We start from the raw sequence: 115,343 nt of genomic DNA on the forward strand, positions 1-115,343 counted from the left end.
GCCGGAGGCATCTTTTTCACCAACGACATACTAAAAATCAAACAAAAATCACGAACTTAACCCAGCAAAACCCTCTCTAAGAACTAGTCCACTTTCTTTTGACGACATACAGCATTATCATTTACAAGCTATTATCACTCTTGCTGGATATTATTCACAATTATTGACAAATATAACTTCAAGCTAAAAAGCTCTTTCTTAGACTCTGCTATTCAATAGCTACATTACTATACGCAAGCTCAGATCCAATACCATGATACTCCTTCAATCTACTAAGCTTTGATTTTACTCTCTATTAAGAATTAACAATTAAGTTGGTTCGGCGAGGGTGTGATGTTGCAAACGTTAAGAGCAGAAAGTTAGAACCTATGATAAGAAACAAAAAAGGCTGCCCGAAGGTAGCCTTAGAGAATTGGAGAGCTAATTGACCTTGAAATAGTAATCTCCGCCTACTAAGTTTCCACCCTGGTAAGTTGGGCTAAGGTGATAGTGCTGATTTATATTCCTAAAGTTTAATACAAAATTGGATTTGGAGCATTGGTCACCATTCCTATAAACATTGGCAGCATTACTAAATGCAATACGAAAAGTACCCTTTTCTTTGGGTACAATGCCAATTAACAACTTATAGCGGCCATCAACTTCATCAAACTTTATTTCTCTGGCATCGCTTGAGTTCATGTATGCCACCACAGTTCCCTTTTTAGGAAGTAAATCGAATTTCACTGCTGCATCAATTGAAAATTCATTCGCGTTTGATAGCTTATGAAAATACATAAGGGATGTTAGATTCGATGCGTTTGACCAGTCAACAATTCTACCCGTAGAAATATCCACCAGAGTTGATGATGCACTTATATCAAACCACAACGTATCCCCTGTAGAGAGAGTTTCTTCTTTAGGAGCAACATTGATAGGCAATTCAAAGTTGTGAAGTGTTTCGCTACATCCCAAGCTCTTATTACATTGAAATCCATAGCTTGCAAAACAAGCTATGGAGAGCAAGCACATTAAAAATAATTTGTTATCGTACATAAAAGTCAAATATTAAATTTACACCAGGACCTTGATTGTTATTGCTTTCTGCCAATAGTCTGGCCTGATACACTCTTAAAGATCTGACGTCGTTGTCAAGTGCGTTGAAAAACTGTGCGTTGGTATAATTAGTAACTTGATCGTCAATGTTTACTCTAAAAGGAGTTTGGAAGCGATCATTCCGGTTATCAAGTAAATCATAGTATAAGCCTTGTGGTATCCATCTGTCAGGATCAAATGTGCGGTCAGTATTAAAATCTTCCAGCAGATTAATATGTGCATTCAATCCGGTATTGGCCACAGTCCAGCCACCTTGAAGTATCGGCCCGTCTTGGTACTCAAAACCCTGCCCCAAGACAGGTGAGCTCCTGTTAGTATATTTAAGATCACTCATGAAATGACCCATATGGTATGCCCAGCTTTCACCTAAAGCAATAATCTCCGATGTTGCACCAGCGTTACCATTACCATAAGGAGGGTTATTGCTTAATGCCATCTGATTCAATTCGGCATTTACAAAATCATTCCACCAACTATTTCCAACCTTATTGTAATGAGCAGCATGTGTTAATTCATGGAACATCACTTCGCCTACTTCGTCGGAAGTTGCAGTTTGGTCTGCATTGAAACGCCTAAACATATTATACCCCAAAGTTATATCTATTTCCTTTTTAAGGATGTTGATATAATGCCCCAATCCTCCCGGTACAGCATAAATAAGATACTGGGTTAAGAATGACTCAGGTAAATTATCAACAAACCGCTTTGCAAACATTGGTGCTGCACCACGTGGCCCCTGCACACGCCAGTTGGTAATCAAGACTTTGATTTTACCAGGCGGGGTACCAATTCCCTGCTGGGCAGCAAATTCGTAATATTCCTGTACGTTATTGTGCGCCGAAGCAGCAGCCCAATTTCGAGCGCCCTCACTTAGTGCATCTTGATTAAATAAAATAACATGATTAAGGTTGTTCAGGCTGCCCTTAAACTTGCCAAAGTGAACTTCTGCCGGAAACAACATTTGCCATAATCTTGCCCGACGCAGGGAACGAATAGAAGCCTGGTCGTTTTTTGTGCGGATATAAATGTTTGCCTTGTTAAATTCCTTTGTAATAAAATACTGTCCTTGCGCATTAGTATAAGTGCGCTCAATCTTTAAAAAACGCTTTGCTATCACCCGCACATTACGGACAGGCACACTAATGTTGAGGTTATTGTCAAATACCCGAACCGTTCCAGATGGCTGCCGAGCAGGTGCTGGCTGGGGTGGCGCTGGCTCATCGGGTATACAGCGGTCCAAAGCAAAATCCCAGTGGTATCCGTCCGGGCACAATTGCGGGTTCATCGGCGTTACTTCGTCCCCTGGCACTGCTTCAACTGAAATCCCTCCGCAGGTAGTATCTTCAACCAGATTGGAGGTAATTCTTAGGGCTTCCCTTTCCAGCGCAGCCAATGCGGGTACATGCAACCGCTGCAATAACTCATATGTAATACCTGCAGGTGGCGTAAAGCCCACATCCACTACTGTGTACAGCCACGGAATTGTTTCTGCGGGGACGCTTCCATTATCATAGTAGTCGCCCTCCTGGATTATTTCATAATCTAATGGATAATCAAACAAATCAAGATCCATGTCATTTAAGGTTGAAAGCTGCCCTTCATCAGCGGGTTTGAACCGTACGTACCACTTGTTTTCGGTAATGCCGGAGGTAGTTCCATACAGATTGCGGGACGCCTGTTGCATTACCGAAACTGAGAACGGGCTACCTTTCAGTTTTTGTCCTAATCTGGTAGGCTGAGGGATGCTGTCGTAGTTGAGGCCAGGGTCTGTATCTTCCACACAGCCGTTACTGTAGCTGGTTGCTGAAAGGGTTGCTTCCATTCGGGTGTTTAAAGTTGTTGGGTTTCTTATTTGTTCCAGATCCCGTTTACAGGAGAAAAGGAAAAGCAGCAGCAATGCCAAACAAAGCCTAAGGGAGGGAATCAGTTTCATAAACAGTTGTTTGGTTTAAAGATGTGTATTAGGCAGAGCTAATCTAAACAGATGAGCTAAAGATTCCAAATTTCATTTATATAACTTTACTCATTTGCATGGCACTTGCAGGAAACAGCTAGAGGGCTGCACCATAACTTTTTCAAAAACATAGCAGCTGCCTACTAAATATTACAAACAATAACTAGCTGTTTGTTCTATATGGACAACTAGATATTCAATATACGGGTACCTGCCTAATGCTTAAGCTTTCCCTTGTTGCAGTAAGATGTAGAATGTACACATTCATATAAAAAACGAATATGCACAGTAGCAATGAAGCAAAAAAGTTTATTTAAACGTAAGGACTTCCACTAAATCTTTCACCAAAAAGTTCGAACTGCGGTTAGTCCTGGGCACAATACAATGCCGGAGTAATATTACTCCGGCATTTTTGTTTCAAAGCCTTTATCATTTCATGATAATATTATCCCGACCTGTTATTCACACATTCCATAATAGGATCTAACCAACTCTGAATCAGGCACTCAGCAAATTTTCGACTATTCTGCTTAAAATTGAACTGGGTCAGATATTCGGACGTAAAAGAGGGCCCACCTTTCAAAAGAACTCTGATCTATGCATAATCAAGGCTCATAATTTCTTATGCATTGCGAAACCGGCCGATCAATTCTTTTAGTCGGTCAATAAGGTTGGCGAATGAGAGACTTTCACCATAAATCATTACCTCCTGCATTGCCCTATAATCATTTTCCCAATGCCTAATGCCTGCTTCCCCTGGAACAAAGTCAACTGTGGAAGGTTGATGTAGCTCGTAATCAATTCCTGTTACCTTATTAAATTGCTGGCGGTGTATAACAATTGACTGATACAAATCCTTGTCCGCAAATGCTTTTGCCGCATGATACGTATCCATTAAGCGCTCTACATCATACAAATGCCTTGACATGCGGTCATGGGCCCCGTCCCCCTCTCCTTTTTGAAACAATTCATTTAAGAGAAAGGCCTTTTCCAAAAAAGTGCGCTACGGTTCCACGCTTTGTACAAAAGAGGGTGTTGCAAAAGACGTTCTTGAGAAGGCATCACTGATAATGGAGTTAACTCTGCGTGGACTTGATGGCTCCCGTAGTGAGCGAGCACCTACTTCTATTAGCACCTGCTCTTTTAGGTAAGGTGGAAAATCCGCTTAAACTGACCATTTGATGTCGTTGTCCCAAACATTTTGTTTGTTCACCCATGTTCCGGTGAGCAGGCTATTGTACCCTACTGCCGATATGGTTGGCGTTTGTGAATAGGCATTTTTTCTCCGCCCACATGGGCACGCAGGTAAGTTCCTTGCCGGGAAATTTCATCTATGAAAGGTGTATTCACTTGTTCTAAAACATCTGCAGGAATTCCGTCCACGATGATAAAAACAGCTTTACGGCTTCCTTTTTGCGACCATGCACTCGCAGCGCAACAAAAACACAGGAAAAGTGTAATAGCAAAATGCTTCTTTGTTTTCATCATTACCTTAAACCTATACAATTTGTGTGATGGTAAAAAAAGCACTAGGTGTTGCACAAATCTCTCGATAATAACTCTACTGCTTGAAGTGCCTCCGCCTCACCTTTACCACTGGATTTTACGACAAAACGGTGCCCTTTGACCGGGTAGTAGAACAACAAGTAATTGATTAACGAGTAAATGCTATAAAACTAAAGCCTCCCAAATAATTCGCAAAGAAAACCCCTGTAGAAACAGAGGTACATATGAGATGAAACTGATTGCCATACAATTGCACAAACTTACCAGAGCCGTTTTACCAAACCGTTACGCCGATGTTTCCTTTTCATTAATGAAAGCCCCATTTTAATTAAGAAGCAAGATGCCTCCAAAGGGATAGTAGTCATAGCCTGTTGATCAGGAAAATGAGAAATGCTACTACGAGTAACGCTAAGATGAGCGCCCCGTAAAAGACCCACCTGCTTTCCTTTGACTTGCGACGCTTTGGCGTTTTCATATTTGCAGCAAAATTGCCGTGTGTACATTACCAGCGTGTTACTGGGCCACCAAGTTTTAGTTAAGTTGGTTCGGCAATATTTTCTTAAAAGCCATGTCCATTTTTGGGCGATAATAATTTGTTATTGCGTATGTAGCGATTTAGTAACATGGCCGGCTTAATTATGCAAAAAGAAATGTATGGACTTGAAGATGGAATGGCCGGATGAGTGTTATTTAGATGAATACGCTGCTGATAATAGAAGCGGGCAACCAGCAAGCTGGAAGGAGCGCTTGTATGATGATGACTTGTACTTTGATGAGGAACTGTCAGCCTTGCTTCAGTTGCAGGAAATAAGCTCGGCTGGGGAAAATTACTATTGATGCGATGTAACTACTGCCGGCACTGCAGCAACGAAAGGGAATACTGCAAAACAGATCAGCCGCTTTACAACCATACCTTTGCAGACGATAGTTATGAAAGTTGGTTTTCTGCGGCGCCCCATCATTGAACTTCATCGCTCCATAAAAGGAATTTCCGCTACCATCCACGATGGCACCTTCAGCCATGTTTGCTGCCGCAGCGGGATTCACCACCACGCCGCAATCAACTGCTGCAATTATTTTATCCACAAAAGGCTTGTTGTCCACTAAGGTCAGGTCGAGTACTTCGGCCACCTAAAGGTTGTGACAAAAGTATGCTGCTACGCCCCGGCGCACGCTATAGGCAGCACTATACCGTTTAGCCTTATGTCGTACAAGTTTCAATAAACCAGCGTAACCTTCCGCATCGTAATCGTTGTTTTTGCCAACAGGATTGTTCTTGGAACGCTCAAAAAGTTCTAAACGAATTTCAGTTGGACACCCACAGCATGGGCGTATCAGGATCAACGTCCACAAGCTGCTTTTTTACTTTTATATAAAGATTAAAGTGTGCCACGGTGTTTAGTTGAAAGTGAACATCTAATTTTTGAACGTCGGCTATGGCGACACCAATTGACGCACGCTGCATTTTACTAGGGTCAAAAAATTATAAATCGTGGTAAACCAACTTATTGTTAGTGATCAGCATACTTGTCTTGCTTTTTGTAGCTCTTATATTCTGAATCTGTTACTTTCTGCAGCCAAACAGCACCACCTTTGTCTGTATTTGGTCCAATGGCGATATGTGAAACTTGGGAATCCGGTGAAGCTCCATGCCAGTGCTCTGTTCCTGGTAAGCATTTCATCACGTCTCCTTTTTGCATTATTCGTATTGGTTGCCCCTTTTCCTGATAGTATCCTACTCCTTCCGTAACAAGCAAAATCTGCCCACCGGGGTGGCGATGCCAAGCCGTTCTTGCCCCTGGTTCAAATGTTACTGTTCCAATGGAACAATTCAGGCCGTCCTGCGCCTGCACAACCATGTTTACCCAAGCCGTACCAGTGAAATTGTTGGCAGGGGCTTGTACCCCTTTTGCAAAAAGGCCATCATTACCGCTTGTTACGCGACTCCCAGGTTGCACGGCAGTACTTTTGACAGTGGATAAAACCCGGCGCCCTGCATCTGCTGCTGCTTTCCCCAGTTTTGCTTCCAGCAAGGAAAGCATTTGCTGTAGTTCGGCTTCGGTGACACCAAGGTGCATAACAATATTCATGTGTCCACGCATCATCGGTTCTACCCCGCCCAGCGTAATAAGTGCAGAAAGAGTAGCAAACTCCCGTTCCGTATAAGTTAATACATCGCGGCCAAAAATGTCGGCAAATAAATGTTCCTTCAAAAATGTATCGATCACCGGAGCAAATGCAGCGTAACCTGTTTTCGGCTCCCGTTCAGCCTGTCCTGTGAGTGTTTCCAACACCCTTTTTCCCTGCTCATACTTACCCGTTGTGTTTTTTACAGGCGTGGCTTCTCTGCCTAATTTATCCTTGATACCTTTTGCTTTTCTCTCTTCCAAAACTGCGATGAAGGTATTGAGGCCTTGCAGGCTCCGTGGAAATCCATTATATGCTGTCAAATGCACCATCACTTCCTTGATCTCATTGATGGTTAAGCCTGAATCGAGGCCCGTGTTCAATTCTCTTTGAAGTTGTGGTAAATCTCCTTTGGTAGTCAATGCAGCAATAGCAATAATGCTTTGCTGTTTCGCATGCATAGTCTGTACTTTATTTATTACTTGCTGGGCATTTAGATCACAACTTAAACAGCATGATAAAAGTCCTATTAAAGTGAAAATCTTCATTGGTTTCATACGAATGGCTTTAGGTTTATATCTGTGACTCAATCCAACTTTTTACTTTTTAACCACTGTGATAAGTGATCTGCCACCGCCACGTTGTTTAAATCGGACATGGGAAAATGGGTATTCCCTTTTAGGCCAACTTCAGGCAGGCGAATAAGGGTCACATCTCCACCGTGCTTATTTACAACATCTCGCCAGAGCCTTGCCATTGCCACAGCAGCACGCCATTGCTCCTGCCCCGGATTTTGCACCGGGCTGTCAGGAATATAGTCGCCGTAATAAATGACAATCGGGATTTTGGTTAGCTGCATAAAATCAGCCATTGGAACGCCTGTAGCTCTTAATACCCCGCCAACGTAAGGTATAGAGTCGGGTACCTCGCCTTGCGGAAACACAAAGCCACTACCGGGTTCATAAGAAACGATGCCTTTGATGTTTCTGTTTTTAATGGCGGTAGTCCAACCTTGCCCACCACTGTGCGAATGGGTAACTAAAATGCCTGGGCCAATTTTATTGAAAAGTGCAGACACCGCGTTGGTAGACACTTCCAAATCAAAGGGACCGGTATTGGGCACCATTTGGCGATAGAACTGGTTCAGGGCTTCGGGATCTTTTGGAAACTGAACTCCCGGATAAAACTCGGTACCCACACCCATGCGAAATATTCCAAACCAAAGCTGATCATCCGGAGCGGCGGTGATAGAAATAGGCTGTGTGCTACGAGCTGCCCTGCCGCGCCTTGGCTGGTCAATCAGGTAAACTGGAAAGCGTCGGCGCAGAAAAATGTTTTGAAATCCTTCTCTGCCATCCGGCGTTGTTTCCCATGTTTTGGCCGACTGCCCAAAGCCATGCCACATCACCAGCGGCAGTTTTCGTGCATTTGCCGGAACCTGGTAAAAAACATATGCATGATCCCCGTGCAGTGTTTGCCCCTCTGATGGTTGATTGGCTGGGTTGAAAGCGCCATGTTTTATTGGGTCAAATTTGCCAGGAGCAGTTATCACGGTGCCGCCCGCCGCAAAGCTGCCCTGATCCTGAAGGACCAAATGGTTGTTGCCTCCACTGCCTTTTATTGAGGCACATCCTGTGCTCATTACAGCAACAGTAATGGCCAATAAAGCAATTCCTACCTTTCTATTCATTTTTATTACAATTTGTTTATTTAATCAACCTTTTTAATTCATTAATGCTACGCAACCACTCTTTCACTTTCCCTTCTGCTTCCCTCTTCTTTTCATCTTTGATAGCAAGCAATACTCCATCTCTTTCGGACCCTCCCCTCATTGTGAAGCCTTCCAAAACATTGCTGTTTGTACATAGCTCTTTTACAGTCTGAAAACTGCTTCCGATTCCATAACCACCATTTGTGTTAAACGGAATAACGATTTTACCGCTTAGGTCATATTGTTTTAAAAAGCTTTTCATTGGGGGTGGCAACTGCATGCCCCAGGTAGGAAAGCCAACAAATACGACATCATAATTTTGGATGCTGTCAATCCTTGTTTTTAATGGTGGGAGATAGCCAGACCCATTCTCTTCAGCAACCTGCCGTACTGTAGCTTGGTAGTTTTCGGGATAGGGCTTTTGCAGTTCCAATGCTACTAAGGTTCCTCCCACATTGCTTTGAATGATTTCCGCAATTGTCTTTGTATTGTTTGTTCGAGACAGGTATACAATTAATATTTTATTGGAGCTTGAAATCACTTCCGGTTCTGGCCGCATCTCGTTTGTTTGGGAAGAAGAGCAAGATGTAAGGGACAGAAATAATATCAATAGCCATTGTATCATCACCATTTATTTTGCTTTAGATCTCAGTATTTCGTCCGCTCGCACATTTATTTCTTTACTGGCGCTTCAACACCCGAAAAATCCAGTACCATCTTAGGTAGGCGATCTCCTTTAATTTCAATCTTTGATAGCTCCTCATTGAAGGTTTTCAGTTCGCCATTAGTGAATTTTACACTTGCAGCTTAACTGTTTTCAATCATATGGGCCATTTGAGTAGTACCGGGAATAGGCACAATCCATTGCTTCTGTGCAAGGAGCCATGCCAATGATATTTGAGCAGGAGTAGCGTTTTTCTGTATGGCCCACTTTGTTATCAAAGCCAACAGTGCCAAGTTGCTCGGAAGATTATCCGGTGAGAACCTTGTTTCCACTCCGCGAATATCACCTGGAGCAAATCGGGTGTTTGCGTCGATTGCCCCCGTCAGAAAACCTACACCAAGCGGACTCCAGGTTACGAAGCCGATGCCAAGTTCTTGACAAAGTGGGATTATTACCTCCTCAGGACCACGCCAAAGGAGTGAATATTCATTTTGGATAGCAGTAACAGGATGAATTGCATGTGCTCGCCTAATGGTTTGCACACCTGGTTCAGAAAGTCCGTAATGTAAAACCTTGCCTTCCTTTATTAGATCTTTGATCAATCCAACAACGTCTTCAATGGGAACTGCGGGATCGACACGATGTTGATATAACAGATCAATGCGATCGGTGCGGAGCCGTTTAAGCATTCCTTCTACGACTTTTCTGACATGCTCTGGACGGCTGTTTAAGCCAGGACGCCGCGCTCCTGTTTCCTGATCTATGTTCCAGCCGAACTTTGAGCAAATCACTACTTTGTTTCTAAATGGCGCAACTCCTTCACCCAGAATCCGTTCCACCTCATGTGGACCATAAGCCTCGGCTGCATCATAGAAGGTGACACCCCGGTCGAATGCCGCCCGGATGATGTTGTGCATTTCGGGCCGGGAAGGAATTTCTGTTGTGTACTTACGACTCATGTTTTGAACGCCAAGCCCAATACTGGAAACTTCCAGTTGACCAAGTTTACGCCTTCCCCGAGTGGTATCTGCCAAAGTATTTTGCTCCAAGGTTTCGCTTAATGCAGTGTTGGCACTTGCATTTGAAGCCAATAAGGAGCCTCCTGCTAAGGCAAAGCCAGTTTTTAAAAGGTTACGTCGATTCATAAATCCAATATTGACCTATTGTGATTGTGACTGATTGTTACTGCCGTTGTTCATTTTGACAGGCCTCATCAATCTTGAGAAAGTAAGCGAGCCCATTTTCCATTTGCCGCCCTCTTTTATATACACTTCAGTTACCATAAAAGGGTTGGTAACTTCGTTTCCACCTACAACTGCAAGCAAATCGATGTCATTTAATAGGATGGCTGTATTACCAATTATATTTACTGATGATGAATAGACCTCAGCTTTCTTATACCATATTCCGCCACTTCTGATAACGTCAACCTCCCGTTGCTTGCCCCAGCTTCCGCCCATGTGAACAAAGACAGATTTATCATGAAAGAGGCTTGCCAGCGTGTCAGCCTTTTTATCGGCCATCCATTGCCATTTGTCTCTGGACAGGTTGATGATCTCCTGTTGTTCAGGCGTATTGGCCGTGGCCGATACATTTGTGTTGCTTTGTGCATAGGACGAATGCACACTCAATACGGCTAAAAACAGTCCAAGAGTTATAGCTTTCATTTTGAATTTTTTTGAAGGTTTCGCAATCAATCGTGAAGCTTGATATATTAATTAAGCAAACTCTATTTTATGGCTTTGTATTCTTCATCGGTTACCCGCTTCAACCAAATTGTTTTTCCCTTTGAAACAGGAGTAACACCAACGTAAGTGAAACTACTGTTAGGTGCGGCTCCATGCCAGTGCTCTACACCGGGAAGACATTTGACGATGTCGCCTTTACGTACAATTTGTCCCGCTTTGCCCCGCTCCTGGTAATAGCCCATTCCGTCCGTGATTAGCAGGTATTGTCCTCCTGGATGAATATGCCAATCCAGCTTTGCACCTGGTGCAAATGCCGCTTGTGCCATACTAAACGTAAAGTTGCTATCTGGATGGTTTAATTCACTAAGCCATATAGTTCCTGTATAATTATTCGTATTCGCACCTATTGTCCCTTTTGGGAAAAGAGTTGAGTCCTGTGCCGCTGCTCGATTGCAAAAGAACGCTGTCACAAAGAGCATTACATAAATTGCCTTTTTCATACTGGTAAGTTTTTGATTTTACAATTAGAAAATTCTCTATCGGTTGATCATTTTTTGTGCCTGTTCACTGTACCTTTTGCCCTGGACTTCAATGGCTGAAAGAGCTTCATTTATTGCTTCAATATCCTTAGCATCCAGTATCACATTTGCAGAGCCGATGTTTTCTTTCAAACGATGCAACTTGGTTGTACCGGGTATCGGAACAATCCACGGCTTTTGGGCCAATAACCAAGCAAGGGCAATTTGAGCAGGAGTAACATCAATAACATTCGCCAATCTTTCCAGCAAGTCCACTAAAGCTTGATTGGCTTTTCGGTTTTCTTCCGAAAAGCGGGGTACAGTGTTTCGAAAGTCCGTCTTATCAAAGGTTGTACGATCATCTATCTTTCCCGTGAGAAAACCTTTGCCTAAAGGGCTGAATGGCACAAAGCCAATCCCCAGTTCCTCCAATGTTGGTAGTATTTCCTGCTCGGGTTCCCTCCACCAAAGAGAGTATTCGCTTTGCAGTGCCGTTACTGGTTGTACTGCATGTGCACTGCGAATAGTTTGGATGCCGGCTTCTGATAGGCCAAAGTGCTTTACCTTGCCTTCAGCAATAAGATCTTTTACTGTTCCTGCCACGTCCTCGATAGGTACGTTTGGATCAACTCGATGCTGATAAAACAGGTCGATCACATCGGTACGCAAGCGCTTTAGCGACGCTTCTGCCACTGCCCTGATGGTTGCCGGGCGGCTATCCAATCCCAACGAAGTCTTCCCTTCTTTAAAGCCAAATTTGGTGGCAATTATTACTTGCTGTCGATAAGGTTGCAGCGCTTCTCCCAAAAGCTCCTCATTTGTAAACGGTCCATACACTTCAGCAGTGTCAAAAAAAGTGACGCCCATATTGTATGCCGAACGGATAAGGTTGATAGCATCCGCCTTTCCCATTGCATTGCCGTATCCAAAACTTATTCCCATGCAACCCAAACCAATTGCTGATACCTCGAGTTCGCTTCTACCCAATGTTCGTTTCTGCATCGTGAAATTTTATTTTAATCAAATGAATGGAGCAGCTCCTGTTGCATCTATTCCTTCTTTATAATTTGCTTTACAGAAGATTTTTGCCATAAAAGTCTGTCAGCTTATTTACTGCCTGTGTCACATATTCGGGCTTCCAATAGGTTTGAATATGGGTGGCACCATCAATCAGAAATAGTTCCTTGCTTTTTGCATGCGTAGCTTTGCTGAATGCATCATCAGTCATATACTTTGTATCGGCTTTGCTTCCTGCTATCATCAATAGTGGTTGATTAATCAAATCGATATTAGTGGTAGCATCCCAAGTCATCAGGTCGAGCAGGCTGCTCTTAGTGTACAAAAAAGTTGAAGCTGGATGTTTATGGGTCCGATAATAGTACTCATATCCCTCGCGATATAGATCGGTTGGTGTTTTCGCGATTTCTTCATCTGTGACACTCGCCACACCTGCATAAATGATCTCACCGCCAGCAGCTTCTTGTGCCCGGGCTTCTGCAGCCTGTTTTAAACGCTCATGTATGGTAGCTACCTGTGTATTCTGGAAGCCATTACGCCGCACCTCACCTGAGTTAAACATACTGAGGGTGGCAACAGCTTTGAAGCGTTTGTCTGACTGAGCTGCCTTTAATGTATAGCCTCCACCACCACAAAGACCCAAAACAGCCAATCGGTTGGCATCCACACCTGCATACTGGGTGATATAGTCAGCCATACCATGAATATCTTCCACGCGATTGGCAGGCTTATCGGTATGACGGGGTACTCCTCCGCTTGCTCCCTGGTAGGCTGCATCTGCCGCAATGGTTATATAACCAGCTTCTGCCAACCGCTGCGCATAAAGTCCAGCCGTCTGCTCTTTGATACCTCCATTGGGATGTGCTACCACTACTGCCGGATGTTTCTTTGCTGCATCGTAATTGGCTGGTGTATAAACATTCGCTGCGATGTCAATTCCGTTCAGTTTGTATTTCACTGGGTGGATGGCAACCTTTCCCTTTTCATTCTTTGTGATGGCGCCTTCATATACCAAAGTCCAGGGATTCTGTTGAAATTTCTGTTGGGCGCCAGCTTCATTTGAAGTGTTTACTTGCTGAAAGTTTGTCCGATTTGTTGTTACTTGGTGATGCACGGTTTGTGCATCTAAAAGATTGATACTACTTACTGACAGCATTGTTGATACTATTAAAAATGTTATTTTCTTCATCTCCGTTTGCTTTGAAATATTCAAGCCCTTGGTTGGTAAATTTTAGGGGTTGAGTTGAATAGCCTGTTTTTTGCCTCATCACTTTTTGAAATTGAGTTAAGCACCCACTTTCATTTCTCCAAGCCATTTTACCATAGCAGGGTCACGATGATCAAAAAACTGGCTTGCCTTTGTATCCAGTGCTTTGATGGCTTCCATATCTTCAGCACTCAGGCTAAAATCGAATATGTTGAAGTTCTCTGCCATCCGTTCCTTCTTTACCGATTTCGGGATAGCGACTACACCCCGCTGCGTAAGCCAGCGAAGAATCACCTGTGCAACAGTCTTGTTGTATTTATTGCCAATCGAAAGGAGGAGGTCATTCTGGAAGATGCCGTTCTTTCCTTCCGCGAATGGACCCCAGGATTGAATTTGTACGCCGTTCTCTTGCAAGAATTGCTGTGTTTCTATCTTCTGGTGGAAGGGGTGGGTTTCTATTTGGTTGACTGCAGGAACAATTTCATTGTGAACAATCAAGTCAATCAATCGGTCGGGGTGAAAATTGCTGACACCGATGGCTTTGACTCTCCCTTCTTTATACAGGTCCTGCATGGCTCGCCAGGTACCATATACATCGCCATAAGGCTGATGCATTAAGTACAAGTCCAGATACTCTAATTGTAGTTTTGAAAGCGAATCCTCAAAGGCGCTTATTGTACCATCATAGCCGTTTGTTTGTATCCAAACTTTGGTAGTAATAAAAAGGTCTTCCCGTGGCACGCCACTACTTTTAATAGCACGTCCAACAGCTTCCTCATTAAAGTAGGAAGCAGCGGTATCAATCAGGCGATATCCCGTGTTGATAGCATCCAACACACTTCGCTCACACTCTGCCAAATCTGTCACCTGAAATACACCAAAACCAAGGATGGGCATCTCTATACCGTTATTCAATGTCACTTTTTGCATAGCCAAGTTTTTAACTACACAAAGGTCCCAACCTGGTGGCACTAAGGTCGTATACAGATTACGGTTTTATCTACCAATATTACTGGTCAACTCATGTGTTGAAGTGGTAAGGTTAATAGATCGTTAAGGCAGTTGCGCAATGCCTTCTCAATTAACAACGGATTAAACCCCATAATGTGGCTATTTCCCTTTTGGTGCAAAGGCTCCATTTTCTATCCATGTGATCCATGCTTTTTTAAACTCCGCATGACTTATAGGTGGCGGTGTACGGCCTTCGCCCATGTTCCATCCAACCTTTACCAAACCATCATCAGCATGCTCGATCAATTGCTGCAGCGACTTGTTGCCATTTGTTTTGGGATTCACCAATTGTCTGGCAAGTTGCTCCGGGGTCTTTCCCTGAAATACCATTTTAGCACTGGCCGGCGGCAGGTGCCAGTCCGGATGCCCAGGAGGTTTATTTGGTCCTTCCAGATTCTCCTTTTGATGGCAGTTGGAACATTTCATGGCATACACGCCTTTACCCTCCTTGCCCCTCTGCGGCAACATGGAGTGAATATGGCTATCGTCGCCCTGAAGGGGCACATCACCAGCCGGGTGACAATTCATACAACGGGGGCTCATCAGCACCTTGTAGACATCCATAAATGCGGCAACCGATGCAGCACTGTCTTTTTCCATGCCCTGCCTGGTATGCCTGTCGGCAATTATTTCTTCTTTAAAACCAAAGCTCATGATAACGGCGACTGTAACCATGCCGCACAAAACGGCAATGGTTTTTACAGGCAAAATGCTTCCTTGCGTATGCTGTTCCATACATATAGGTAAAGGGTGTAAAAATTGAGGACCGGTTAGTGCCTATGCCTTCTTGCGCTGCAACTCCGCTGCTGCGTGAATGGCGCTGCGAACCCTTAGGTAAGTTCCGCAGCGGCATATATTGCCCGACATGGCCGCATCAATGTCGGCGTCTGTTGGTGCTTTATTTTCCCGAAGCAGCACTGCTACCGACATAATCTGTCCCGACTGGCAATAACCACACTGCGCCACATCATGTTCGAGCCATGCCTTCTGCACCGGGTGCTCTCCCTTTTCGGAAAGACCTTCAATGGTCGTTACTTTCTTACTGCCCACTGCAGAAACAGGCATGACGCAGGATCTTACCGCGTTGCCATCGAGGTGAATGGTACAGGCACCACATTGGGCAATGCCGCAACCGTATTTTGTTCCAACCAAACCCAGCGTGTCCCTAAGTACCCATAGCAAAGGCGTATTTGGATCTACGTCTACGTTGTAGGTTTTCTTATTGATATTCAGTGTGATCATAGTAATAATGTTATTGATGATGGTTTGGTTGATTAAAATGCCCGTGGCGTATTGAGTTGCGAATTATAGGGCTGCTGGTATACCCGCTTGCCGGCAGCTTTATACAACGCATTGGCCACTGCACCAAATACTGGCGGGAACGGCGGCTCGCCAAGGCCCGTAGGGTCAATATCGTTTTCCACAAAATGCACTTCGATCTTTTTCGGCGCTTCATTCATGCGGATGATGCGGTAGCTATGGAAATTATTTTGTTCTACAGCACCATCCTTATGGGTCAATCCTCCATAAAAAGCATTGCCAATGCCATCCACCACTGCTCCCTGCACCATGTTGGTGGCCGCATCGGGGTTAACAACAATGCCGCAATCCACTGCGCTGAAGACCCGCTCCACATAAGGCTGCCCTTCCTTCATGACTATATCTACCACATGGGCCGCATAGGAGGCATGGCAGAAATAAGCGGCAACACCGCGGCTGTATTTTTTATTTTCTTCCTTGCCCCATCCCGATTTTTCTTTCACCAGTTTCAGCACGGAAGCATAGCGGTCCACATCGTATTCGTTGTTTTTGCCTACCGGCGATTCTTTGGCCCGCTGCAGTAGTTCCAGCCTAAAATCAATGGGATCTTTGCCCATGGCTTCAGCCAGTTCATCTAAAAAGGATTGTTCCGCTGCTGCATTGAAGTTGGATCGCGGTGCCCGAAATGCGCCAATGGTAATATTGGACGGAATCTGCCATCCTTCCGCAAGATAATTGTCCACGGCGCCGGCCGGAAACCTGTTGGCGTGAATGGCATGCTCGGGAATGCCACCGCCTTTTACATGAAAGGCGATTAAATTTTTATTGGCATCCAAAGCTGCCCGGTAAGTTGCGGTGTACATGGGACGGTAAATGCCATAGGTCATATCATCCTCGCGGCTGTACACCAGCTTAACCGGCGATTTTAATTTCTTGGATATAAGGGCTGCCTCGTAGAGGTATTGTCCATAAGCCCTGCGGCCAAAGCCACCGCCCATACGCGTCATCTGGATCTCAATCTTGTCGGCAGGAAGTCCTAATAGTTTGGCAAGTGTAGGTTCCGACCAACCCGGTGCCTGTAGCGGTCCGGCTACCAATGCTTTTTCATCAGTTACATGGGCAAAGAAATTCATTGGTTCCATGCAGTTGTGCGCCAGGAAAGGTGCATTATAGGTGCGTTCAATGATTTGCGCCGCATTCTTAAATGCTGTTTCCGGGTCCCCGTCCTTGCGTAGTTGTTGCGCTGGCTTGGTAGCATACTCCTGCATTTTTTTCAACTGCACGTCGGTACTTTCCAATTCGCCTGGAACAACCACCTCTCTTTTTGAGCCCCTGCCTCCCATTGTATCTTTGGTTTCTCCTGCAGGCTCCCACTCCAGTTTCAATTTTTTGCGGGCCTGCATTACTTGCCAGGTTGTTTTGCCCACCACCACCAGTAATTCATTGAATGAGCGGGTATCAAAACCGCCCTGTTCAAAACCATCTTCGTATAATTTTTGCTGGAACACATTGGTAATGCCTGGCATTTTCAAAGCTTCCGAGGCATCAAAGGATTTAAGCTTCATTCCGAAAGCCGGCGGATGTTCGATCATGGCAATCAACATCCCGTCCACACGATAATCCAATCCAAACAACGGCTTGCCCGTTACAATCTTTTGCCCCTCCACATTCTTCATGGAGTTGCGGACAATATTAAAAGTTTTTACGTCTTTTAGCTTTACATCTTTGGGAATGGGAATGCTGGCTGCCTTTGTTGCAAATTCTCCGTACTTACCTGACTTCATAGATTTGGGATGAACAATTACCCCGGCCTTGGCGGTCAATTCTTCCACGGGTACTTTCCAGGTGTCTGCCGCAGCTTGCAACAGCATAGAGCGTGCAGCCGCCCCGGCCTGGCGGAGTGGCCTCCAATACATGCGCACCGAATTGCTGCCGCCGGTAAACTGCGGCCCCAGTTTCACATTATCATGCGGCCCCATTTCCACTACTACTTTTGTCCAGTCTGCATCCAGTTCCTCCGCTACAATCATCGGCAGCGAGGTCATTACATTCTGGCCAAATTCCGGGTTTGGGTTCAATATCTTAACGATGCCCTCCGGAGTAATTTTTATATAGCTGCTTAACTCCGCCCACTGTTCGGGCAAATCGGCAGGTATTCCTTTATCGGCAGGCTTAAATGCAGACAACCAGGAAAAACTGATCATCAAACCGCCTCCGGCAAGTGTTGAAGATTTCAGGAACGCCCTCCTGTTGATGGAAGATTTTTGCTGCGTCATTATCGGGGTTTTATAATTTTAAAAGACTGTCGATTTGGTTATGGTCAAACTGAATTTACAACTTATTAAAGTGTTCCTTAAATTCCAAAACCCCTAGCCGATTTTTCACAAGCTGCACTTGTGCTAAATGCGCCTAGTGTTTGATTTGATGAGTATCCCGCACACTGCTAAACGTTAGTGCTAACAACTTCCAATCCTTTCCTTGTTTTTTATAGGCTTCCGTAACTGTAAACTGCGTCACTGCGTCATTGCCCCGAACTTCGGCGGTTAGTGTAATGCGGCTCCAAACGACGGCAACATCACCAACAATTTCTACCACCACATCGTGAACATCTGCCTTCTTGTACCAGATACTTCCAGTTTTAATAATCTCCAGTTCCTCAGCCTTTTTCCAGGTTCCACTCATGTGTACAAACTTTGACTTGTCGTGGAAGAGGGTAGCCAGCTTATCTACATTCTTGTCTGCCATCCACTGCCATTTCTCCTTCGATAGATTAATTAGTTCTTGCTCGGCCTTTGTGTAAGTTCTCTTTGTAGTACTATCTGATTTTGATTGTGCAAATGAATACTGCACACTCAAAATGATTAATAGTAACGCGATAATTAGTCTATTCATTTTTATAATTATTATGCCTCAAACTGTTGACGTGGGGCTATTTAACGGTTACAAATGTGCGGATCATGCCGTCACCTTTGGTAAGCACGTATAGTTCTCCGTCGCTATCCTCGGCCAGCCTCAGGTCTATACGACCAGCACCCGCGACCGCTGACCTACCTGGCAGGTTTGGTTGTTTGCCACCGCGTTTCTTATAAGTCTCTTCCGACATCTCGCGAAGCCGTGTGCGTAGTTCATAGATCGGTGCCACGGTGAGCGGGTTGCCGTCATCGGCGGCCAGCACGTCCTCTATCCGGCTATACCAGATGCGACCGGTAGTGATGTCACCGAACACCAAGGTGCCGCGCAATGCCGGAATGCGTTTCCCCCGATAAACAAAGCCATTGGCAATCGCATCGCCACCGTTGGGTGCATGGGGATATTGAACAACAGCATATGCGGGCTTCACAGTTCCACGCGTCACGGAGTCTGATACAAGCACAGGAATTGTGTCCGGAGCGGGCAGCGGTCCCATCCCGTTGGTTGATGACATACTCTGGTTGCCCTCTCGAAGCGGATAGCCGTAATTCGCACCTTTCTTGATAATCAGTACGGTCTCCCAACTAACCAAACCGATGTTAAACGCAAGCAATATGGGCTCACGAGGCCGCGCCGGGTCAATATACCAATTCAGACGGTGGGGATTGCGAATGCCATAGGCCCAGATTTCCTTACGTGCGCCTTCTACCGAAACGAACGGGTTGTCATTCGGAATCCGGTAGCTACCACTCTCACTGACAGTACTCGTGGATACATGCTCGCTTAGCATTGGGATGATGCGAAGGATCTTGCCTTGGTATGTATCAAGCCTTTGTGCATGCATACGCATGGGGCCTGGCCGCTCACCCGTACCAGCGTCACCAATGCCTAGGTACATAACTCGCCAGTCCGGGTCCCCCGGGCGGGCCGCCGGATTAAACGTGATTTCGTTAAGAGGGTGAAAGAGCCCCGGTACCCACAACCGGAATACTTCACGTACAGTCCCCTCAAACGTCGTGTTTCCGATCTGACTGTCCGTCCATTCCACGATAACCAACTCGCGTGCGAATCGTGAATTGGGAGCAGCATTCTGCTTCGCAAGTGCCGGTGTAGTCTTATAGCCTGCCAGGTTCAGTCCGGGTACCGCACCAGTCTTCGGCAATGCGCTATCTCCCGTGGTGGGATGCTCCATGTGGAGGGTATAGAAGACGCCGTTCCTTGTGTACTCTGGATCGAATACGAAATTCATAAGACCGGCCGCATAGCCCATCGCAGCCGTGAACTTTGGAAACACCCCGGGGCGATCGGCTGACCCATCGAAGTTTAGATATGTCGTAAGTTGTTTTGTTTTCTTGTCAAGTATGTAAAGCGGACCGGTCAGGTCGTTAATGAAGGTTCGACGACCCCCAGGTTCGTCTAGCATGATGCTGCCGCGCGCCAGCACTCCGGAAACGCGATCAGCTGACATGTCACCAGTGATCGGCATCTCCAGGTAATCAGCTAACTCGAGCGTTCGTTCTGTATTCTTTGAGACAGGTGACGTCGTCTTCGAGACAGGTAACGTCGTCTTCCCGGCTGGCACTGTAGTCGCTCGTTTAGTCGACGTGAGGGAACGGACATACGCAATCACATTTCGGATTTCGGCGTCCGAGAGGCGCCCCTCGTAGGGCGGCATCATAGCTGCGGGAATACCTTTCTTAATCACGGTGAAAATCTGGGCGTCGGTCGAACCGTGATCCCAGACCCGATCAGTTAGGTCGGACGGCTGCTTGCCGCCCCGCTCTGTGATGATGGAAATCTCGAAGCCCGCCTTAACTGCTCCCTGAGCGCGGGCGCCGTGGCAATTTGCGCAATTCAGGTCGTACAGTTGCTTGCCGGCAGCCAGCCTTGCCTTCGGAGACGGTGTCTGCGAGTGAACTGGTGTTGAGACCGTGGCAGCAAGCATCGTTGTTGCGTACAAAATCGATTTAAGATATTTACTCATAATATTGCTACTTTTCAGGTTTATCTTTCCATTATCTATTATTTCTTCAGTGGTGCTTCAACACCCGAGAAGGCTAAAGTTGCTTCAGGCAAACGCAGACCTTTAATTTCAATCGCCCTTACGGCTGCATTCAGCTCAGCGATTTCAGAAGATGTGAATTGCACCTTGTGAGAGCTACTATTTTGCTGCATATGATCCATACTTGTTGTTCCGGGTATGGGTACAATCCAGGGCTTCTGCGCCATCAACCATGCAATCGCAATCTGTGCAGGAGCGGCTTCCTTTCGTACCGCCCAAGTCTTTATCAAGTCGACCAGCTTCAAGTTGTGAGGAATGTTTTCAGGAGAGTATCGAGACGCTCCTGCACGGATGTCTCCGGGAGCAAATCGCGTATTTGCATCGATCCATCCGGTTAGCAATTGGCAGCCAAGTGGCCACCAAGGAACAAATCCAATTCCTAACTCCTCACAGAGCGGAATCACATCCTTCTCGGGACCTCGCCAAACCATCGAGTATTCGTTTTGAATTGCAGTCAACGGCAGTGTGGCATGAGCTCGCCGTATCGTTTGAAGCCCTGGTTCGGAAAGTCCCCAATGCAGAACCTTGCCCTGATCCATTAGATTCTTAATCGCACCTGCGACATCCTCGATTGGCACTTCCGGGTCAACCCGGTGCTGGTAAAGCAAATCAATACGGTCAGTGCGAAGCCGCTTCAACATCCCCTCGACCGCCAGTTTAATATGATCGGGTTTACTATTGAGCCCAGGAAGGCGTCTACCAGTATCAAGGTCAATGTTCCATCCAAACTTGGAGGTGATTACTACCTTGTCCCTAAATGACTGGATCGCTTCACCGAGGATTCGCTCGTTTTCGTGTGGACCGTAAGCCTCAGCACAATCAAAAAACGTTATGCCGCGGTTGTATGCCGCACGTAGGATTTCAATCATTTCTGGACGGTAAGGCACGATAGTATTGTGTTTCCGATGCATATTCTGTACACCCATACCAATACTGGAAACCTTTAGTTTGCCTAAATTACGGGTGGGTAATGTGGAAGTTGCCGAGTTTGTATTAGCACCTGCAGTCACTTTACATGCACTTGGTAACAAGGCCGCACCTGCAAACACTAACCCTGTTTTAAATATGTCACGGCGGTTAAAACCTGGAGTTGTTTTTTCTTTAGAATTATCCATTTTACGTATGGTTATTTGTAATGATTTTTGAATCCTGAATTAGTCACGCATTAATTATTTTCTTTGTTCAAAGTAATAGGCACCTTGCACTTCAATTTCAGACAAAGCCCCAAATATTTCTTCCAACAGGATCAGGGTTCTCTCCCTTGTTACTGTTGAATCCACTTTTTGAACAGAGGATACAAAATCAAGTATATTATACAAGTATATTATAACGGTAAGGACTAATTGGAATTTAAGATTCATGAGATCATTCTTAAGTTTTTGAAATTGTCGAAATGCTTTTTAACCTTTTATAATATTTCTATATTAATCACAAAGGATCACAGATAGAGGATCATAGGCAACATTTTACTGTTTTAAAACCGCCTTCTCAATCACATCTATTTTGAGCCATACTCTTTGTCTGTAACGGCATGTAACCAAACTGTTGATCCTTTGTGAGCTGGCGTGGTTGCTATATAAGTAACGCCACTTTGAGGCGTCGCTCCGTGCCAGTGCTCAACTCCTGGTTGACATTTTATTATATCACCTTTGCGAACCGTTTGTTTTGGTTTTCCTTTTTCCTGGTAATAGCCTGTGCCATTCGTGATAAGAAGAATTTGACCAGCAGGGTGGCGGTGCCAGTTTAACCGAGCACCTGGCTCGTAGGCTACCTCTGAAATACCAAAACTGAACACGCTGTCACTCGGAATCAATTGGCTTCTCCACACAACTCCAACATGATTAACGTTAGGCGCCTTTTCTCCCTTTGGGAAAATTGTAACATCTTGTGCTATTATGTCAGTACAAGCTGCGAATAATACAAATCCTACATAAAAAAGCCGTTTCATAGTTCTTTGTTTTTTTAATTGTTTGACCATAACCTCTTATCTTTTATCCTGTACTTTAGTCGGGGATCTATCAACTTTAGCTGTTAAATCCCACCTCTTAATTGCAGACGCTCCCGTTTCTTAAAAGCCTTTTCAATTACATTAAATCTTGCTTTCCGAGGGTCGGGTTTTACGACTGCTTTTCCATCCAATTCAATATCGAGGATCTCTTCTTTTTGATTATCATAAAGAGTCCAAACAGGCAATCCCTTGCCATTGGGATTACCTGTTTTGGCAAAATTTGCCCAATAGGTATTCATGATCTTTGCTAATTCCTTTTCTTCAGGTGTTGCCTCTGCGGAGGCACCCCACCGGGCATTGAGTGTGTTGAATACAAAAGATACTTCAGATCCATGTCCGGCACCATACGGTGACCGCTGTCTGTTGGCAGCAGGAACGTAGCCGAATTGAAACATGTATGTTGGAGCACGTTTAGCAACAAATGCCCTTGCGGTCATCCTTGCTGGCTCACCCCATACCCAGTCGGTATTAAACTTTGTGAGTACCTCTGCGAATGCTTTATCGCCCTCAGGATCGAAAGCAGCTTTTGCCTCGGCTTCCAAATCGCCAAAATTTGCAAATAATGCTTCTTTTGTACTGGCATTACTTACAAAGGCTCCACCAATTTCTGCGCTTGAATTTCCTATGATAAGTGGAACATTTGCTTGCCTGCCTGCTTTATATGCGCTTTCTGCTGTTTCTATTACTAATTTGCCATCGAGGATTGGACCTGAGTAGATGCGCTGTCCAGCGCTATCGGCCTCCTGGCCACCATCCACAATTTGTTCTACATTCAGCGAACGCAGCTTTGCCAAAGCGGCTGCATTTGTGCCTTCAATCTTATGTTTGCGGGCAAAAGCTATCCCGATGGTTTCTGCTGAAACGGGGTATAAGGGATCAGCGTTTTCTTTACTTATCGGCCTGCCGGTTAGAACGCCATCCCGGCCGCCACCAGACTCACTGATCGCCTTATGAAAAAGACCTTTGGCGGCAGGTATGGTTAAAAGAGAATGAACGGATACTCCTCCTGCAGAAAAACCAAAAATCGTTACGTTAGCCGGATCGCCTCCAAAAGCAGCAATATTTTCTTTGATCCACCTAAGCGCAGCAATCTGGTCCATATAGGCATAGCTGCCTTTCGGTTCTTCCGGATGTTCTGTACTCAATGCTGGGTGTGCAAAATGACCCAGCCGGCCCAGTCTGTAATTAATCGTGGTCAGGATGACGCCCTGTTTCGCAAATGCATCTCCTGCAGAGCCAGGGCCGGAGCCGCTACCACCTGTGAAACCACCACCATGGATCCAAACCATTACCGGCAATTTTGAGCCGGTTGTAGCATTAGCCGGTGCCCACACATTTAGGAAAAGGCAATCTTCGGATTGGGTTGTTGTTGACCCAGGCCAAGCTCGCTGAGGACAATCAGCACAATCTTTATTTGCATCACGCACACCCTGCCAGGCTTTTGCAGGTTGGGGCGGCCGCCAGCGATATTCACCAACCGGTGCTGCTGCGTATGGGATACCTTTAAAGCTGGATACACCTCCATTTGTTACACCGCGAACAATTCCAGAGGCGGTGCGAACTTCAGGTGCTGCAGAAGAGATTTGATTTTGCGCCTGCAATAAGCAGCTGAAAAGCAGCAAAGCCCCAATCATTAATTTTTTCATTCTTAAATTATTTACCGGACAACCGTTATGGTTACAAGCATGGATTACATGCTTAGTTATTAAAGGTCATCCTATTTGACTTGGTGTGTTGTATACAGATTACGGTTTTTCCTACCATTATTACTGATTTGAAAGGCCTCACTACTCATTGCTAACCCGAATCCAATAATTTTAATAATACAAAGCCTGTGAGTTATGGATACCATCCGCCGATTTGAAACCATAAATGATTACAATGTTTTCAATAACAACGAAACCCTGCACCCCTTGGTGAGTGTGGTTGACCTTTCGAAAGCAGCCCCAAGGCAAGGCTCCCGCATGTATTTTGGCTTTTATACGGTTTTTTTAAAAGATGTCAAATGCGGCGATTTGGTGTACGGCCGCCATACTTATGATTACCAGGAAGGCACGCTGGTTTTTCTTGCACCGGGACAAGTGGCAGGGATGAACAGCAATGGGGAAATCTATCAGCCGAAGGGGTATGCATTGGTCTTTCATCCTGACTTAATACATGGCACTTCTCTTGGCCGTCATATTCAAGATTATACCTTTTTTGGCTACCAATCCTTTGAAGCGCTACACCTGTCAAAACGGGAACGAGAAATCATATTGGACTGCTTTTCCAAAATTGAGTATGAATTGGAACACGCCATAGACCAGCACAGCAAAAGGCTGATTGTTTCCAACATTGAATTGTTCTTGAATTATTGCGTCCGGTTTTATGATCGGCAGTTCATTACCCGGGATTATGTGCATAAAGGCCTGCTGGAAAAATTCGAGCATTTACTGAACGAGTATTTCGAGTCGGAGAAACCGCAAACAGTTGGGCTCCCTTCTGTAGCATATTGCGCCAGTGAGTTGAACCTATCACCCAATTACTTTGGTGACCTTGTAAAGAAAGAATCCGGCCGGGCTGCGCAGGATTATATTCAATCAAAAGTGATTGAGGTAGCAAAAGAAAGAATTTTGGATCACAGTAAGTCCGTGGGCCAGGTGGCATACGAACTGGGTTTTAAATATTCCCAACACTTCACACGCTTGTTTAAACAACGTGTTGGGCAATCGCCAAATGAATACCGCAGTTCAATGAATTGATAACAAGTGTAAACCTTCAGCAAAAAGTGGACTAAAGAATTAGGAAATTAAGAGGATGTCTTCGTTCCCTGCCCTTGAAATCAATGAAAAGAATAGTAATACACCCTTGTTAATACCCCAGCAATTTATAGGCCTAAACTTTCGACAAATCGACCCCGTTTAAGCTTAGGAATATACTATGCAAAGTGGACTTTAAAAATATTGTAAACCTGACTTAATATAACATGGAGACTAATAGTAACCACTCATTAAAACCCAACTACTTCCACTAAATCCCGCACCAAGAAGTTCGAACTGCAGCTAGTCCTGGGCACGATATAATGCCGGAGTAATATTACTCCGGCATTATTGTTTCAAAGCCTTTATCATTTCATGATAATATTATCCTGAACTGCTATTTACACACTCCATAGCAGTATCTAAACTCCCTCCGAATCCGGCTTTCAGCAACTTTTTGCTTATTCTGCTTCAAACTGAACTGGGACAGGTATTCGAAAGTAAAAGTGGGGCGACCTTTTAATAGAACTCTGATCTATGCATAACCAAGTCTCTTAATTTCTTATGCATTGCGAAACCGGCCGATCAATTCTTTTAGTCGGTCAATAAGGTGGGCGAATGAGAGACTTTCGCCATAAATCATTACCTCCTGCATTGCCCTATAATCATTTTCCCAATGCCTCATGCTTGCTTCCCCTGGAACAAAGTCAATTGTGGAATGTTGATGCAACTCGTAATTGATTCCTGTTACCTTATTAAATTGCTGTCGGTGTATAATAATGGACTGATACAGATCCTTGTCTGCAAGTGCTTTTGCCGCATGATCCGTATCCATTAACCGCTCTAAATCATACATGTGCCTTGACATGCGGTCATGAGTCCCTTCCCCCTCTGCTCTTTGAAACAATTCATGTAAGAGAAAGGCCTTTTCCAAAAAAGTGCGCTGCGGTTCCACACTTTGCACATCAAAAGAGGTAGTTGCGAAGGATGCTCCAGGGAATGCATCACTGATAATGGAGTTAACGCTGCGTGGACTTGATGGTTCCCGTAGTGAGCGAGCACCTACTTCTATTAGCACCTGCTCTTTTAAGTAAGGATTAGGATCGGGTTCCAACACGGAATCATATTGGAGCTCCAGCACCTGTGGATCACGAATAGAATCTTCAGCATATTTGGCCAGTACCTTAAACTGATCTTCTTTCAACCCTAAGGCAAGTAAGCTTTGTATCAGTCCTTCCTTGAATTCAGAACTGATAAAGTAGCTGGCACTTCGGCGCAGACGTTCGATTTTAGATTTATTGGGTGCTCCCTCAAAACCTAAAAACTCCTTATCCACAGCCAGATCAATGTCTTCCGAAAAGCGTTCAATCAATCCCCAGGATTTACTTAAGGAAGTACCACCCTTAAATACAAGATGCGGAGCCCACTCGGTATCAAACACCGCCTTCAAGGTCAAGGTCACCCACCAATCTTTTTCAAGGGCATGTGGGCGGATGCCGGTCCTGGCTGCCGCTTGGGTAAGGATTTGGATACGTCGTTCTGTTTTCAGATTCAGCCACTGTATCATGGTTTCTTCTTTGCATCAATTGAAGACAATAAAATCTTGGCAATCCAAGCAGGGGCTAGTTGCGCATCAGAGCGAATTACTTCCGGATCTTCCCCACTCAATACCTCCTGCAAGCGCCTTAACACCTGTGAAGTAACTTTTTCTTTTTTAAGTTCTTGGAGTGCCTGAATAACCAGCCCACTTAGCTTTCCTTTAGCGGAAAGCTTCTTGGGAACTGCCGGTTTAAAAACAATTCTGAATTTACCCACTTTCAGGTTTTTAGCCTCCCCATCGGTCAGATAAACAATTCGGGTTGGCACCTGAGTGGTAAGCCCCAGTCGGTGAAGTGCATATGCTCCAGCCGGCATAATTCGCACCCGCTCCCTTTTTGCAACGGCTTGAGCGATTTCTTCTGCAGAGGGATAAAGAATTCCAAGTTCCCGATCTACTTTCGGATAGAGGTAAATGCCATGCGCCAACCGTATCAACACCCCTTCTTGTGCAAGCCGGGAAAGTGTTTTTCGAATAGCAGTTTCGCTACCTGCAGATTGGAAATCACCTGGAAAAACTAATTTACCTCGCCTGGATCCTTTTATTTCTGCAACAATTTGGTTATGAGTTGATTCCAACAAGTATAAGAATAATTAATTGTCACAAATATCAGCGAAAAATGTGACAAAATAATTTACTTAAACCTGCTCCAATAACCTCAGAAAATGGGGCTTGTTTTTATGTCAGAAAAAAACTGTAACTTGGGCGGCACCATCGGGTATACCCGATGGTGCCGCCCAATAGGATGCGAAAATCTCCACTCACTGCTACACTCCCACATTACCTTGCCTCCCTCTCACCTAAAGTGTACACATGCCCAGAACTTTGCTCAATTATCAGGGATTTTGCTAAAGCTATTAACAACCCTCTAGATGCTGAACCTGACGACTATCTTCAACACTACGTAAAACTGAGAAAAATTAATAGCATTGAACTTTCTGGTGCTAAAGGAGCAATACAGCGCTATGCGCTGCATAACCCCTCCCCTCTTGAAGTGGGGCAACAGCTTAAAAAAGGCGGCTATTTCTCCCATCAAACAGCAGCATACATCCATGGACTGGTAGATGAGGAAACAATAACTTACTATGTCTCTACAGAGGCGTCATCCAACATCTCAAACGGATATGAACTAAACCAGCAAGCAATTGATACAGCATTTGGAAAGGAACAACGAAAATCGGGAGCGGCATACCAATGGGAGAACTACCAGTTTATCCTCCTCACAAGTTTGGATCGGGGCAAAATGGGAGTTGAAAAGAAAGGTCCTTACGCAGTAACAGGCCTAGAGAGGACCTTACTGGACATAACCGTTCGACCGGCCTACTGTGGAGGTGCAAAAAAGATTCTTCAAGCTTATAACAAGGTTTTACCCTACATATGTGTAAGAACTCTAGTGAAAATGTTAGATAAAATGGACTTTACATACCCTTATCATCAATCGCTAGGCTTTTACCTTTCAAGGGCAGGATATACGGGTCAGGAGCTTAAGAAACTTTCCCGTAGGCGCCGCCCCTTCACATTCTATATAGACTACGCGATAAAAGATCCAGTATACTCGGGAGATTGGAACCTATTTTATCCAAATGCACTAGATAATTTGGTGTAAATTTTCAACGAAAAGTGGACTGAAAGAGTAGTAAAATAACAGAGGGTTTCCATTCGCCCAACTCAAAAGCAACGGTCAAAGAAGTAAAACACCCCAGTTTACACTTCAACACTACTAGCACCCAATACTTAAAACTCAAGCGACTGCGCCCTTGCTCAGGAATATTCTAAGCAAAATGGATTTCCAAACAGGCATTATACTTTAACTCAATACAACCCATATACTAATAGCAACCCTTTACTGAAACCTAATTGTTTCCGCTAAATCGGTCACTAAAAAGTTCGAACTGGTGCTAGTCCTGGGCACAGAATCGGATAACAGGTGATCTTCTTCAAGATCACCTGTTTCTTTTTGTCCTAAAGTCTGTTTCCCGCCAGCGATTGTGCCAAATGGTTGGTTGACTTCTTGGATTCGAACTCGATCATTTCCCTGCTATACTTTACCCCTTCAGAAAACACCGAATATGTAGTTTCCGTATTTTATTCTAATTGCAGGATTCAACATTTTATTGATGTATCCCACAATACGAAGATTCTTTTCTAAAGCTGCTTTCAGGCTCGAAACATGAAAAGCATTTTTAAGGCTCCCTTTCAATTTGTGCCACCTCCTCCATATTATTACTTGCATAGCTCTCATACTTCGCCTTCATAATGCCGCGAAGCACAAACTGTTCTTCTACCTTTTCCTCGATCAACACTTCAAGTCAGTCCCTGTTTTCATTGTGGTAAACAAGGTTTTTGCACAAAGCTGCGAACTGCTCATTCATCTGCGATGCCTGCACATTCCCATCCCAACAGCACCTACAAAAACGCTTCAGTGAAATGAATGAATGGAAAACATTCAGGCACGTGGGTGTCATATACTTCATGCTTGCTCCAAACCCATGCTGGATGTGGCTGAATTTCCTGTCCTGAAGCAATTAGCTTTTGAAACCGACCTACAAAAATCCGCCAGGTATCACCTTCCTTCGGCGGCAGCGAACGACCGCTTGCCAGCCAGTGCAAACTCCGCCACGGAATGGCGATTTCTACTTCCCAACCTTCATCGACAATCGAGTCGTCATTAATTTTGCCTTTGGCTCTTACCGCAGTCTTCAAACCGGGCATGTCCCAATTTAAAAACGCCCAACGGAGCCCCCTCGGGTGACGGCCTTTCCAAAAAGAAGGACCGGTACGGTCATAGTCGCCACCAAACGTAAGCGCCTGGTCATCGTATACATCAAATTCCGAAACATCGAATTTGCTGCCCCTCTGATAGGCATCACGCCAGATGAAGAACACCTCGTAAATAGTGTTGAGGACATTTATTTCAAGTTCGTAGTAGCAATCGCCTCCGTCAATAAAAACCTCCACGTCGTTGTCAAGAAAAACAATCGAATCCCGCTCAGTTTGCGTTGCACACAAAAAAGGTTCTTCCACCCACACACCGATATACAAATGCTCCTGGTCCCAAAGTATCGACGCTTGGGTATTGTAAAAACCTGGCGCACCAGTAACCATATCAACGAAGCGCGGCGACCGTTCGGCTCGTTGCCAAACGGACTTTGCCAGGTTGCCATCAACACTCAGTGGTTCAGCAATTTGATGTGCTGTATAATGGGCAATCCCGCTTTGCTGACAACCATATTGTATTTTACTCATAAATAAAAACGGATTTGACTTTAGAACAAATTGATGCAGGCAAAAACATTGCAGGCAAAACACGAAAACAAACTTTCAACACTAATAACCACTTTATCATTACAGATGAACCGAAACGATTTTATAAAACAGCTTTTATAAAGACTAATTTGGTGTTGTTTCGATAAACCTGCATCCACTACTTTCAAAGAAATAACACATGGAACAACGGCCAATTACATTCACTGCGGGTTCCTTGGCTCAGACTAATTCTTTAAAACCTGCCTCGTTTGTGTATACAGCAAGAAAAAGAACTCAAGCAAAACCAAGGAAATCACACATCCAATCATTACCAAATAGGGCGCCTAACCGAACTAATAAGCTCGATTGACTATATTGAAAAGGTCTATCTAGTCTACATCCAGCTCTTGGACAGATACTAAGATTTTGAACCAGTATAAGCTGCTTCATTGATTTCAAATTAAGTGTTTGTCTCTATTGAAGCGAACATTTATATTATTCTATACTGCAATGTTTACCTTAGCAAGAGTGCTAATGGCTAACATTTCCTAAGCTATCCCAGAAAAACCACATGTTGAAAACGATCAAATTCATTACCGCAATACTTTTGGTATGCAATTGCTGTTTTGCCGCACCACCTCAAAGCAGTCCACACATCAAAATAGACCAGTTTGGCTATTTTCCAAATGCCAGAAAAGTTGCTGTTATTGTTGACCCACAAGCAGGCTACAACGCTAATGAATCTTTTACCCCAGGAACCGGCCAAAATCAATACCAGGTTCGAAGATGGAGCGACGACGTTGTTGTATATGCAGGCACACTGCAAAGTTGGAATGGCGGCGCCACACATGTTCAGTCGGGTGACCGCGGTTGGTGGTTCGATTTTTCAGCGCTCACCACACCTGGCTCCTACTATATTTTCGACCTAGCGAACAGTGTAGCTTCATTTCAGTTTGAAATAGGCGAAAACGTTTACGAAGAGGCGCTACGCCAGGCCATGCGCACATTTTTTTATCAAAGAATCAATTTCGCAAAACAGCAGCCTTATACCGATGCGAAATGGGCTGATGCGGCCTGTTATGACGGCCCCGGCCAAGACCGATATGCTACCAGCCGCTTTGCAAAAGGCGACTTAACTACAGTTCGGGATTTACATGGTGGTTGGATGGATGCAGGCGACTTCAACAAATACACAACTTTTGCCAGCAATGCGGTGATTCAGCTAATGGAAGCCTACCGCATGAACCCCAGTGCATTCAAAGACAACTATAATATTCCTGAATCAGGTAACGGAATACCAGACATATTGGACGAAGTAAAGTGGGAGCTGGATTTTTTAAAACGGATGCAGGATGCTACCGGAACTAATGGATTCATGCTTAAAGTTGGCGTAGATAATTTTAACGAAGTAACGCCGCCCAGCACCGATAAAAGACCTCGTTACTACCTTCCGGAATGTACGTCAGCTACGCTTTGCGGCGCCTCTATGTTCTCAGTGGCTGGCATGGCAATGCAAACCGAACAGGCACTCGCAGCCTACAGTCAAGATTTAATCCGCCGTGCCGAACTAGCCTGGGCCCGTGCAAAAGTTACTACCCAAAACTTTACCACCTGGCAAACGGCTTGTGATGACGGCGACATCAAAAGTGGCGACGCAGATATAGGTACCGACAAACAACTGGACCATGCCTTTATTGCCGCTGTATACCTGTATGAAGCAACAGGAAAAGCAGAGTATAAACTGTTTGCGGAAAGCCAATATTTTAATGTAACGCCATACCGGCAAAATTGGTGGGGTCCGTACACCATACCACAACAACTTGCGCTACTGCGTTTTACGACCCTGCCGAACATTTCTACTGTGGTGGCTAGCAGCATCCGCAGCCGCAAACAGAACATGGAATATCTCTATTCTATTCGTACTTACACCAGCAGCACCGACTTGTACCGGGCGCACATGAACGATGAAACCTATCATTGGGGGCACAACGAGGCACGAACAAATGCCGGCTCGATGAACCTCGATTATATTACGTTCAACCTGAATGAGACGAAACACCCACAATACCAGGAGGTGGCGGAGCAATACCTGCATTGGATGCACGGCGTGAACCCAATGGGCATGGTGATGCTGACAAACATGTACCAGTATGGTGCAGAGAAATGTGCCAACGAAATTTTTCACAGTTGGTATAAAAATGGATCAAGTTGGGACAATGCGCTTTACTCGACCAACGGTCCTGCACCGGGCTATGTGCCCGGAGGTCCCAATAAACAATACTCGGGCAGTGCTGCTGAAATCTCTAACCAACCGCATCAAAAAGCATATAAGGATTGGAACTCCGGCGGAACGGACAAATCGTGGGAAGTGACAGAGCCCGCAATTTATTACCAGGCTTCCTACGTAATGCTGCTTTCAAGGCTGATGCCCGCAGTTGCAACCACGAAAGATAGTGTAAGTCCAACAGCGCCAGGAGCAGTAGCCGCGATAAATGTTACAGCCAATAATTTGACCCTAAAATGGCTGCCTGCCACAGATGATGTGCAAGTGACCGGCTACGACGTGTACCGAAATGACAGTCTTTTGCAGGCCGGCGTTACAGACACTTCGCTGTTTGTAAAAGGACTTGTGTGCGGCACTGACTATGATTTTTGGGTAGTGGCAAAAGATGCTTCGGGAAACCGTTCGCCCAGCAGTGATTCGGCTACAGCACATACATCGGACTGCCCGACTATTGTTACCAGCTTTATTTACCAAGATATACTCGATGCCGACTGGATGGATGTTTCTACTGCTTCGGTCCGCAACTATGCCAACACGACCTTTTTCACAGAAGGAGCCAAATCAATCAGGGTTGATTTTTCTGGCAACGGCACGCTTGCATTTGAGCACGATAGCGCCGTAACAACAACTGCCGCCACCCAATTAAAATTTTGGGTATACAACAACAGCAAAAACACGTTTCTCGTCAACACGCAATCGTTTAATGGCACCCAAAGCACCGCTGTAAGCTTAAAACCTGCCAGCAGTAAATGGACACCGGTATCCGTTAGTATGGCACAGCTGGGCAATCCAAGTAGTATTAAAAAGATTGTTATTAAAAACAACAGTGCCAAGCAGGCCACCATGTATTTCGATAACATCCAAATTTCCAATGTTACCGAACCACAAATGGTACCGATGCAAATGGCAGCTTCGCGGCTGAATATGGCCCAAACCATTTCGGCTACCCACAGTCCTGGCCTGCAGGTTTACCCCAACCCGGTAAGAGAACATCTAAATTTTGTACTGCAATCGGATATTGCAACAGGCGCCACCATACAATTAATAAACTTAGACGGAAAAGTGGTTTTGCAACAATTTAATTTTATCAGCAAAGGCAACCATCACCAAAAACTGCCGGTAGGCAAGCTGGTCAAAGGAGTATACCTTTTAAAGATTACAACAGCAGGGCAAACCTGGGTACGAAAAATTATCAAACGGTAACGCTTCATTCAAACAAAAAAGGCTGCACCCATTGGTGCGGCCTTTTTTGCGTAAACAGAATTATTTTACAATTTTATCTGTGCCAAAGCATTCCGTGCCAAGTCCAGGTCCGCTTTTGTTTGATTCAACTCGATGGTTACTTTGCGCAAAGACAAATGCGCCTGAACTAGTTTTGCCAAAGCTTTTAGCGCCGCAACTTTTTCCTCGGGCAAAACCCTCGGCCGGTGATCCAAAACGCAAATAGTGCCGAGTGCAAACCCCTCCGTATCTACGACTGGCACACCCGCATAGAAAATTACATTGGATGGTCCAGTTACAAACGGATGGTCGCTGAAACGTTCGTCATAACGCAGGTCTTCAACAATAAATGGTGTTTCCGGATGGGCAATTGCATGGGCGCAAAATGATAAATCCCGTTCAAATTCATTCACCTCAACCCCCTGCTTGGATTTTGCCCAATGCCGGTCTGCGTCGATCAACGACAGCATTGCCATAGGTGTACCGCACATCTCCGAGGCTATTTTAGTGATATCATCGTATACCTCTTCAGGAAGCGTGTCGATTAGTTGGTAGGAAGCAAGGGCTGCGAGCCGCTCTGATTCGTTCGGTGGTATGGGTGCTGATTGCATATTTGATGATTTAGCCCGAAACGAGGCGTAGGAATTGTATAAACTGCCAACGCATTTGGTAGTACTTTTATGGCAGATCGGCGGATTGTTGCAAGGCCTGCAACTGGGCTACCTGTTCGGGCCGCGGATTGTTATTCAACAAATCATTGGTAATTTCTTTCACCTGTTTTAAAGCAGTTTGCGCACTGCCCAATTTTGCTTTTGATTGGTCCAACTCAGCGGTTAACCGCCTGAGTTCCAAATGTGTTTGTACCAACTTAGCCAAAGCTTTCAGTGCCTCCAATTTTTGATCCGATAATTCTCTTGGCCTGCTGTCCAATACACAAAGCGAACCCAAAGCATTGCCTTGAGGATCGACAATCGGGATGCCAGCGTAGAAAACGATATGCGGATCCTGGGTTGTAAACGGATTATCGTGAAAGCGCTCATCATAACGAGCATCTTCCACCACCATTGGTTCATTTGGGTTGATAATGACGTGTGCACAAAAGGAAATATTCCTTGGCGATTCAACTAAATCAATGCCCGACTTTGCCTTAACCCATTGCCGGTCGCTATCGATCAGTGAAAACATCGCCATCGGTGTGCCACAAATTTCGGAAGCAAGGCGGGCAATATCATTGTATACCTGCTCAGGCAAACTATCGAGCAAATTGTATTTTTTCAGCGCAGCTAATCGTTCTTGTTCGTTGTGGGGTTTCGGGGCAGATTGCATAATTTGTTTTACTTATTCCGCTTAGTTAATAAGCGTTTTCTTCACCTTTAAATACATTATAAACAGTCAAAAAGATAATGCGAACATCAAGCCAAAGGCTCCAGTGCTCCAAATACCAAAGGTCATATTCCACTCTTTTTTTAATATGCACCAGTTCTCTGATCTCTCCGCGATAGCCATTGATTTGTGCCCAACCGGTGATGCCCGGTTTTAAAAACTGGCGAACCATATAGTCGTCGGCCAGGCTTGCAAAATCTTTTGTATGCTTCAGCATGTGCGGCCGTGGCCCAACAATACTCATTTCGCCCTTTAGCACATTGAGGAATTGTGGAAACTCATCCAGGCTTGTTTTCCGGATAATTTTCCCGATTCGGGTCACCCGCACATCATTCTTTTTTGCCTGAACAGAAGGATCGTTGTTGGCACCCATGCTCCTGAATTTATAACACCGGAACGGGCGGTTATTTTTACCGCTGCGCAATTGCACAAAAAAGATTGGTCCTTTCGACTCTAATTTGATCAGCAGGCCCAACAATGGCACCAGCCAGGATAAAATAAAAATCGTCACCAGTCCACTTACCACGACATCAAATGCTCTTTTCTTGAAGCGGTTGACAACTTCTTCCAATGGCTCACGCCGGATGGACAGCAACGGAATGTCCTGCAAAAAATCGACATGCACCGGCCGGTCAATAAAGCTGGCAAAGTCCGCAACCAGCCTAAACCTGATCAACTCTTTGTCGGCCTGTTGCATGATGTTGTATACATGGTGGTTATTTTCGGGCATGATAGCCGAGTACACTTCAGTAACACGTAGTTGTTTGGCGACTTTCAGGGTTTCTGACAGCCCTGCCAACACGGGGTATTTGAGGTTACTATTGACATTGGGTTTGTCATCGATAAAACCCAGAATCTGCACGCCCAACCCTTCTTTTTCCAAATGCGAAATAAAACGCATCGAGGTGTTGTTGTAGCCAATAACGAGGATCTTCCTACGCAAGTGCGCCATCCGGTCGATCCAGCTGCGCACAACCATATAAACAATGCGGTTAATGATCAGGCCTACCAGAAAAAGACCGATTGTGGTAAGCCCCATCCCGGCGGACAACTGAATTAACCGTGGAAGAAACAGGTATACAATTGTAAGTGCAGCCCACACAACAAATATTCGGAAAGATGCCCGCAGAAACTTTTCAAAATAGGAAATATTTTTAGTGGCATACACTTCTCCCATAAATGCCAACAAAAGCCAAAACCCATTGATGAGAATCCAAAACTGTATATAACGCATGTACACTGCCGACTGCGGATCTTCCTGGAAGAGATATTGCGCCAACAGATAACCTGCATTTAGGAGGAGCACATCGAGCAAAAGAAACAATAGCTGTAAAAATCGCTTAGAAGCAAAGGTCATGATGTTGCTTTAAAGTCATATACATTACAAGACAAACAAACTGCTGGCAACTTGTGGCAGTGTTCCGACAAGAAATTAAAACGCATTTTTTTTCTTACCAAATTTGGAATACGGAAATTTGTGCAAAGTATCGAGCCAGTTTCGATGGGCAACTGCTTCGGTTTCATGAAATTATTTTTTGACATGCAGTCATGAAACAAGGCATTTTTACAAATGTGTTTTTTGCTTGTACTGTTTATAAATAATGGGCACAAACCTAGCACTGTCAATAAAATATCTTCGAAATAATCGTTTAGGCTCGTGAGAAAATCGCCAGAACCATTCCATTCCTACTTTTCTCATAAAAGACGGTGCTCTTTTTATCGTTCCTGCCACAAAATCGAATGATGCACCGATGCCTAATGCCACATTGATGTTCAATTGACTTAAATTTCGAAACATCCATTTTTCCTGTTTCGGCGCCCCCACTCCCACAAACAAAATATGTGGTTGAACGGCATTAATCATGGCAATGATTTTCTCGTTTTCCACCGGATTTTTATCAAATCCGAAGGGTGGGCTATAAGTGCCCACAATCTGAATACGCGGATATTGTTGCTGCAACACGGCTGCAGCTTTGGCTGCCACCCCTTCCAATCCACCTAGAAAGAACAGTCGATAGCCGCGGTCCACAGAATGGGCACATAAAACGGGAAATAAGTCTGAACCAGCTACCAGTGCCTTTAGGGGTGTGCCCAAAAGCTTGGAGGCCCAAATCAAAGGGTTGCCATCGGGCAGCACCAAACCTGCATCATTATATACTCGTTCAAACTCTGGGTCCTCTTCCAGTTTTACAATATGATCCAGGTTTGGGGTTACTACATAGGTTCGTTCGTTGTGGGCAATGATGCGATCGATCTCGGATATGGCCTCTTGCTGGTCGACGTTGCTGACCATTGCCCTACCAATTTTTACCTTTTCCACAGCTAATAGGTTTTCGATGATGAACAGAAGGCAACACAGGAACCCTTATTTACGAGTCATTCGTTGATAAGTTTCCAGTATCTGCAGGTTGATTTTGTTTAGGTCGTAATGTTCCCGGATACGATCAATGTTTTTTGCGGATATCACTCTCATCCGTTCCTTTTGCTCATGCACATTCCTGATGGCTTTTGCTAAAGCATTAACGTCTCCAGGCTGAATCAGGAATCCGTGTTCGCCATTGATAATCAGGTCAGGTATACCACCCACAAATGTGCTGATGATTACTTTGCCACATGCCATGGCCTCCAATATGGACATGGGCAGCCCTTCGTCGTAAGAAGGCAGCAGCATCGTGTCGGCTTGTTTCAGGTATTGCAATTTTTGCTGCCCATCGATCCAACCTACCACTGTGACAAAAGCACCAAGGTTTCGCCGCCGAACTTCCTCTATTACCGCGTTAATCTCGCCGTCGCCGGCCAGCCAAAAATGCATCGGGGATGTGGGCATGGCCGCCACGATCATTTCTATGGCCTGAAGCAGGTCGTACACACCTTTTCGCTTACCAAGTCGACCCAGGAAGAGAAAATTATTATAATCCGGCACCGCCGAAATGCAGGTAGAAAAAGCTGCCACATCAACGCCGTTGTGTACAATTTGAACATTGCCCTTAGTAATATGTTGCTGAAAAAAGTTTCGCCAAAAAACCGACAAAACAAACACTTGTGCAGCCACCCTAAATGTGTGCCTGATATACCTGCGCAGCATGGATGCAGCCGCAAAATAAAACGAATCGAAGTCAGCTCCATGCACGTGTAGAACCACGGGCTTGCCCAGCAACCTGCACAGGTGAACAAACAGACTTTTGCGGTAAAAGCTGCCTTTTGAAGCCACATGAATGTGCGCCAAATCAAACTTGTTGCGGTGCCGCAATGTGTACCACAAACTTTTTGCAGTAACCATTATCCGCTCCGCCACACTGCCTTCCACATGCGAAACCAAATGGGTCAGTTCCACTTCCGGGCGTTGCTGATTCAGAGCAAGTGCATCCCTGATGACTGTTGCCATGCCACCCTTTGTTCGTTCGATGCTGGGGCCAATTACAAGTATTCGTATCACCGGCACTAATTAATTTTTGCTAGGGTAAAAAATTACAACGTATAGGCCTGCAACAACGCTTCCTTATTCGCTGTTGCCCATGAAATATTTTCCTGTGTTTGTAAAAGATAGCGTTCCATTTCTTTGTAAAAGTCGCCGTCTAAAGCTTGAAGCATGGCCTCGGCCAATTTAGTAGCGTCCCCCACCGGAACAAGTATTCCAGAGCGATTGTTGACAATCGTTTCGGGGAAAGCACCAACATCGGTGGCAATAACAGGGGTTTGCAAAGCATAAGCAGTCATCAGCACACCACTTTGTGTGGCATCTTTATAAGGACAGACAACAAACTTTGCCTGGCTGATGAGCAACACCAGTTCTTCGTTCGAAATATACCGGTTCAATACCCGAATGTTGTTGGGGTATTTGCTTACCACTTCCGGATCAGGCACATATCCCTCAAAACTTTTACCGGCAATTACCAACTCCTCTTCGGGAAGCTGCCTGAACACCTGGGGTATCGCTTCCAGCAAAACGTCGATCCCTTTGTATGGCGACAACCGGCCAAAAAACAAGATGTGCTTCCGCTCCTGCCTTCCTGGCGGCAGGTAATTTCGATAATAGGTGTAGGGCTGCAACTGCAGCAAATACCGTGGACTTGTTAATTGCGGATGATGCAGGTCAAATTGCTTTTTTGCAAAAGCTGAATAAAGAAGATAACCTTTTGCTTTGGGAAAGCGATGAAAAGAGGAACGGGTCAGATTGATTTTCCAGCCAGTTTCACCAGTGTGCGGTACCGGATCGTGGACGGCTATGAGCAGTTTCTTGACCAACAAAATCGAAGGCAATAACCCAACAGACCTGATTTGGAGGGCTTCAAGATGAAAAATGTCAGGACTAATTTTACGGATATACTGGAAAGCCTTAATCGATGTGGCCAAAGAAGTAACAGCACTTTTTTTGCCATGAACTATAAAACTGATACTGGCGACACCATCAAAGTATGGTTGCATCATTGCATAGTCCTGCGGCTTCAATAACTGTTGTACCGGAACAAACACCTGATCCTCTGGCAGCGTTTCAATATTAATGATGTTTTCTTTCTTAGAGCCCGGAGTAAGTTCAATGAGCACATGCAGCTCCGCAATGGTCTTTACTACCTTGATGATTTCTAACGAAACATCCATGAAAGCAGTAGATGTATAATACAACACCTTCATATATTATGTAGGTTGTTTTTTATAAATAAGATTGAACTGCGTAACTAGCTTAGAGAAGTCATTGTCAGCACAAACTCCAACCTGCGCAATCGGTATCGCAGGGTATTAAAATGGCCAAGCAACGCACTATAATATCTCTTTTACTTTCACTCCGTCTCGCCTCACAATGTACACAGGATATACGCCCACAACAGTGCAGTTATCGGGTACATCTTTTACTATAACCGCATTGGCACCTATGATGCAATTATTGCCTACTACCACTTTGCCAATAATTTTGGCGCCGGCGCCAATACGCACATTGTCCAGAATTACCGGTCTCCCTTTCTGCTCCCAGCCAATTGTTACCTGCTGGTTGATCCAGCAATTTTTCCCCACCGTTTTTGCACCAATACGGGTACTATGTGCATGTTGTAAATATAATCCCTCCCCAACTTCTTCCGCATTTATCACCAATGACTTCATTTTAGGACACCACAGGTTCAGTACATACCGGATAGGACCAATACGGTAATAAAAAAGGTTTCGGTATTCAGGCAGGTGGCTCAACAAATAAATCAATCCCATCTTCATGCCATATTCTACGTGATGAACAGAGAGCCAGCGCCTGATATCAGCTTCAATGATGCGGCGATTTTTACTGCCCAAAAACACCAACAGGTGCGGCGCATAAAATATGCTCCCCAACGACAACCTCAGTAAAGTCAAGAATCTTTGCATGTTTCCTGTTTGAATGGTCAAAAACAAACTCCTGCTGCAGCTTATATTTCCAATTTTGCTTTTCTCGAAAAGAGTCCTTTTACCATCTTATTGACTTTCGGTAAAAAAATAATTACGCCAATGCCTATCAACAGCCATATTGCAAAAAACGCCAGGTAAAGGTTGGTGAGGTTAACCAACAGCAGGTATCCCAACACACACGCAACACTTATTCCATAAAACATCAGCACATGCTGGATGGTGGTCACTCCTTTCCTTACCAGCAAGAAATCTTGCAACACATGAAAAAGGAAAAAGGAAAAAAAGATCGATAGGTTGATCACCATAAGATCTTTCACAAAATATAATCCTACGAAGGTCAAAATCAGGTATAGCAACAGGCTAACCACGTTGTAAATCATGTCAAATTTTTCCAGTTTCATTGCTACCAGCAAATTGGCCTGCAATATGGCCGTGGGAAAAACCAGAACCGTTAAAAACATAAGCTTGGTATAATATACTGCATTAGTATAGTTAGCACCAAAAATCAGCGGGATAAGAAAATCGGAAAATGAATAAACAGCTGTAAATGCCAGCAAGCCATAAGAAAAATATAGCAGGAAAACCTGCTGGTAATAATTCCGCAGGTCGTCTAAGTTGTCCGGTTTATATTTTTTTACCAACGAAGGAAATACCGTAGTAGAAATGATAAAGGGAATGATTAATGCAATTTGAAAGATCTTATACGCCACGCCGTATATAGCAACATCGGTAAGCGTAAGCATTTTAGAAATAATGATCTGTGCGCTGCGCCAAAAAAGCAAGGAGATGCTGCCAATGATCACGAAGGTCCAGTTGGCAAGTACAAGGCTTTTCACCGCTCCAAATCGCACCTTGTATTTAAGAATTCCGCTTAAGCTCACCAACTCTGAAGATCCTAATTTTAAAAACAGGTTGATGGTGATGGTGCGAATAATGATTTGGGCAATGGTGAGGGTAACAATGGAAAATGGATAGATATAAAGCACCGCCGCAGTAAGGCATAGCAGAAAGGAATCGATGATCAGGATCTTGAAGGTTTTGACCTGTTGAAACTCGGCTATATTTAGTGATTTGATCGCATTGATCAGGTTGTCCAGAATGATATTGAAACCAAACAAAATAGCCAATGTGTGCACCACCGAACTGTCGTAAAGTGCAAAGGCTAAAGCGAGGTTGACCACATAAAAACTTAGGCCAAAATAAAGTTGGGTTTTAAAAAAGCTGTTTACCACTGCTGCTTTATCCTGTGTATTAACTACCTCCCTGATAAACCATTGCCCCAGGCCTAATGAAGAAAATACAACCAACAGTTGGTAGAGCGCATTGGCAATGAGATACTGAGCAAAATCTGCAGTCGGATATTGCCTTGCAATGATCACAAAAAATCCGCTTAAAAACAGATTCTGCAGGCCGCTTGACGCAATGCCCCAAAAACTATTTTTTAACAGAGCCGATTTATTCAGGTTCCGTATGCTACTCATTATCTTTTTCATGAAGCTCCTCTAATTTATTATTACCGGCTAAGATCAGCAGACTGATGTGTAAGGCCACCATAATCAGTACCCGCCGGTCACTCAACGAATAAACTGTTATGTAAGAAATCATCCAACCCACCAGCGCACCTATAAAGTAAAATACCCGATTATCAGTCCATTGATTAAAGAAGCTGCGCAGCCCTGAAAAGAACGGAATCACTACATACAAACAAAGAAGAAAAAAAGGGATGGCGCCAAATTCTGTCAACATCTTCAGATAGCCGCTTTCCGGATGATCGAAATACATGATTTCATTTTCGGGCAAAAACCAGAACTGATCCGGCGAGTACAGGGCCACATAGCTTTGATAGTTGCCGATACCTATGCCAAAAACAGGATTGTCCCTGAATATTTGTAAGGCTTCCTGCCAGATATGATTCCTGAACTCAAAAGATTCGGAAGCACTTTCCTCGCGGTTGAACAAGGGAAAGTATTCACCAAAAAGCACAATCAGCAGATAACCTGCAAGCCCACCGGCAATACCAACAGTGCGGTATTTGCTTTCCCCGATCAGGAATACAATAGCAAGGCCCACCACCAATCCACCAAAAGCAGCCCTGGCACCGGTGAGGAACAGGCCAACCACTGCCGCAAGAAAAAACAGGTTTCTTTTTAATGGAGTTTCTTTTGGATGGTTGGTGGGAATCAGAAAAAGAAAGCTGCTCATCGACAAGTATTGCGCATATTTCTGCGGATCGTTGAAAAAACTCGGGTACCGGGCAGAGCCACCCGTAAATGTATTGGTGTTAAGCGATGGATATAAAGAAAATTTTAAACCAACAATTAATTGCATCGCCAGAAATACAAGCGAAACAAGACAAATGACTCTTGCTGCCCTGATGATAACATGTGTAAAAGCTGGATCGTCATTTATCTCCTCCATCAATGCCTTGGAGAAGATAAAAACAGGAAAGAACTGGAAATAACTGACCAGGGAAACGCTCCTGAACTGGGACTCCATAGTACCAAACAAAAGCGTACCGAAAAACAATAGAAAAATGACAAAGTAGACCGCATTTCTATTGGTTGTAAAACGAAAGTCCTTGATCAGAAAGATGACGCTATAAAAACTGATGAAATCGAAAACGGTAAAACTGCCTCTGGAAGTTGGTGTAATCAACAGGTCCATCAAGGGAAGAAAATACACCACGGTAAGCAAAAAGGTTCTGCGCCTGGACTTTGAGTAAAGCAGGTAAAGTATGAACAAAAAAGTGCAGGCAACAGCTAATGGTTTTCGAATGTCCATATTACCTAATTGCGCAGGTAAGCGTTAAAATTTACTGGGGTTTTGCGTAAGCTTTTTGCAGGTAAAACTTTTCTTTACCATATCCAAAACCAAAACCGTAATACCGCTTCAGCATACCTCTCCCTTTTATGCCATTGAACACAATATTCAGGTTGCTGATGTGGGCCAGCCTTGGGTTCTCATCCATTTTTCGGATGATATTGGTTGGTGTAACACCATGGCGCACTACTACCACTGTAGCATCGCAGGAGGCACCGATAGCGTAAGCATCGGTAGACAGTTCAATGGGCGGCGAATCTATTACCACCAAGTCGTATGCCTGCTCAAGCGCCTGAAATAAAGGGTGCAGTTTTTCGGGTAGCAATAATTCCATCGCATCACCTCCACCTTGGCCGGCAGGCAACACGTGCAGCAACGGAAGCGAGGTTTTCTGCAACGCCTCATTCCACTTTGCCTTTCCTTGAAGCACTTCTTTTGCACCGATCTGAGACTGCAGCTCAAATCTCTCCGCAATCTCCGGCGCATGCAAGTTGAGGTCCAGCAGCATCACCTTTTTGCCTGAAAGCGCAAGCGCAAGTGCCAAATGGCTGCTGACGTATGTTTTTCCTTCGTTGGGCAGATGTGAAGTAACCATGACCCTTTTCTGGCCCGTGGCTCCGTTAAACAATCCAAGCGCCGTGGCCAGTCGCCGGAAATCTTCCGTAACTACGGGTGTGCCCATTCCCGTATACCTTTTGCTTGCGGCCTTACGGTACACAATTTCACCAATTACTGGCAAGGTTGTCAGCTTTTCCACCGATGAGCGAAACAGCAGGTTTGAACTCATTACCTCCTTTGAAATGATATACGCTATGCCAAGGGCGAAAGCCGCTAGCAGGCCACCCAATAGAAATATAATTTTCTTGGAACTGGCGACTGCCGATTTTGGGTCAGCCCAATCGACCACTCTGTTTTCGGCAATATTGGAAGCATTGCTCAAAGCCGCTTCTTCACGCCTTTGCAGCAGAAAGGAATAAAGATCTCGCTTCACTGCCTGCTGCCTGCTGATGTCCAGCAGGCGGCGTTCCTGCTCTGGTATGTTTCTAATATTTGAATTGAACCTGTTGGTTGTGGCCGTAAGATTATTGCGGCCGGCAGTCAAACGTGATCGTTGATTATTGACGATGCTGCGGATGTTTGGACGGATCTTGGCAATCTCACTTTCAACGGAGGTAACCATCGGGTTGCTTTCACCGGCAGTGGTGCGGAGGTTTGCTCGCTGCAGTTCCAGGTCATTCAGCCGCTGCAGCAACTGCACAAGTACCGGATCATCTATTCCAAGTGTGGTAGGCACAATACCCGTTTGTCCCCCCTGTGCATTTACATATCGCTCCACTTGGTCCAGCACCGCAAGCTGGGTATTAATTTCGGTGATCCGCCGATCATTTTCGGCTGCATTTTGCAAAAAAAGTCTGCCTTGCTCGCTCAAATCTATTACTCCCTGCGTTGCCCTGAATTGTTGAATTTGTCTTTCGATGGAATCAAGATCCCGTTCGACCTCACCGAGCCGTTCATCTACAAATGCCAGTGTACTGGCCGCCATTTCGGAGCCATGCTCAACTGACGAATGCATGTACACCCGTATCAACTCATTGATAATATCAGCGGCTTGTGCAGGCACCTCCGACTGGTAACTAATATTAATCAGTGTGGCCAGTTTGTTTACTGAGTTCACCTTCAAGCCGCCTAGCAAATAATTGGCAACGATAGTAGGGTGATTGATAGAGAAATAAAACTCTTTTCCATTACCTGTGGTGTCTCTGCGGCTGTTTACAAACCTGATCACACCGTATGGAAGGTTTATCCACTGGTTCAACGGGTATTCTTTCCCACCTATGCTTACGGCGTTTTTTGCACGATGGTAAGTAAATTGAATATTTTGCGCCAGCTTTAATTGCTCCGGGTCCTTTGCTTCAATGTCAACCGGACAGGATAAATACACCTGGCGCTGCCCCACCCGTTCTTTCTGGTAAAAGCTTGCATATAGGCGAAGATTATTGACCACCTCTTTCATCAGGCTCCGCGACTGCAAAATGAGCACCTCATTGTCTACTACTTGCCGTTCGGCGTAGGCGTTCAATGCCTGGAATGGCTGGTTGCTATAGCTTGGAGCAGCATTGCCTACGTTGTTAATGGCAATGGTGGCATTAACCGTATAAACCGGCTTTTTGGAAGCGGCATATACATATGCCAGCACCAGAAATGTGGCGCCTAAAAAAACAAATAAGGGCCAATAAGGAAAGAACCTAAACCACAGGCTTTCAAAAAAGTTTTCATCAACGTTTTCTTGCTTTCTTTTTTCCTTCATACCTGCAGTTGTTACCTGAATAAGCGATCTAAGATTAAAACAGAGGCCGTAAGGCCACTAATAATAACCGGCAGCAATTGCGTTACACGGGTGGCAGTAGCTGCGCGGGCCTTGTTTGGTTGCACATATACCACATCATTGCTTTGTAAATAATAATATTCCGAATTAAGCAGTTCGGTAGAATTTAAATCTATTCTTTGTGACAGCTTGTTTACTCCGTTCTCCCTTATCACCAGAACATTGTTACGCATGCCGTAAATAGTAATATCGCCGGCAAGCCCAAGCGCTTCCAACAGTGTTATTTTGTCATTGGCCACCGTAATTACCGTAGGTCGGGCCACCTCTCCCAGCACGGTAACTTTAAAATTCAAAAGCCGGACCTCTACAATGGGATCGACCAGCAATTTGCGTTCCACCAATGCCAGCCTGATGTTTTCCTGCAACTGCCTTTTTGTAAGTCCACCTGCCTGAACAGCGCCCAACATAGGAAAGCGAATTTTTCCATCTGGGCCAACGAGATAGCCAGCCGGCCTCAGCGTTCCGCCAGTTTCCGTGGTGGTTTGCACGTTTGACTGATTGGGCTGGTTAAAAATCGCCGAAGCTTCTGTATTTATACTACTTATCGAGATGCCGAGTAGGTCATGCGCATTTATTGCCTGATCTGGAATAGCATTTGTTTGGAAAACTGTAGAGTCGGCCAGGGTATTAAAATATCTCACCTTTTGTGTGCTGGCACACGAATAAAACAAAGACGAGCATAAAATCAAGAAAACCAACCACTTTATCATTCAGTAGACGTTTGGAAAATGTTAATGAAAGATAATACGCGAATACATTTTGCCTCTAAAAAATTATTTTTTTAGCTTAGGAAAGATGCAAGCCTTCAAATGAAAGAGATAAAAAAGAATCTGTTGAATTGAAAACAAAAGTTGTTTTGATTCAATACCATTATACAGAGTAAATCTTTGCTTGTTCAATGGCCTTTCAATGAACAAAAATATCATCCAATATTTTCAGCAGATCAATTGAATACTATTATTCAACCAAAAGGAAATTCGAGCATAATATGTGCGCTTCAACGAACTGCATATATCTAACACCATCCACCTATAGGTAGCTGCTCAAGAGCATAACCGGGCAAAACACAGCATTCATAAGGCTTTTACCTGCCATCGCTTTTTTGGGTCATATCGTTTTCGCTAAAAAGAAAAAGCCATAGCTGTAATAGTTAGATAATTCTACTCTTTATTATTTTTCTCAATAGCACAGTACATCAAACCAGGCAATTAATAACGCTGCAATAGCTGCAACAAATTGGAGTTAGTATTGGTTCTGATTATTTCAATACGGAACACTTATAATACACACATCAAAATTCGGGTGTTGGTCCAAGTTATAAATCAGGCACCTATTTTGCTAAATTTTTTAGTAAAATTGCACTGTTTACTAACACCGCCAACATGTACCAGAAAACGGAAATACTTTCCCGCCTCAGGCAGGACATCGCCTCACTCCAGGGCTATAGGGCAGCGCCATCCGCTGTACCCGACAACTTGGGGCTGGGGCCGATCAACCGGTCGATGCCCAACGCGGCTTTTCCTTTTAAATCGGTACATGAATTTATTTGTCCCGGTGCGGCAAGCATGGCTACTTCGTCAGGCTTCATTTCGGGATTGCTGTCATCGGCCATCAAAAAAGGAGGCATTTGCCTTTGGGTTGGTTCGCGGCGCAGGCTGTTTCCACCTGCGCTCAAATTGTTTGGCATCAACCCGCACCAAATATTTTTCATACACCTGAGCAATGCCAAACAGGTGCTTTGGGCCATAGAGGAAGCATTAAAATGTACCGTTCTCACGGCAGTGGTCGGCGAAATTCAACACCTCGATTTCACCAGCAGCAGGCGCCTGCAACTGGCTGTCGAAAAAAGCGGCGTTGCCTGCTTTTTATTGCGCACCGGCAATGCCAACACCACAACAGCCTCTGTTACCCGCTGGCAGGTAACGCCGCTGCCCAGCATCCCCGAGGCCGGCATGCCCGGCGTGGGCCATCCCCGCTGGCGGGCAGAGTTGCTTAAAGTACGCAACGGTAAGCCCGGCACATGGGAACTGGAATGGCGCAACGGCCGTTTCCGTCACCCATCTAAACTCGCCGTTATCAATGGCGCTGTACAAAAAAAGGCGGTATAAAATGGGCAGGCGTTTTGTTTCCATATGGTTTCCGCACCTGGCCACCGACTGGTTTGCACTGTTGCAGCCACAGCTGCGGCAACAGCCATTTGTGCTAAAATCGGTTGTGCATGGCCGCATGGTGGTGGCTGCAGCCAACTTGCTGGCACAGCAAAAAGGCGTACATGCAGGCATGCTGCTGGCCGATGCGCGGGCCATTTTTCCCGGCCTGGAAGTGCTGGATGAAAAACCAAACCTGGCGGGCCAACTGTTACAGCGTGCCGCCGAATGGTGTGTCCGCTTTACCCCTGTTGCCTCCCCCGATCCGCCCGCAGGCGTGTTGCTTGATGCTACCGGCTGTGCACACCTGTGGGGCGGCGAAGATGCTTACCTGGCGGCCATCACTAACCGCTTGGCTGCACGGGGTTATACTGCACGTGTAGCTATGGCCGGCACGCTTGGCACTGCATGGGCACTGGCACGTTTTGGCAAAGCCAATATGATTATGCAAAACGGAGCTGAAGCCGCGGCACTGAAAACCTTGCCCGCAGCAGCATTGCGGCTTGATGCGGCCACCATCGACCGGCTCACAAAACTGGGGCTGCGGCAGGTTGGCGATTTTATAGCCATGCCGCACGCCACCCTGCGCCGCCGCTTTGGCCTACAGATCATCCAAAGATTGCAGCAAGCATTGGGCACGGAGCAAGAAAGCATACAACCCGTGTACCCACCTGAGCCTTTCCAGGAACGCCTGCCCACAATAGAGCCAATCCGTACCCGCGGCGGCATTGAAGTGGCGCTGCACAACCTGCTGGCCCCTTTGTGCAACCGCCTGCGCAAAGAGGGAAAAGGTTTGCGGGCCGCTTATTTCAGGTGTTACCGCACCGATAGCCAAACAAGAGGCATTGAAATAACTACCAGCCGCCCGGCTCATAACGAAGCACACCTGTTTTACCTATTCAGCCTGAAACTGGAGACCCTGGAGCCAGGCGAAGGCATCGAGTTGTTTGTACTGGAAGCCACCAAAACAGAAGTGGAAACGCCGCTGCAGGAAAGTATTTGGGAGGCTGGCATGGGTGTAAATGACCCGCAACTGGCCGAACTATTCGATAGGATTACAACCAGGCTGGGAGCAGATGTCATCAGCCGTTACCTGCCCGCCGAGCATTATTGGCCAGAGCGGTCGTTTAAACAGGCACCGCTTTTTGCAGCCGCACCGGATGCGGTTTGGAAAACCGACAAGCCCAGGCCGCTGCAGCTGCTGTCGCCACCAGAGCCTGTGGAGGTGGCAGCACCCATCCCCGATTACCCGCCGATGCTGTTCCGCCATAAAGGGCGCCTGCACAAAATAGTAAAAGCAGATGGCCCGGAACGGATTGAACAGGAATGGTGGATACAGGAAGGCGAGCACCGCGACTATTACTGTGTTGAAGACGAAGAGGGCTGCCGCTACTGGCTCTTCAGGCTGGGGCATTACACGGCGGATCGATCGCATCAGTGGTTCCTGCACGGATATTTCGCATAAGCAACACCGTGATACAACAAACTTAAATCAGTCGTAAGCCATTGCATTTACCTATATAAAAAAAACATGCAGTACGCCGAACTCCAGATCACATCCAACTTTACTTTTCTCCTTGGCGCATCGCACCCCGACGAGTTGGCGCTGCAGGCCGCAAGCCTGGGGCACACTGCTTTTGCTATTACCGACCGCAATACACTGGCAGGCATTGTGCGGGCCCATGCCGCTGCAAAAAAAGCAGGCATCCGGCTCATTCCCGGTTGCCGCCTCGATCTGCAGGATGGTCCTTCGCTGCTGGCTTACCCCATGCACCAGCAGGCTTATGCACGTTTGTGCACACTGCTTTCAACCGGCAACCTGCGTACCGAAAAAGGCGATTGCAAGCTGTATAAAAACGATGTGTATCACTATGCTGCGGGCATGCAATTGATGGTGGTGCCGCCGGAAAAACTGGATGAGGATTTCAGGTTTGATAGCGCATTTGAAAACGCATTGCAGGAATATAAAGAAGCGTTTGGAACTAATCTATCGCTTGCTGCCGCGAGGCGCTATAATGGCGATGACAGCAAACAATTGTATCAGCTGGCGCAATTGTCGGCACAACTGAACATCCCGTTGGCAGCCACCAACGATGTGCATTACCACATACCCGAACGCAGGCAGTTGCAGGATGTGCTGACCTGCATTCGCGAGGGGTGCACCATTTACAATGCCGGCTACAGGTTGCTGCCCAACGCCGAACGTTACCTCAAGCCGGCAGCAGAAATGGAGCGCCTGTTTCTGCACTACCCTGAAGCCATTGAACACTCCAATGCTATAGCGGCGGCCTGCACTTTTTCGCTGGACGAATTGCAATACGAATACCCCGAGGAAATAACAACGGAGGGCCGTAGCCCCATTGCGGAGCTCTCCCATTTAGCCCTGCAAGGTGCAAGAGAAATATTCGGCGATCCTATTCCTACAAAAACCGCAAACGCCATACAATACGAGCTGCATTTTATTGAGCAGGTAAATTACGCCGCGTATTTTTTAACGGTGTATGATATTGTGCGCTTTGCCCGCAGCCGCGGCATTCTTTGCCAGGGCCGCGGCTCGGCGGCCAACTCCACTATTTGTTTTTGCCTGGGCATCACATCGGTAAACCCCGAGCATTTTGACCTCTTGTTTGAACGTTTTGTTTCGATGGCCCGCAACGAGCCGCCAGATATTGACGTGGATTTTGAACACGAACGCCGCGAGGAAGTGATACAATACATTTATGAAAAATATGGCCGCGACCGTGCCGCAATTGTTGCTACCGTTACGCAGCAACATGGCAAAGGTGCCATCCGCGATGTGGGCAAAGCCATGGGCCTGTCGCTGGATGTAGTGGGCCGGCTTGCAGGCGCCATCCCGCATCATTACAGTAACGAAGGCCTCGATGAAGGAAGCATTCGCGAACTGGGGCTGGACCCGTCCGACAAGCACCTGCGCAAAGTGCTACAGCTAACGCAGCAGTTGATTGGTTTTCCACGCCAACTGGGGCAGCACACGGGCGGCTTTGTTATTACTAATGGAAAGCTCACCGAGCTGTGCCCGGTACTGAATGCACGCATGCCCGGCCGTACCTGTATTGAGTGGAACAAAGATGATATTGATGTTTTGGGATTTATGAAAATTGACGTGTTGGCACTGGGCATGCTTACCTGCATCCGCAAAGCATTTGACCTCACCAAACAGCATTACCACGAAGACCATACGCTGGCCAATATTCCGCAGGAAGACCCGGCCGTGTATGAAATGATCTGCCGGGCCGACACCATTGGTGTGTTCCAGATTGAAAGCCGTGCCCAGCAAACCATGCTGCCGCGACTCAAGCCCAAAGAGTTTTACGACCTGGTAATTGAAGTGGCCATTGTGCGGCCCGGTCCCATTCAGGGAAACATGGTGCACCCCTACCTGCGCCGCCGCAACAATGAAGAAGCGGTTACTTATCCTTCCAAAGAATTGGAAGCGATCCTGCACCGTACGCTGGGTGTGCCGCTGTTCCAGGAGCAGGCCATGAAGATCGCTATTGTGGCTGCAGGTTTTTCGCCGGCCGAAGCCGACGAACTGCGGCGCAGCATGGCCACGTTCAAGGCGCAGGGCGTTGTATCTAAGTTCAGGGAGAAACTGGTTGCGGGCATGGTCAAAAACGGGTATGCCGAAGATTATGCGCAGCAGGTTTTTAAACAACTGGAAGGTTTTGGATCGTACGGCTTCCCGGAAAGCCATGCAGCTTCATTTGCGTTGCTGGTGTATGTATCCAGTTGGCTCAAATGTCATTACCCCGATGTATTTGCCTGCGCATTGCTTAACAGCATGCCCATGGGTTTTTACCAGCCGGCACAAATTGTACAGGATGCCCGCAAGCACGGTGTGCCCATCCTGCCCATTGACATCAACCACTCCACCTGGGACAACCAACTGGAGCCAACAACAAACGGAACAAATTTTAAAACACTGCGCCTTGGTTTTCGCCAGGTAAAAGGCATGCGGGCCGAAGACATTGCCGTGTTGCTTGCCGGCAGAACACAACCTTATACCAGCATCAATAGCCTGCGCGATGCTGGTGTTTCGGATGCAGCACTGGAGCGCCTTGCCGATGCGGATGCTTTTCGTTCCATTGGCCTGGACCGGCGCCAGGCGCTGTGGGAAGTAAGCACCAAAGACCGGCCCCAAGCGCTTTTTGCGGGGCAAACGCCACCCGACGCTATTGGCGAGCAAACGGACTTGCCAACGATGCAGCCATCCGAGCATGTAGTGTATGATTATGCAACAACATCGCTTTCGCTAAAGGCGCACCCGGTTCATTTTTTAAGACAACAATTGTCGCAGCTGCACGTAACACCCGCAGCCGACCTGGCCGGTTTACAAAACGGGCAGCCAGTAAAAGTGGCCGGGCTGGTGCTGGTGCGGCAGCGGCCGGGCACCGCCAAAGGCATCTGGTTTATGACCACTGAAGATGAAACGGGCTTTGCAAACCTGGTTATTTTCCCAAACGTGGTGGAGCAATACCGAAAGGCCATTTTGCATGCACGGCTGATCATGGTGGAAGGCACGCTGCAAGTGGAAGGCATCGTGATTCATGTGCTGGTGCAGGCCTGTTATGATATGTCGGCTTTGCTGCGGCGCCTTGCGCCGGGCACCAACCAGGCGACAGCTGTGCAAACACTTTCCCGCGCCGATGAAAAATCACTGCTGTCGGACCAGCAACCAAAAGCAGTGCAGCAAAACCTGTTTGGCGATGCAAGGAATTTTAGGTAAAAAGCCGCATTGCTTTTACAGTTCTTTACTACATAAACCCGCTTGCAATTTGAAATACCACAGCAAAAGTAGCGGTGATTCGCATTTATGTGGCAATGTCAATCTTTCAGCCCCTACCTAAAGTATATAAAAACCTTGTGGCTGCTGCATTCATTCAGTGTAACGAAGATGATTGATAGGTTGCCAAACTTCCCCTCTGAGCAACGATAAAATTTCTGAGTCAGAAAAGAACTTGTCACGCATGATTATTAAAAATTTATCCTCGCTGTCTTGAAGTTCATGCGGAACATGGCAAATAAGTTTGTGGTCTTGTACACCAGTATGAAAAAGGAATATGGAAAAGCCATAATCAGTATAATAAGGTGCCTGTTGCATATCAAGCGTTAAGTTAAGCTGGTCGTTCACATAATAGTGATGTGTCGACCATAGAACGCCATTGTGTACCGATTCTTCAATATTTTTTAACTCATAACCCAGTTCTTTTAGTCGATCGCCGAATAGCTGTGGTGCCAACTTGTTGAAATGAGCAACTTTATCATGCTTTGGAGCAACCTTTATTTCACTTACAACTACATCAATTGGTTTGTCAGTTGTCTTAAACAGTAAGTTATATAGTCGTTTAATAAGCTTCATTTATCACTGTTGCGTATAATACCTTTTAGATTTATAAAGTATCCTTTTCATTGCGTCTGGCAACTAACCATCAATATACATAACAATACCTGCTGGCATTACATAACCCAGTGCCGCCAACAAAACAATTTGCAACGATCAACACCCATCAATCACAGCATCAAATCATCTTTACCAAACTCAAACTGCATATCAATCAATTTTCGGTACAACCCACCGGCTTTCATCAATTGCTCATGCGAGCCCTGCTCCAACACTGTTCCTTTATCGATCACCACAATTTGATCTGCTTTGCGGATGGTGGAAAGCCGGTGCGCAATGACAAATGAAGTGCGGCCTTTCATCAGGTTGTCTAATGCCTGCTGCACCAGTTGCTCGCTTTCGCTGTCCAGCGATGATGTGGCCTCGTCAAGGATCAAAATAGCCGGATCTTTCAAAATAGCACGGGCAATGGCAATGCGTTGGCGCTGTCCGCCACTCAATTTAATACCCCGCTCTCCTACCACGGTGTTGTATTGCTCTGGGAAAGCGGTGATGAATTCGTGTGCATTGGCACTTCGGGCCGCAGCTATAATTTCTTCATCGGTTGCTCCCGGTTTGCCGTAGGCGATATTTTCTCTAATAGTACCGCCAAAAAGAATGACCTCCTGCGGCACAAACGCCATTTGCTTGCGCAGCTGCGTCAACGGGATAGCAGTAATGGGCTTACCATCGAGGTACAGCGATCCGTTGTCCAACTCGTAAAACCGGAGCAACAGGGATGCCAGGGTGCTTTTGCCCGCACCGCTTGGACCTACCAATGCCACCTGTTCGCCGGGTGCTGCATGCAGCGAAATATCACGCAACACGGGCACATCTTTTCGCCCGGGATAGCTGAACGAAACATGCTCAAACTGCACCTCGCCCTTGATCCCGTATTCAGGCGTTACCTGCACCGATTGCAGCTCCACTGACTCGCCTTCGCCGCGCAGTATTTCGCGGATGCTTTGCGTGGCGCCCAGTGTTTTTTGCAGCTGCGAAAACATATCGGCAAAGCCGGCAAACGTACCGCCCACAAACATCGAAAAGATCACAAACATGGTGAGCGATCCCATAGTCAGTTCACCTGTTTGGATCAGCGTAGCGCCATACCACATTACCCCCGCAATAGCGCCAAACACGCTGAAGATCATAAATGACACAAAAGCGCCGCGGTACCGGGCATTGGTGATGGCCGTTTGCACCACCGCCGACAAGCTTTTTACATACCGGCTCGTTTCATAGTATTCACCGGTAAATGCTTTTACAATGGAAATTCCCTGGAAGGTTTCCTGCACAATGGTGCCGCTTTCCGCCAACTGATCCTGCGCCCTGCGGGCCATTTTGCGGATGCGCATGCCAAACACGACGGCCAGCACGGCAATGACGGGTACCACGGCCAGCATCAACAACGAAAGCCGGGCGCTGATCCAGAAAATAAACATCAGCCCAATGATGAGGGTAAAAATGCCGCGGAGGAATTCGGCCAGCGTAAACGAAATAGCATCCTGGATCTGCGACAGGTCGGACGAAAGGCGGTTGCTTAATTCGCCCACCCGTTTTTCGGCAAAAAAATGCATGGGCATACTCAGTAGTTTACTGTACACATCCTTGCGCATATCGGCCAGCGACCGCTCCCCAACATCGGTGAGTAGGTACACCCGCATAAACGAAAAAACTGCCTGCAGCGATAGCTGCACAAATATGAGCAGCAGGATGGTATTTAAATCAAGCCGCAGGTTTTTCAGTTCGGTGCCAAATGATGTATTGCCGAGGGCATTGCCGCCAGGAATGGCTGCCGTTCCCGGCGCCACGGCGTCGATCATTTTGCCCAGCAAAAAAGGAAACAAACTGGTAGAAAATGCCGACAGCGCAATGAATACAAGGCTCAGGATAAACTTGCCGCGGTAGGGCCTGAGGTAGGCAAACAGGTCCATTGCTTCGCGCAGCCGCTCCTTCGAAATTTTCACTTTCGGCCGATCCGGTTCGTTGTTGCCACCCCTGGTGCGCCTGCTGTTTGCCATAAATTCTGTAATTGGACGGCAAAGATCGGGTGCAGCGGCGGATTACCTGGATCGTGTTTCATTTAAAAAAGTGCGGCGGACATAACTATGTAATTCCAGCTTCCAGTTTATGGGTCAATTGTCTTTTGTTTAAACAAACAGCCCCATTTTAATCATTAAATCCACACCAGTACCGCACCACAACTTTATCTTTCTTTTGGAGGATTGCCGCTGCTACTGGCGTCAATATTGCTCAATAGATTGGCATGAACAAGATGCTTTTAGCCCTTGCCGCCTGTTTGGTGCTGACCGTTTCGTTGGGTGCACAACAGGGGAAAGGCGGACTCAATATTCAACTGAATAAGGCCATTTTTCAACCCGGCGATTCGCTCCTGCTCCTCGCCGATTACCGGGACAGCAGCGGCCAATTGGGCAACCCTACACTGGCCACGCTGGAACTGGTTATTGAAAACGAGCAGGGCATGCGTACCCGGCTGCGCTGGCCTATGATCGAAGGACAGGCCAGCGGCGCCCTGTACCTGTCCGACTCGTTGCCCCGCGGCAAATACACCCTGTTTGCAGGTTTGCAGCCCCGCTTTTTTGAAGTGGTGGGCAAAGTGCGAGATGGCCGGCACGGTGGCCAGATCCAGGCCATGCTCCTCACCAAAACCGGCGAATGGGCCGAGCAGGCAGTGCCCGTGGCGCAGGACGGCAGCTTTTCCATTGGCAACTGGTTGTTTGAAGAAAATGCATTGATGGCCTTTTCCGGAAGGGAAAACAATAAGCAACTGCTCGATATCCGCATCAGCACCCAGCTCGATTCGAGCTTTGTGCCGCTGGCAGTAGCAGGCCGCAGTTTTTATGTAGGCAACCCGCCGGCATCGGCACAGGCCAACCTGGGACAAACCCTTGAAGCGCCACAAAATCTTTTTGCCGACCAGGGCACCACGTTGCCCGCTGTAGTAGTGCGTGCCACTGCCAAAAGCAGGGCCGAGCAGTTTGATGAGGAATATGTGAGCGGCTTGTTCCGATCGGGCAACGAACGCATTGTGAGCATTATAGATGATCCCAGCGCTTTGGGCTTTTACAATATTTTTTCCTACCTGCAGGGCCGTGTGGCGGGCTTGCAGATAACACCGGCCGGATTCAATGGCGGCATGGCCCGTTGGCGCGGCGATCCGGTTAATTTTTTCCTGGATGAAGTAAGGACCTCGGCGCAGCAGATTGCCAACATTCCTATGAGCGATATCGCCATTGTAAAAGCCTACCCGCCGCCATTTATTGGCGCCCCGGGCGGTGGCGGTGCCATTGCCATTTACACACGCCGCGGCGGCGAACGTGATTTTCTTCCGCCCAACCGGCAGGTGTTCAAAGTAAGGGGCTACACGCCAGCCAGCACCACGCTGCGTATGGACAAATTGAGTATGTAACTGGCAAACATTTTTCTAGAAGCCTAGCGAACAGCACCTGCATTGGCATTAAATACCGCGGTATTCAACGATGAAGCGGGTGCTTTCAGTTTGTTGTACACATCGTCGTAGAATGTGATGCGTCCGTCTACATCAAACCAAACGGTGCTGTAAATAATATATACATTCATCGGCTGGCTGGCAGCTAAAACAATTGGCTGCTGCTGGTGCAGGCAGCCCGCATTTAAAACGGAATCGATTTGAAACCTGTGCTCTTTTGCCACCAGTGCGGCGAGTTCGGCAGCCCTTGCCACGCGAACACAACCATGGCTATAAAAACGACGGTAGGTGCTGAATAAAGTTTTGGCCGGCGTATCGTGCAGGTAAACCGAAAAAGGGTTAGCGAAATTCAACTTGACAAGGCCCAACGAGTTATCGCAGCCTGTTGACTGCCGGATGGTGTATGGAAAGTTGGCTGTGCTTAACGATTGCCAGTTGATGCTGTGCGGGTCTAGCAGCTTTCCCTGCCGGTTCAGTACCTGGAAATTGTTTTGTTCGAGGTAAGAAATGTTGCGTTTAATTTTTGGCAGCAACTCTTTTGTGGCAATGCTCTGCGGCACGGTCCAATAGGGATATAAAATTACTTCGGTGATGGTGCTGCTCAATGCTGGCGTTGGCGTATTGGGCTTGCCCGCAATAATTTTTGAATCAAAAACCGGCTTCCCATTTTGGTACAATTGCAAACTGGCTGATGGCAGGTTTACAACAATATGCGGATTGCGGTGTTGCATGCTCCCCATCCATCGCATATAGTTTAGTGCTACTTTGATCGCCTCAATCCGTTGCTGGATGGGAACGTTCATTGCCCGCAGCGTCGACGGCCCCAGCACGCCATCAGGCTGCAGCCCAAGCAACGCCTGTGCTACTTTTATTTTTGGAGCTAACGAACCCTCAAAATTTATTGCGCTGGCTGAGTCAAGTATTCGGAGCTGCATCAGTTTTTCCACCAAAGCTTTGTTGGAACCATCGCTGTTTTTTGCACTGATCGTTACTTCCGAAAAATCTGAGTGCCGTATTAGTGCGTTGAAGTAGCGCAACCATTGTTTCAAGCCAACATAAGCAACGTCCGCTGGTTCTGCAGCCGCTAAAAAATGGGTAAGATCGTCCTTAGCAATACTTGCAGACAGTAAGGCTACCATTGGTGTTCTATCCGGCTTATATTTTATGCCATCAAAATTGAAAGAAGGCAACTGACTTCCGTATCGAACATCACCATAAAAATGCAGCGCGGCATCTGTTAGCAACAACTCAGTGGTTGCGGAATCCAACATGTTTTTCATTGGGGCACCAGTTGCAAATGAAGCAGGTGGTTGCAGCCTGTAATTAGATGTTTCCAATCCCAGGTCGCCGGCAAGTTGCACATCCCGAAGCAATACCTGGCGGTGCTTTAAGCCGGCGTTGTTCATCCATGCAATTTTGTAATCGGTTTGCCCATAAAATTGCTGCACCAGTTGCGCATGTTGCATACCTGCGTTAGCAACAAACGACGAATCCTGTAACAAACCACGCAACAGCGCCGGACTCAATTGCGCTTTTGCCTGCAACACCAAAGTGTTGAACAAAAGCAAAGCAACATATTGAAACAATCGGTTCATTGCTAGATATTTATGGTAACTGTTGGAATGAACTGTCGGGTATTCGTTAACTAGAAAAACATTGCTTCACTTCCGCTATTCAAATTACCGTCGATGCAATTGGGTCATTCAAAAAATATTGATACGAATCATTATCATTTTTTACCCTGCCGTAAAACCGCCATCCACGGTCAGGGCATGGCCGGTAACAAATGAAGCCCCATCGGAACAAAGCCAGATCACCGCCTGTGCCACTTCATTAGGCTGCCCCATTCGACCAACTGGTTCCATTGCCACAAATTGCTTTTCCACTTCCTTGTCCTGCCCGGTAATCCGGTCAATCATTTCCGTGTGGATCACGCCTGGGCAAACAGCATTCACCCGGATCCCATCTTTTGCATTTTCGAGTGCCGCAGTTTTGGTGAGGCCGATCAGTGCATGCTTGCTGGCCACATAGGCAGGCAAACCTGCAAACCCGGTCAAACCGGCCACCGAAGCGCAGTTGACGATCACGCCACTTCCCGCTTTCCGCATGTGCAACAGTTCTTCCCTCATACACAACCAGGTTCCTTTGAGGTTAACCCCGATTGTTTTGTCCCAGTTTTCTTCGCTGCATTCGTGCACCGGCGCTGTGGCGCCTTCTATCCCGGCATTATTGAATGCAAAATCAATTTGACCAAATGATGCGATTGTTTGTTCTATCATTGCATGCACGGCTGCGGCGTTAGATACATCCGTTTGTATAAAAATAGCTGCTCCGCCAAGCTCCGTGATGCTGCGCATGGTTACTCCTTCAGGATCTTCAACCCAGTCGGCAACCACTACCCGTGCACCCCGCTGTGCAAATGCAATGGCAGTGGCACGACCAATACCAAAGCTGCCGCCGGTAACAATGGCTACTTTGTTCGCGAATATCTTTTCCATAAGAAAGGATTTGTTGAAATATAGTGCGCCAATTGAAATTTTTCCATGATGGCAAACAGCTACCACCATGACGCAGGATAGTTTTAACGCAAGTAGATAAGAACGCAACCAACGGCGCACCAAACCCGCAACCACAGCAGTTTATAGCAGAAGAACCAAGCGCAAAAAATTGCTACTAAACAGCCGAATAACAATGGCAAGAAACCGCAGCCTACATGATAATCTTTCTAATCGAATGCACCGCTGAAATCCCTGAGCTTTGTCAGTAAAAATGCAACAAAAAAGAGGCAAATTGTAGTGTACCAAAATTTACAGATATGAAGCGTATTCTTGTCCCCACCGATTTTTCGCCCTGTGCCGGCAAAGCGCTGGAATACGCAGCATGCCTTGCACAAAAAATGGGTGCTGAAATTATTTTGCTGCATGCCTGCGATCTGCTGGGCGAAGAACATCAATCGCGAAAGGCACTGATTGCGGATTATAATAAATCCATCCAGTCCAATGCCAGTGCGCAGCTAAAAGCTTTGAAGGCACAAACAACCGCGTCTACACAGGTACCAGTTGCCACTAGATTGTACGATGGCCCGGTTGTCGCATCTGTGTTGGATGCAACCGCCCAAAACAAGGTCGACCTGATTGTAATGGGTACGCTGGGCAGTTCTGCTTTGCACAATAAAATTTTTGGCTCACTCACTGCCGAACTACTGTCGGCGAGCCCTGTGCCGGTTATTGCGGTACCGCATGCATACGAATGGATGGAACCCAAACGGGTGTTGCTGGCGCTCAATAATCCGCAGGAAAAAACCGCTGTATTGCAGCCTGCATTCGACCTGGCAACATCATTTCACTCAGACGTGCATGCGGTAGTGTTCTCTGACTTTGATGAAGAGGGTGCAGCCGTTTTGGAAAAGGGCCGCGGTATGTCGAGGATCGTGGCGCAATTGCAGGAAGCCCATCCGCAAACACCGGTAACAACAGTACATATTGGCGGCAATGCATTTGAAGATGCGATCCAGGAATACATTAATGCACACAACATTAACCTGCTGGTGATGATCACACACAAACGAAACAAAATGCAACAACTGTTTCGGCAAAGCCTTACCCGCAAAATGAGCTACCACGCCGCGGTTCCGCTCATGGCCATTCACGCATCGGTGTAGGAGGCTGTTGGCGGGTTAATGTGCAGTCGCAAGTGTGTTAAAAAGTTCACGGGTTCACAGGTTCACGAGTTGGTTTAAAGAACTCGCAAACTTGTGAACCCGTGAACTTGTGAACTTGTCCCTACTGCTGCTTATACGGCCCGTACACCGCATCGCGAAAAGCTTTGTGCAAGCCGCCATAAAACGGCATCACCTGCACAAACAATACGGCGGTCAACTCATTTACCGGGTCAACCCAAAACAACGTACTGGCAGCGCCATCCCAGAAAAATTCACCTACTACGCCGTTGTTTTCCGCAGCAGATGCGGGCGGCCTGGTACGCACCGCAAAATCGATCCCAAAACCCACCTGCCCTTTCGATGGCAGCCACATGCGTTGCGAAACGGTGTCGGACAAATGGGAAGTAGCCATAAGCTGCACCGTTTGCGGTTTCAAAATGGTGGCGTTATTGAACTTGCCTTTGTTGAGCAACATACGGGCAAACTTCATATAATCATCCACTGTTGATATAAGCCCAAAGCCACCGGGCTTCAGCGCACGGTCTTTAATATTAAACTCGTTATCGCCCATCGAAATGGCCGATGCCTTGCCGGTTGCATCCCGTTGATACAAAGCTGCAAAGCGGTTTCGGTCGGCTGGCGCCAACACATATCCTGTGTTGTTCATGCCCAGCGGCTTAAAAATATTTGCAGCCAGGTATTGGTCAAATGGCTTTCCGGAAAGCTTTTCCACCAGGTAAGCCTGCACATCTACCGAAGCGCCATAACCCCACTGGTCGCCGGGATGAAATAAGAGCGGCAGGCTCGCCAGCCGTTTGGCCATTTCAGTCAGCGTATTATTTGGGTTAAACACATCCGCTTTTGCCACCAGCGGGTTGAGCACTGGGTGATCGATGCCGGGTGCAAAACCGGCCGTGTGGCGGGTAATATCGCGGATGGTGATCGGCCTTTTCGCAGGCTCCAGTATTATGTTGCCCGAAGCATCTGTGCCTTTGTACACCTGCATGTTGGCAAACTCCGGCGCATATTTTGAAAGTGGATCATCTAGTTGGAACAAGCCTTTTTCGTACAGTTGCATCAAGGCCACGCCGGTTATGGGCTTGGTCATGGAATAAATTCGGGTAATGGTGTTGCGATCCATCGGCCGCTTTGTTGCAGCATCGGCATATCCAAATGCATTGAAATAAACTTCCTTGCCTTTTTCATACACCAGGGCAGACACACCGGCAATCTGGCCCGAGTCGACAAATGATTTCAGCGCCGCATCGATGCGGGATTTTGCAGTGGCATCAACAACGGTTTTTTGCTGGCTTTGTGCAATTGCCGGCTGGGCAAATTCAGCGATCAACAACGGCAGTAATAATGCAATGGCAGGTTTCATTATGGTTTTATGATTTTTGCAATCGAAAGAAATCAAACATATGGCTGCAAATTTTTCTTTACAGCAGGCATTTATATCGCCATTGAATGTACAAAAATTAAAACGGTGTACCGCTGAAACTGCACTTTGGTCTAAGTCCTGTGAAATTGGAATAAAAAATCGACTGACTAAAACGAACCGCTGTAAAAAACTATGTTGTTGAAAAATATAGTGAGCGGCTTAGTTGATTTATCAAGACAAAAAGAACGATTGATATTTTAAAACATCGACCTACCTGGATGGCTACCGGGTGTTTTCCGGCACCAATAGCACGCTCCCATCACTTTTAATCTGCCACGCAATGATGGAATTTAGATGATAGCCACCCATGTTGTTTCCCCTGGCTTTTTTGAGCTGTGCCAGCGTTGGCTGCGTGTACCCGGTTTCATCCACAGCGCGGCTCATTATTTCAGTTGCCTTTCCATCCCATAGCCATAAATAACGGAAAGCAGTATGCGCTTTATCTAAAACCGGTCCACCCAGTTGTGCCGGCTGCCAAGTTTTACCGGCATCGGTGCTGATCTCCACCTTTGCAATTTTTCCGCGGCCACTCCAGGCAATGCCCCTGATCTCGATCCAGCCTTTTTGAACTACAGCCGGGTAGGTTGGAAAAGTAATGACCGAACGGGCATCCATCACAAAACTAAACTGCCGCACTTTATCGCCTACCTGTTCGGTGTATTTGGAGGTTTCCTCGCGGGTCATAAAAGGCTGGTCGGATACTTCAATGCGGCGGATCCATTTTACACTGGTATTGCCTTCCCAGCCGGGCAGCAGCAGGCGTGCCGGGTAGCCCTGCGCCGGACGCAGCGCTTCGCCGTTTTGTGCAAATGCAATCATGCCGTCTTCCAAGGCTTTATTTACCGGTATGCTTCGCGTCATTACGGCCGCATCGGAGCCTTCGGCCAAAAACCAAGTAGCTTTTGGATGGATGCCCACTTCGCGAAACAGCGTAGAAAGCAGCACACCCGTCCACTCGCTTTGGCTGGTAAGCCCGCAAATATCCTGCGGCGTCATTTTTTCTTTACCACTGCGAAAATTGCCCGAACACTCCAGGAAAAAAATGCGGGAAAGCGAGGGAAATCTTTTCAGATCGGCCAGGGTAAAAACTGTGGGCCGTTCCACCATGCCGTGAATCAGCAGCTCGTAGCGTTGCGGATCGATGGCCGGAATGCCGCCGTGGTGGCGTTCGAAATGCAGGTCGGATGGCGTAATGGTTCCGTACAGATCCTGCAGGGGCGTTCTGGAGGAGGTGTCAGTTGGTTTGCGCAGCGGTTGCTCATACGGCGACCGGCTACCCAGCTGGCTGGGCATCGGCCCAAGCACTTTGGTGGGGTCGTGCAGCAGCAAACGATTGCCACTTAAAGCGGTTTGCACCACCTGCCCCGACGACTGCTTCAGCAATACCGTTGCGGCTGTTGCCGCCATGCCACCCAGCAGCATGCGGCGGCTTATTTGTTTACCAGCGGGCTGGTTATTTAACTGCGACTTTATTTTCATAAAAAAAATGCTTAACGGATTTCGGCACCGCCGGTACGGTCGTCGGGAAAAAACAGGTCTTCGGCAGGCATTACCACTTTGGGCAGGTTAGCTGCATTCATTTCTATGTCGGCTGCAACCAAACCATTTGCATGCAACAGGTATGCGGTAAGGTGATACACTTCATCATTGCTCAGCGAGCCCGGCGCATTAAAGGGCATGGCCCGCCTGATATAATCGAACAGCGTGGTAGCATAGGGCCAGTAATTGCCAATGGCTTTTGCTCTTGAAGTATCGCTGCTCACCAGCCGGTTGTACGGGCCTTCTACACCGGTAGCGCCGTGGCAGCTGGCACATTTTGTCGCATAAATAGCGCGGCCTTCGGGCACCGTACCCGAGCCGGGCGGCAGGCCCTGCCCATCGGGGCGTACATCAATATCGACGGCTGCAATTTGAGCGGCAGTTGCGGGCCGGCCAAAGCCAAATCGGCTGGGCAGTTGTTTATTTGCCAGCGGCTGCGCATCATCCTTTTTTTGAGCGCAACCAACGGCGAGCAACACCAAAAGGCATAGCGGTAGCAGGCGGCCTGTTGCAAGCTGCTGCGGTAAATTTTTCCGTAAATACATGGCTTATTTATCCAAACAGCAAAAAGGCAATGATGAGGGTAACAATGATGTTGAAACCCTGCGCAATCAAAAATGCATACAGCGGTTTTTTGCTGTTCTGATTAAACAGGTCGGCAAAGTTGGTTTCAAGGCCAATGCTGGTAAATGCCAGCGCAAACCAAAGCCCCTGCAGGTTTTTCAAACTGTCTTTAACGGCAGCAGAAGTTTCTGGCGATACCGCAAATGAAAACAAGAGCGATGCGGCAATAAAGCCCAGTACAAACTTGGGAAAACGTTCCCAGATCACCTTCAAGGTTGGCTTGTTGGCTTCATCCTTTGCAGCAGCATGCTTGGTGTACGTCCAGTAAATGGAAATAGCAAATGCCGCCAACCCCAGCAACACGTTCTGCGAAAACTTTACGATGGTACTGATCTTTAAAGCCGTTTCGCCAACAAGCGTTCCCGATGCCACAACAGCGCCAGTGGTATCGATGCTGCCGCCCAGCCATGCGCCGGTTACTTCCTCCGGAAAGTTGAAGTAGTTGGCGATATAAGGCATAAAGATCATCATGGGGATGGCGGTGATCAGCACCATTGAAATAACGTAAGAAAGCTTTTTCGAATCGCCTTTGATGGCACCCGATGTGGCAATGGCTGCCGACACGCCGCAGATGGAAACCGCACTGGCAATCATCATCCGCAACTCATCGTCCACCTTCATTTTTTTACATAACCAAAAAGCAAAATACCAAACCGAAAGCACCACGGCCAGTGCCTGTATCAACCCTAAAGAACCGGCTTTAAGAATGTCGGAAAATATAACGCTGGTACCCAACAGCACCAGGCCAATTTTTACAAACAACTCGGTTGAAAGCGTGGACCGAAACCACTCGGGCAGCCGGAAAAAATTGCTGATCAGCAAGCCAATGGTCAAACTAAAAATTACGGCCTCGAGGTTAAGGCTTTTCATGGTGGCACTGCCCGCAATGATGAGGGCTACGATGGTAAGCAGGTACACTACCGGAAACACGATCACGGATCGCATAACCGGCTTACCCAATAAAAGCGAACCAAAGAGGGCTACGGCAAATACATACAAAAACTGCAACCCGATGATGCCCAGGTTGGCAGCGGTAAGCACTTTTGAAAAAAGCTCTTCTGAATTGCTCCAGCCAAATTTGGGTATCGGAAGTATAAAGCCAAATAGGGTAATACCAATGATTAAAAACCCGAGCACCACTACCACCCAGTCTTCGTGCAGGGCTGGTTTTTCGGAAGTAGTAAACGGAGCTTGTTCAGCCGGCGTTGGCTGCACTAAATGTTCGGTGGTTTGCATGCGAAGGGTGTAATTGTATGTTGAAAATATCTTTTAAAGCCTGCTTTGCGGCATGGTGGCCGCACATGCCGTGCACACCGCCACCCGGCGGCGTTGAGGAAGAGCAGATATAAATACCTTTTGCCGAGGTACGGTACGGCGAATAACGCAGCGCGGGGCGGGTAAACAACTGGCCCGCATCGATAATGCCGCCGTTGATATCGCCACCAATGTAGTTGGGGTTATGCGCTTCCATCTGTGCCGTGTTCATGGTATGCCGGCCAATGATGCGGTCGCGGAAGCCCGGTGCAAAACGTTCCACTTGTTGCTCGATGGCTTCGGTCATGTCTTTGGTGGAGCCATTGGGCACATGGCAATAAGCCCATGCTGTATGCTTGCCTTTTGGCGCCCTGGATGCATCAAACAAACTTTGCTGCGCCAGCAGCACAAACGGCTTTTCGGGATGGCCACCCCTTGCAGCCAGTTGTTCGCCTGCCGCAATTTCTTCAATGGTATTACCCAAATGTACCGTGCCTGCATTGCGGCAGCCTTCAGCGGTAAATGGAATGGCATCATCCAGCGCCCAATCTATTTTAAATACGCCCATACCGTACCGGTAGCGGTTCAATTGCCATTGGTAAATGGAAGAAAAACGATGACCTGCAATCTGCAACAACTGGCGGGGTGTAACGTCGAATAAAACTGCATGTGCACTGGGCAACGCTTGCAGGCTTTTTACAAAATGCCCGGTTTCTATTTTCCCGCCAAGCGATACAAAATAAGAAGCCAGCGCCCGGGCAATGGCATGAGAGCCGCCCAACGGAACCGGCCAGCCCTGCAAGTGCCCCACGCCCATCAACACCAGGCCAATGGCCGATGTGGTTAAATTGGAAAGGGGCTGAATGGAGTGTGCTGCCATGCCGGCCCACAAGCCCCTTGCTTCCCTTGTTTTAAAACGTTTGGAAAGCTGCAATGCAGATGTGATGGCTTTTAACCCAAACCTTGCCATGGCAATGGGGTGTTCGGGAAAATGCAAGGGCGCCAATACATCTCGGTCGATCAGCGGCCAGTGGGCCGTTACTTCATTCATCAGCCTGCGATAGGCGTCGGCATCGGCACCTAACAATTGCGCCGTGTCTTCCACGCTTCCATGCAGTATTGCCGCTGTGCCATCATCAAAGGGGTGTGCAGCCGCAACCTGTGGGTAGGTAAATTGCAGGCCATGCGCTGCCAGCGGAAGGGTTTTAAAAAACGGCGAGCCGGCAGCAAGGGGGTGAATGGCCGAGCAGGTATCGTGCAAAAAACCGGGCAGGGTCAGTTCCTGGGTGGAAAGCCCGCCGCCAATCTCCTTCTTGCCTTCGATCAAAAACACGGAAAGCCCAGCCTCTCGCAGCGTAATGGCTGCGGCTAACCCATTAGGCCCCGATCCCACTACTACTGCATCATACTCTGTTTTGGGTAAAGACATCAATTATTTTGCTTCACTAAAGTTATCGGTAAAAAAATCATGTAACTGCACGATGGCTTCCGGGTTTAATATTTACCGGCTACTAAAGTGCTTTCGGAAAGAGTATACTTTTTTGGTGCCCGATCCAGCACTACGTAAATAGAGTCACCGGTTTCGTTCGTGCCATTCAGCACTACCCTTGCACCGCCATGAATAGCTGTATAATTCAGCACCATTCGTGCCCTTGTAAATGTTTCTTTCGATTCTGCCGCAATGCCCCTGGTGCGCCGGGCAGAGCGTGCACGTTCATCGATTTTCGAATCTTCATCGCCAATTACCACCAGCGATGCGGCTGGTATCCAGGATGCCTTTGTCTCCGGCTTACTGTCAGGTTCTTTTCTTTGGTTGCCACTGCCTGCACCCTGACGACGCCTCCGGTTAGCCGCGGTATTTTTATCCTGCAAATACAGCACATTGGCAACCGTATCTGCATCATAATAAAATGCTCTCAGACCGCCGCCAGTACCGGTCAGCTCAAACGTACGGTTGATGTCGCGCATGGGCGAACCGCCACCATTAGACAGATCAAGCTGTACAGGCTTTGCCACCCTGAAGGAAAGGGTTGACCACTTTTCGAAATAGGCCTCCTGCCAGCGCACCGTATCGAACGGTGAGTAGGGTATAGCGTTACCGTTTAACCGAAATTCCGTTACGTTGTAAAAACCACGCAGTTCGGCAACACCCTTTGCAGCGGGCTGCTTGTACGGGTCGTACAAAAAATTTATATACTGCACATAAAACAGCACTACCAGAAAGATAAATATGGTTAAAGATTTCAGGCCAATGCGGGTTAGCTTTAACCACTTTCCAAAACGGGGATAATAGCTTTTAGGCACAGCCAGCCGCTCCTTAATAAAATAGTTATACAACACCGGGATATCCTGAATCATTAGAAAACCCGCCAGCAGCACAAAGTAAGAACTATATACATGCACGCCACCATCGTAGGCGAAGTTTACATATACGATATCACCTAAAGCACCGAAGAGTAACACGGCACCCAATAGTGTTGTTTTGCGGAAAAACATCATTACGCCGGCAGCCACTTCCACAATACCTGCAAACACCTGGTACCAGGGTACTATACCAATGGAAAGCCAGTATATTTTTTGTGCGGTAAGGTCGCCAAAGTCGGTATTGAGCAAACCGTCCGATGGGTAGGGCATTTGCACCGGAAGCAGTTTGGTAAAACCAAAACCAATGATGCCAATGCCGGCACGATACCGTACAATTACCCGCAGCCAGTAATAAAGACCGTTGTAAGAACGACGGTTGCGATCCAGCGCCGACCATACCATACCAAGGATCACAGAAATAAACAAGGTATTTATCCAGATGGCATAACCTAATAAGTTGTTGCCAAAAATGGTATTACCTAAAAAGGTAAACCCGGAATTAAAACGGGCAATATCATAAATATCGCGGTAATGCAGGCTGGTCCAATCGATACTGGCCAGGTTGCTGTACCAGCTGGCGCTATTGGGCAGCGACATTGCCACAAAAAACACGAAGGCAATACGCAGCAATACTTTTTGCCAACCCTTCCAGTCGCCTGTGGATTGCTGTTGGCGCGGCTGCTGTGTAAGCAGGCTGTCTGTGGAAAGAACCGGTTTATCCAGTACGGTTTGTGTTGCAATTGCGGTTGGCATAAACTAAAGTTTTTGAGTGCACAGGTTGTTGCAGGCTTACAGCTTTATGGGTTTGTTACGGCCTTTTTCGGCTTCAATAAGCAGGTACTTTTTGGGAATGCGGTTCAGCACCACATGCAGCGAATCGTTGCGTTCGCTTACGCCGTTCAATACAATCTGGTCTTTTGATGTACGGGTAAATTGAAACACCAGCTTTTCGCCGGCATAGTTGATGTTCTTATTTTGCAACAGCAATTTGTTTTGCTGCGTATCAATTGAATATTGGTAATAATGCCTGCCAGCAGATCCTGCCAGTTCATAAATGCGTTCTTCATCTTTTGCGGCAACTTGCTCTACCAATGCATGCTCCAATGATACAGGCCGGTTTGAGCGGATGCTGATGGTTGCCCATTCTTCAAAAACAACATCTTTCCAACGCACCGGGTCGGTTGCGGAGTGAGGCAGCACCTGGTTATTGATGCTAAATTCAGCCACATCGTAAATGCCTGCGGCACCCGCCAGGCCTGGTGTATTTGGAAACTGGTAGCGATCTTCCCTGGCGCCGCTATAAGTAGTAAATCCATACACCACTACAAAAAACAGTAGGAATGCAGCTTTTGCAGCATATCGACCAGTTTGTTGCCATGCGGCTGTAAATACGGGATTATAACGTTTAGGAACTACCGCTTTTTCTTCACCAAACAGCCGGTACAATCCAATGGCATCATACGCCAATATAAAAAGCGCCAGGCTAATCAGGTACAGGCTGTACACATGTTCGCCACCTTCGTATGCCAGGTTCGACATAAACACATTTCCGGTAAATATTGCAATGATGAATGCGCCGATGGTTGCCGTTTTGCGGTACAGCAAAAGCAGGCCTGCAACAATCTCCACTAGCCCAAGGAAAGATTGATATCCCGGCACAATTCCCAGGCTCATCGAAAATATTTTCCAGCTCGACAGATCGCCGTAGTGTGTATTTAAATTGCTGATGGAAGGGAAGGGCGCCTGCAACGGAAACAGCTTGATCATTCCATAGCCAATGATGCCAATAGCCAGGCGATAGCGTACCAATACCCGCAGCCAAAAATAGAGTTTGTTGTACTCCTTGCTGCGTTGGTCGGCTACCGTCCACACGGCTACACCAATCAATGCAACCAGTGCAGCTATGGCCCAGTTGTAAAAGCTGTCATCTGCAGTGAACAGTTTAGGCGAATAACGTGTCAGGTGAAATATATCGCCGTAGTGCAGCCCCAACCAGCCAAATGAAAACAGGTTTGCCAGATAACTCCAATCAAGCGGCAACACCTGGATCAGAAAATAAATGAAAAAGAACCGGAACAGGATTTTCTCGTATTCTTTCCAGGGCGTAAGATCAACGGGTGTACTCTGATTCATGCCTGTATGTTTATAAACGATAAAATAAATTTTGTAGTAGCAGGTTAAGTCAAAAAGAAAAGCGTGCACCTGAGTTTTGAGTTCTACCTTTTGACTTATTAGTATCCATCGTTTTGCACCAATGCTTTATCGATCAGGAGTTGCTCCGCCGGCAGTGGTAATACCAACCTGTTTGGATCGGTTACATGTAATACTGCGGCTGCACGGCCGGTACGCACCAGGTCGAACCAACGGTGTGGCTCAAACGCAAATTCAATACGGCGTTCGGCTTCAATAGCCAGCAATACCTCTTCCTGTGTGGCGGCAGTTGTATTTGCCAGCCCTGCTCGGTCACGCACTGCATTCAATTCGCTCAGTGCACCGCCGATCTTAGCACCGCCCTGCTGCGCCCTTGCCTCTGCACGAATTAGGTACAGTTCCGAAATGCGAATAATATAGCTGGGATCGGTGGCAGGATTACGATAGTACAGGTTACCATACCAGCGGTTCTGGTTGTCTTTTGCAACGAGTACATTACGGTTGCCGCCAATCAGCGGATCATTTACCAATGCCACAAAAGCATCGCTGGGAGCCCATTGCCGGGTGCCGCCCCGCTCCTGCGGCTGCCACTGGCCACGATGGCTGTTGGTTTCGGTGGTGCTGTAAAAAATTTCAAAAACCGACTCCTGCGTGCCCCTTGCATCATTGGCGAAAAAGGCGTTATATGGTTTCAACAACTTGTAATTGGTATCGTCAATTACTTTGGTTGCATACTCCTCTGCCTTTACCCAGTTCTTCTGATACAAGTAATAGCGTGATTTTAAGGCCCAAACCGTTTTCTGTGTGGCTCTGTGGCGATCGGTGGTAGGGGGCAAAAGCGCCTCCGCTTTATCCAAATCACTGATCACTTGATTATACGTTTCGGTTAGGGATGACCGTGGCACTCCGATATTATCCTTTTGGCTCAAACTGGGCTCGGTAATAAGCGGTACGCCACCCCAGGTGCGGGCCAGATCAAAGTAAGCCAATGCCCTGATAAAATAGGCTTCACCAACAATTCCATTTTGCAATGCTGTGGACAGTTTGCCTTCTTCCAATGCGCCAACACGTTTAATAACATTATTGGCGCGGTTGATGGTGCGGTAAATGGCAATCCATGCCGCATTGATGGTGGAGTTATCTGCATTTACCTTGTGGTTGATAAACTCCTGCACTTGCGATTGCGAGCCGGTCCATTGTATGTTATCGCCAGAGAGGTAGCCAATCGATTGAAAGCTGGTTCCATAATATCCGCCATCAGAAAGAGCGCTGTACACGCCGCGCAAAGCTGTTTCGGCCGAGGCTTTATCGAATATGGGCTGATCATCGGATATGGAAGCACGGGGCTCCACATCCAGATACTTTTCGCAGGACGTAAGCGCTACCAGCGTCAGTAACAATCCCAGATACTTTATAGTGTTCATGATAAATTGGTAATGTTTTGATTGAACAATTTGCTGCAGTATTTACAGCGTCAGGTTTACGCCAATTTGAATACCTCTTGGCTGCGGCGGTGTGCCCAGGTCGATGCCTTGTTCGTTTTGCCCGCTGCCTGCGCTTGATTCCGGATCAAGCCCTGTGTATTTTGTTAGTGTAAACAGGTTGGTACCCACCGCATAGAAGCGTATGGTTTGCAATCCGGCTTTTTGCGTAGCTTCTTTTGGAAGCGTGTAACCAACCGACAGCGAACGTAGGCGCAGGAATGAGCCATCTTCGAGCCAACGGCTGCCGCCATCGCGATAGTTGTTCACGTTGATACCATCGGTACGCGGCACATTGGTAATATCTCCCGGCTTCTGCCACCGATCGAAGTTACTGGCCAGTATTACACGGGCTGCATCACGGGCACCGCCCCCTTCACCAAAAAAGCGGTTGTGGTTGTAAATTTTATTGCCGTACTGAAAGGAAAGAAATACGCCTGCATCAAAGCCGCGGTAGTTGAAGTTGTTGGTAAGCCCGCCAAAGAACTTGGGCCAAATGCTGCCGTAGATTTGTCGATCGCCGGTAGTGATCTTGCCATCCCCATTTACATCGTCATATACTGCATTTCCGGTTTGCGGATCAACATACAATTGGCGGTACACCCAGAACGAATAAAGCGGTGAGCCCTGTTGTTGCAAAATCAGATCGCGGCTGCCATACTTCAACGGTGCGTCAAGTTTTTCAATCCGGTTTTTGTTTTGTGCAATATTGAAAGAAGTGTTCCATGTAAAATTTCGGTTACAGATGTTCGTTGTATTGATGACCAGTTCAAAGCCGCGGTTGCTGATCTCGGCGGCATTGCTCCAGTAGCTGTTAAAACCAGAGGTTGCCGGCTGCGAAACAAGGAGCAACCCGTCGCGGGTATATTTGTGGTATACGTTAAATTCAACATTCAACCGGTCGCGGAACAAGCCGAGGTCAACACCAACATTGGCCTGGGTTGTTTTTTCCCAGCGCAGGTCTTTGTTCGACAATTGTTGCGGCGCCGTGCCGGCACTTCCCTGGTAAGGCGTACCGCCCGACCACAGGCCCCGTGCAGCAAAATCGCCAATGCCATTCTGGTTGCCGGTAGTACCATAGCTGGCCCGCAGCTTAAGCGTTGAAATGGGTTCAATGCCTTTCAGAAATTGCTCCTGGTCTGCTTTCCATGCTATGCCAACCGCGGGGAAATAGCCCCATTTGTGATCCTTACCAAATCTGGAAGAAGCATCGGCCCGCACACTGAAATCAACCAGGTATTTCCCTGCAAAACCATAATCTACTTTTGAGAAAAATGAAGCCAGCGTACTCTTGGTCCAGGTTTGCGTGCCCGTTGTTATTGCAGCCGAAGAAATCAGTTTAAATGAATTGTTGGCAAAGCCCCTGCCCTCGGAAGCCGTACGGGTGTATACATCGCTTTGCAGCGTGTTGCCCACCAGTACACCCAAATTGTGTTTGCCACCATGTTTACGATAGGTAAGCGTTTGCTCGTTGAGCAATGAAGTGAACTGGCCAATAGAAGATGTAGCCAGTCCGTTAGGACTGCCCGCAATGAGAAAAGTATTCCAGTACTCCGATTCGTTGTAATTGTTGTAATCAGCGCCAAAAGAGGAACGGAATTTCAGGTTAGGCAAAATTTCGGCATCGAGGTACAGGTTGCCGATGTAACGCAGGCTTACCGACGATACATCGTAGTGTTGCAGCAACAGGTCTACGTTATCGAAACCGGCACGCCCAACCGGAATACCACCTTCGTTTAAGGGTGACAGATAAGTTGGTGTATGCAATGCGGCCTGCAGCAAACCGCCTGCCGGTCCGTCGCCAGCCCTTGCCTGGTTGCGGAAGGTGCGGGTAAAGGTATTGCTTACACCCACCTGCACTTTATCGTTTATTTTCTGATCGAGGTTTACCTTAAAGCTGGCCCGGTTAAAATCGATGGGCCGTAAAATGGCTTCTTGTTTATTAAAGCCTCCTCCGATATAGTAGCGTGTCGTTTTAGTACCGCCGGTTAAAGAAATATCATAGTTCTGCAATTGTGCAGTGCGAAAAACCTGGCCCAGGCGGTCGTAGGTTTGCTGCTCTTCGGGCAGTCCGCGGCCTCCTTCCGATACCGGCCTGAATGGCCTGTTGGCAAAGTTTCTGTTTAACGATGGGTTATCGGTGCCGGTATTCACCCACCATTCATTTACCAATGTTGCATGCTCGGGACCGGTGGTCAGATCCCACAGTTTGGCTGCCTTTGCCCATCCATGCGATGCATTGAAATTAATAGTAGGCCGTTGGTTAAAACTGCCTCTTTTTGTAGTAATCAGGATCACGCCATTGGCGCCTCTTGAACCGTATAATGCCGTGGCTTCCGCATCTTTCAACACTTCAATGCTTTCAATATCGGCAGGGTTGATATCAGAGATGGGCGAAGTGGCCTTACCACCGGTACCAATGGTTTGCAAGGTATTGTTATTGATAAAAACGCCATCAACAACATACAATGGATCGTTGTCGGCATTGATAGAAGTAGCACCCCGCACCCTGATGTTTACGGCTTCGCCAGGTACTCCGGTATTGCTTGAGATTTGTACACCGGGCACTTTTCCCTGCAGCTGCGCATCAAAACTGCCTGCAGGAATGTTGCGGGTTTCGGCAGGGTTTACTTTTGTTACCGAGCCTATAAGGTTGCGTCGTTGCTGCGTGCCATAACCTACCACTACCACATCGCTAAGCTGGTTTATGGCAGGTTTTAATTGTATGATAAATAGCGCGTCGGAAACCTGTGTGGTATCGGTCACATCAAAGCCTACATAGCTAACACTATAAGTAACGGGCAAGCGCTGACCGGTTAAAAAATTAAACTCGCCTTTATTATTGGTCACCACTTCATGGGTAGTGCCTTTAATGTGCACGGTAGCACCCGCCAATGGCTGCGCCGTTTGTGATTCTACCACCTTTCCCCTGATGGCTATATTGTGTTGATTGGATTGCGCTAGTAGTGTATGCTGGGCTAACAGAAAGGCAGCGGTGCACAAGATCGTTTGCACAAGCCTGGCCCTTTTTGGTAGCAAGGTAAATTGAAACATTGTGGCTGGTTTATATAAATGCGACAGAAATATTTCGATAAGAGCATTAGCTCTTAGTCAATAAGCGACCTGTTGGTTTGCTGAACAACAGCCAGGAGCCAACGCCAAAGCCAATCGCCGACTTTTAGCGCATAGATTTCCCGGCCTGTTGTTCAGCAAACAACAAGCGATATGGGGCAATAGCAAGGGCTATTGCAGACAAACAAAAACAGTTTGAAAATGCCTGCTTAGCAACAGCAGCAGGCGCTGCGCATGACCATTTTGGAATAGGAAGAGATCGCCATTACAGACCGGGCAGAATGCTTCGCTGTGTACATTACTGTAAACTTTAGTTGTTAAAGGTTAAGGTCAAATGCTGCTGGCGATTAACATCATTTGAGCTGGCGAACATTAGTCCACCGATCTGGTAGACAAATATAGAACAAAGGTTTTCCCGACAAAAAATATTTGTCATTTTTCAAAAAAATATTTTAAGCAATTGGGTGAAGTGGATGATCATTGAAGCTACACACATCTACTACATATCACATTATTTGCTGACAATAGTTTCGCCTTGTCCAGAACTCTACATCACAGCATTACCGCTTTTCTTTTTTTGATTGCACTGTAAGTAACAGGTGGAAATTGAATGATAGCTGAACCACACAAATGCTGCAGTGCAGCAAGACAATTTCAGACAGAGCCCAGCAAGTAAACCAAACATTTTTTTGAACCACTAACATGCTACGCTACAATCATTTGCATGCGTAGCTAAAGAACCAAACAATAGCCGGGCTCAAAAAATATTTGGCAAATAAAAATTTTCGCCAATACATTTGTCTACCAAATAGGTAGACTATTAAATTTCATTTCAATTTTCCCAACCAGCCTGCAATACGGCGCCGAAAACCTAAAGCCGAACAAACCAACCGAGCATGAAGAAGTATCTTTTTTTAACGCTGTACATTGTTTTCTGGACCAGTGCAGCATTTGCCCAGGGCACCATAAAAGGCGTGATCAAAGACAGCGTGGGCGCACCTGTTGAAGGCGCCACCATCAACATAACTGGAACCAACATTTACTCCTTTGCCGATGCCAAAGGGCAATTCAGCATTGCCGTAACCAAGCAACCGCCTTACAAGCTGCGCATCAGTTCCATTGGCTTTCTGCCGCAGGAACTTTTGGTAGACAGTTTTCCAGCTTTGCCCTTAGCTGTTGGACTGACGCACAGCAATGAAATGTCGGAAGTGGTGGTAACCTCACGCCGGCGTATTGAAACCGCGCAGAATGTGCCCATACCCGTTACCGTGATCAGCGGCGCACTGGCCGATGATGCAGGCGCATTCAATGTCAACCGCATCAAAGAACTGGTGCCTACGGTGCAATTGTATTCATCCAATCCACGCAATACCACCCTCAACATCCGCGGCCTGGGTTCTACTTTTGGATTGACCAATGATGGCATTGATCCCGGTGTTGGGTTTTATGTTGATGGCGTATACTATGCCCGCCCGGCCGCTACCACACTGGATTTCATCGACATCGACCAGATTGAAGTGTTGCGCGGGCCACAAGGAACTTTGTTTGGCAAAAACACAACGGCAGGTGCATTCAACATTACCACAAGAGGGCCATCATTTACACCCGGCGCCAAGTTTGAAGTAAGCTATGGCAACTATGGCTACATACAGGCCAAAGCTTCCATAACCGGCCCGTTAAGTAAAAAATTGGCGGCACGTATTTCGTTTTCGGGCACCCAACGCGATGGCGTGCTGGAAAATGTGGTTACCCAACAACCGGTGAACGACCTGAATAACCTGGGTGTACGCGGCCAGCTATTGTACACACCTACTACCAAATTGAAAATAACTTTTGCTGCCGATGCTACCCGCCAGCGGCCTAACGGTTATGCACAAGTGGTGGCCGGCGTGGCTCCTACCCTGCGGCCTGCTTACCGTCAGTTTAACCAGATCATTGCCGACCTGAATTACCAATTGCCCAGCCAAAATCCATTCGACCGCTTGATCGATCACAATACATCCTGGCGTTCCGGCAACGACTTAGGTGGCGTTTCCATGAATGCAGATTTTAAAATTGGACGCGGTACGCTTACATCCACCACCGCGTGGCGCTATTGGAACTGGGATCCATCCAACGACCGCGACTTTACCGGGCTTGCCGTATTGTCGCTGTCGCAGGCCACTTCCAAACACAAGCAATGGACACAAGAGCTGCGCTACGCCGGTGATATTTCTACAAAACTGAGTGGCGTGATCGGTGCGTTTGCCATCGGCCAGGACCTGAAAACCGACCCTTATCATATTGAAGAATCGGGTGCTGCGCAGTGGCGTTTCTCGCAAAGTTCTACCAGCGAAAAATGGAAGACACCTGGCCTGTTTGATGGCTATGGCATCAAAACTACTTCGCGGCTGAAATCCTTTGGTGCCGCGGTGTTTGGCCAATTGGACTGGGCCATTACACAACGACTGCACCTGTTGCCCGGCATTCGTTTTAACTACGACAAAAAAGACGTGGCCTACCTCCGCGAAACATACGGCGGCCTGCAAACAACCGATCCGGATTTGATTGCGCTGAAGAACATTGTGTACAGCAACCAGGCATTTACCGCCAATGTTGATGAAAGCAATCTTTCGGGACAACTGACGCTGTCGTACAAAGCTTCGGACCGCTTCAATTCGTTTGTTACTTACTCTTCCAGCTACAAGCCTGTGGGTGTAAACCTGGGTGGCCTGCCCACGAGCAATGGCAAAGTGCTGACCGAACTGGCCCGCATCAAACCGGAGTATGTAACACATTACGAAGTTGGTTTTAAAACAAAGCCCACGTACAACACCACGTTCAATGTTGTGTTGCACAATACCGACATCAAAGACTACCAAACGCAGGTACAAACTGCCGAAGTGGGTGTAAACCGCGGATACCTGGCCAATGCAGAAAAAGTTCGGGTTCGCGGTGTGGAAATTGATGCGACGTACCGCACCAACAACCATGTAAATATTTTTGGTGCACTGGCTTACACCGATGGCAAATATGTTTCGTTTAAAAATGCGCCAGTGCCGCTGGAAGAAACTGGTGCGCCTTCTGCCTTCAAAGATGTATCGGGTGGACGATTGCCCGGTGTTTCGAAATGGGCCGGATCGTTGGGCGGCGAGCTCACGTCGAACGATGCAAAAGCACTGGGCCGCAAAGGCAAATATTTCTTTGGATTTGAAACCTACTACCGCTCTGAATTTTCATCCAGCGCATCGCCATCCAAATACCTAAATATCGATGGATATACGCTGGTCAATGCACGGCTCGGTTTTCGCGCAGCAAACGGGCTTTCCCTTTTTGTTTGGTCGCGCAATTTGTTTGACAAAAATTATTTCGAACAATTGCTGCCTGCAGCAGGCAATGCGGGCCACTATGCCGGCGTACTCGGCGACCCGAGAACATTTGGTGCTACCATTCGGTATTCATTGTAAACAAATAAAGCGCAGTGTAAAAAAGCAAGGCCTATTGGTCTTGCTTTTTTATTGCTCATTGGTCGGCGATGTTTGAAGCAGTATGCATTGCGCCATATTCGGCGCTACATTTGTTGACTAAAGCAAAAACAAATCATGCAACCCGATAAAGGCATTTTGGAAAAATACGCACAAGTGATGGTACATTATGCTGTCAATAACGGCAATGGCATTCAAAAAGGTGATACGGTTTTTTTGGTGGGACAGGAATGTACCAGGGATTTATTCCTGGCGATTGCCAATGAAATTTACGCAGCCGGCGGCAATGTTATTTCCAACTATTTACCTAACAACACCAAAGAAACAAGCCTTGCCCGGCTGCTGCTGCAACAAGGCAGCGATGAGCAATTGTCATTTTTTGCGCGGCCTTATTGGCAGGGTATTGTAGATGCTACCGATCATATCCTTTTCATTATTTCAGAGCCCGATGTGCATTACCTGGCAGATGTTCCGGCAGCGAAATTAAGCCTGATGAACAGCGCCAGGGCGCCCTACATGAAGATGCGGGAACTGAAAGAACAAGCCGGCAAACTGTCTTGGACACTTTGTTTGTACGGCACCCAATCGATGGCCGATGAAGCTGGCTTAACGCTGGACGAATACTGGGAGCAGATCGTTGATGCCTGTTACCTGCGCGAACCCGACCCGGTGAGCCGCTGGAAAACAGTGCAGGCCGAGATTGAAGCGATCAAAGACAAGCTAGATGCATTGGCCATTGATACGGTGCATATAAAAGGCGAAGACGTAGACCTGCACGTACAGATTGGCGAGCACCGCAAGTGGCTGAGTGGCGGCGGAAAAAATATTCCTTCTTTTGAAATATTCACATCACCCGATTGGCGCGGCACCAACGGCACCATCCGGTTCAATCAACCGCTTTATTATTCAGGCAAACGCATTGCAGGCGTGGCACTGGAGTTTGCAAACGGCGTTGTTATAAAATCATCCGCTGCCGAAAATGAAGATGCGCTGAAAGAAATGATTGCACAGGAAAACGCCGACAAGGTTGGCGAGTTTTCACTAACCGACCGGCGCCATTCCCGCATCACTAAGTTTATGGCAACTACCCTGTTTGATGAAAACATGGGCGGCGCATTTGGCAACACGCATATTGCGTTGGGCAATGCATACAAGGACACATTTACCGGCGACATGGCTGCTGTAACCGAGGAAGAATGGGCTGACATGGGTTATAACAGTTGCCCGAAAGTGCATACTGATATCATCAGTACCAGCGACCGCACGGTTACTGCTACACTTCGTGATGGCCGAAAGCAAGTGATCTATCAAGACGGGCAGTTTACTTTGGATTAGTTAACTGCGCATTTCATTTAACGATCAATACAAACGGCGCACAGAACCCATTCGACTGGTTGTTGTGCGCCGTTTGTAATGGCAGCCAATGCTGAATTTATAAAATGTAATAACTATTAGTGATTAACCATGTCCTCCCAACTACCATCTACCTCTTTCCAGCTGCCTTCTGCAATTTCTGCTTCGAGTTCGCCGGCATCCCAGCCACAATAACCGATCAGCATTTTTAGATCCTGCTTTCCCAAGCTATCATTATTGATGGCAGCAACTGCCTGCTCCATATTGCCACCAAAATAAATACTCGCTGCAACCCGTTCTCCGCCTTCAATTAAGTCGGGGCGACGATGTATTAAAAAGAGTTGTTCGCCACCAACAGGACCGCCTTCATAAAGTGGAAAAGGGGTGCTGTGCTTATACGCTTCCAACTCATGCAGCGAACGGCCAAATGGCCGGTTAACAATAAAGCCAACGGCGCCGGCATCATTGCATTCAGTGAGAAAGATGATTGCATTTTCAAAATAGGTGCCCCTCAACGCCCCGGTACTTTGTATAAAATTTCCTGCTTGCATGGCTATAAAATATATAAAGGATGCAACAGCAAGTTAAGGCAGGATTGGTACGGATGCTTCATTTTAATGTAGGCTAAAAAACCGCCACTTTCCTTCTTGCTTTTACATAAAAAGCCCCCTGTAGACACAGGAGGCCGTACTAACGATTGCTTGCCATTGGGTGCCATGAACGGATTCGAACCGTTGTATAAGGCTTTGCGGGCCTTAACCTCGCCACTCGGCCACACGGCACAAAAACTTAATGGAGCGCAGCCGCGTCAGGGCAATAAAATGGTCACCTGCACCGGCGCAGATTCAACCCGAACCTGCTTGTCTTTTTTGTCATTGCCCCTCACGGTGATGGTTAGTGGCAATTCCTGCCAGCTCGTGAACTGAAAAGCACCTTTGTCATTGGTAAATGCTTCCTCCTCTCCTTTACTTGCATACACATGCAACTGCGGCAGCGGCTTACGCGTATGCGCATCGAGCACAATCCCAGTCACCTCGATGGGTGGGTTGTGTTCAATATTTTTATAAGACAAAAGCATGATCAACATAATTGAAATCAGCGGAACCGAAATTTTTGTACGCATGACTAAATTTTTAACCGGTTTGTAATGACGCCATGGGTGGAATCGAACCACCGTCGCGGGTTTTGCAGACCCCAGCCTATCCACTCGGCCACATGGCTATAGAAACTTTGAAATTTTGCTTATCGAGAGCTTTATGCGCTTGAAACAAATGCTACAACTGCAACGATCCCTTGCCTCAAACCAACCGCAACTGTATCATGTAGTTCGCTTGAATATCGACACAACTTATAAGACCATCTAGGCATGCATTTCACTGATGGATTCCGTTGCAGGATCAAAACAAATCAACAACAGTAGTACATCACGTCCGTTTGTTTGTAGCACATCGCCATTGAAGCCAGGGCAAAAGATTTGACTAAGTTCATTTCGAAAACTTTGAGGGTTGTGACATTTCTACCGTTGGCGATTAACAGAGAAACAAATAGTCTACCAAATTGGTAGACAAATATAAGCCGAATATAATTCTAGCCAACAGATTCACTAATTTTTTTTGGAAAATAATTGATGTAGGCTTCCGCACTTTTTAAACAAAGCACATCAATAGGTCATTATACGGCAAACATTCTGTATTGCGGCCCTCTTTAATAGATTGGAAACTGCTAATGCCGTGCTTCTACACTATTAGGTGTATTGGTGCAAAAACGCAACTAAAATGATGCAAGCATTTTTGAGCTGAAGCTTTTAGCAGACACAATACTGTCTAGTGTTCTCAAAAAATATAGACTCTGCTAAAGAATCGGCAAAAAGGTTAAACAAATTCACCGCTATTGGCACTGACACATGCACGCCGGTTTGCCATCCTTATTGGTATGATATTTCGACGATTCCCGCACAGCAACGCTGCAGCCATGCAAATAGTAGCAGCATAAACATGCACATAAATCAGAAAACAATTATGGATGAGCAATACAAAATTACTCGGCGTAAAGTGCTGGGTGGAATCGGCGCCAGCCTGGCAATGATCGCGGTTCCGAAAGCATTTGGACAGTCGAACAATGCACAGCCTACAGCGGCCGGACTAGAAGACCCTACAACCAAATATCCAAAGCCACCGTTCAAAAGCCAGTCGCAGCCATGGCCCGGGCTGGCCAGTAAAATGGAACCCCGCCCCGACCATGGCGAACAAAGCTATAAAGGCTCTGGACGCCTGCAGGGCCGCAAAGCGCTGATCACCGGTGGCGACTCGGGCATGGGCCGCGCCGCAGCCATTGCCTTTGCGCGGGAAGGCGCCGATGTGGCCATTAATTACCTGCCCGCCGAAGAGCCCGATGCCCGTGAGGTAATTGCCCTCATCAAAGCCGAAGGCAGAAAAGGCATTGCTATTCCGGGCGACATTACCGATGAAGCATTTTGCAAGCGGCTGGTGGAAGAAGCGGTACGTGGATTAGGCGGCCTAGATATACTGGTAAACAATGCGGCATTGCAACAAACAAAGCCTTCTATTGCTGACATAAGTTCTGAGCAATTTGACCGCACGATGAAAACAAATGTGTATGCGCCGTTTTGGATCACCAAGGCAGCACTGACGCATTTAAAACCCGGCTCTGCTATCATTGTTACTACATCCGAACAGGCTACTGACCCGTCGGCAGAACTGTTTGATTATGCGCAAACCAAAGCGGCCAATACCAGCTTTGTCCGTTCAATGGCCAAGCAACTGGCACCAAAAGGCGTACGGGTAAATGGTGTTGCACCCGGGCCCATTTGGACGCCGCTGCAAGTGAGCGGTGGTGCCACCCAAGAGAAGCTGCAAAAGTTTGGCGGCGATACACCAATGGGCAGGCCCGGTCAGCCGGTGGAACTTGCTTCTATCTATGTGCAGCTGGCGGCAAGTGATGCAAGCTATGCCACAGGGCAGGTGTATGGAGCTATGGGCGGTGGTGGATTGCCTTAGTATCCGATTGTAAATACCGAGAAAAGAAAAAGCATTTCGCATTTTATATTATGATTGATAAACAAACGGCCTATTCATCAAATGAATAGGCCGTTTGTTTAAAAGAGAATGGGTAATGTTTTCATGCACCTTTCTAGCAAATTCATTGCGATGAAATATTACAGCAATGCAGCCAGCTTCTCCTGCAACAATGGCCCACGCAGATCCAGTGCAACGATCTTCCCTTCAGGGTTAACCAGGAAGTTAGCAGGGATGGCTTTGATGCCATACATTTCCGCCACCACATTTTTCCAGCCTTTTAAATCAGACACCTGCGCCCAAGGCATGCCGTCTTTTTGAATGGCTTTGATCCACGCATCACGAACATGATCCAGCGATACACCTAGGATCACAAAGCCTTTGTCTTTGTATTGCTGGTAAGCATTGAGCAAATTGGGGTTTTCGGCGCGGCAGGGTGTGCACCAACTGGCCCAAAACTCCACCAGCACCCACTTGCCTTTATATGTATCGAGGCTCACATCTTTGCCGTCCACATCCTGCTGCACAAAAGTTATTGCTGGTTCGCCGATCTGTACGCGGCCCAAAAGATTCAGCCGTTCGGCAAGGGCCACACCTTGCGATGAAGATTGAATTTTTTCATGCAGCGCATCAAACAACACCACTGCTTCTTTCACATTTTTTACATTGCTGAACGCGTATAGTTCGTGTGCACTTATGTAGCTAGCCGGATGTTCTTTGATGTATGTTTTGCGCAGCTCAAATTCATGCTGGTACAACCGGTTCATTTCTGTTTCCAGCTTTGCAGCAGCCAGCGTATCGCCTTGTTGCCGTGCAGCATTTGATTTGGCAAAAAGATCATTCACCCTTCCGCGGTTGTCCATGATCATTTTATTAAATGCAACAAATTCTTTTGTTGCAGCCGGGCCTGTAATTGTTAACTTATCCGGCTCATTCGCGCGGCCTTTTACTTCAATTTTTCCATTGTCTACATACAGGTCAAAACGCACCTTAAAATCGGAAGTAAACACCATTGCAGGTACCGGTTCTTCTACCGAACCTTTAAACGAAAAACTTCCGTCCACCACTTTGGCAGTATCAATGCGGCTGTTGTGAAAGCCGCCATAGGTCAGCATGATCTGCGGCGCATCGAGGCCATCAATTTTCGCGGTCAATGTAAAGCCCACAGCTTTCTTGCCGGCTGTTTGTGCGCTTGCAGCAAAAGTGAGCAGCAGCGCTAATATATAGAGTGAGATATGTTTCATGTCTGATTTTTAAATGGTTTTTTAAATGTTTCGACTGCGTCAGATCGGATCGCTTGGCAAGCAAAAACGAAGCATTGCAAAATGAAAAATTGTGATGCGGTCAAAACTATCGTACCGCCAGGTCAACCGGCCTGCCAGGTATGCCTTCAATCTTTCTCGTAACCGAACCGTTTTGCCCGGTGCCGACGTTTAATAAATAAACAGCACCTTCTACACCAACAGCAAGTGTATTATCGTTGTCCATTAATTTAATCATTGAAACTGCCTTGCCTCCTAAGTCAGCACCAAGTGCAACCAGTTCGCCATTGAGCGGATTGTAGCGGTGAATAGTGTTGCCATTAGCCAGGTAAAAAACACCGGTGTTGGTTGCGACCAGCTTTGTGCCCTCCTGCATCAGATTTTGCTGCGCAAACAAGCGTCTATGTATGGGTGTAAACTGGAATGGCCCATTGAAGTTTACGGTAAACTTATGCTCATACACTGCACCATCCGGCGCCTTCATAAATGCATACACATCATTGCCGTTGATCTGCACCAGGTGCAGCAATTCCATACCGGTGTTTTTGGGGTCAAACGCATTGCCCATCACATCGTAATCAACACCGAAATACATGGGCGATCCAAAAAGATTGAAGCGCAGGAACCCTTTTTTGATTTTATCAAAACCAATGTAATACCCCGAGAACGTGGCCATGCTAAAATTGAAAATAAACTTGTCCGACAGTTCATAATCTCCTGGTGTGCTCAGTCCAAATTTTCCATACAGTGGGTTCTGATCCCAGGTAGATGTTGTGCCCGCATACAGTTTACCATTGGCCACGCCGGTGATTACACCAAAAAAGTTGGATTGCATGCCTCCGATTTTTACACTAGCCGGCGGTTCAAAAAAGTTTTCCTTAATGTATTGCTTCCGCTGCATCGTATTGGCATCCAACTGCACGCCGGGGTTGTCGCCGGTTGAAGAAAACACCCAGTAGCTATTGATGACAGAAGGGTTATAAGCCTGTGCAACCGGCACCAGCTGCAGCGGGCCTTTTGGCAACGATTCGCCATGCATGGCTTCGTACAGTCTTGCCTGCACTGTGCCATCGGGGCGGATGAATGTGAGCTGCCCTGTTTCGCCTTCTTCGCTCAGCACCACCATGCCTTTCGAGAAAGCGGTTTTTCCATCAATAGCAAAATCGTGAAAATATTTCATGCCGGTGATGGTATCGGTGATGGATAACCGAGCAAAATAACGTTTGGGCCCAAGGCCAAAAATCGTTCTTAGTTGCGGCCCGCTGTACGAGTCGTGGCTAAGCTTTTCCGGGATGGCGATCTTCCAATCATAACGCAGGTGCGCTGACCCTTTTGAAGTAGTTACACCCGGATCAACAATGAGGCTGTCGCCCACAAATACCGAATACACTGTATCGAGTGTGGTTACCTTCGGCGCTTCGGGCATGTTGTATTCGTAGTTGCCTTTGTCTTTGTAACACGAAACCAATAGCCCGGAAACAAGAAGGGTAAAGCAAAATATTTTGATGAATGTTTGCTTGTTCATTTAAATTACCTCCGTTCCGTTTTCGTCAATGAAATAATATTTGCCACTCTGCGCATTCAGCCGCAGCACAAACTTTTTCGCAGCGTTGCTGCTGTTGTACAACTCGTAAGTGGTGTTGTTTTTTTGTTCCAGCACATATCCTTTGCTGCTGTTTTCCCCAACCCATTTAAACGGGTCGGCAAGGAAGCTGTTGAGGCGGCCAACATGATACAAGTTCTTGGGTGCATCCAAGCCTGATAGCGTCATATGAATGGTGCCGGAGCTGATGAGGAACAATTCGTGTTTTACCTGCGAGTAATAAGCACCAAGCCACATCTCCCACCAGTCGGGCTTTTCCAGCTTGCTCGAGAACACGATTTTTGCGGAGGACAAACCAGTCAAAGCCAGACCGAAGTCACCCGTTTCCACCAGGCTGAGGCGCAGCGTTACCGACTCGTTGCTCAATTTTGCATCCTTGTTGTACAGGACAATGGGCAGTGCAAATGTGCCGGAGTCGGCAGGCATGGTGTAGCTTTCTTTCAGCGCTTCGTAATGCACGCCGGGCACGGCCGTGGTACCCAGCGTAATGGGTTGTACTTTAAATGTGCGGGTACTATTTACCCTTTTACCGGAAATGCGCACCGGCAACAAAATGGTGTCGGTGGCTTTGCCGGGCTCGTATGCAAAAGTGTACACAATGCTGTCGCGGTCTTTGGTTGCGGCGTCGAAATCAAAATAAATATTATCGGGGCTGTCATATTTCAGCTCCGCTGCTTTTTTGCAGGAAGCAATGGACACAGCCATCAAAAACAGTGGTAAAAAAATCTTACTCATTGCAGGTTGTTTAACGGTTGCCAAATTCAATTTCATCGTTAGGCAGCGGAAACACGAAAATGGAATTGCTTGCCGGGTACGTTACCCCCGATTGACCGCTGATGCTCCTATTCAATCGCTTGTACATGTAAAAGATCTGCCCCTCGCCATAAAATTCTTTGCGGGCTTCCTTCAGCAATTCCAATTGAAATGCATCTTTCGATGCAACGTTGGTGAGTTGTGTACCAATGCCGCGATTGAACCGCACATCGTTGTAATACTTCAGTGCCAGTTGCGGGTTAGTATCAAAAGCGGCTTCCGCTGCGATGTAATACATTTCGCTCAGGCGCAGTGCAGGCGCCGCCAGCGGATGACGGTTCGCGTCGTTGTCACGCAGGTATTTTTGTACTTCATAACGTCCGCCTGTAACGTCGAGGGCTAACCGAACCCATTCTTTAAAACGCAGGTCCTCGGCGCCTACGCCGGCCACTTCAAAAAGTGCACGGCCTGCATTTTCTTCGATGTATAAACTTGCGGTAGCCGATCCAAAGCGGTTGAGCAGCGGTTGCCGCATTTCCGGGATGTACCAGGCAAACAACAACTCTTTGTACAGGATGCGGTCTTTTTTGGTAGCATCAGGTGTGATAAAATCAACGGCAGATGTCCAGGGAAATTTTTGCGCCGCGATCACTTCCTGCGCCTGCTGCAATGCTTCGTTGTTTTTTGCACCGTACAAATAAGCCCTTGCCAGCGTGCCGCAAACCGCGTAATAATTCATGCGGTGACGGCGGTTTTGCACAAACAGGTCCTGCGCTTTTTCTTCGCCGGCATTGGCGTCGGCCGGGTAAGCAACTAAGTAATCCGCAGTGCGAATCGGGTCGGTATTGCGCAGCAACTCTTTTGCAGCCAGCAGGTCGTCCACTACTTTACCCAAAACTTCGGTTACGGTATACTGTGGGGTTACTTTGTTGGTAAATAGCGTAACATAAGGAATGCCCTTTTCATTGGCGCCGTTGGCAAATGACGGGGCAAACATCCGCAACAGATCTAAATGCATATAAGCCCGCAAGGCTAGTGCTTCGCCTTTGATCAGCGCATATTGTGTGCTGGTGAGCAAGGCCTTTCGCTCCTCGATGTTTTCCAGGATCAAATTGCAACTGCTGATGGCATGATACAGCCCTTTCCACGCCGCATCTTTTCTGCTAATGAACCATGCATCTTTATAGTTAAATAAAGAAGTTTGGCGGTAGCCCAGGTTATCGGTAAAAGAAATGGAATAATTCTGCGCCAGCACATCCAGAAAACCAAAGGTCAGTTCATTGCCGTAGATATCGCCTTGCGTGGCGCGGCTGTACACACCATTCAAAGCTTCTTCAAAGCCTTCGGCGGTGCGAAAGAGTTCATCTTTCGAAATATCAGATTCGGGATTTACATCCAGAAATTTTTTGCAGGATGCCAGCGATGCCAGCATGCACACTGCAAGTAGTATTTTTTTCATTGCTGTCAAAAGCTTGTTTGAAGAGAAAAAGTGAAATTCCGTGCAAATGGGTAATACAACCCACGCTCAATCTGGATGGAAGAAGACCGCCAGATATCGTTAGCGGTAAGTGCCACACGCAGGTTGCTCATGCGCAGCCTTGAATAGACTGACTTGTTGAAATCGTACGACAGGTATACCGAACGGAGCTCCAGCAAGTTGTCTTTTTGTACAAAACGATTGGAGGCAAAAGATGTCCCCAGGTCGGCCACATCTTTAAAGTAAGTATGGTCGCCGGGCTTCTTCCAGCGCTGGTCCAGCACACGGCGGTCTACGTTGAACCTCGGGTCTGCATTTTCCACGCGGTCGGCCAGTGTTTGGTTGTACACATCGGCACCAAAGCGGTAGAAAAAGCTGGCCGACAACATGAAGTTTTTATACGCAATATTGGCACCCAAAAAGCCTTCTGCTTTCGGTGTATAATCGCCCACCGGCACAATGTCTTTTACATCCCACACATAGGTCAGCGAGTCGTTGCGTTTAATAAAGATCTCCTGCCCGTTTTCCGGGTCAATACCCAACGACCGCACTGCGTAAATGGTGTTGAGCGACTGGCCTTCATTAAAGCGCAACAGCGGCACCGAACGGTACTGCCCCGACACCTGCTGTTCGTCGGCTTTGTCGTTGTATTCTTTCAGAGCGTTGGATATGCGCAGGATGCGGTTTTTATTACTGATGGCGTTGGCAGTGATCGTCGCCGTGAACCCGCGTTTTTTTACCACATCATATTTCAGGTTCAGCTCAAAACCATAATTCTCCATGTCGCCCAGGTTGTCTTTGTAAGAAGTAAAACCTGTGGACGGCGGCAACATGATATCCGCCAGCAAGCCCTTTGTGAGTTTGTAATAATAACGCGGCGCAATGGTGAGGCGGTCGCCAAACATGCCAAAGTCGACGCTCACATCATAGTTCTGTGTGCGCTGCCATTGCAGGTTGTCGTTGCCAAACTGGTTTACAATGGCGCCCACACCGGTGGAGTACCAATTGCTGCTGTAGTAAGTAAAAGTTGTTTTAGACAGGTACGGCGGAAACGACACCGCACCGGTAAGGCCCGTACTGGCCCGCAACCGCAACAAGCTGATGGCGGAGCCGCGCAGGAAATCTTCCTTGTGCACATTCCATCCAAGGCCGGCCGCCCAAAAAGGCGCTACGCGGCTATCGGAGCCAAACTTCGAGGAACCATCAGCCCGCACCGATATGTCGGCGAGGTACTTGTTGTTCAAGGAATAGTTCAGGCTGAGGAACGAACCAAACAAGCGGTCGCGGGACACATTGCCGCCCGGCGCAGCGTTCTCTTCGTATCGGTTGGCAAAGCCAATATTGGTGAACCGGTCGTTGGTAAAACCAACCGCGGAAAACGACTTGGTGTCGCTGAGGTAAGTGCGGATATTGGTGCCCAAAGCAAAGTTCAGGAAATGCGCACCGATGCCCTTGTTGTATGTAAGGGTGGCGTTACCATCGAGTGCCGTTTCGCCAATGCCGGTAAAATTGTAGCGGCCGCGGTTGGCGAGCTGGCTGGTTGGGTAAAAATAAAACGTGTTGGACAGGGGCGATTGAAACTGGTCGAACTCGGAATTGATCTTGGTTAAACTGCCCAGGGCACGCAGCCGCAAACCCGGAACAATATTCCAATCGGCAGAAAGCGCTTCGATGATTTCGAGGTACGTGCCTTTATTGAACGAGCTTAAAGTCGAATTATACAACGGGCTCAACACTCTTTCCGTTTGTACGGCACCGTTAGGTGTGTTGCGGTTGGTCCATGCATCAATTTCCTGCAGGGTGTTGCCCAGCGAATCAGTCTTTGGATAATATGGGTTCATCCGCACATATTCGTCAAACCCGCCATAGGGCGACTCCTGCGATTGCACCGATGCAACGGTAAGAATGTTGCGGAACGAAAACTTGCTGCTCGGACTGTACGTGAGGTGCATGCCCAGGCTGTAGCGATTGCGAAACGATTCTTTCATTACACCCGGCGTAGCCTGGTAGCGCATTTCCAGCCCATACCGGATGGACTGCGAGCCACCTTCGAGGAAAAGGGAATGTTTTTGACCAATTGGTGTAGTCAGCGGCTGCGACAACCAATAGGTATTGACGCCGCCCACCACGTTTTGCTTTTTGCGGTAATACAGTACATCCAGCTGATCCTGGCTCAATGCAGGATTGTTGGCGGCATCATACAGACCGGCAAGCCTTTCGTATTCCAGTTTTTCTGCCGCATCTAGCACTTTATAATCGGTGAGGTCCGGCGCCATCGCGTTCAGCTCAAAGTTGTAGGCCAGTTGCAGTTTGCCTTCCTTCGGTGCTTTAGTGGTGATCACCAACACACCGTTTGCGGCACGTGAACCATAGATGGCGGTGGCGGCGGCATCTTTCAGCAAGGTGATGGACTGAATGCGGTTTACATCCAAATCATACACTTTCTGCAGGCTTACTTCAAAGCCATCCATGATGAATGTGGGCAGGTTCATGCTGGTGGCCAGGTTGTTTCGGTCCAGCATGCCTTCGCCGCCAGTGGGCAACGCGGTGGATCCCCGCACATTTACCGCCGGCAGCCGGTTGGGGTCGGAGCCCAGCAGGTTGTTTTCCGTAAGCTTGAATGAAGGGTCAAAGGATTGAATGGCCTGCAGCACATTCAGCGGGTTGTTTTTCTTTAATTCTTCACCGGAAACAGTAGTTGTAGTGCCGGTAAAACTTTCTTTTTTCAACACTTGGTAGCCGGTTACCACAAGGGCTTCCATCGGTGCAGCAGCGAGGCTTAAGCTAACAGTAATCGGGCCCACATCTTTTACCACAACTTCTTTTGCAGTATAACCAACATAGCTAATGATCAATGTAACGCCGGGATCGGCCTGTATCGAAAATTGCCCCTTATCGCCGGAAACCACGCCTGCTTTGCCGCCTTTTACCATAATGTTGGCGCCGGCAATGGGTTTGCCGGTCTCGGCATCTACAACGGTGCCCCGTACATCAATAAAGGCAACCTGCACGGCCTCCACCGGCGCCAGCTTCGGTGCCACTTCGGCCTGTTTTTGCCGTATGCTTACCACCACCGTTTCGTTGACGATGCTGAAGCCGAGCGGCTGGTTTCGAAAGCATTGCTCCAGCACCTGTTGCAGCGGCGCATCTTTTACCTGTATGCTTACGGGCTGCGCTGCCTTTATGGCTTTTGCATTGTAAAAAAAGGTGTAACCGGTTTGCTTCTTGATGTCTTTGAATACCTGCTCCAGCTTTGCGTTGGTGCGGGATAAGGTAACCCGTTGCGAAAAACCGGCAGCACTTACCTGCAGACAGGCAGCCAAAAGTAAAACAGCGGTGAGGTTCATTAGTTTGACGGTTGAGGCCTTCACAAGGGGCCGTCGGGGCCGCACCTTGCAAAGAATACGAAGAATCATACTTTTGCGTTGTTGGTTTTACAATGTTGTTTCATGGCCGTAAGGCCGCGTAGTTGTCTGCTACAAAAACCGTTGTTTTTCCACGCCGGTCGGAAGCGTTGCCGCGCTTCCGATTTTTGTGTCCAAACCTTTTATAAAAATGGCTGCAGTAGTTGCCGCTATTGCATCACCACTATTTTTTTCCCTTCAATCCGGAAACGGATATTGCTCAACTCCAGGATCTTTAAAAGCTCCGTTGCCTTGCTGTTGCGCGGCACTTCGCCGGAAAAGCGATCGCCGGTTGGTGTGCCTTCGTACACCACTTCCACATCGTACCAGCGGGCCACTTGGCGCATCACCGTTTTCAGGTCGGCGTTATCAAATGAAAAGTAGCCATTCTTCCAGGCCACTGCCTGTTCCACGTCGGCGGTTGCCACGTCGATGGTTGCGTCGTTTTTACCAACACTGGCCTGCTGCCCCGGCACCAGCCTGGCCTTGGCCGAAGGATTAGTTACCGACACGCTACCTTCAAGTAATGAAGTGCGCATTTCGCCTTCGTCGCTGTAGGCATTTACGTTGAAATGTGTTCCGTGCACCACTACCCTGTTGTCCGCAGCCGCCACCACAAAGGGTTGTGCGCCGTTTTTTACCACTTCGAAATAAGCTTCGCCGGTAAGTTCCACCAGCCGTTCGGCACCGGTAAAGGCTGTGGGATATTTTAATGAAGAAGCCGCGTTGAGCCAGACCAGGCTGCCATCGGGCAGTGTGAGCTGGTACTGGCCGCCCCTGGGCGTAGCCAGCGTGTTATACAAAACCGCATTGCCCGCAGCGCCGGCGCTGTTGTAAGCCAATCGGCCATCGGCAAGTTTTATGATTTTGCTCCCACCTTGCTGCAACGTGGCGCCGTTGGCGGTACTGTCCAGCAACACTGTGCTGCCATCGGCCAGTGTAAGCGTTGCGGCGTTGGTGCCTGGGAGCAAATCTGTTTGAACGGATTTTGGTGTGGATGCAATTGTAGGTTGCTCCTGATTTGACAACCAATAGAAAATGCCGGTGCCTGCCAGCAGCAGCACTGCAGCCGCAACAGCTAACCGTGGCCAACGAAAAAGGGGAATGACGCGGCCTGTGGGCCCGGCTTGTTTGGTGGCGGCGATCTGCGCTTGTATTTCGGCAAATGCCTGCTCGCCCAGCTCGTCCACCGTAATCGGTTGCTCGGTAATCACCACTTCCGTGTCGGCGCCGTCGGCCGAATCGTACCATTGGTGCAGTTCAGCCTTTTCGGCCTCCGTGGCTTCGCCGCGCAAAAATTTCTCGGCCAGTTTTGATATATGATCAGGAATCATGGTTCCCCATTTCTAACATAGAGACATGGGAGGAACTTTTGTACGCAGGAAATTTCCAGTTTTTTAAAAAAAGAAAAAAGGCAGGGCCGACAGCGCCAATTGTTTGCGGCGGCGGCGCATAAAATCCATCACTTTGGCAGAATAGCCTTCCGCTGTACGCACCGATACACCGAGCATGCCGGCCACTTCTTCCAGCGGGCGGTCGAGCATTTTGTGGTGTACAAAAACGAGCCGGTGCTTTTCGGGCAGCTCGTTAGAAAGACGATGCAGGATTTCGAGCAATTGGCGGTTGTCCAAATCGATGGCTGCAATTTCTTTTGGAGCAGCTACTTTGGCTGCCAGCGCCTGTGCCCGCTGTTTGTTGGCTGTGGCCCGGTACACGGCATAACGCGTCATGGCGGAGAGGTACAGGGGCAGCGAGTGAATTTCGAGGCCTTCCCGTTTTTGCCAGAGCGTCAGAAAAACTTCCTGTACAATTTCCTTGGCATCGTCAGCCGATTGCAGCCGTTTTAACGCAACAAAAAAAAGCTGTTGCCAGTACTGGCGATAGATGGCTGCGAAGGCGGCTTCGTCGCCGGCCTTCAGGCCTTGCAGTAAGTAGCGTTCGTTATCGTTTGTTGGTTCGGACAAAAGCAGATTGGTTTCGGCTTAAGGTAATAAAAAATTAATAAGTCATAACCCTCAACTTTCCCAATTGAGTAGTTTTGGCACCAACAACCGCTATTTGAAATGGCTTTCGCGTTTAACAGAAAAACCTTCCCTACAAACTTAATCGACAAATTTGTTTTTTAAAACATATTAAATTTTATCATTGATAACGGACTAATCTTACCATGATGCCGATGGTGGCGGAAACGGCGATTGGTCGCATTCCGGTTGGTGCAATTACTGCGAATGATTTTGCCACCCAACTTACCTAAATAAAAGAGCATTTCATCAATGGCATAACGAGGTTTAAAACAAAATGCCTTCATCAATCTACACCGACATCGCCCTCCGTTCCTGCTTTGCAAATTGCCGGTACCTGAACACAGCGCCCGCCGAAATAAGCGCCAGTATTGCCACCGCCCAGTACACCCACTGCGGGATGGGTACAGGATCGCCGGCGGCGTAAGAGTGCAGTCCGGACAGATAGTAGTTCACACCAAAAGAAGTCATGATGATGGACGAAAAAGCCCATAGGCTGGCCAGGTTGTACACCAGTGGATTGTTCATGGCGGGAATCAGGCGTAGGTGCAGCACAAATGCATATACAATCACTGAGATAAGCGCCCATGTTTCTTTTGGATCCCAGGCCCAGTAGCGGCCCCAGCTTTCGTTAGCCCACACGCCGCCCAAAAAAGTGCCGATGGCCAATAAGAATAACCCGATGGTAATGGCCAGTTCATTTACAATGGTCAGCTCCTGCAGGCTTACCAGCCATGCGGCCTTTGGCGATGCAGGTTTGAATATTAAAAAAAGTAAACTTAAAAGTGCCAGTATTGCGGCCAACGCCAGCGGAGCATATGAACTAACGATGATGGCTACGTGTATTTTCAGCCAGTAAGAATGCAGCACCGGCATCAGGTTGGTGATCTCGGGGTTAAGCCAGTCGAGGAAGCCTACAAACAACAGCGTACCGGAAAAGAGCAAGCTCAGTGGAATGGTAAAACGGCTTTTGCCCGAAAACAATAAACCAAACAAGAGTATGCCCCATGCCACAAAAACCAGCATTTCAAAGCCATCCGTCCACGGTGGGCGCTGTGCGATGTACCAGCGCAAACCCAAATGCGTGGTAAAAGTGAGGAGCCCCGCCCAACTCATGATCTTGCCGGTGTTCCAGGCAAAGCGCATGGCGCCGTTTTCGCGAAACAACATGGCAATTGCCAATACAAGCATGGCTATGCCCAGCAACCAAAACGGACCGAACAACCGGTTGCCCAGGTTAAGTTTATTGTACAGGAGTTCTGTTTTCAACAGGGCCTCATCGGGGTACACCGTTTTACCTGCATGCTGCTGAAACAAATGCATGTATTCCAGCGCTTCGTCGGCTTCTTTCCATGAGCCGTCTTTCAGCCCTTTGCGCAATGCGCCGAGGTACATGCCAGTAATATTGGCTACAAAATTTGCATCTTCCGCATCAAAGCCCTGCCCCGATTGCTGGCTGGTAAACCAGGTGTTATTCTTGTCCCCTTTGTTGGGAAAAATGCGCAGGAAATCGCCGCTGAGCAGCGCATAAAAAATGTTGAAGCGTTCATCGGTTTTGAGCAATTCTTTATGGCCTTCGTTGCGTTCGGCGGGCTTCAGCCGGTTGGCTTCTTCCACCAGGTCGTGCAATAGGTAATCGCCATCCCCATTTAAAAATTGCTGAAACGAAATGCGGCCGGTTGGCGCAATGCTTAAGGCTTTGAAAACAGGACCTGATTTTTCCTGATCAATTTTAATAACGGGCAGTTGGCTGAATGTTGCCGGATCGAGTTGCACAGCCAGCAGAAATTGTTCTGCCGTCAGCGTTACCTCACCTTCTTTTGCCGGCACTTTAATGGTGGAACGGCCATTGAGCTTGCGTACAATTTCATTGGCCAACGTATTCAGCGGCTTCATGCGGCCGTCCAGGTCCTGAACCACCAGTTTGCCGTAGGCGGCTGCTTTTTCCTGCGGAATGATCATCGGCGGCGCAGGCGTTTCGGCATGCAGCCCGCTGGTACACAACAACAGCAGTACCGCTGTTTTCACCACAGCTGCACGTTTTTTTATGGTGCCCAGTTTTTTGTTCAATACCCTAAACCTGCTGCCCTTCGCAAACAAGGTCAGGAACATGCCAAGGCTCAGGAGAAAATACCCTAGGTATGTAATGTATGTTCCGGGCCGGTCTTGGTTTACCGAAAGCACGGTGCCTTTTTCATCGGTATCAAACGAAGACTGGTAAAAACGATAGCCTTTATGATCCAACACATTGTTCATGAACACGCGGTACGGAAACGATTGTGCACCATCATGCACCTGCAACTGGCTGGCGTAGCTGGCCGGGCTTTGACTGCCGGGATAACGCTCCAGTTCGAATTTTTTCAAATGCAAACCAAAGGGCAGCATTTCCGCTTTGGGCCCGTAAGTAAGGTTGAACAACTTACCACCATGGGTAAACGAATGCCATGCAGGATTAAAGGAAGCAATGGTGATATAACTTTCTGTAACTGGCTTGTTCTCGTTATCGGTCACCACCAGCTTTACCACATCGGGCAGGTTCTTGGCTTCTTTTTTATCGTGCACTGCCTTGTAGGTTAGCGCAGCTTCTTCATGAATTTCTTTAAGCATAAATGCGCCGCTGTCCCACTGGTACAGCGAACGGATTTGCAACGGGGCCGCGTGGCCGGCATGCACCGCGCCAATCTGCTGCGATGCCATTTCCATTACCTGCAGGTGAACATCGGAGCGGATGGTCCAGCCGGTATCATTGCGGAAAATTTTAACCGGTGCGGCCGCATGTTCCGATGTACCCACCACCAGTTTTCCTATTTGCAACGCTGCGCCTTCTTTGATTACAAAATCCTGGCGGCCTTCGCCCTGTGCCGTTGCAAAATCAAAATAAGTATCATCACCTTTTACCATTTCTTCTTTGGCACCGGTAATATATTCCTGCACGGTTACATTGAACTGCTGTCCGCCCAACTCGATGTTTGTGGTAACAGGCTTGTAATTATACGCCACCAGCACCAGCGGTTTTTCGAAACGTTTGCCGCCGTCCGGGTGCTTGAGTTGCAGGTAACGGTTAGCCGAAAAAAAAGTATGCTCCGTGGCACCTTCACGAATGTGGATCACGCCTTCGCGGCCAAAATAACGCGTAACGCCGGCGCCAAGGATAATGAGCACAAATGCAATATGAAACAACCCAATGGGCCACCGGGCTTTTGTGAATAACTTGTACTGGCCTGCATGCGCTATAAAATTAACAGCCAGCCACACCATCAAAAACTCGAACCACCAGGCTTCGTACACCAGCCCGCGGGCCACGGCGGTGCCATGGTCGTTTTCAATAAAAGTTGCTGCGGCCATGGCCACAGCAAACAGGATCAGGAGTATGAGCGAAACGCGGGTGGAAAGTAGGTGCTTCAATACATTCATGCTGTTACAATAAAATCCCGATGAACTTATTTTTCATATTGGGCCTAAAGATCAACATCAGGTAAGCCCAGTTCTGGGTTTGTTTTAAAGAAAAGTTACTCTGTACCCGTTCAAAGGTATCAGAGTAAAACAACTGGCTGTAGCCGCCCTGCAACGATAGCGCATCGTTGATCAGGAAGCCCACCGACAGGTCCACTTCGGTGCCCAGGTAGCGGTCCATTTTTGCACCGGCGGCGTTGTACACATCGGCGTACGACGAAAAATAATGGCCATCCAGTTGGGTAAACAATTTCTGGTTGATATCGAGCCGGCCCCGAACATACAGATCTTTCAAGCCCACCGAACCTTCATGCGCACCACCCACATAAAATAGGTCCATGTAACCATTGTGGAGGTGGTTGGTACCGTACTGCGGCGAAAAGGAACTGCTCTTGTTACTAGTGCCTGCCCGGGTGCCGCTCAACACTTCGGCACCGGCCACCAGGCGCAGCTTGCGGCCCGATGCGGTGTCAATGTTGATCTGTTGCAGCACCTGTGCACTGGCGTCAAAAGCATTTAGTTTGCGGCCGTTTCCGTCTTTGCCCAACTGGTGGTAATAAAAACCCGAGAGTTGTGTATTGCCCAGTGTCAGCCGCAGCGTAGGCACACCAATGGTTTGGCGGTAATGCTGGCCGTCGCCAAATGCGGTGCCTCCCGTAATGGGGCGGGTAACCTGGCGGCCCTCGTTCCAGCCCAGCAGCGAAAACTGCAGCTTGCCGATCACGTTCTCGTAGCGGGCCATTAGCGCCGACTTGTACTGGTTGGGCACCGTAAACGTGTTGTTGGCAAGTTGTTGTCCATCCTGGTTGTATCCGCCGCCAAAATGAAATTTGGCAGTGCCCCGCTCCCATTTTGCCAGTGCAAAATCGTGTGCCCGTGCCTGTAAGGCCCAGTCGAGGTTGCCAAGGAAACGGGCATTATCATAATTCAGTTCCTGGCGGCCCAGTTTTAATTTCCAGGTGGGCGACAGGGCCATTTCCAGCCATGCTTCGTGCACCGAAAGGTTATTGTCGGTAAGCTTTGTTTGCGAAGTATTGCCCCAGGTACGCACATCCTGAACCGAAGCAAAAAATTGCAACGCCGACCGCTGATAAGACGCCTGCAGCCTGGCCCGGTGGGCAATAAATGTGGCAGGATCGAAGCCTTCGGGGAGCGGCCGGTTGTAACCATGGCGGTACTCGGTGCGCTGGATCAGCTGGCCATCGAGGTTGAACTGGGCAAAACTGGCGGTGCTGCAAAGCAAGCCGGACAGGCATCCGGCCAGGAGTACAATTTTTCTCATAATAGTGGAATGAAAAATTTGGGGCAAGCCGCTAGTGAAGTCAAAAGTCAAAAGTCAAAAGTCAAAACTTGCTTTTAGCGGAACACGGTTTTGCCTTTTGAATATTGTCTTTTTACTTAAAACGTAAACTATGTTACCTAGTGCATTTTACTGCAGCATGGTCACTTTCTTCTGTGCTTCGCGGGCCTTGCCTTCCTGCAGCCATTTGGGCACTACCTGCTCCAAAAACTGTGCTTTTACAGCCTTTTCTTTTTCCAGATCCACGCCAATATAAGTTTGCAAAGCGTTTTTATTATTCAGGTCGGGCATTTTTACCACCTGGTTGTGGCCGAACCCTGCCAGCACTCGGGCCAACGAAATACGGGCTTCCTGTATAATGGCCGATGCCGATGCCAGCACCCGGCTCGACTCCAGCGGTGCGTGGAAACCGGCACCATGCGATGCAGCGATATAATCCCAGCGGAACTGCGCATGCCGGATCTGTTGCAAAATGGTTTTCATCTGTGCTTCAGTGGCGCCCAGCTTCCAGGCCTGTTCGGCTTCGAGGTGCGCCATGGCAATATGCTGCTGCACTTTGCGCTGCGTTTCTTTTACCTTTCCCTGCCGCTCATATACGTCCGATACGAGGTCCGACACTTTTTCGCGGTGGCACACAAAGCAGGAGTTTTCTACGTTGGCCAGCGGCGATCCAATGTGGTGATCCGTAAATTTCTGGCCGCCTTCGGTTCCGTACGGCATATGGCAATCGGCGCAGGAAACACCGCGTTTGGCGTGCACGCCAAAAGAGTAAATTTCATAATCGGGGTGCTGAGCTTTCAGCATCGGCGCTTTGCTCAGCGGGTGCACCCAGTCGGAAAAACCTACACTGTCATAATACGCTTCCATGGCTTCCACGGTGTAGCCATTTTTCCAGGGAAAAGTAAGGTAATTAGCACCTGGTGCGTCTGGCCTTTTTTTATCAAAATGATATTCCACGTGGCATTGCGCACATACCAGCGACCGCATTTCCTGGTGCGATGCCTGGTTAATGTCTTTACCCGCAGCCTTGAACGCCTCCACCAGCGCCGGGCGGGTAATGGTGAGGTTCATCGTTTTTGGGTCGTGGCAGTCGGCGCAGCCAATGGGGTTGATCACCTGGCTGCCAAAATCGGGGAGTTTTTTGTTGTAAAATTCTTTTACGCCCACTTCGCTCATCAGCCGGGGCACGTCGGGGCTTTTGCAGGTCCAGCAGGTGCTGGGGATAGCAGTGGTGGAATCCTGCGGTGCACCAATGCGCACCGATGCCAACACATCCCGCACCGCGTGGTTGTGGCCCCGCGGCTGGTTGTATCCTTTACTAAACGAGTAGCCTGCCCACAGGATGATGGTTTCGGGACTTTCTTCCAGCGCATCTCTAAAGCCGCTGGTGTTGTACTTGCTGCTAAATGAAGTGTCCTGCGTTTTTTGATACGACTGATACTGGCGGGGATAGTTCATGCCCCAGAGGCTGTCGCGTGGTTCAATGCCTTCGATGGACACACGGGCATGGTAGGCAAAGCGGCCTTCCGTTCTCCGGTCCATGATCGAATAAACCAACATAGCCAGTAAAAACACACCGATCAGCGTTCCTAAAAAAAGTAGCCAGTTCTTCATTGTGGTGCAATTGTAGTGTGACGCTTATTTTTTTTCCTTACTGTTTTTTTCATCCAATGTTTTCTGCAGCCATGCAGGCACAATAGTGCGGTCTTCAGGGGTATACAGCCGGATGGGTTCGATGGAAATGCCGGTGGCCGACAAGCTTTTCACTTTTCCGTGCGGCACCTCGCGGTGGCAATCCCAGCAAAGGCGGTCGGTTCTTTTGGCGTGGTGGTTTTCTACCATGCCCACCAGTTTCGCATCGGTTACCTGGTCTTGGTGGCAGCGAATGCAGTTGTTGTGGATCACTTCCACCGATGCGCTTTTTGCCTGGATCACCTGTGGCTCAGCCCTCAGGGTAAATATCGACGCATGGTACAGCCCGTCTTTTGCCTTGAAAAAATATTTATTGAAAACGTTGTCGTGTGGCACGTGGCAATCGTTGCAATGTGCTACTTCACGGTGCGAACTATGCGTCCAGGTAAGGTACTGGGGCGTCATCAGGTGGCAGTTCACACATGCCTGCGGATCGTCGGAAAGGTAGGAAGCGGCGTTGCTTAGTTTGAGCATGTACAAACCCAAACCTATAAACGCAGCAACCGCCACGATGGCCACCCGCCGCCAGCGGTGCGGCGGAACGAGGTTGTACTTAAATAAAAACCGTTCAATTCTTCTAAGTCGTCTACCCATGTATTACACCCTTTAAAGAATCTAGGCCCGAGGAATACTAAATATGATGTTAAAGCTAAAGGATTTTGTTTAACAAAAACCATGCATAAACGTGGAATTAATACGCAAACCGTTCAGCATTACAACATTAAATCCGACGGGAGCTAAATAGGCAAAGGATTACGAGCCTTTTGGCTGCGCCGAAAAAAAGCGAAAAACGGAGCGCATTATATTAGGACACCAACCGAAATGCAACAAAAACAACTAACCAACGCTGTTAGACTTCTAAATAAGAATGGAAAGTATTGCCGGTTTAACAAACGGCCGATGAATATTTCCCTAGCTTCGCCAGCCCACATTATGACGAACAGTTTTCTCCTCGAGTTTTTGACCGTGGCCGCCCTGGCCAGCTTTGAAATTTATGCCGCCATACCCGCAGGTTTTGCTTTTGGCCTATCGGCCTGGAGCGTATTTTTTGCCAGCGTAGGCGGCGGCCTCGCAGGCGTGTTTGTTGCCGCATTCCTCGGCGACCGCATCCGGCGCCTGTTCCGCAAAAACAAACCCGAAAGCACAAAACCCCAAACCGGCATGATCTACCGCATCTGGCACAAATACGGCATCATTGGGCTGGGCTTTTTGGGCACCGTCACCGTTGGCGCCCCGGCCAGCCTCGCTGTGGGTATTGGCTTTAAGGCACCGCTGCGCAAACTTATTACCTGGTGCTGCATTGGCGTAGTTACCCGCTGCGTTTTGTTTACGCTGGTGGGTTATTATGGCTTTAAATTATTTTAATATTTCTAAAACAATACCGGCAGCAAGGCCAGCGTTTTTTGATGCTGTGTAAACAAGCCGCAGTTGTTGCAGGAGCCAATGTGCAACACCAACTGTTTTGCACAACAAAACAATAACCTCCGGTTAATGCCTGCGGGTTTAAGATTCAACCAATTTCGAAACTCCTGAATGAACCAAAATACGCAACCCATCATTGTTGTGGAAGATGATGCGGAAGACCGGGAAATATTGAAAGAAGTGCTGGAAAGCCTGAAGTTGCCGTTCCCGGTAAAATACTTCGATGAAGGCAGGGCAGTGCTCGATTACCTCCGCACCACAAAAGACCATCCATTTATTATTCTCACCGATGTCAACATGTCGGGAATGAACGGCATCAGGCTGCGCGAAGAGATCATGAAAGACGAAGCGCTGAGGGTGAAAAGCATTCCATTCGTATTTGTGAGCACCTCCGATGGTAAAGACATGCTGCACAAAATATATGACCTGCAGGTGCAGGGTTATTTTGAAAAACCCAATACGCTCAGCGGCATGAAAACACAATTGAGCCTGATCATTCAATACTGGATGGAGTGCAGGCATCCCAACCAGGTCAAATAAATATCAATGGCCGGAAGTTGAATTCCAGCCACTGATATTTTAGCGGGTTAAATATTAAAAGAAGTAGGTAAAACTCAGTGATGCAAAGAACGGAGTGCCCGGTGTAAAATGTATTTCCGAAACCGGCGCTGCTTCGGCCTTCAGCCGGCTTTCCGTATCAAACTGCGTTTCTTTCCATTTAACGTTGGTGAGGTTTTTAATGGTCAGTCCCAACTCGTATTTATTGCGCTGGTAACCGGCAAAAGCATCCATTACAAAATAGCCTTTAGCCACAACCGAATTATCCTCGGTAGCAGGCCGGTCGCCCATGTAGCGATAACGCAACGATGCATTGATGCCGTTGCCCGATTTTACCGTAAGGCCACCAATAGACGTAAGCCGCGGCGCCAATGGCAGGTAGTCCTCGCCTTTGGGCGCACCCACTGCACGGGCATGCGAATAATTTACATCCACATCGGCATACAGCCAGGCCAAAGGCTGGTAGCGCAGCGAAAAATCAGCGCCGTAACGACGGCTCTTTCCGCTAGGTTCAACAATGCCTTCGTCGCCCACATACACAAATTCCTGGTCGAGCCACAGGTACCACAGGGCAGCGTTTACCAGGAAATTTTTAGCAGGCTTCAACACGGTACCAAAGTCGGAGCCATAAGCCGGCGGCAAAATACGGAGGCCGTTCTGTGGCACCACCACCCGTGTATCATTGGAGTGAAAGCCACGGCCGCTGCTCAGGTAAAACTGGGTCCGGTCGCTGGGGTTGAAGTACACACTCAGTTTGGGGCTCACTGTTGCAGCCGATGCTGTGCCCCTTACATCGCCTTGCAATTTGCCGATGTACTTGTTGTGAAAATAGTCGTAGCGCAAACCGGCGTTGAGCGAAAACAGCGAATTAAGCGTAAGCGTTTCGCTGATGTATGCGGCCCAGTTTTGCTCCCGCACATCGCCTCTTTTAATGGGATTGGTCACAATATCACGGTCACGGGTACGCGATAACTCAGAATCGTAAGTGGCATCGATGCGCACCGCAGCACCAACTTCGGTAGTCAATTCTCGGCTGCCCCAGTAAGCACGTTTGTGGTAGCTGCCATTATATCCAAATAAATCCCGGTCTTCCCGTTGCCTGATCTGGTCGCCGTTTACCGGGTCTTCTTTAAAAAATGTAAAGTTGGAAAAGAGAGTGAAATGATACCGCGAATAATACAACTGGTTTTTAAAATAAGCGCCGTTGTTGCGGGTGGTGGTGAGCAATGCATTGGCATTGTAGCGCGATGTTTTGCCGCCTTCCGTATCATCAATCGCACCAAAGTAACCAATGGTGCCGTCGGACACTGCGCGGTCGGGAATTTGGCCCGAGGCATCCCAGCCGCTTGAAAATGCCGAGGCAGAAAAGCTGAGCGTGTTGTGCCGGTCCAGGGCGCCATGGTATTTACCAAACACATTGATGCGATTGAAATCCTGCGGTGCATCAAAATATCCTTTGGTGTACATGTACTCAGATGCCACATAAGCCGAATGGCCTTTGCTCCTTGCCCGCTCATCGAGCAGGTTGATCATGCCCACGGTGCGCAGCGTGTTGAACATGCCGCCTTCCACTTTTATCGAATTTTGCGGCAGCACATCAAAGGTTTTAAAATCTACAAAACCTGATGTGTTGAAATTGCCTTGTTCCGCATAATAAGTGCCTTTTTTAAACCGCACATTGCCGATCAGTTCAGGTATTAAAAAATGCAGGTCGGCATAGCCCTGGCCGTGTGCATGCGATACCATGTTTACCGGCATACCGTCCACACCAATACTGATGTCGGTACCGTGATCAATGTCAAAACCACGCAGAAAAATTTGTTCTGCTTTGCCGCCACCCGCATGCTGGCCAATAAAAAGACCCGGCACCATGCGCAACACTTCCTGGCTGTTGTTGATGCCACGCAGCTTGATATCTACCCTACTGATGGGCCGGTATTGTTCGCCGGCACCGGTGGTTACCGTTACATTGCTTAATTGAATGGATGTGGGCACCAACACAAAACTGGCGCCTTCATTTTGTAGCCCGCTTAGCTTTGTCATTATCGGCTCGTGGCCAATAGAACGAATCTGGATGGCAGTGTCCCCAGTAGTTTGCCTAAAGAAAAACCGGCCGCTTTCGTCTGTAAAAGAAACCTGGTTGGAAGGTTGCAAGGTCACCAGGGCGCCTTCAACCGGCAGGGTGGTTTTGCGGTCGGTAACGATGCCCGAAAAATGGGCCTCTTGTGCAAATAAACGGGGTGCCCAAAAAAGCAGCAGCAAGTAAAGATTTCGCATGAATACAACTTGGAATTGCCGCGAAGTAAAGCATTTATGCAAAAAAGGCTGAAACCAGGTGTGGATGCAGGTTTGAACCAATAAGAAAAATGCAAAAGGCAAAAGTAAAAATTCAAATAGAGAACACCGTAATCAGTGCTACCACCAGTTTTTTAATTTTTACTTTTGCCTTTTTACTTAAAACGTATTTACTGCAATTACTAACTAAGCCACTTTGCTTAAGAAATCAGCAGCATATGTTCGGGGGCTTTTGCCAATGGTACTTTTAAATACGCGGTTGAAATTGGTAATGCTATTAAAGCCGCAATCATAGGCAACCGCCGACACGCTTTCATATTTTCCGCCCACCAGTCGCTTGCACGCTTCATTGATGCGCACTTCATTTAAAAACGTAACAAAGGTTACCCTTGTGTGTTTTTTAAAATAGCGGCAAAATGCAGGCGGCGTCATATACGCAGCAGCGGCCACTTCTTCCAGCGTCAGGTCGCGGTGGTAGTGCTGCATGATATAATTGTAAATATTGGAAATGCGCATGCCTTCCTGGTCGCTGAAGTCGCGGGGCTCCACGTTGGAGGTAAGCGGGTTGATGTGCTCAATGGAACTAAGCGATTTAAGCAACTGGAAAAACTGCATCAATTGGTCCATGCCCGATGCATACTTGATGCTGAGGATGCGGGTGGAAATATCGCTGAACGAATCCTGCGGCACCTGGAAGCCGCTGTAATTGCTCGAAAAAAACGTGTACACGTTTTTCAACTCGGGCAGCGAAAAAAGCGAAGCCAATTTGCCTTGCGTGTTGAAGAAAATAGTGAGGGTGTGGATGCCCTCGGCAACGCTCTGCTCGAGGTAAGCGCCATCGCTTTTAAACACATGCGGCATGTTGGCGCCGATCAGGTACACCTGGTTGGGAGCAAAGGCATGCATGTTGTTGCCTACTACCAACGTGCCGGCTCCTTTCAGTATCAGCGTCAGTTGAATTTCTTCGTGGCGGTGCAGGTACGGATAGAAATTCGGTTGAATATCTTCCTGAACCAACAAGGTTCTGTCCTGCGCAGCAGGAATGGTAAATGGCAATACTTTCATGGTCGGTGGTTTTCGGTGATCCTGTAAAAACAAGTTTAATTTACAGAAAATTAACCCAATGATAATCAACCGCACCCCTTTTGGGTTAAAATATGGTAAGTAGTGGCAAAAATGCTGCAAAATTTAACCTGATGCAAACAGTGCAGCGGCCGAGCGTAGTCGGATAATTTTCCATCTTCCACCCGGGCTCCGCCAACAATTTCCCATTTAGAACAGTGCAACGGATGCCATTTTACCGCAATGCTAACTGATTAAACTGCCGGTCAATATTTGCTCAAAAAGGATTAATAACCGGCAACAGCCGCAAAATCATGTGGTGTGAAGTTTACCTATCTTCCGCTCTTCGTAGTTTTTCCCTTTCCTATTTATGACAGATCAAGAATTCAAGCCTTCCCTCAAATTACTGGATGCCACCATGATCGTTGCGGGCTCCATGATCGGTTCCGGAATTTTTATTGTGAGTGCAGACATTACCCGCAACGTGGGCAGCGCCGGCTGGTTGATGGCCGTGTGGCTCATCACCGGGTTTATGACCGTAACAGCTGCTCTGAGTTATGGCGAGCTGAGCGCCATGTTTCCCAAAGCTGGTGGCCAATATGTTTACCTAAAAGAAGCGTACAACCCGCTCATTGGTTTCCTCTATGGCTGGAGTTTTTTTGCCGTAATTCAAACCGCCACCATTGCTGCGGTGGGTGTGGCTTTTGCAAAATTCACCGCTTACCTCCTACCGCAATTCCGCGAAGACCTCGTTGCTTTCGACCTCGGATTTTTAACGGTTTCGCCGGCGCAATTGCTGTCCATTGCAGTTATCGTTTTGCTCACGTACCTCAATACGCCGGGCATTAAAAACGGCAAGTTTATACAAACAACATTTACCCTCACCAAACTCCTGAGTTTATTTGGCCTCATCATCTTTGGGTTGCTTTCCATCAACCCCGATGTGTGGGCTGCCAACTGGAGTGATCCCTGGACCCTGCAAAAACTGCAGCCCGATGGCACCATCAGCAGCTACACAACTATGGCTGCACTGGGCGCTATTGCGGCCGCAATGGTGGGTTCTATTTTCAGCAGCGACTCGTGGAACAACGTTACATTCATTGCTGGCGAAATCAAAAACCCCAAGCGCAACATCGGGCTTGCACTTTTCCTCGGTACACTCATTGTAACGCTGGTGTACCTCGCCACCAACATCATGTACACCGCGGTGCTGCCATTACAGGAAATTGCGTCGGCCGACAAAGACCGCGTAGCAGTGGTGGCGTCGAATGTGATCTTTGGAAATGCCGGCACCATCATCATTGCGCTGATGATTATGATCTCGACCTTTGGGTGCAACAACGGGATCATCCTGGCCGGTGCACGGGTGTATTATACGATGGCACAGGATGGATTATTTTTTAAAAAAGTAGGTACGCTTAATAAAAATGCAGTACCCGAATATGCGCTTTGGCTGCAATGCGCCTTTGCTGCGGCCTGGTGCCTCAGCGGCCGCTACGGTGATTTGTTGGACATGATCTCATTTGTAGTAGTCGGTTTTTACATGCTCACCATTGCAGGCATTTTTATCCTGCGCAAAACAAGACCCGATGCACCACGTCCCTACAAAGCATTCGGCTACCCCGTACTGCCAATTATTTACATACTCATGGGACTCACCTTCTGCACGCTGCTGATCATGTACAAGCCCAAATTTACCTGGCCCGGCTTGATCATCACGTTGCTCGGCATTCCTATTTATTACATGGCAGTTGCGAATAAGGCGAAGAAGATTGAGCAATAGAAAGGAGCGTCAAAATTCAAAAGTCAAAAGTCAAAATGGGAAAGCAGTGCGGAATGCATTTGTTTTCCCATTTTGCATTTTAGGGAATCACATATCGCTTTTTTGTCTTAGGACATTTCATAGCAATGCAAGATTGCAAAACAATGATTTACTACATTACTTGGGAGGATTTTCAAAGGCACTGCAGGGATCATCATTGATCTAATAAACATATAGTCCTAGCCTACATTACTTTTTATTTTTTGCAGGTAGAATAGCCTAATAACAAACGCTTATAACAAGCGCTCAATCCTGCCCTTTTGACTTTTTACTTTTGCCTTTTGACCTAATCACTCCCGAAAAACACAAGGGCCCGCTGTAAAAACAGCAGGCCCGCTTTGTTTGTGTATGCCAAGAAATATTTACAGCTCGCTGATATTGCGTTTGGGCGGTTCCACACCGTGCAATTGCTTGACAAAAAAGTCGCGTTTCTTTTTGCGGCCGTATGCGCCGCCATCGCTGTGGCCCATGCCGGGTATGGCCAAGAACTCGAAGTCTTTTCCAGCTTTGATCAGCGCATCTGCCACTCGGTAGGTCGATTCGGGCGGCACGTTTTCATCGGCTTCGCCCACCACCAGCATCAGCGCACCTTGCAGTTTGTGTGCATTGGTAATATTCGATTGCTCATCGTAATGTTTGCCCACCGGGTAGCCCATCCACTGCTCATTCCACCACTGCTTGTCCACGCGGTTGTCGTGGCAGCCACAGGCCGACACAGCAGCATCGTAAAACTCGGGGTGAAACAACAATGCACCTGCGGAGTTTTGCCCACCGGCCGATGTACCGTAAATGCCCACCCGCGACGTGTCGGCATACGGATACTTCTGCGCCAGCGCTTTCATCCATAAAATGCGGTCCGGGAAACCGGCGTCCGCAAGGTTTTTCCAGGCTACATCATGAAAAGCTTTGGAACGGTTGTACGTGCCCATACCATCAATCTGCACCACGATGAAACCAAGTTCGGCAAGGCTTTGGGGCTCACCGTAAGCACTGAATGTTTTGGGCACAAATGAGCCTTGCGGTCCTGCATAAATTTGCTCGATGATGGGGTAACGTTTTGCCGGGTCAAAGTTGCTGGGGCGGAACATTACGCCCCAAATATCGGTGGTGCCATCGCGGCCTTTAGCCACAAAAACCTCCGGGTATTTCAAGCCCGTGGCAGCATAAGCCGAAACATCGGCCTGCTCCAATTGCATCATTTTTTTACCATCGCTGGTGCGGTGCAGTTCCATCACGGTGGGCATATCCACCCTCGAGTACTGGTCGATATAATATTTGCGATTAGGCGAAAATAACAAGCGGTGATTGGCATTAGGCGCGGTTAATTTCACCAGGTTCTTGCCATCAAAGCCAATGCGGTAATAGTGTATGAAATAAGGGTCTTCGCCTTCATTCATGCCGCTCGCCTGGAACCAGATCTCCCTTTTCTTTGTATCGATGCTGTCCACTTCACGCACCACCCAAGGCCCTTTTGTTACCTGCACTTTTTCTTCGCCGGTGCGTTCATCCACCAGGTAAATATGGCGCCAACCGTCTTTCTCCGTTACCCATATGATCTCATTGCTTTCAGGCAGGTAATGGGTTAAAATGCGCTGCTCAAAAATGAAGGTGGCCGTCTTTTCATCCACCAGTTCTTTGGCGGTGCCGTTTTCCGCATTTACTTCCGTGATGCGGAACCGCTGGTGGCCGCGGTCGGCACGCTCAAAAGTAAAATAGCGGCCGTCGTCTTTGCGCCAGTTGATGAAAGGCGCACCGCCATAATCAATCACATCGATGCCCACCTTCGTGGCCTTTTTTTGTGCCGGGTGAAACAGGAACATTTCATAGCTCGTGTTTTCATCTCCGGGCTGCGCATAGCCCCGCGATTTCAACTCGCCGCGGGTACCCGATGCCGAAGTGAGCACATAATGCACTTGTTTGTCCTGCACCGGCTTGATGCGGTAGCCCACTACCGTTTTGCTGTCGGGCGACCAGCTCAGTTGCCCATATGGTTTTTCCTTGGTACCATCGTTTGTTAATTGCACCGGGGTGCCGCCTGCTGCAGGCCGCACAAACACATTGTAGTCCTGCACAAAAGCCACCCATTGCTTATCGGCTGATACACTGTCGGAGCGAAAAGCACGGGCACGGCGCCGCACCGGTCCCACTTCATCGGGGTTGCCGGCGTTCCAGTTGTTGCCACGCGGCCCCACATCCGTTGCTGCAAACTTTGCCGGCACATCGGTGGTTGTTGCGGTATAATCTTTCAATGAAACCTTGTACCATTCGCCGCCCCATTGCACCACCAAATCACCTTTGCCCACCACCATATTGGTGAGGTGCAGCCTGGCTGCGGTGGCCGGCTTGCCACTTGCTTTGGATAGCGCAGCAGCCATGCGCCCCTGGTCAAACGCTGGCTTTTTCTCTCCTTTTGCAGGGTCCACAATCCAGTATTCAAATGCGCTGTCGCGCAATACATTGCGGTACCAAAAACATTCGCCGTCATCGAGCCAGCGCGGCTGCAGCGAGGTTTTAAAAACCGTCTGCCGCACCGTGCTGTCCATTATTGCAGCCTTGCGATAGCGCTCCAGCATCTCAGTTCGGCTGGGTTGGTAGGCGGGCAAAAGGGCTCCTGAAACTTTTTCTTTTTGCGTCGTGTGCATGGGCGACGGGGCTTCCTGTGCCATCAGCGGCCCGGTGCCCATAGCCGCAGCCACGGCCATATATAAACAATTGCGCAGCAACATCTCTCCTAATCTTAAAAAAGGGTAAATTATAAAAAAACAGCGCGGTGGCGTTGGTGGTAATTAACCCGCATTTTCCAATTATTAACCGGCACCATCCTGCCCACAAACAAGAACAGCCCCGGTTTCGGGGCTGTTCTTGTTATTAAATAATCGTTATTTCAACTTCCATTCATGTATACCGGAGGCATGATTTTCCGGCAGCTGCACTTCCAGTTTCATCGCCGTTGTTTTTACCGGCTCAAACTTTACCGTGTTGTACCGGTCTTTGGCCACTTCGTATTGCGTAGTGGTTTTTACCGGCAACCATTCGTTGCCGCTTTTGTACAAAATGCGCCAGGATGCAGGCACACGGGTGCCGCCAAAAGGTGCATCATCAAACCAGTAAATGCTCGATTCGGAAACGGTCTTTTCGCTATCGAAATCGTATTGCACCCATTCCAGCGAATTCTTTTTAGGCCACCAATGAAAATACAGGTTGGCGTGATCGTTCGAGTTGGCGGGCTCCGCCTGGTCGTTCAGCGCCAGCAGCATGGTTTTGCTGGTTACCGATGCCGACACTTTGCTGGTAGAAGCAATGGTGGGTGCAGGTTTCGGCTTTGCCGCCGACTCTTCATAAGGAATCCACACCATCATTTCGCCGGTACCGCGGTTGGCCCAGGAAAAATATGGAATAGCCGTTACGGGCTGGCTTGTTTTGATCAATGCATCTGAGTTTACCTGTCTTTTGGCGCCTACGCCGGTTGTGTTCAACACCATTACACCTCCCAACAAATCGTTGCGAAACTGGGCTTGCACCGGCGCAGCCTTATCGATCAAAATGTTTTGCACCGAACTGTCTTTATTATCGGCCCATTCCAACGTGTACACCAACGGCCCGCGTTGCAATGCAAAACGGCCGTTATCGTCCTTCACGGATTGGTGCGCCAAAACTTTTTGCGTTTCCATTGGGAAGTGCACCTGCACCTTATCGCCTTTTTTCCATTTGCGGTTCACCACTGCATAACCTTTTTCCATGGTGTACGCCACAGGCTTGCCGTTCAGTGTCATCATCACAGGCTTGTTTTGCTTGCTGGTAAACTGGTACAGGTCACCAGGCACTGGTTTGCCCAATGCCCAACCGGGCACCCGCACTTTCAGTGCAAACTGCGCTTCTTTAGCCGGGTCGATGGTCATGGCCACCGTGCCCTGCCAGGGATATTCTGTTTCCTGTTTGATATTTACGGCAGTTACCGGCAACTGAATTTTACCGGTGTTGCTCATAAACAGGTTTACATACAGATCGTTGTTGTTTTGCGCATATACATAGCCGGGAAGCGAAGGCAAAAAGCGGGTCATGTTGGAAATGCAGCAGGCACAATCATACCAGTCGCGGCGTGGGTGCTGCCCCATTGACGCCAGCGGGTTGGGGTAAAAAAACTGTTGCCCATTGAGCGAAAGCCCCGACAGCAAACCGTTGTACAGCGTACGTTCCAGCACATCGATGTAGCGGGCATCGCCGTGCAACTGAAACATGCGGTTGTTCCAATACACATTGGCAATCGATGCGCAGGTTTCGGCATACGCCGACATATTGGGCAGCTGGTACGCAGCGCCAAAGGCTTCGCCGGCGCCGGTTGCACCAATGCCACCGGTGAGGTACATTTTTTTATTCACCACATCGGCCCAGATATGATCAATGGCGGTGAGGTAACTTTTATCGCCAGTAAGAGCAGCTACATCGGCCATACCAGCATACATATACGTAGCTCGCACTGCATGGCCTACGGCTTCGTGCTGGTCCACTACTTTTTTGTGCGCTTGTCCATACTCGTTAGGCCGCTGGCCGGGGCGTGGGCCACGAACATCAAGGAAAAATTTAGCGAGGTCGAGGTATTCCTTTTTGCCGGTGGAGCGGTACAATCTGGCCAGGCCCATTTCCACCACCTGGTGGCCAGGGTAGCGTTCTTCCTTTCCAAAACCAAAATCACGCACCAGCAGGTCGGCGTTTTTGGTGGCAATATTGAGCAACGATTTTTTACCGGTGGCTTTGTAATGCGCTACTGCGGCCTCGTACAGGTGGCCCGAGTTGTACAACTCGTGGCTCAGGTCTTCTTCTTTTTCCCAACGCTTGGTGCCCACCCACTCGTGTGGCTTTGCGGGGTTGATGGTGCGGAATGTGAACAGATAACCATCCGGTTCCTGCGCATCGGCAATAACGGCAATGAGGGTATCGAGGTAGCGCTCCAGTTTGGGATCGGGCTTTACCTGCAATGCGTAAGAAGCACCTTCTATTACCTTGTAAATATCGGTGTCGTCAAAAGTGTAAGTCGTCAGCTTATCGCCGGGAATCTTTTTTGCGGCACGCAAAAAATTATCGATGCGGCCGGTGGTCTTTACTTTATCCAGCACATACGGGATCGTCACATTTGCATTCAACTCCATTTTCGGCATCCAGAAGTTGTCGTGCACATGCACCTGGGTAAAATCAACGGGCTGAATGGGGTAGTCAGCGCCCTTTTTTTGTGCACTCACCATGCCTCCGCCAAGTGCGATGGCAACGGCGGCCAGTGCAAGCTTCTTTTTTGTTTCACAAATCATATCCAACAGGTTTTATAAAGCACTCATTGAAATTATGCGCTTATTGCGTAATTGAAAAAAAGCCCGCGGACAAAAGGCCACAGGCGTAGTGCTCACTTCAAACGTTACAGGAAAAATATGTTTTAATATCCGGGGTTTTGTTTCAGGTTTGAGTTCTTAACCAGTTCTGCTTCGGGCAGCGGGAACAGCGCTTTGTTGGGCGATGTTGGCCGGTGATTAAACCATGTTTTGGTACTGAATACACCAAAGCGGATCAGGTCCTGCCGGCGGCGTGCCTCGGCTGCAAACTCCCAGCCCAGTTCATCAAGGAAACGGCCAAACTGGATATCATCGCCACCCTGGTACTCACTGATGGTGCCGTTGGTATTGTAGTAACCGTATTTGTACGAGCTGCCCATCATCAGTTGCGCACCGGTTACGGTGGCTTTGGCCGGGTTTGCTTTAAATGCACGCTGGCGCACCTGTGTTACAATTTCGGCGGCTTCATTAGCTTTTCCGGTGCGCAGCAGGGCTTCTGCTTTCATCATCAGCACATCGGAGTAGCGGGCCAGCGGGTAGTCGGTGCTGAGGGCACCACGGGCACCAATCTTGATCTCGTATTTACCAATGCGGTAGCCCTGGTTGCTGCCCGAAAGCGCCAAACCATCGAGGTGCTTGGTGTAGTTGATCACCACTGCGCCGGTAGTTGCATTGAGCTGCGGGCCCATGATCCAGGTGTCTTTCAACCTTGAGTCATCGGGATCATAAGTATCAATAAACTGCGGCACCGCAGCATTGCCACCCCAAGGCTGTGCTGCCATGCTCAGCACTGCACGATGCACAGGATCGAGGGTTTTCATGTGCATGTTGAACTGCGTGGCTTGTATCTCGTCGTATGGCACGGCGAAGATGAGTTCCTTGGAGTTGTGGTTATCGGTTTTGAATGGTGCTTTGTAATCAGCTTCCAATACGTAACGGCCCGGTGCCGCTGCAATGATGTCGTTACATTCCTGGATCACTTTATCCCACTGCGGTGTGCCGGTGTACACGCCTGCATTGAGGTACACTTTTGCCAGCATGGCCTTTGCAGCCCATTTGGTAAAGCGGCCATAGGTCGACTGGTCTGCTTTTTCATTCAGCAGCGGAATGGCATCAGTGAATTCTTTTACTACAAAATTGTATACTTCAAGGCGGGTGCTTTGCTTGGGTAACGATACATCTTTGTAATCGGTAACGATGGGCACATTGCCGTGGTTATCGAGCAGGTTGTAATAGTAATAAGCCCGTGCAGCTTTCAGCTCGGCTACCAGTTGTTCTTTACCGCTGGCAATAGGCACTTCGCCCGATTCCATCTGGTAAATTACCCGGTTGGCGGTATTGATGCCGCGGTAGCAATGTTCCCAGAGGTTTTGCGGCTGCCACTGCACGGCGTTCCAGGCATGCTGGTGCATGCGCTGGTAAGTGCCGCCATCAAACCAACCGTTCGGGCGGGCCGGCGTTACAATTACATCGGCTGCTTCTTCCTGCAGGTCGAAGTTGCCCTGCCAGGATGCATGCATGCCCCGCAGGTTGGTGTACACTGGTGCAATGATGGTTGGAATGTCCTTTTCGGTAGGCACAAATTCTTCAGTAGGCACCCGGTCGTACACCGTTTCATCAAGTTTGGTGCAACCATTGAGCAGCGTTGCTGTGCCGAACAGCACTACCGCAAACGAAGCTTTTATATTTCTGTTCATTGTTTAAGCAGATAAATTGTTAGAAGGTAATGTTGGCGCCAACAGTAAAGGAACGGGTGGTTGGGTATTTATCCCGCTCATCGATGCCGGGTGAAAGACCAACCCTGTTCACTTCCGGATCGATGCCGGTGTAACCAGTGATGGTGAGCAGGTTGAGGCCGGCAACATACACCCGTGCATTGCGGATCACTTTGCTGTTTTTAATGGGCAGTGCATAACCAAGGCTCACGTTGTCGATCTTGATGTGGTCGCCCTGCTCAATGTAGTAAGAAACATATGCGAGGTCGGCATAGATGGGCGTTTTGCCATAAACCGGGTCAAACGCAGACTGGAGCATGTTGTACTGGTTGATCTTGGGGTTGGCATAATACATCTTTTGCATGTTCAGGATCTGGTATCCAAAAGCGCCACGCAGGTTGATGTTCAGGTCCCAGTTGCCCATCTGGAAAGAGTTGTTCCAGCCAACGATGTATTTGGGAATACCGTTGCCCAAGATCTTTTTGTCAGAAGGCGTTGAGTTGCGCATTGATTTTGGCTTGCCGTCTTCTCCTTCAATGATCCAGGTAGAATCCGGTGCAATGTCGATGGATTTGTATCCATAGAAAGAACCAACGGGCTGACCTACATAGTTGCGGTGGGTGGCTTCCTGGATGGGTTCGCCGGTGCCACCTGCAGTGATGTAATCAATAGTGCCCGAAGATGCAGGACCAGTGATGGCAATCAGCTTGTTTTTGTTGGCAGAGAACGTAAAGTTGGTGTTCCATTCAAACTTCTTGCTGCGCACCGGCACCACATTTACCAGCACTTCTAAACCACGGTTGCGCATATGGCCCGAGTTCCACAAAATGCTGTTGAATAGGTACGGCGGCACAGGCACGGCGAAGTTGTAGAGCATGTCTTTGGTATCACGCTGATAGGCATCGATGCTACCGCTAACACGGTTGTTGAAGAGGGCAAAGTCAACACCAAAGTTCCATTCCAGTTTCTTTTCCCAACGCAGGTCGGGGTTGGGGTTGCTGCCTGGTGCAATCTGCTGGATCCAGCGGCCATTGCTCAGGAAACGTGCACCATAGTCGGACAAAATAAGCGAACGATATGGATCGTTGGGAATGGTACCGGTGATACCATAACCTGCACGCAGCTTCAGGTCGTTGACAGCGCGAACATTCTGCATGAACGACTCCTTGTTGATGCGCCAGCCAAGCGACACGGCCGGGAACTGGCCCCACTGGTAGTTTTTACCAAATTTGGAAGAACCTTCGTGGCGCAGGGAAGCCATCAACATGTACCGGTCTTTAAAGGTGTAGTTGAACCGGCCAAAGAAACCAATCAGCCTCCAGTCGTTCTTATCGCTGTTCATACCAAACGGCGTGGTTTGAAAAGCAAGACCGTCGCCGGATTCAAGCCGGTTGTAGGAAAACAGGTCGGAAGGAAAATCGGAGTTGTATGCATCAAAGCCTTCGTACGAATTGTACTGGTAGCTGTAACCACCCAACGCTGAAATGCGGTGGTCGCCAAAGCTGCGGCTATAGTCGGTGGTAAATTCCAACAACTCATCGCGGCTAAAGCTGCTGCCTCTTGAAGCATACCCGCGGCGGTTGTTGTTAACCGATGCGAGGTGGTTCCATTTTTCGTAGTAAGCACTCAAACCATTGGTTTGGTTGCCCGAAACAAGCAGTTTAAAATTCAGGTCTTTGATGGGCGTAAAGGTAACGCTACCGTTTAATCGCAGTTCGTTTGCACGGTACTCGCCATCGGTTTCCTGGATGCTGCGGAGCGGGTTTTCGTAGTTATACACCGGGCGTTCAAAATAATTGCCTTCGGGTGTATAAACCGGTTCCGTTGGATTGCGGATCAGCGCCTGGCGGTAGGCGTAGCTATAACTGGGCCCCGAAAAGTTTTTACGCGAACGGGTAATGGCATTGACATTGAATTTGAGTTTGCCATCAAACATCGCAT

General features: G+C 47.8%; 82 protein-coding genes and 2 tRNA genes (1 of these 84 running past the window's edge). 14 read left to right on the top strand and 70 right to left on the bottom strand.

The window, feature by feature from the left end:
- Positions 1-420: 420 nt before the first annotated feature.
- The 22 genes from DRJ53_RS12375 to DRJ53_RS12490 form a co-directional block, all read right to left on the bottom strand.
- Positions 421-1,035: a hypothetical protein gene (locus tag DRJ53_RS12375; protein ID WP_114235965.1), complete on the bottom strand. Its 615-nt coding sequence runs from the start codon at positions 1,033-1,035 to the stop codon at positions 421-423.
- The gene (locus DRJ53_RS12380) at positions 1,025-3,028 is read right to left on the bottom strand and encodes a hypothetical protein (RefSeq protein ID WP_123893541.1); all 2,004 of its coding nucleotides are present in this window, start codon (positions 3,026-3,028) and stop codon (positions 1,025-1,027) included. The genes DRJ53_RS12375 and DRJ53_RS12380 overlap by 11 nt, the downstream gene beginning before the upstream one ends.
- Positions 3,029-3,671: 643 nt before the next feature.
- Entirely contained in the window at positions 3,672-4,043 is a 372-nt protein-coding gene (locus DRJ53_RS12385; protein WP_114235967.1) for a nucleotidyl transferase AbiEii/AbiGii toxin family protein, read from the bottom strand.
- 248 nt (positions 4,044-4,291) lie between these two features.
- Positions 4,292-4,537 (bottom strand): hypothetical protein, encoded by a 246-nt coding sequence (locus DRJ53_RS12390; RefSeq protein WP_206609774.1) that lies wholly within the window; start codon positions 4,535-4,537, stop codon positions 4,292-4,294.
- A gap of 801 nt (positions 4,538-5,338) precedes the next feature.
- Complete coding sequence (locus DRJ53_RS21570) at positions 5,339-5,641, bottom strand: molybdopterin cofactor-binding domain-containing protein (protein ID WP_206609775.1); 303 nt, start codon at positions 5,639-5,641, stop codon at positions 5,339-5,341.
- Positions 5,642-6,066: 425 nt separating this feature from the next.
- Positions 6,067-7,239: a (R)-mandelonitrile lyase gene (locus DRJ53_RS21715; RefSeq protein WP_114235968.1), complete on the bottom strand. Its 1,173-nt coding sequence runs from the start codon at positions 7,237-7,239 to the stop codon at positions 6,067-6,069.
- 29 nt (positions 7,240-7,268) lie between these two features.
- Positions 7,269-8,372, bottom strand: coding sequence for an alpha/beta hydrolase (locus tag DRJ53_RS12410; RefSeq protein ID WP_114235969.1), 1,104 nt, complete (start codon positions 8,370-8,372; stop codon positions 7,269-7,271).
- 16 nt (positions 8,373-8,388) lie between these two features.
- A complete protein-coding gene (locus DRJ53_RS12415; protein WP_241558535.1) occupies positions 8,389-8,952 on the bottom strand; it encodes a flavodoxin in 564 nt (187 codons plus the stop codon).
- Positions 8,953-9,200: 248 nt separating this feature from the next.
- Positions 9,201-10,202, bottom strand: coding sequence for an aldo/keto reductase (locus DRJ53_RS12420; RefSeq protein ID WP_241558536.1), 1,002 nt, complete (start codon positions 10,200-10,202; stop codon positions 9,201-9,203).
- A gap of 15 nt (positions 10,203-10,217) precedes the next feature.
- The gene (locus tag DRJ53_RS12425; RefSeq protein ID WP_114236105.1) at positions 10,218-10,724 is read right to left on the bottom strand and encodes a nuclear transport factor 2 family protein; all 507 of its coding nucleotides are present in this window, start codon (positions 10,722-10,724) and stop codon (positions 10,218-10,220) included.
- Positions 10,725-10,786: 62 nt separating this feature from the next.
- On the bottom strand, positions 10,787-11,245 hold the full coding sequence (locus DRJ53_RS12430) for a cupin domain-containing protein (protein WP_114235971.1): 459 nt from the start codon (positions 11,243-11,245) through the stop codon (positions 10,787-10,789).
- 36 nt (positions 11,246-11,281) lie between these two features.
- A complete protein-coding gene (locus DRJ53_RS12435) occupies positions 11,282-12,265 on the bottom strand; it encodes an aldo/keto reductase (protein ID WP_114235972.1) in 984 nt (327 codons plus the stop codon).
- A 70-nt stretch (positions 12,266-12,335) separates the two neighbouring features.
- Positions 12,336-13,493 (bottom strand): alpha/beta hydrolase, encoded by a 1,158-nt coding sequence (locus DRJ53_RS12440; RefSeq protein ID WP_241558538.1) that lies wholly within the window; start codon positions 13,491-13,493, stop codon positions 12,336-12,338.
- 72 nt (positions 13,494-13,565) lie between these two features.
- A complete protein-coding gene (locus tag DRJ53_RS12445; protein ID WP_114235974.1) occupies positions 13,566-14,417 on the bottom strand; it encodes an aldo/keto reductase in 852 nt (283 codons plus the stop codon).
- Between the two features lie 180 nt (positions 14,418-14,597).
- Complete coding sequence (locus DRJ53_RS12450) at positions 14,598-15,233, bottom strand: hypothetical protein (RefSeq protein ID WP_114235975.1); 636 nt, start codon at positions 15,231-15,233, stop codon at positions 14,598-14,600.
- Positions 15,234-15,275: 42 nt separating this feature from the next.
- A complete protein-coding gene (locus tag DRJ53_RS12455; RefSeq protein WP_114235976.1) occupies positions 15,276-15,740 on the bottom strand; it encodes a (2Fe-2S)-binding protein in 465 nt (154 codons plus the stop codon).
- A gap of 32 nt (positions 15,741-15,772) precedes the next feature.
- Entirely contained in the window at positions 15,773-18,034 is a 2,262-nt protein-coding gene (locus tag DRJ53_RS12460) for a xanthine dehydrogenase family protein molybdopterin-binding subunit (protein WP_114235977.1), read from the bottom strand.
- Between the two features lie 133 nt (positions 18,035-18,167).
- Entirely contained in the window at positions 18,168-18,650 is a 483-nt protein-coding gene (locus DRJ53_RS12465; protein ID WP_114235978.1) for a nuclear transport factor 2 family protein, read from the bottom strand.
- Positions 18,651-18,687: 37 nt separating this feature from the next.
- Positions 18,688-20,652, bottom strand: a complete 1,965-nt coding sequence (locus tag DRJ53_RS12470) for a PQQ-dependent sugar dehydrogenase (protein WP_114235979.1) — start codon at positions 20,650-20,652, stop codon at positions 18,688-18,690.
- Between the two features lie 38 nt (positions 20,653-20,690).
- Positions 20,691-21,845 carry an aldo/keto reductase gene (locus tag DRJ53_RS12475; RefSeq protein WP_114235980.1) on the bottom strand — a complete coding sequence of 385 codons (1,155 nt, stop codon included), beginning with the start codon at positions 21,843-21,845 and terminating at the stop codon, positions 20,691-20,693.
- A gap of 383 nt (positions 21,846-22,228) precedes the next feature.
- A complete protein-coding gene (locus DRJ53_RS12485; RefSeq protein WP_206609776.1) occupies positions 22,229-22,708 on the bottom strand; it encodes a cupin domain-containing protein in 480 nt (159 codons plus the stop codon).
- 53 nt (positions 22,709-22,761) lie between these two features.
- Positions 22,762-24,384 (bottom strand): carboxylesterase/lipase family protein, encoded by a 1,623-nt coding sequence (locus tag DRJ53_RS12490; protein WP_114235982.1) that lies wholly within the window; start codon positions 24,382-24,384, stop codon positions 22,762-22,764.
- Between the two features lie 195 nt (positions 24,385-24,579).
- Here DRJ53_RS12490 and DRJ53_RS12495 point away from each other — a divergent pair, with 195 nt between their 5' ends.
- Positions 24,580-25,479: a helix-turn-helix domain-containing protein gene (locus tag DRJ53_RS12495; protein WP_114235983.1), complete on the top strand. Its 900-nt coding sequence runs from the start codon at positions 24,580-24,582 to the stop codon at positions 25,477-25,479.
- A 559-nt stretch (positions 25,480-26,038) separates the two neighbouring features.
- Here the strand turns inward: DRJ53_RS12495 and DRJ53_RS12500 are convergent.
- Together DRJ53_RS12500 and DRJ53_RS12505 are read right to left on the bottom strand one after the other, a co-directional pair.
- Positions 26,039-27,043: a nucleotidyl transferase AbiEii/AbiGii toxin family protein gene (locus DRJ53_RS12500; RefSeq protein ID WP_114235984.1), complete on the bottom strand. Its 1,005-nt coding sequence runs from the start codon at positions 27,041-27,043 to the stop codon at positions 26,039-26,041.
- Positions 27,040-27,654, bottom strand: a complete 615-nt coding sequence (locus DRJ53_RS12505; RefSeq protein WP_114235985.1) for a DUF6088 family protein — start codon at positions 27,652-27,654, stop codon at positions 27,040-27,042. The genes DRJ53_RS12500 and DRJ53_RS12505 overlap by 4 nt, the downstream gene beginning before the upstream one ends.
- A gap of 164 nt (positions 27,655-27,818) precedes the next feature.
- On the opposite strand from DRJ53_RS12505, the gene DRJ53_RS12510 reads away from it, so the two are divergent.
- Entirely contained in the window at positions 27,819-28,679 is an 861-nt protein-coding gene (locus tag DRJ53_RS12510) for a hypothetical protein (RefSeq protein ID WP_123893543.1), read from the top strand.
- A gap of 800 nt (positions 28,680-29,479) precedes the next feature.
- Here the strand turns inward: DRJ53_RS12510 and DRJ53_RS12520 are convergent.
- Entirely contained in the window at positions 29,480-30,319 is an 840-nt protein-coding gene (locus DRJ53_RS12520; RefSeq protein ID WP_114235988.1) for a carbohydrate-binding family 9-like protein, read from the bottom strand.
- Positions 30,320-30,890: 571 nt separating this feature from the next.
- On the opposite strand from DRJ53_RS12520, the gene DRJ53_RS12525 reads away from it, so the two are divergent.
- The gene (locus DRJ53_RS12525) at positions 30,891-33,806 is read left to right on the top strand and encodes a glycoside hydrolase family 9 protein (RefSeq protein WP_114235989.1); all 2,916 of its coding nucleotides are present in this window, start codon (positions 30,891-30,893) and stop codon (positions 33,804-33,806) included.
- A 65-nt stretch (positions 33,807-33,871) separates the two neighbouring features.
- Here the strand turns inward: DRJ53_RS12525 and DRJ53_RS12530 are convergent, their stop codons facing one another.
- The 11 genes from DRJ53_RS12530 to DRJ53_RS12580 all read right to left on the bottom strand — a co-directional run bounded on the left by DRJ53_RS12530 (position 33,872) and on the right by DRJ53_RS12580 (position 46,496).
- Entirely contained in the window at positions 33,872-34,435 is a 564-nt protein-coding gene (locus tag DRJ53_RS12530; protein WP_114235990.1) for a GAF domain-containing protein, read from the bottom strand.
- 67 nt (positions 34,436-34,502) lie between these two features.
- Positions 34,503-35,150 carry a GAF domain-containing protein gene (locus tag DRJ53_RS12535; protein ID WP_114235991.1) on the bottom strand — a complete coding sequence of 216 codons (648 nt, stop codon included), beginning with the start codon at positions 35,148-35,150 and terminating at the stop codon, positions 34,503-34,505.
- 25 nt (positions 35,151-35,175) lie between these two features.
- Entirely contained in the window at positions 35,176-36,564 is a 1,389-nt protein-coding gene (locus tag DRJ53_RS12540) for an undecaprenyl-phosphate glucose phosphotransferase (RefSeq protein WP_114235992.1), read from the bottom strand.
- Between the two features lie 207 nt (positions 36,565-36,771).
- On the bottom strand, positions 36,772-37,527 hold the full coding sequence (locus tag DRJ53_RS12545; protein ID WP_206609777.1) for a WecB/TagA/CpsF family glycosyltransferase: 756 nt from the start codon (positions 37,525-37,527) through the stop codon (positions 36,772-36,774).
- Between the two features lie 45 nt (positions 37,528-37,572).
- Complete coding sequence (locus DRJ53_RS12550) at positions 37,573-38,643, bottom strand: glycosyltransferase family 4 protein (protein WP_123893545.1); 1,071 nt, start codon at positions 38,641-38,643, stop codon at positions 37,573-37,575.
- Positions 38,644-38,675: 32 nt separating this feature from the next.
- The gene (locus DRJ53_RS12555) at positions 38,676-39,839 is read right to left on the bottom strand and encodes a glycosyltransferase family 4 protein (RefSeq protein ID WP_114235994.1); all 1,164 of its coding nucleotides are present in this window, start codon (positions 39,837-39,839) and stop codon (positions 38,676-38,678) included.
- Between the two features lie 126 nt (positions 39,840-39,965).
- On the bottom strand, positions 39,966-40,559 hold the full coding sequence (locus tag DRJ53_RS12560) for a serine O-acetyltransferase (protein WP_114235995.1): 594 nt from the start codon (positions 40,557-40,559) through the stop codon (positions 39,966-39,968).
- A gap of 41 nt (positions 40,560-40,600) precedes the next feature.
- Positions 40,601-42,073, bottom strand: a complete 1,473-nt coding sequence (locus DRJ53_RS12565; RefSeq protein ID WP_114235996.1) for an oligosaccharide flippase family protein — start codon at positions 42,071-42,073, stop codon at positions 40,601-40,603.
- Complete coding sequence (locus tag DRJ53_RS12570; RefSeq protein WP_114235997.1) at positions 42,054-43,361, bottom strand: O-antigen ligase family protein; 1,308 nt, start codon at positions 43,359-43,361, stop codon at positions 42,054-42,056. Before DRJ53_RS12570 ends, DRJ53_RS12565 begins: the two co-directional genes overlap by 20 nt.
- A 31-nt stretch (positions 43,362-43,392) precedes the next feature.
- Positions 43,393-45,708: a GumC family protein gene (locus DRJ53_RS12575; protein ID WP_114235998.1), complete on the bottom strand. Its 2,316-nt coding sequence runs from the start codon at positions 45,706-45,708 to the stop codon at positions 43,393-43,395.
- Between the two features lie 11 nt (positions 45,709-45,719).
- The gene (locus DRJ53_RS12580; RefSeq protein ID WP_114235999.1) at positions 45,720-46,496 is read right to left on the bottom strand and encodes a polysaccharide biosynthesis/export family protein; all 777 of its coding nucleotides are present in this window, start codon (positions 46,494-46,496) and stop codon (positions 45,720-45,722) included.
- Between the two features lie 672 nt (positions 46,497-47,168).
- Between DRJ53_RS12580 and DRJ53_RS12585 the strand changes: the two genes are divergently transcribed.
- From DRJ53_RS12585 to DRJ53_RS12595, 3 genes are all read left to right on the top strand, one after another.
- A complete protein-coding gene (locus DRJ53_RS12585) occupies positions 47,169-47,894 on the top strand; it encodes an ImuA family protein (protein ID WP_114236000.1) in 726 nt (241 codons plus the stop codon).
- On the top strand, positions 47,866-49,398 hold the full coding sequence (locus tag DRJ53_RS12590; RefSeq protein WP_241558539.1) for a Y-family DNA polymerase: 1,533 nt from the start codon (positions 47,866-47,868) through the stop codon (positions 49,396-49,398). The genes DRJ53_RS12585 and DRJ53_RS12590 overlap by 29 nt, the downstream gene beginning before the upstream one ends.
- Positions 49,399-49,464: 66 nt before the next feature.
- Entirely contained in the window at positions 49,465-52,680 is a 3,216-nt protein-coding gene (locus DRJ53_RS12595; protein ID WP_114236001.1) for an error-prone DNA polymerase, read from the top strand.
- 150 nt (positions 52,681-52,830) lie between these two features.
- On the opposite strand, the gene DRJ53_RS12600 is transcribed toward DRJ53_RS12595, so the two are convergent.
- Complete coding sequence (locus DRJ53_RS12600; RefSeq protein ID WP_114236002.1) at positions 52,831-53,313, bottom strand: hypothetical protein; 483 nt, start codon at positions 53,311-53,313, stop codon at positions 52,831-52,833.
- Between the two features lie 152 nt (positions 53,314-53,465).
- Positions 53,466-55,355, bottom strand: coding sequence for an ABC transporter ATP-binding protein (locus tag DRJ53_RS12605; protein ID WP_114236003.1), 1,890 nt, complete (start codon positions 55,353-55,355; stop codon positions 53,466-53,468).
- 245 nt (positions 55,356-55,600) lie between these two features.
- Between DRJ53_RS12605 and DRJ53_RS12610 the strand changes: the two genes are divergently transcribed.
- Positions 55,601-56,764 (top strand): hypothetical protein, encoded by a 1,164-nt coding sequence (locus DRJ53_RS12610; protein ID WP_114236004.1) that lies wholly within the window; start codon positions 55,601-55,603, stop codon positions 56,762-56,764.
- 23 nt (positions 56,765-56,787) lie between these two features.
- On the opposite strand, the gene DRJ53_RS12615 is transcribed toward DRJ53_RS12610, so the two are convergent.
- Both DRJ53_RS12615 and DRJ53_RS12620 read right to left on the bottom strand, forming a co-directional pair.
- Positions 56,788-58,398, bottom strand: a complete 1,611-nt coding sequence (locus DRJ53_RS12615) for a L,D-transpeptidase family protein (protein WP_114236005.1) — start codon at positions 58,396-58,398, stop codon at positions 56,788-56,790.
- A gap of 141 nt (positions 58,399-58,539) precedes the next feature.
- Positions 58,540-59,301, bottom strand: coding sequence for an SDR family oxidoreductase (locus tag DRJ53_RS12620; protein WP_114236006.1), 762 nt, complete (start codon positions 59,299-59,301; stop codon positions 58,540-58,542).
- 317 nt (positions 59,302-59,618) lie between these two features.
- Here DRJ53_RS12620 and DRJ53_RS12625 point away from each other — a divergent pair, with 317 nt between their 5' ends.
- Complete coding sequence (locus DRJ53_RS12625) at positions 59,619-60,464, top strand: universal stress protein (RefSeq protein WP_114236007.1); 846 nt, start codon at positions 59,619-59,621, stop codon at positions 60,462-60,464.
- Between the two features lie 121 nt (positions 60,465-60,585).
- On the opposite strand, the gene DRJ53_RS12630 is transcribed toward DRJ53_RS12625, so the two are convergent.
- The 9 genes from DRJ53_RS12630 to DRJ53_RS12670 all read right to left on the bottom strand — a co-directional run bounded on the left by DRJ53_RS12630 (position 60,586) and on the right by DRJ53_RS12670 (position 74,372).
- Positions 60,586-61,845 carry a serine hydrolase domain-containing protein gene (locus DRJ53_RS12630; protein ID WP_114236008.1) on the bottom strand — a complete coding sequence of 420 codons (1,260 nt, stop codon included), beginning with the start codon at positions 61,843-61,845 and terminating at the stop codon, positions 60,586-60,588.
- A gap of 282 nt (positions 61,846-62,127) precedes the next feature.
- Entirely contained in the window at positions 62,128-63,384 is a 1,257-nt protein-coding gene (gene soxC / locus DRJ53_RS12635) for a sulfite dehydrogenase (protein ID WP_114236009.1), read from the bottom strand.
- Positions 63,385-63,395: 11 nt separating this feature from the next.
- On the bottom strand, positions 63,396-63,989 hold the full coding sequence (locus DRJ53_RS12640; protein ID WP_114236010.1) for a c-type cytochrome: 594 nt from the start codon (positions 63,987-63,989) through the stop codon (positions 63,396-63,398).
- 7 nt (positions 63,990-63,996) lie between these two features.
- Positions 63,997-65,304, bottom strand: coding sequence for a YeiH family protein (locus DRJ53_RS12645; RefSeq protein ID WP_114236011.1), 1,308 nt, complete (start codon positions 65,302-65,304; stop codon positions 63,997-63,999).
- On the bottom strand, positions 65,264-66,751 hold the full coding sequence (locus DRJ53_RS12650) for a phytoene desaturase family protein (protein WP_114236012.1): 1,488 nt from the start codon (positions 66,749-66,751) through the stop codon (positions 65,264-65,266). The genes DRJ53_RS12645 and DRJ53_RS12650 overlap by 41 nt, the downstream gene beginning before the upstream one ends.
- 65 nt (positions 66,752-66,816) lie before the next feature.
- A complete protein-coding gene (locus tag DRJ53_RS12655; RefSeq protein ID WP_206609778.1) occupies positions 66,817-68,439 on the bottom strand; it encodes a hypothetical protein in 1,623 nt (540 codons plus the stop codon).
- Positions 68,440-68,475: 36 nt separating this feature from the next.
- The gene (locus DRJ53_RS12660) at positions 68,476-69,819 is read right to left on the bottom strand and encodes a DoxX family protein (protein ID WP_114236013.1); all 1,344 of its coding nucleotides are present in this window, start codon (positions 69,817-69,819) and stop codon (positions 68,476-68,478) included.
- A 98-nt stretch (positions 69,820-69,917) separates the two neighbouring features.
- Positions 69,918-71,261 carry a RagB/SusD family nutrient uptake outer membrane protein gene (locus DRJ53_RS12665; RefSeq protein ID WP_114236014.1) on the bottom strand — a complete coding sequence of 448 codons (1,344 nt, stop codon included), beginning with the start codon at positions 71,259-71,261 and terminating at the stop codon, positions 69,918-69,920.
- A gap of 42 nt (positions 71,262-71,303) precedes the next feature.
- Positions 71,304-74,372, bottom strand: a complete 3,069-nt coding sequence (locus DRJ53_RS12670) for a SusC/RagA family TonB-linked outer membrane protein (RefSeq protein WP_114236015.1) — start codon at positions 74,370-74,372, stop codon at positions 71,304-71,306.
- A 914-nt stretch (positions 74,373-75,286) separates the two neighbouring features.
- Between DRJ53_RS12670 and DRJ53_RS12675 the strand changes: the two genes are divergently transcribed.
- Together DRJ53_RS12675 and DRJ53_RS12680 are read left to right on the top strand one after the other, a co-directional pair.
- The gene (locus DRJ53_RS12675) at positions 75,287-77,836 is read left to right on the top strand and encodes a TonB-dependent receptor (RefSeq protein WP_114236016.1); all 2,550 of its coding nucleotides are present in this window, start codon (positions 75,287-75,289) and stop codon (positions 77,834-77,836) included.
- 135 nt (positions 77,837-77,971) lie between these two features.
- On the top strand, positions 77,972-79,189 hold the full coding sequence (locus DRJ53_RS12680; RefSeq protein WP_114236017.1) for an aminopeptidase: 1,218 nt from the start codon (positions 77,972-77,974) through the stop codon (positions 79,187-79,189).
- Positions 79,190-79,305: 116 nt separating this feature from the next.
- On the opposite strand, the gene DRJ53_RS12685 is transcribed toward DRJ53_RS12680, so the two are convergent.
- The 4 genes from DRJ53_RS12685 to DRJ53_RS12700 form a co-directional block, all read right to left on the bottom strand.
- Positions 79,306-79,758, bottom strand: coding sequence for a YqgE/AlgH family protein (locus DRJ53_RS12685; protein ID WP_114236018.1), 453 nt, complete (start codon positions 79,756-79,758; stop codon positions 79,306-79,308).
- A gap of 157 nt (positions 79,759-79,915) precedes the next feature.
- Positions 79,916-79,989: transfer RNA gene (locus DRJ53_RS12690), tRNA-Cys, on the bottom strand.
- Positions 79,990-80,015: 26 nt separating this feature from the next.
- Positions 80,016-80,330: a carboxypeptidase-like regulatory domain-containing protein gene (locus tag DRJ53_RS12695; RefSeq protein WP_114236019.1), complete on the bottom strand. Its 315-nt coding sequence runs from the start codon at positions 80,328-80,330 to the stop codon at positions 80,016-80,018.
- 27 nt (positions 80,331-80,357) lie between these two features.
- A tRNA-Cys gene (locus DRJ53_RS12700) sits at positions 80,358-80,428 on the bottom strand.
- Between the two features lie 773 nt (positions 80,429-81,201).
- On the opposite strand from DRJ53_RS12700, the gene DRJ53_RS12705 reads away from it, so the two are divergent.
- Positions 81,202-82,224 (top strand): SDR family oxidoreductase, encoded by a 1,023-nt coding sequence (locus DRJ53_RS12705; RefSeq protein WP_277749277.1) that lies wholly within the window; start codon positions 81,202-81,204, stop codon positions 82,222-82,224.
- A gap of 158 nt (positions 82,225-82,382) precedes the next feature.
- On the opposite strand, the gene DRJ53_RS12710 is transcribed toward DRJ53_RS12705, so the two are convergent.
- From DRJ53_RS12710 to nrfH, 11 genes are all read right to left on the bottom strand, one after another.
- On the bottom strand, positions 82,383-83,486 hold the full coding sequence (locus tag DRJ53_RS12710) for a TlpA disulfide reductase family protein (protein ID WP_114236020.1): 1,104 nt from the start codon (positions 83,484-83,486) through the stop codon (positions 82,383-82,385).
- Between the two features lie 106 nt (positions 83,487-83,592).
- On the bottom strand, positions 83,593-85,029 hold the full coding sequence (locus DRJ53_RS12715) for a PKD-like family lipoprotein (RefSeq protein ID WP_114236021.1): 1,437 nt from the start codon (positions 85,027-85,029) through the stop codon (positions 83,593-83,595).
- The gene (locus DRJ53_RS12720) at positions 85,030-85,842 is read right to left on the bottom strand and encodes a DUF4843 domain-containing protein (RefSeq protein ID WP_162303866.1); all 813 of its coding nucleotides are present in this window, start codon (positions 85,840-85,842) and stop codon (positions 85,030-85,032) included.
- A gap of 10 nt (positions 85,843-85,852) precedes the next feature.
- The gene (locus DRJ53_RS12725; protein ID WP_114236023.1) at positions 85,853-87,319 is read right to left on the bottom strand and encodes a RagB/SusD family nutrient uptake outer membrane protein; all 1,467 of its coding nucleotides are present in this window, start codon (positions 87,317-87,319) and stop codon (positions 85,853-85,855) included.
- A 5-nt stretch (positions 87,320-87,324) separates the two neighbouring features.
- Complete coding sequence (locus tag DRJ53_RS12730) at positions 87,325-90,684, bottom strand: SusC/RagA family TonB-linked outer membrane protein (RefSeq protein ID WP_114236024.1); 3,360 nt, start codon at positions 90,682-90,684, stop codon at positions 87,325-87,327.
- Positions 90,685-90,911: 227 nt separating this feature from the next.
- The gene (locus DRJ53_RS12735) at positions 90,912-92,075 is read right to left on the bottom strand and encodes a FecR family protein (RefSeq protein WP_114236025.1); all 1,164 of its coding nucleotides are present in this window, start codon (positions 92,073-92,075) and stop codon (positions 90,912-90,914) included.
- Positions 92,076-92,138: 63 nt separating this feature from the next.
- Positions 92,139-92,705 (bottom strand): RNA polymerase sigma factor, encoded by a 567-nt coding sequence (locus DRJ53_RS12740; RefSeq protein ID WP_162303867.1) that lies wholly within the window; start codon positions 92,703-92,705, stop codon positions 92,139-92,141.
- A 348-nt stretch (positions 92,706-93,053) separates the two neighbouring features.
- Positions 93,054-96,176 (bottom strand): cytochrome c biogenesis protein CcsA, encoded by a 3,123-nt coding sequence (locus tag DRJ53_RS12745; protein WP_114236027.1) that lies wholly within the window; start codon positions 96,174-96,176, stop codon positions 93,054-93,056.
- A 4-nt stretch (positions 96,177-96,180) separates the two neighbouring features.
- Complete coding sequence (locus DRJ53_RS12750; RefSeq protein WP_114236028.1) at positions 96,181-97,497, bottom strand: alginate export family protein; 1,317 nt, start codon at positions 97,495-97,497, stop codon at positions 96,181-96,183.
- A gap of 147 nt (positions 97,498-97,644) precedes the next feature.
- Positions 97,645-99,129, bottom strand: a complete 1,485-nt coding sequence (locus DRJ53_RS12755; RefSeq protein WP_114236029.1) for an ammonia-forming cytochrome c nitrite reductase subunit c552 — start codon at positions 99,127-99,129, stop codon at positions 97,645-97,647.
- Between the two features lie 24 nt (positions 99,130-99,153).
- On the bottom strand, positions 99,154-99,801 hold the full coding sequence (nrfH, locus tag DRJ53_RS12760; protein WP_114236030.1) for a cytochrome c nitrite reductase small subunit: 648 nt from the start codon (positions 99,799-99,801) through the stop codon (positions 99,154-99,156).
- Positions 99,802-100,107: 306 nt separating this feature from the next.
- Here nrfH and DRJ53_RS12765 point away from each other — a divergent pair, with 306 nt between their 5' ends.
- Together DRJ53_RS12765 and DRJ53_RS12770 are read left to right on the top strand one after the other, a co-directional pair.
- A complete protein-coding gene (locus DRJ53_RS12765) occupies positions 100,108-100,572 on the top strand; it encodes a hypothetical protein (RefSeq protein WP_123893547.1) in 465 nt (154 codons plus the stop codon).
- 168 nt (positions 100,573-100,740) lie between these two features.
- Positions 100,741-101,169: a response regulator gene (locus DRJ53_RS12770; protein ID WP_114236032.1), complete on the top strand. Its 429-nt coding sequence runs from the start codon at positions 100,741-100,743 to the stop codon at positions 101,167-101,169.
- 54 nt (positions 101,170-101,223) lie between these two features.
- On the opposite strand, the gene DRJ53_RS12775 is transcribed toward DRJ53_RS12770, so the two are convergent.
- Together DRJ53_RS12775 and DRJ53_RS12780 are read right to left on the bottom strand one after the other, a co-directional pair.
- Positions 101,224-103,464 (bottom strand): TonB-dependent receptor, encoded by a 2,241-nt coding sequence (locus tag DRJ53_RS12775; RefSeq protein WP_114236111.1) that lies wholly within the window; start codon positions 103,462-103,464, stop codon positions 101,224-101,226.
- A gap of 204 nt (positions 103,465-103,668) precedes the next feature.
- The gene (locus DRJ53_RS12780; protein WP_114236033.1) at positions 103,669-104,547 is read right to left on the bottom strand and encodes an AraC family transcriptional regulator; all 879 of its coding nucleotides are present in this window, start codon (positions 104,545-104,547) and stop codon (positions 103,669-103,671) included.
- Between the two features lie 367 nt (positions 104,548-104,914).
- On the opposite strand from DRJ53_RS12780, the gene DRJ53_RS12785 reads away from it, so the two are divergent.
- On the top strand, positions 104,915-106,327 hold the full coding sequence (locus DRJ53_RS12785) for an APC family permease (RefSeq protein WP_114236034.1): 1,413 nt from the start codon (positions 104,915-104,917) through the stop codon (positions 106,325-106,327).
- Positions 106,328-106,728: 401 nt separating this feature from the next.
- Here the strand turns inward: DRJ53_RS12785 and DRJ53_RS12790 are convergent, their stop codons facing one another.
- The 4 genes from DRJ53_RS12790 to DRJ53_RS12805 all read right to left on the bottom strand — a co-directional run.
- Positions 106,729-109,068 carry a S9 family peptidase gene (locus DRJ53_RS12790; RefSeq protein ID WP_206609781.1) on the bottom strand — a complete coding sequence of 780 codons (2,340 nt, stop codon included), beginning with the start codon at positions 109,066-109,068 and terminating at the stop codon, positions 106,729-106,731.
- A gap of 177 nt (positions 109,069-109,245) precedes the next feature.
- Positions 109,246-111,669: a glycoside hydrolase family 127 protein gene (locus DRJ53_RS12795; RefSeq protein ID WP_206609782.1), complete on the bottom strand. Its 2,424-nt coding sequence runs from the start codon at positions 111,667-111,669 to the stop codon at positions 109,246-109,248.
- A gap of 122 nt (positions 111,670-111,791) precedes the next feature.
- The gene (locus DRJ53_RS12800) at positions 111,792-113,384 is read right to left on the bottom strand and encodes a RagB/SusD family nutrient uptake outer membrane protein (RefSeq protein WP_114236035.1); all 1,593 of its coding nucleotides are present in this window, start codon (positions 113,382-113,384) and stop codon (positions 111,792-111,794) included.
- Between the two features lie 19 nt (positions 113,385-113,403).
- Positions 113,404-115,343 carry the 3' portion of a SusC/RagA family TonB-linked outer membrane protein gene (locus DRJ53_RS12805; RefSeq protein ID WP_114236036.1) on the bottom strand. Its footprint extends 1,084 nt past the window's final position, so the window shows 1,940 of its 3,024 coding nt (coding positions 1,085-3,024); the start codon falls outside the window, past its right edge; the stop codon is at positions 113,404-113,406.

The organism is Paracnuella aquatica, assembly GCF_003332885.2.
Lineage (GTDB): Bacteria > Bacteroidota > Bacteroidia > Chitinophagales > Chitinophagaceae > Flavisolibacter > Flavisolibacter aquaticus.

Coding starts and splice junctions, on each gene's coding strand:
- DRJ53_RS12790 (WP_206609781.1), bottom strand. CDS start 109,068: ATGGCCGTGGCTGCGGCTATGGGCACCGGGCCGCTGATGGCACAGGAA.
- DRJ53_RS12655 (WP_206609778.1), bottom strand. CDS start 68,439: ATGCCAACCGCAATTGCAACACAAACCGTACTGGATAAACCGGTTCTT.
- DRJ53_RS12595 (WP_114236001.1), top strand. CDS start 49,465: ATGCAGTACGCCGAACTCCAGATCACATCCAACTTTACTTTTCTCCTT.
- DRJ53_RS21715 (WP_114235968.1), bottom strand. CDS start 7,239: ATGAAACCAATGAAGATTTTCACTTTAATAGGACTTTTATCATGCTGT.
- DRJ53_RS12625 (WP_114236007.1), top strand. CDS start 59,619: ATGAAGCGTATTCTTGTCCCCACCGATTTTTCGCCCTGTGCCGGCAAA.
- DRJ53_RS12510 (WP_123893543.1), top strand. CDS start 27,819: ATGCGAAAATCTCCACTCACTGCTACACTCCCACATTACCTTGCCTCC.
- DRJ53_RS12610 (WP_114236004.1), top strand. CDS start 55,601: ATGAACAAGATGCTTTTAGCCCTTGCCGCCTGTTTGGTGCTGACCGTT.
- DRJ53_RS12680 (WP_114236017.1), top strand. CDS start 77,972: ATGCAACCCGATAAAGGCATTTTGGAAAAATACGCACAAGTGATGGTA.
- DRJ53_RS12750 (WP_114236028.1), bottom strand. CDS start 97,497: ATGAGAAAAATTGTACTCCTGGCCGGATGCCTGTCCGGCTTGCTTTGC.
- DRJ53_RS12575 (WP_114235998.1), bottom strand. CDS start 45,708: ATGAAGGAAAAAAGAAAGCAAGAAAACGTTGATGAAAACTTTTTTGAA.
- DRJ53_RS12565 (WP_114235996.1), bottom strand. CDS start 42,073: ATGAAAAAGATAATGAGTAGCATACGGAACCTGAATAAATCGGCTCTG.
- DRJ53_RS12450 (WP_114235975.1), bottom strand. CDS start 15,233: ATGGAACAGCATACGCAAGGAAGCATTTTGCCTGTAAAAACCATTGCC.
- nrfH (WP_114236030.1), bottom strand. CDS start 99,801: ATGGGTAGACGACTTAGAAGAATTGAACGGTTTTTATTTAAGTACAAC.
- DRJ53_RS12585 (WP_114236000.1), top strand. CDS start 47,169: ATGTACCAGAAAACGGAAATACTTTCCCGCCTCAGGCAGGACATCGCC.
- DRJ53_RS12425 (WP_114236105.1), bottom strand. CDS start 10,724: ATGAAAGCTATAACTCTTGGACTGTTTTTAGCCGTATTGAGTGTGCAT.
- DRJ53_RS12560 (WP_114235995.1), bottom strand. CDS start 40,559: ATGCAAAGATTCTTGACTTTACTGAGGTTGTCGTTGGGGAGCATATTT.
- DRJ53_RS12715 (WP_114236021.1), bottom strand. CDS start 85,029: ATGAACAAGCAAACATTCATCAAAATATTTTGCTTTACCCTTCTTGTT.
- DRJ53_RS12795 (WP_206609782.1), bottom strand. CDS start 111,669: ATGATTTGTGAAACAAAAAAGAAGCTTGCACTGGCCGCCGTTGCCATC.
- DRJ53_RS12390 (WP_206609774.1), bottom strand. CDS start 4,537: ATGATGAAAACAAAGAAGCATTTTGCTATTACACTTTTCCTGTGTTTT.
- DRJ53_RS12720 (WP_162303866.1), bottom strand. CDS start 85,842: ATGAGTAAGATTTTTTTACCACTGTTTTTGATGGCTGTGTCCATTGCT.
- DRJ53_RS12630 (WP_114236008.1), bottom strand. CDS start 61,845: ATGAAACCTGCCATTGCATTATTACTGCCGTTGTTGATCGCTGAATTT.
- DRJ53_RS12535 (WP_114235991.1), bottom strand. CDS start 35,150: ATGCAATCTGCCCCGAAACCCCACAACGAACAAGAACGATTAGCTGCG.
- DRJ53_RS12435 (WP_114235972.1), bottom strand. CDS start 12,265: ATGCAGAAACGAACATTGGGTAGAAGCGAACTCGAGGTATCAGCAATT.
- DRJ53_RS12530 (WP_114235990.1), bottom strand. CDS start 34,435: ATGCAATCAGCACCCATACCACCGAACGAATCAGAGCGGCTCGCAGCC.
- DRJ53_RS12730 (WP_114236024.1), bottom strand. CDS start 90,684: ATGAACCTCACCGCTGTTTTACTTTTGGCTGCCTGTCTGCAGGTAAGT.
- DRJ53_RS12445 (WP_114235974.1), bottom strand. CDS start 14,417: ATGCAAAAAGTGACATTGAATAACGGTATAGAGATGCCCATCCTTGGT.
- DRJ53_RS12685 (WP_114236018.1), bottom strand. CDS start 79,758: ATGCAAGCAGGAAATTTTATACAAAGTACCGGGGCGTTGAGGGGCACC.
- DRJ53_RS12640 (WP_114236010.1), bottom strand. CDS start 63,989: ATGTATTTACGGAAAAATTTACCGCAGCAGCTTGCAACAGGCCGCCTG.
- DRJ53_RS12460 (WP_114235977.1), bottom strand. CDS start 18,034: ATGACGCAGCAAAAATCTTCCATCAACAGGAGGGCGTTCCTGAAATCT.
- DRJ53_RS12410 (WP_114235969.1), bottom strand. CDS start 8,372: ATGAATAGAAAGGTAGGAATTGCTTTATTGGCCATTACTGTTGCTGTA.
- DRJ53_RS12765 (WP_123893547.1), top strand. CDS start 100,108: ATGAATATTTCCCTAGCTTCGCCAGCCCACATTATGACGAACAGTTTT.
- DRJ53_RS12375 (WP_114235965.1), bottom strand. CDS start 1,035: ATGTACGATAACAAATTATTTTTAATGTGCTTGCTCTCCATAGCTTGT.
- DRJ53_RS12555 (WP_114235994.1), bottom strand. CDS start 39,839: ATGAAGGTGTTGTATTATACATCTACTGCTTTCATGGATGTTTCGTTA.
- DRJ53_RS12695 (WP_114236019.1), bottom strand. CDS start 80,330: ATGCGTACAAAAATTTCGGTTCCGCTGATTTCAATTATGTTGATCATG.
- DRJ53_RS12475 (WP_114235980.1), bottom strand. CDS start 21,845: ATGGATAATTCTAAAGAAAAAACAACTCCAGGTTTTAACCGCCGTGAC.
- DRJ53_RS12490 (WP_114235982.1), bottom strand. CDS start 24,384: ATGAAAAAATTAATGATTGGGGCTTTGCTGCTTTTCAGCTGCTTATTG.
- DRJ53_RS12420 (WP_241558536.1), bottom strand. CDS start 10,202: ATGAATCGACGTAACCTTTTAAAAACTGGCTTTGCCTTAGCAGGAGGC.
- DRJ53_RS12665 (WP_114236014.1), bottom strand. CDS start 71,261: ATGAACACTATAAAGTATCTGGGATTGTTACTGACGCTGGTAGCGCTT.
- DRJ53_RS12540 (WP_114235992.1), bottom strand. CDS start 36,564: ATGACCTTTGCTTCTAAGCGATTTTTACAGCTATTGTTTCTTTTGCTC.
- DRJ53_RS12710 (WP_114236020.1), bottom strand. CDS start 83,486: ATGAAACATATCTCACTCTATATATTAGCGCTGCTGCTCACTTTTGCT.
- DRJ53_RS12675 (WP_114236016.1), top strand. CDS start 75,287: ATGAAGAAGTATCTTTTTTTAACGCTGTACATTGTTTTCTGGACCAGT.
- DRJ53_RS12780 (WP_114236033.1), bottom strand. CDS start 104,547: ATGAAAGTATTGCCATTTACCATTCCTGCTGCGCAGGACAGAACCTTG.
- DRJ53_RS12645 (WP_114236011.1), bottom strand. CDS start 65,304: ATGCAAACCACCGAACATTTAGTGCAGCCAACGCCGGCTGAACAAGCT.
- DRJ53_RS12725 (WP_114236023.1), bottom strand. CDS start 87,319: ATGAAAAAAATACTACTTGCAGTGTGCATGCTGGCATCGCTGGCATCC.
- DRJ53_RS12620 (WP_114236006.1), bottom strand. CDS start 59,301: ATGGAAAAGATATTCGCGAACAAAGTAGCCATTGTTACCGGCGGCAGC.
- DRJ53_RS12465 (WP_114235978.1), bottom strand. CDS start 18,650: ATGAATAGACTAATTATCGCGTTACTATTAATCATTTTGAGTGTGCAG.
- DRJ53_RS12520 (WP_114235988.1), bottom strand. CDS start 30,319: ATGAGTAAAATACAATATGGTTGTCAGCAAAGCGGGATTGCCCATTAT.
- DRJ53_RS12590 (WP_241558539.1), top strand. CDS start 47,866: ATGGCGCTGTACAAAAAAAGGCGGTATAAAATGGGCAGGCGTTTTGTT.
- DRJ53_RS12380 (WP_123893541.1), bottom strand. CDS start 3,028: ATGAAACTGATTCCCTCCCTTAGGCTTTGTTTGGCATTGCTGCTGCTT.
- DRJ53_RS12650 (WP_114236012.1), bottom strand. CDS start 66,751: ATGTCTTTACCCAAAACAGAGTATGATGCAGTAGTAGTGGGATCGGGG.
- DRJ53_RS12615 (WP_114236005.1), bottom strand. CDS start 58,398: ATGAACCGATTGTTTCAATATGTTGCTTTGCTTTTGTTCAACACTTTG.
- DRJ53_RS12470 (WP_114235979.1), bottom strand. CDS start 20,652: ATGAGTAAATATCTTAAATCGATTTTGTACGCAACAACGATGCTTGCT.
- DRJ53_RS12800 (WP_114236035.1), bottom strand. CDS start 113,384: ATGAACAGAAATATAAAAGCTTCGTTTGCGGTAGTGCTGTTCGGCACA.
- DRJ53_RS12600 (WP_114236002.1), bottom strand. CDS start 53,313: ATGAAGCTTATTAAACGACTATATAACTTACTGTTTAAGACAACTGAC.
- DRJ53_RS12500 (WP_114235984.1), bottom strand. CDS start 27,043: ATGATACAGTGGCTGAATCTGAAAACAGAACGACGTATCCAAATCCTT.
- soxC (WP_114236009.1), bottom strand. CDS start 63,384: ATGAAAATAAAGTCGCAGTTAAATAACCAGCCCGCTGGTAAACAAATA.
- DRJ53_RS12660 (WP_114236013.1), bottom strand. CDS start 69,819: ATGAATCAGAGTACACCCGTTGATCTTACGCCCTGGAAAGAATACGAG.
- DRJ53_RS12580 (WP_114235999.1), bottom strand. CDS start 46,496: ATGATAAAGTGGTTGGTTTTCTTGATTTTATGCTCGTCTTTGTTTTAT.
- DRJ53_RS12485 (WP_206609776.1), bottom strand. CDS start 22,708: ATGGTCAAACAATTAAAAAAACAAAGAACTATGAAACGGCTTTTTTAT.
- DRJ53_RS12770 (WP_114236032.1), top strand. CDS start 100,741: ATGAACCAAAATACGCAACCCATCATTGTTGTGGAAGATGATGCGGAA.
- DRJ53_RS12525 (WP_114235989.1), top strand. CDS start 30,891: ATGTTGAAAACGATCAAATTCATTACCGCAATACTTTTGGTATGCAAT.
- DRJ53_RS12455 (WP_114235976.1), bottom strand. CDS start 15,740: ATGATCACACTGAATATCAATAAGAAAACCTACAACGTAGACGTAGAT.
- DRJ53_RS12785 (WP_114236034.1), top strand. CDS start 104,915: ATGACAGATCAAGAATTCAAGCCTTCCCTCAAATTACTGGATGCCACC.
- DRJ53_RS12495 (WP_114235983.1), top strand. CDS start 24,580: ATGGATACCATCCGCCGATTTGAAACCATAAATGATTACAATGTTTTC.
- DRJ53_RS12735 (WP_114236025.1), bottom strand. CDS start 92,075: ATGATTCCTGATCATATATCAAAACTGGCCGAGAAATTTTTGCGCGGC.
- DRJ53_RS12755 (WP_114236029.1), bottom strand. CDS start 99,129: ATGAAGAACTGGCTACTTTTTTTAGGAACGCTGATCGGTGTGTTTTTA.
- DRJ53_RS12570 (WP_114235997.1), bottom strand. CDS start 43,361: ATGGACATTCGAAAACCATTAGCTGTTGCCTGCACTTTTTTGTTCATA.
- DRJ53_RS12605 (WP_114236003.1), bottom strand. CDS start 55,355: ATGGCAAACAGCAGGCGCACCAGGGGTGGCAACAACGAACCGGATCGG.
- DRJ53_RS12670 (WP_114236015.1), bottom strand. CDS start 74,372: ATGTTTCAATTTACCTTGCTACCAAAAAGGGCCAGGCTTGTGCAAACG.
- DRJ53_RS12430 (WP_114235971.1), bottom strand. CDS start 11,245: ATGAAAAAGGCAATTTATGTAATGCTCTTTGTGACAGCGTTCTTTTGC.
- DRJ53_RS12745 (WP_114236027.1), bottom strand. CDS start 96,176: ATGAATGTATTGAAGCACCTACTTTCCACCCGCGTTTCGCTCATACTC.
- DRJ53_RS12705 (WP_277749277.1), top strand. CDS start 81,202: ATGCACATAAATCAGAAAACAATTATGGATGAGCAATACAAAATTACT.
- DRJ53_RS12415 (WP_241558535.1), bottom strand. CDS start 8,952: ATGCGGCCAGAACCGGAAGTGATTTCAAGCTCCAATAAAATATTAATT.
- DRJ53_RS12775 (WP_114236111.1), bottom strand. CDS start 103,464: ATGCGAAATCTTTACTTGCTGCTGCTTTTTTGGGCACCCCGTTTATTT.